Annotated in this window: 79 protein-coding genes and 5 pseudogenes (1 of these 84 running past the window's edge); 55 read left to right on the forward strand and 29 right to left on the reverse strand. The window is 60.2% G+C overall.

Features of this window, described 5'->3' with window-relative positions; genetic code table 11:
• From hemN to FBZ93_RS27650, 3 genes are all read right to left on the reverse strand, one after another.
• On the reverse strand, nt 1–639 hold the 5' portion of the coding sequence (hemN, locus tag FBZ93_RS27640) for an oxygen-independent coproporphyrinogen III oxidase (protein WP_146990252.1). Its footprint begins 714 nt before the window's first position; the window shows 639 of its 1,353 coding nt (coding positions 1–639); its start codon is at nt 637–639; the stop codon falls past the left edge of the window.
• A gap of 293 nt (nt 640–932) precedes the next feature.
• On the reverse strand, nt 933–1,565 hold the full coding sequence (locus tag FBZ93_RS27645) for a hemerythrin domain-containing protein (RefSeq protein ID WP_146990254.1): 633 nt from the start codon (nt 1,563–1,565) through the stop codon (nt 933–935).
• Between the two features lie 169 nt (nt 1,566–1,734).
• A complete protein-coding gene (locus FBZ93_RS27650; protein ID WP_146990256.1) occupies nt 1,735–2,328 on the reverse strand; it encodes a helix-turn-helix domain-containing protein in 594 nt (197 codons plus the stop codon).
• Between the two features lie 325 nt (nt 2,329–2,653).
• Here FBZ93_RS27650 and FBZ93_RS27655 point away from each other — a divergent pair, with 325 nt between their 5' ends.
• Nucleotides 2,654–2,833: a hypothetical protein gene (locus tag FBZ93_RS27655; protein WP_146990257.1), complete on the forward strand. Its 180-nt coding sequence runs from the start codon at nt 2,654–2,656 to the stop codon at nt 2,831–2,833.
• 22 nt (nt 2,834–2,855) lie between these two features.
• On the opposite strand, the gene FBZ93_RS27660 is transcribed toward FBZ93_RS27655, so the two are convergent.
• Both FBZ93_RS27660 and FBZ93_RS41855 read right to left on the reverse strand, forming a co-directional pair.
• Nucleotides 2,856–3,536 carry an HAD family hydrolase gene (locus FBZ93_RS27660; protein WP_146990259.1) on the reverse strand — a complete coding sequence of 227 codons (681 nt, stop codon included), beginning with the start codon at nt 3,534–3,536 and terminating at the stop codon, nt 2,856–2,858.
• A gap of 838 nt (nt 3,537–4,374) precedes the next feature.
• Nucleotides 4,375–4,626: a universal stress protein gene (locus tag FBZ93_RS41855; RefSeq protein WP_349643270.1), complete on the reverse strand. Its 252-nt coding sequence runs from the start codon at nt 4,624–4,626 to the stop codon at nt 4,375–4,377.
• 1,159 nt (nt 4,627–5,785) lie between these two features.
• On the opposite strand from FBZ93_RS41855, the gene FBZ93_RS27675 reads away from it, so the two are divergent.
• Entirely contained in the window at nt 5,786–6,154 is a 369-nt protein-coding gene (locus FBZ93_RS27675; protein WP_146990261.1) for a hypothetical protein, read from the forward strand.
• Nucleotides 6,155–6,665: 511 nt separating this feature from the next.
• On the opposite strand, the gene FBZ93_RS27680 is transcribed toward FBZ93_RS27675, so the two are convergent.
• Both FBZ93_RS27680 and FBZ93_RS27690 read right to left on the reverse strand, forming a co-directional pair.
• Nucleotides 6,666–7,076, reverse strand: coding sequence for a hypothetical protein (locus FBZ93_RS27680; RefSeq protein ID WP_146990263.1), 411 nt, complete (start codon nt 7,074–7,076; stop codon nt 6,666–6,668).
• 685 nt (nt 7,077–7,761) lie between these two features.
• Nucleotides 7,762–7,957: pseudogene (locus FBZ93_RS27690) on the reverse strand (ATP-binding protein); the annotation flags it as partial.
• Nucleotides 7,958–8,017: 60 nt separating this feature from the next.
• Between FBZ93_RS27690 and FBZ93_RS41860 the strand changes: the two are divergent.
• From FBZ93_RS41860 to FBZ93_RS27710, 4 genes are all read left to right on the forward strand, one after another.
• Nucleotides 8,018–8,221 (forward strand): hypothetical protein, encoded by a 204-nt coding sequence (locus FBZ93_RS41860; RefSeq protein WP_167529242.1) that lies wholly within the window; start codon nt 8,018–8,020, stop codon nt 8,219–8,221.
• 918 nt (nt 8,222–9,139) lie between these two features.
• Nucleotides 9,140–9,568 (forward strand): hypothetical protein, encoded by a 429-nt coding sequence (locus FBZ93_RS27700; RefSeq protein WP_146990265.1) that lies wholly within the window; start codon nt 9,140–9,142, stop codon nt 9,566–9,568.
• 292 nt (nt 9,569–9,860) lie between these two features.
• On the forward strand, nt 9,861–9,956 hold the full coding sequence (locus FBZ93_RS41405; protein ID WP_246667680.1) for a hypothetical protein: 96 nt from the start codon (nt 9,861–9,863) through the stop codon (nt 9,954–9,956).
• A 1,303-nt stretch (nt 9,957–11,259) separates the two neighbouring features.
• Nucleotides 11,260–11,445 (forward strand): hypothetical protein, encoded by a 186-nt coding sequence (locus FBZ93_RS27710; protein WP_146990267.1) that lies wholly within the window; start codon nt 11,260–11,262, stop codon nt 11,443–11,445.
• Nucleotides 11,446–12,304: 859 nt separating this feature from the next.
• Here FBZ93_RS27710 and FBZ93_RS27715 read toward each other — a convergent pair.
• Nucleotides 12,305–12,787, reverse strand: coding sequence for a MarR family winged helix-turn-helix transcriptional regulator (locus FBZ93_RS27715; RefSeq protein ID WP_433995447.1), 483 nt, complete (start codon nt 12,785–12,787; stop codon nt 12,305–12,307).
• Between the two features lie 895 nt (nt 12,788–13,682).
• Between FBZ93_RS27715 and FBZ93_RS41985 the strand changes: the two genes are divergently transcribed.
• From FBZ93_RS41985 to FBZ93_RS27740, 4 genes and pseudogenes are all read left to right on the forward strand, one after another.
• Nucleotides 13,683–13,814, forward strand: coding sequence for a DUF7146 domain-containing protein (locus tag FBZ93_RS41985; protein WP_433995451.1), 132 nt, complete (start codon nt 13,683–13,685; stop codon nt 13,812–13,814).
• 1,440 nt (nt 13,815–15,254) lie between these two features.
• A pseudogene (gene rtxC, locus FBZ93_RS27725) lies at nt 15,255–16,124 on the forward strand (dhydrorhizobitoxine desaturase); the annotation flags it as partial.
• 262 nt (nt 16,125–16,386) lie between these two features.
• Nucleotides 16,387–17,673, forward strand: coding sequence for an ATP-grasp domain-containing protein (locus tag FBZ93_RS27735; protein WP_146990270.1), 1,287 nt, complete (start codon nt 16,387–16,389; stop codon nt 17,671–17,673).
• An 18-nt stretch (nt 17,674–17,691) separates the two neighbouring features.
• Nucleotides 17,692–19,005 carry a glutamine synthetase family protein gene (locus FBZ93_RS27740; RefSeq protein ID WP_246667668.1) on the forward strand — a complete coding sequence of 438 codons (1,314 nt, stop codon included), beginning with the start codon at nt 17,692–17,694 and terminating at the stop codon, nt 19,003–19,005.
• 294 nt (nt 19,006–19,299) lie between these two features.
• Here FBZ93_RS27740 and fixJ read toward each other — a convergent pair whose 3' ends face one another.
• Entirely contained in the window at nt 19,300–19,905 is a 606-nt protein-coding gene (fixJ, locus tag FBZ93_RS27745) for a response regulator FixJ (protein WP_146990274.1), read from the reverse strand.
• Complete coding sequence (locus FBZ93_RS27750; protein ID WP_146990276.1) at nt 19,902–21,332, reverse strand: PAS domain S-box protein; 1,431 nt, start codon at nt 21,330–21,332, stop codon at nt 19,902–19,904. The genes fixJ and FBZ93_RS27750 overlap by 4 nt, the downstream gene beginning before the upstream one ends.
• A gap of 499 nt (nt 21,333–21,831) precedes the next feature.
• On the opposite strand from FBZ93_RS27750, the gene FBZ93_RS27755 reads away from it, so the two are divergent.
• The 15 genes and pseudogenes from FBZ93_RS27755 (at nt 21,832) to FBZ93_RS27825 (ending at nt 36,418) form a co-directional block, all read left to right on the forward strand.
• Complete coding sequence (locus FBZ93_RS27755) at nt 21,832–22,581, forward strand: CBS domain-containing protein (RefSeq protein ID WP_146990278.1); 750 nt, start codon at nt 21,832–21,834, stop codon at nt 22,579–22,581.
• Nucleotides 22,578–22,751 (forward strand): hypothetical protein, encoded by a 174-nt coding sequence (locus FBZ93_RS40795; RefSeq protein WP_167529243.1) that lies wholly within the window; start codon nt 22,578–22,580, stop codon nt 22,749–22,751. Before FBZ93_RS27755 ends, FBZ93_RS40795 begins: the two co-directional genes overlap by 4 nt.
• A 100-nt stretch (nt 22,752–22,851) precedes the next feature.
• A complete protein-coding gene (locus FBZ93_RS27760; RefSeq protein WP_146990280.1) occupies nt 22,852–23,079 on the forward strand; it encodes a hypothetical protein in 228 nt (75 codons plus the stop codon).
• 770 nt (nt 23,080–23,849) lie between these two features.
• On the forward strand, nt 23,850–25,472 hold the full coding sequence (gene ccoN, locus FBZ93_RS27765) for a cytochrome-c oxidase, cbb3-type subunit I (protein WP_433995452.1): 1,623 nt from the start codon (nt 23,850–23,852) through the stop codon (nt 25,470–25,472).
• A gap of 8 nt (nt 25,473–25,480) precedes the next feature.
• Nucleotides 25,481–26,215 (forward strand): cytochrome-c oxidase, cbb3-type subunit II, encoded by a 735-nt coding sequence (ccoO, locus tag FBZ93_RS27770; protein WP_146990284.1) that lies wholly within the window; start codon nt 25,481–25,483, stop codon nt 26,213–26,215.
• Between the two features lie 10 nt (nt 26,216–26,225).
• The gene (locus FBZ93_RS27775) at nt 26,226–26,390 is read left to right on the forward strand and encodes a cbb3-type cytochrome c oxidase subunit 3 (RefSeq protein WP_146990285.1); all 165 of its coding nucleotides are present in this window, start codon (nt 26,226–26,228) and stop codon (nt 26,388–26,390) included.
• A 5-nt stretch (nt 26,391–26,395) separates the two neighbouring features.
• The gene (gene ccoP, locus FBZ93_RS27780; protein ID WP_146990287.1) at nt 26,396–27,268 is read left to right on the forward strand and encodes a cytochrome-c oxidase, cbb3-type subunit III; all 873 of its coding nucleotides are present in this window, start codon (nt 26,396–26,398) and stop codon (nt 27,266–27,268) included.
• Nucleotides 27,269–27,365: 97 nt separating this feature from the next.
• Entirely contained in the window at nt 27,366–28,823 is a 1,458-nt protein-coding gene (ccoG, locus tag FBZ93_RS27785; RefSeq protein WP_146990289.1) for a cytochrome c oxidase accessory protein CcoG, read from the forward strand.
• A 15-nt stretch (nt 28,824–28,838) separates the two neighbouring features.
• Entirely contained in the window at nt 28,839–29,339 is a 501-nt protein-coding gene (locus FBZ93_RS27790; protein WP_146990291.1) for a FixH family protein, read from the forward strand.
• 11 nt (nt 29,340–29,350) lie between these two features.
• Entirely contained in the window at nt 29,351–31,537 is a 2,187-nt protein-coding gene (locus FBZ93_RS27795; protein WP_146990292.1) for a heavy metal translocating P-type ATPase, read from the forward strand.
• Nucleotides 31,537–31,704 (forward strand): cbb3-type cytochrome oxidase assembly protein CcoS, encoded by a 168-nt coding sequence (gene ccoS, locus FBZ93_RS27800; protein ID WP_146990294.1) that lies wholly within the window; start codon nt 31,537–31,539, stop codon nt 31,702–31,704. Before FBZ93_RS27795 ends, ccoS begins: the two co-directional genes overlap by 1 nt.
• A gap of 1,679 nt (nt 31,705–33,383) precedes the next feature.
• Nucleotides 33,384–33,673 (forward strand): annotated as a pseudogene (locus FBZ93_RS27810) (SLOG family protein); the annotation flags it as partial.
• A gap of 456 nt (nt 33,674–34,129) precedes the next feature.
• Nucleotides 34,130–34,405, forward strand: coding sequence for a hypothetical protein (locus FBZ93_RS27815; protein ID WP_146990298.1), 276 nt, complete (start codon nt 34,130–34,132; stop codon nt 34,403–34,405).
• Between the two features lie 31 nt (nt 34,406–34,436).
• Nucleotides 34,437–34,694, forward strand: a pseudogene (locus FBZ93_RS27820) (transposase); the annotation flags it as partial.
• 551 nt (nt 34,695–35,245) lie between these two features.
• Nucleotides 35,246–36,418: a sulfotransferase family protein gene (locus FBZ93_RS27825; RefSeq protein ID WP_146990299.1), complete on the forward strand. Its 1,173-nt coding sequence runs from the start codon at nt 35,246–35,248 to the stop codon at nt 36,416–36,418.
• Nucleotides 36,419–36,696: 278 nt separating this feature from the next.
• Here FBZ93_RS27825 and FBZ93_RS27830 read toward each other — a convergent pair whose 3' ends face one another.
• Nucleotides 36,697–36,951 (reverse strand): hypothetical protein, encoded by a 255-nt coding sequence (locus FBZ93_RS27830; protein WP_146990301.1) that lies wholly within the window; start codon nt 36,949–36,951, stop codon nt 36,697–36,699.
• Nucleotides 36,952–37,532: 581 nt separating this feature from the next.
• Here FBZ93_RS27830 and cysD point away from each other — a divergent pair.
• A complete protein-coding gene (gene cysD / locus FBZ93_RS27835; RefSeq protein WP_146990303.1) occupies nt 37,533–38,432 on the forward strand; it encodes a sulfate adenylyltransferase subunit CysD in 900 nt (299 codons plus the stop codon).
• Nucleotides 38,432–40,318, forward strand: a complete 1,887-nt coding sequence (gene cysN, locus FBZ93_RS27840; protein WP_146990305.1) for a sulfate adenylyltransferase subunit CysN — start codon at nt 38,432–38,434, stop codon at nt 40,316–40,318. Before cysD ends, cysN begins: the two co-directional genes overlap by 1 nt.
• A 311-nt stretch (nt 40,319–40,629) precedes the next feature.
• Here the strand turns inward: cysN and FBZ93_RS27845 are convergent, their stop codons facing one another.
• Both FBZ93_RS27845 and FBZ93_RS27855 read right to left on the reverse strand, forming a co-directional pair.
• Nucleotides 40,630–41,277, reverse strand: coding sequence for a DUF938 domain-containing protein (locus FBZ93_RS27845; protein ID WP_146990307.1), 648 nt, complete (start codon nt 41,275–41,277; stop codon nt 40,630–40,632).
• 490 nt (nt 41,278–41,767) lie between these two features.
• Nucleotides 41,768–42,697: a TauD/TfdA dioxygenase family protein gene (locus FBZ93_RS27855; protein ID WP_146990308.1), complete on the reverse strand. Its 930-nt coding sequence runs from the start codon at nt 42,695–42,697 to the stop codon at nt 41,768–41,770.
• A gap of 1,039 nt (nt 42,698–43,736) precedes the next feature.
• Between FBZ93_RS27855 and FBZ93_RS27860 the strand changes: the two genes are divergently transcribed.
• The 5 genes from FBZ93_RS27860 to FBZ93_RS27880 all read left to right on the forward strand — a co-directional run bounded on the left by FBZ93_RS27860 (nt 43,737) and on the right by FBZ93_RS27880 (nt 47,938).
• On the forward strand, nt 43,737–44,363 hold the full coding sequence (locus tag FBZ93_RS27860) for a fumarylacetoacetate hydrolase family protein (RefSeq protein ID WP_283810851.1): 627 nt from the start codon (nt 43,737–43,739) through the stop codon (nt 44,361–44,363).
• Nucleotides 44,364–44,384: 21 nt separating this feature from the next.
• Nucleotides 44,385–45,254: a fumarylacetoacetate hydrolase family protein gene (locus tag FBZ93_RS27865; RefSeq protein WP_146990310.1), complete on the forward strand. Its 870-nt coding sequence runs from the start codon at nt 44,385–44,387 to the stop codon at nt 45,252–45,254.
• The gene (locus FBZ93_RS27870) at nt 45,251–46,003 is read left to right on the forward strand and encodes an SDR family NAD(P)-dependent oxidoreductase (RefSeq protein ID WP_433995448.1); all 753 of its coding nucleotides are present in this window, start codon (nt 45,251–45,253) and stop codon (nt 46,001–46,003) included. Before FBZ93_RS27865 ends, FBZ93_RS27870 begins: the two co-directional genes overlap by 4 nt.
• Before the next feature lie 274 nt (nt 46,004–46,277).
• Nucleotides 46,278–47,387 (forward strand): alcohol dehydrogenase catalytic domain-containing protein, encoded by a 1,110-nt coding sequence (locus tag FBZ93_RS27875; protein ID WP_208764067.1) that lies wholly within the window; start codon nt 46,278–46,280, stop codon nt 47,385–47,387.
• Between the two features lie 14 nt (nt 47,388–47,401).
• Entirely contained in the window at nt 47,402–47,938 is a 537-nt protein-coding gene (locus FBZ93_RS27880) for a cupin domain-containing protein (protein WP_146990314.1), read from the forward strand.
• 331 nt (nt 47,939–48,269) lie between these two features.
• Here FBZ93_RS27880 and FBZ93_RS27885 read toward each other — a convergent pair whose 3' ends face one another.
• Entirely contained in the window at nt 48,270–49,640 is a 1,371-nt protein-coding gene (locus FBZ93_RS27885; RefSeq protein WP_146990316.1) for a styrene monooxygenase/indole monooxygenase family protein, read from the reverse strand.
• 105 nt (nt 49,641–49,745) lie between these two features.
• Nucleotides 49,746–51,017 carry an acyl-CoA dehydrogenase family protein gene (locus FBZ93_RS27890; RefSeq protein WP_208764068.1) on the reverse strand — a complete coding sequence of 424 codons (1,272 nt, stop codon included), beginning with the start codon at nt 51,015–51,017 and terminating at the stop codon, nt 49,746–49,748.
• 466 nt (nt 51,018–51,483) lie between these two features.
• Here FBZ93_RS27890 and FBZ93_RS27895 point away from each other — a divergent pair, with 466 nt between their 5' ends.
• The 8 genes from FBZ93_RS27895 to FBZ93_RS27930 all read left to right on the forward strand — a co-directional run bounded on the left by FBZ93_RS27895 (nt 51,484) and on the right by FBZ93_RS27930 (nt 59,495).
• A complete protein-coding gene (locus FBZ93_RS27895) occupies nt 51,484–52,905 on the forward strand; it encodes an LLM class flavin-dependent oxidoreductase (RefSeq protein ID WP_146990318.1) in 1,422 nt (473 codons plus the stop codon).
• Between the two features lie 6 nt (nt 52,906–52,911).
• A complete protein-coding gene (locus tag FBZ93_RS27900) occupies nt 52,912–53,682 on the forward strand; it encodes an ABC transporter ATP-binding protein (protein ID WP_146990320.1) in 771 nt (256 codons plus the stop codon).
• Nucleotides 53,683–53,689: 7 nt separating this feature from the next.
• Nucleotides 53,690–54,571: a branched-chain amino acid ABC transporter permease gene (locus FBZ93_RS27905; protein WP_146990322.1), complete on the forward strand. Its 882-nt coding sequence runs from the start codon at nt 53,690–53,692 to the stop codon at nt 54,569–54,571.
• Between the two features lie 3 nt (nt 54,572–54,574).
• Nucleotides 54,575–55,642 carry a branched-chain amino acid ABC transporter permease gene (locus FBZ93_RS27910; protein ID WP_146990324.1) on the forward strand — a complete coding sequence of 356 codons (1,068 nt, stop codon included), beginning with the start codon at nt 54,575–54,577 and terminating at the stop codon, nt 55,640–55,642.
• Nucleotides 55,643–55,725: 83 nt separating this feature from the next.
• A complete protein-coding gene (locus tag FBZ93_RS27915) occupies nt 55,726–57,075 on the forward strand; it encodes an ABC transporter substrate-binding protein (RefSeq protein WP_146990326.1) in 1,350 nt (449 codons plus the stop codon).
• Nucleotides 57,076–57,093: 18 nt separating this feature from the next.
• Complete coding sequence (locus FBZ93_RS27920) at nt 57,094–57,879, forward strand: ABC transporter ATP-binding protein (protein WP_146990328.1); 786 nt, start codon at nt 57,094–57,096, stop codon at nt 57,877–57,879.
• Between the two features lie 13 nt (nt 57,880–57,892).
• Nucleotides 57,893–58,978: a dimethylsulfone monooxygenase SfnG gene (gene sfnG, locus FBZ93_RS27925; RefSeq protein WP_146990330.1), complete on the forward strand. Its 1,086-nt coding sequence runs from the start codon at nt 57,893–57,895 to the stop codon at nt 58,976–58,978.
• Nucleotides 58,979–59,174: 196 nt separating this feature from the next.
• Complete coding sequence (locus tag FBZ93_RS27930) at nt 59,175–59,495, forward strand: alpha/beta hydrolase (protein ID WP_246667669.1); 321 nt, start codon at nt 59,175–59,177, stop codon at nt 59,493–59,495.
• A gap of 258 nt (nt 59,496–59,753) precedes the next feature.
• Here FBZ93_RS27930 and FBZ93_RS27935 read toward each other — a convergent pair whose 3' ends face one another.
• The 3 genes from FBZ93_RS27935 to FBZ93_RS41415 form a co-directional block, all read right to left on the reverse strand.
• Entirely contained in the window at nt 59,754–62,552 is a 2,799-nt protein-coding gene (locus FBZ93_RS27935; protein ID WP_146990334.1) for a LuxR C-terminal-related transcriptional regulator, read from the reverse strand.
• A gap of 107 nt (nt 62,553–62,659) precedes the next feature.
• A complete protein-coding gene (locus tag FBZ93_RS41410; RefSeq protein WP_246667670.1) occupies nt 62,660–63,346 on the reverse strand; it encodes an aldehyde dehydrogenase family protein in 687 nt (228 codons plus the stop codon).
• A 27-nt stretch (nt 63,347–63,373) separates the two neighbouring features.
• Nucleotides 63,374–63,835 (reverse strand): aldehyde dehydrogenase family protein, encoded by a 462-nt coding sequence (locus tag FBZ93_RS41415; RefSeq protein ID WP_246667671.1) that lies wholly within the window; start codon nt 63,833–63,835, stop codon nt 63,374–63,376.
• 73 nt (nt 63,836–63,908) lie between these two features.
• On the opposite strand from FBZ93_RS41415, the gene FBZ93_RS27945 reads away from it, so the two are divergent.
• From FBZ93_RS27945 to FBZ93_RS27955, 3 genes are all read left to right on the forward strand, one after another.
• Entirely contained in the window at nt 63,909–65,009 is a 1,101-nt protein-coding gene (locus FBZ93_RS27945) for an NAD(P)-dependent alcohol dehydrogenase (protein ID WP_146990335.1), read from the forward strand.
• Between the two features lie 170 nt (nt 65,010–65,179).
• On the forward strand, nt 65,180–66,484 hold the full coding sequence (locus FBZ93_RS27950; RefSeq protein WP_146990337.1) for a cytochrome P450: 1,305 nt from the start codon (nt 65,180–65,182) through the stop codon (nt 66,482–66,484).
• 2 nt (nt 66,485–66,486) lie between these two features.
• On the forward strand, nt 66,487–66,813 hold the full coding sequence (locus FBZ93_RS27955; protein WP_146990339.1) for a 2Fe-2S iron-sulfur cluster-binding protein: 327 nt from the start codon (nt 66,487–66,489) through the stop codon (nt 66,811–66,813).
• 565 nt (nt 66,814–67,378) lie between these two features.
• On the opposite strand, the gene FBZ93_RS27960 is transcribed toward FBZ93_RS27955, so the two are convergent.
• Complete coding sequence (locus FBZ93_RS27960) at nt 67,379–71,443, reverse strand: helix-turn-helix domain-containing protein (protein ID WP_146990341.1); 4,065 nt, start codon at nt 71,441–71,443, stop codon at nt 67,379–67,381.
• A gap of 146 nt (nt 71,444–71,589) precedes the next feature.
• Here FBZ93_RS27960 and FBZ93_RS27965 point away from each other — a divergent pair, with 146 nt between their 5' ends.
• Nucleotides 71,590–72,702 (forward strand): Fic family protein, encoded by a 1,113-nt coding sequence (locus FBZ93_RS27965; RefSeq protein WP_146990343.1) that lies wholly within the window; start codon nt 71,590–71,592, stop codon nt 72,700–72,702.
• Between the two features lie 34 nt (nt 72,703–72,736).
• Here the strand turns inward: FBZ93_RS27965 and FBZ93_RS27970 are convergent, their stop codons facing one another.
• Nucleotides 72,737–73,528 (reverse strand): hypothetical protein, encoded by a 792-nt coding sequence (locus FBZ93_RS27970; protein ID WP_146990344.1) that lies wholly within the window; start codon nt 73,526–73,528, stop codon nt 72,737–72,739.
• Between the two features lie 321 nt (nt 73,529–73,849).
• Here FBZ93_RS27970 and FBZ93_RS27975 point away from each other — a divergent pair, with 321 nt between their 5' ends.
• Entirely contained in the window at nt 73,850–74,062 is a 213-nt protein-coding gene (locus FBZ93_RS27975; RefSeq protein ID WP_146990346.1) for a hypothetical protein, read from the forward strand.
• Between the two features lie 439 nt (nt 74,063–74,501).
• Here FBZ93_RS27975 and FBZ93_RS27980 read toward each other — a convergent pair whose 3' ends face one another.
• Both FBZ93_RS27980 and FBZ93_RS41420 read right to left on the reverse strand, forming a co-directional pair.
• Nucleotides 74,502–74,816 carry a hypothetical protein gene (locus tag FBZ93_RS27980; RefSeq protein WP_146990348.1) on the reverse strand — a complete coding sequence of 105 codons (315 nt, stop codon included), beginning with the start codon at nt 74,814–74,816 and terminating at the stop codon, nt 74,502–74,504.
• A 59-nt stretch (nt 74,817–74,875) separates the two neighbouring features.
• Nucleotides 74,876–75,640 (reverse strand): hypothetical protein, encoded by a 765-nt coding sequence (locus FBZ93_RS41420; RefSeq protein ID WP_246667672.1) that lies wholly within the window; start codon nt 75,638–75,640, stop codon nt 74,876–74,878.
• A gap of 192 nt (nt 75,641–75,832) precedes the next feature.
• Here FBZ93_RS41420 and FBZ93_RS27990 point away from each other — a divergent pair, with 192 nt between their 5' ends.
• The 3 genes from FBZ93_RS27990 to FBZ93_RS28000 all read left to right on the forward strand — a co-directional run bounded on the left by FBZ93_RS27990 (nt 75,833) and on the right by FBZ93_RS28000 (nt 80,780).
• Nucleotides 75,833–76,111 (forward strand): type II toxin-antitoxin system ParD family antitoxin, encoded by a 279-nt coding sequence (locus FBZ93_RS27990; RefSeq protein ID WP_146990350.1) that lies wholly within the window; start codon nt 75,833–75,835, stop codon nt 76,109–76,111.
• Nucleotides 76,101–76,388 carry a type II toxin-antitoxin system RelE/ParE family toxin gene (locus FBZ93_RS27995; protein WP_146990352.1) on the forward strand — a complete coding sequence of 96 codons (288 nt, stop codon included), beginning with the start codon at nt 76,101–76,103 and terminating at the stop codon, nt 76,386–76,388. The genes FBZ93_RS27990 and FBZ93_RS27995 overlap by 11 nt, the downstream gene beginning before the upstream one ends.
• Nucleotides 76,389–76,832: 444 nt before the next feature.
• Complete coding sequence (locus FBZ93_RS28000; protein ID WP_146990354.1) at nt 76,833–80,780, forward strand: PIN domain-containing protein; 3,948 nt, start codon at nt 76,833–76,835, stop codon at nt 80,778–80,780.
• A gap of 126 nt (nt 80,781–80,906) precedes the next feature.
• On the opposite strand, the gene FBZ93_RS28005 is transcribed toward FBZ93_RS28000, so the two are convergent.
• From FBZ93_RS28005 to FBZ93_RS28020, 4 genes are all read right to left on the reverse strand, one after another.
• Nucleotides 80,907–81,881: a hypothetical protein gene (locus tag FBZ93_RS28005; RefSeq protein WP_146990356.1), complete on the reverse strand. Its 975-nt coding sequence runs from the start codon at nt 81,879–81,881 to the stop codon at nt 80,907–80,909.
• A gap of 96 nt (nt 81,882–81,977) precedes the next feature.
• A complete protein-coding gene (locus FBZ93_RS28010) occupies nt 81,978–83,366 on the reverse strand; it encodes a hypothetical protein (protein ID WP_146990358.1) in 1,389 nt (462 codons plus the stop codon).
• Between the two features lie 192 nt (nt 83,367–83,558).
• Complete coding sequence (locus FBZ93_RS28015; protein WP_146990360.1) at nt 83,559–84,821, reverse strand: type II toxin-antitoxin system HipA family toxin; 1,263 nt, start codon at nt 84,819–84,821, stop codon at nt 83,559–83,561.
• The gene (locus FBZ93_RS28020; RefSeq protein WP_246667673.1) at nt 84,811–85,176 is read right to left on the reverse strand and encodes an XRE family transcriptional regulator; all 366 of its coding nucleotides are present in this window, start codon (nt 85,174–85,176) and stop codon (nt 84,811–84,813) included. Before FBZ93_RS28020 ends, FBZ93_RS28015 begins: the two co-directional genes overlap by 11 nt.
• 689 nt (nt 85,177–85,865) lie before the next feature.
• On the opposite strand from FBZ93_RS28020, the gene FBZ93_RS41990 reads away from it, so the two are divergent.
• A complete protein-coding gene (locus FBZ93_RS41990; protein ID WP_146990362.1) occupies nt 85,866–86,357 on the forward strand; it encodes a papain-like cysteine protease family protein in 492 nt (163 codons plus the stop codon).
• Between the two features lie 542 nt (nt 86,358–86,899).
• Nucleotides 86,900–87,460 carry a hypothetical protein gene (locus FBZ93_RS28030; RefSeq protein ID WP_146990363.1) on the forward strand — a complete coding sequence of 187 codons (561 nt, stop codon included), beginning with the start codon at nt 86,900–86,902 and terminating at the stop codon, nt 87,458–87,460.
• A 187-nt stretch (nt 87,461–87,647) separates the two neighbouring features.
• Here FBZ93_RS28030 and FBZ93_RS28035 read toward each other — a convergent pair whose 3' ends face one another.
• Nucleotides 87,648–87,833, reverse strand: coding sequence for a hypothetical protein (locus FBZ93_RS28035; protein ID WP_208764069.1), 186 nt, complete (start codon nt 87,831–87,833; stop codon nt 87,648–87,650).
• Between the two features lie 45 nt (nt 87,834–87,878).
• Nucleotides 87,879–88,745, reverse strand: a complete 867-nt coding sequence (locus FBZ93_RS28040) for a hypothetical protein (protein ID WP_146990365.1) — start codon at nt 88,743–88,745, stop codon at nt 87,879–87,881.
• A 500-nt stretch (nt 88,746–89,245) separates the two neighbouring features.
• On the opposite strand from FBZ93_RS28040, the gene FBZ93_RS28045 reads away from it, so the two are divergent.
• From FBZ93_RS28045 to FBZ93_RS41870, 5 genes and pseudogenes are all read left to right on the forward strand, one after another.
• Nucleotides 89,246–89,548 carry a type II toxin-antitoxin system HigB family toxin gene (locus FBZ93_RS28045; RefSeq protein WP_146990367.1) on the forward strand — a complete coding sequence of 101 codons (303 nt, stop codon included), beginning with the start codon at nt 89,246–89,248 and terminating at the stop codon, nt 89,546–89,548.
• A gap of 11 nt (nt 89,549–89,559) precedes the next feature.
• A complete protein-coding gene (locus tag FBZ93_RS28050) occupies nt 89,560–89,940 on the forward strand; it encodes a helix-turn-helix domain-containing protein (protein ID WP_146990369.1) in 381 nt (126 codons plus the stop codon).
• A gap of 209 nt (nt 89,941–90,149) precedes the next feature.
• Complete coding sequence (locus FBZ93_RS28055) at nt 90,150–90,917, forward strand: hypothetical protein (protein WP_146990371.1); 768 nt, start codon at nt 90,150–90,152, stop codon at nt 90,915–90,917.
• Nucleotides 90,918–91,839: 922 nt separating this feature from the next.
• A pseudogene (locus FBZ93_RS41865) lies at nt 91,840–92,109 on the forward strand (ArdC-like ssDNA-binding domain-containing protein); the annotation flags it as partial.
• A gap of 58 nt (nt 92,110–92,167) precedes the next feature.
• Nucleotides 92,168–92,755 (forward strand): ArdC family protein, encoded by a 588-nt coding sequence (locus FBZ93_RS41870; RefSeq protein ID WP_349643271.1) that lies wholly within the window; start codon nt 92,168–92,170, stop codon nt 92,753–92,755.
• A 1,187-nt stretch (nt 92,756–93,942) separates the two neighbouring features.
• Here FBZ93_RS41870 and FBZ93_RS28070 read toward each other — a convergent pair.
• On the reverse strand, nt 93,943–94,251 hold the full coding sequence (locus FBZ93_RS28070) for a hypothetical protein (RefSeq protein ID WP_167529244.1): 309 nt from the start codon (nt 94,249–94,251) through the stop codon (nt 93,943–93,945).
• Nucleotides 94,252–95,275 lie beyond the last annotated feature (1,024 nt).

Genomic DNA, 95,275 nt, shown 5'->3' on the forward strand with positions numbered 1-95,275 from the left:
CTGCAGGGGCAGGCCGTAAATCAAGTCGAAATTGACCCTCCCGATTCCTGCGCGTCGCAGCCGCTCGACCGAAGTCGCTGTCTGTTCGAAGCTCTGCAGACGATTGATGGCGCGTTGAACAGCGGGATCGAAACTCTGGATGCCAAGGCTCACTCGGTTGACCCCGCAATAGCCCAGCGCCTCCGCCATCGGCTCGGTCAGCGTGCGTGGATCGATCTCGACGGCGATCTCGGCATCAGGCCGCACCAGGAACGAATAGCGTAACGTGCCGACGAGATCAGCGAACGTTTCGGGTGTCATGACCGTAGGAGTGCCGCCGCCGAAGTGGATATGAGAAATCGATAGTCGTTGACCGATGGTCTCTCCGACGAGGTAAGCCTCGGTACGCAGTCCTGCGGCGTAGATCGCGATCGGTTCGTTGCGCTTCGTGACAGACGTGTGGCAGCCGCAGTGCCAACACAGGGACCGACAAAACGGCACATGAAGGTAGATCGAGGCGCGCTGCTGGACCCGCAACGAGTTGAGCCATGTTCGGTAGTCCGTTTCGCGCACTGACGATGAGAAATGCGGCGCTGTCGGATAGCTGGTATAACGCGGCAGCCGATCCTGCCCGTAGGATTTTGCCAAGTCCGATCGCATGCGGAATCCTCCCACTCTCTTAAGCGACTATTGGATTCGCGGCGGACAAGCTTTGCGCTGCCTCAAAATGTCTGATGTGGGGCTGCTAAAGGAGACTCTGAAGCCGAAGTTGGTAGGGAATGCCCACGACGCATATATCGGGAATCGGGATCGCGGATGATGGTCATGTACGGGCAATGGGGCGCCGTCCACGACGCAGAAACCGGCAATTTGCTAGAGATCCGGCGCACTCATCATCGAGCGAGTCAGAATGGGTATGACGTCGGGTTATCTTCAGGAGGCCGGGAGCGCGGTCAAAACAACGGGCCGTCCGTCTTGGCGCCATCTGGCTGGATGGCCGCCATCGCTGATGAACTCGTGACCGAGTGCCGTTCGGCTTCGGCCTCTTGTGCCAATTGGAGAATGTGGGCTCTCAGCGCGTCGGAAGTCGCTTCGCCTGCCTCGCTGAAAAGAGGATCCTTACGATCGGTGAGCGCCGAACCGATTTCCATCCAATCCTGAGGAGACAGAGCCTTCAACGCCGTGGGGAAGAACTCATGTTCTTCCCACGTCATGTGATCCCGTTCGCACACTATAAAGTTGCGCACGATGCTGCCAATCTCTTGCCGGAGCATATCGCGATCCGCGAGGACGGCATCGATCGCTCGAGCGAAGTGACGCAAACGATCGGCGCCTTCGTTGTGCTCACGCGTGAGGTCTCCGAGACTTGCAGCTGCATCCGGATTGCGAATCCTTAGCTTGGAGAAGATCAAGTCTTCCTGCGGATGATGGTACACCTCTGGGTAAACCTGGAAATAGCTGATAATCGCGCGAATTACCTCGTAATCAGGACGATCACCACGCTCGAAAATCTCCAGCTCACGCTGAAGTACGGCGAGAAGCAGTTCCATATTGCGATGCTCTCGACGCAGAAGATCGACGATCATTTGCACTGCTCCATAGAGGAACCGGTGAAAGAGGTTGCGTCATTGCATTAGGTCGAACCAAGCTGAACAGAGCTCGGCGCCCCATCATTGCGCGCGTGAAATAACGGCGATGCGCTTTCAGCGGGCGCAAGCCGATCACGCGAAGCCGCTTGAGTTTGCGCGCATCAACTCAGTCCAAGTTCCGCACGAAGCCATGGAACAATACGTGGTCGCGCAGCTCGACTCGTCGTGAGGTGAGCAGCGAGATGACGCCCTTCTGCTCGAGTTGAGTAAAGGTTCGCGATATTGTCTCAATCGTCAGGCCAAGGTAGTCGGCGATATCCTGTCGTGACATGGGAAGTTCGATGGCTGCGTTCTTCGTGGCGCGGCGAGCCATATCGCGCAGGAAGCCAATGACCCTCTGTTCAGCGCTGCTGATCAGCAGCATCACATGGTTTTGAAAGCGGCGTAGCTCCAGCGCGGTCGCGTCCCACAGCTGTCGCGCCAGGTCTTTTTCATGGATTGCTCGGATCATGAGCGCGCTACGCCTGACCATCAATACCTGTGATTCACAGATCGCCTCGGCCGAAGAGATGTGGGTATCGCCGGCCTCGAAGCCGAAGATATCTCCGGGCAGGTAAAACGCACCGATCTGGCGACGTCCGTCCTCCAGGATCTTGTAGGTTCGCACGGCACCGGACGTCACTTGATAAAGGTGTTCTGCTGCCTCTTCCTCGCCGTAGATCTCGGTATTGCGTGCGAATCGCATCGGCGTCCCGATCATGCCGAACGGTCCCTCAGTCCGAGCTGGGCCTCGCAAGGCGCTGGTCGGATGCCGCCTCGTCTGGACTGAAACGGCAGCCTGAATCTGCATGTCGGCACCCCATCGTGAGAAGATCGATGGACGCAGATTGGCTGCTACGGACGAAGCGCGACATTTGGATGTTTCCCCTAAGTAGAAGCCAGTAGGTATTTGTACGTAGGCCTCGGTCGGAGAAGCCTTGATAGGGATAGGCTGTCCTTTTTGGTGCCCTCGTCACCGGGCTTGAGCCAGGAACCGAGGTCGATAAGAGAGACCAACAATGCGAACGCTGCCCTGTATATCGCGAATGACGAATATTCATGGGCCCTGCGGCGGTCAAGCGATCCGCACCGAAACGATCTTTGTTGGCCTTGATATGCAGCTCGATTTGGTGACGCAACAGGCTGATGCCGATACCGGTTCCCATGCGCCCAAGGCCAACAAGAACTATTCTCTGCTTCGCAGTGTTCGGAACAGCGTTGAGTGATGGTTCTTCGGGAATCGCGATTCTATGCATCCCGAAAAAAGCCGTGCCTTTGCAAAATCGGCAACAATTCATGATGGTTGTCGATCGTGTAGTCTGGATTCGCCGCCCGCAAGCGCGACTCAGAAACAAATCCTCCGGTGATGGATACGCTTATGAGTCCCAGATTGCGTGCAATATCTGTTTCGACCGGCATATCGCCGATGATGAAGGTTGACGCCGGCTTCAGGTCGTTTTCCTTCATGTATAGACGAAGCCGCTCTCCTTTGCTCATCGACTTGAATTGAGTGGCGCGGCTTTCAAAAGCGAGCACGTCGGTTATGTGTTCATTGATTCCAAGTCTTCTCAATTGGGAACGCAGCGGGGCAACTATATGGTTGCTAACGATGATGGACGAAGCTGCTTCTCGGCGCGCCAACTCCAGGACGCGGCGCGCGCCCTCGCGCAGATCGGCGTTGCCCGCAAGTGGTTCGTAGGAGTCGTGAAAGAGGGCGCTTCCATCGCGATCCACCAGCGCAACCTCGTCTTGCGACATTCCGAGACTGCGATAAAGCAGAGATAGCGGGACGTCGCAATGTTCCCGAAAGGTGTTTATGTCGATCATCGCATGACCAAAGTGAGTTAGTATGTCATTGGTCGTTTTGAGCAGTGCGTACGAATCATCGAGCAGCGTGCCATTCCAATCAAAGACGAGAACGGGTTTCATGATCTGACCTTAAGCAGGGGTTGATTCCGAATAGAGAAGATGGCGCGCTAATTCGCGCAAGTTTTTGTTCGCGCTTTTTTGTTCCGCAGGGGCGGCATCTTGAATGTGAATAGTGATAAATCGCAGCTGTCTTGCCTGCAGGGCAGCGACGATATGAAAGGTGGAAACGGCAGATACGTGATCGTGGCTGCGTTAATGAATGCGGCAATGTTACTCTCGATGGTCTTGAGAATTGGTGGCTCGACGTTGTGAAAGCGAAGGTCTTTCGTGCGCTGTTCGGATGGTAATCTTTTCCATATCTGCCAGAATGCCAACTGGTCTGGTATGTCTGTACCCATCCCATAGTAGTTCGGGGCCACTATAGGCAGCGAGCCGATCACCCAATGTACGGCTTTCGCCCCAGCGATGCCGGACATGCTATCGTCCCCTTTGTTGAGTAACCGAGGTCCCGGGTCCATTACCGGCGAATATATTCCCGCCGTCACGCCGAGAAGCACTTCCCCTTAAGCAAGCGCTGTACCAGTCCTTGGACACTTGGTTCGGGCCGCGAGAGCGACCGATTTTAAGAAGTTTCGCCATTCCGTCTGAGGGCTCGCGTCGTCCGAGTCCCGACACATTGTCTAAAACGCGACTCGCTGGTACGAAGCCGGCCGAGCTCCGACGCTGGTCGTCGACGTCCGATGAACGCCCCGGGGATCTTCGCGCTCAAGCTTGCGTGCGCGGCAGTATTAGGGGCGGGCAGGCGTCAGCTAGTGCCGATCGTGATGGCAGCGGTCAAGCTGCAGGCGACGGCATGCAGCAAGGACGTGGCGGAAAAGTCGCATGGGTAAACTCGCGATCAATGCGACGTTAGGACCGGGATTGTCATCGCCTGAAGCATCGTGCGCGTCGAGTGGCCGAGGAGCTTTTCTTTCAGCCAAGAGTAGTGATACCCGCCCATTACCACTAGATCGATGCCCTCGTCTGCTGCGATCGAGTGGAGGGCCGGTTGGATCTCCGATGCCGGGGACCGACGCGACCTTCGCGGGAAGGCCCGACCTTGCAAGGTACCGTAGCACGTGCTCGGTGGAGCTCTCCGCCGGCATCGCATCGGGGCCGGTGATCGTGATGATAGTGAGGGCGTCGGCTTCGCGCAGCAGCGGCATGGCGTCGCGCAGAGCGCGCGCTGCGAGCCGGCTGCCGTCCCAGCGAATTCCGATTTGCTTAGCGGAAAACGCGCCGTAGAAAGTATGGGGCATGAACAGGACCGGGCCGGCAGCCTGGAAAAGGATCTCGTGGGGAATGACGTTATCGCAGCTATCGTGATCGCGCTTCGGCTGCGTGACGACAGTCAGATCGTGCAGCCGCGCGCTCGCGCAGATGATCTCGCGCCCATCACATGGGATCGCACTCAAGGCGCGTGTCGTGTAGCGAATGTCCGAGTTTCCTGCCTCCAGCTCAAAGACACGCAGGGCCGCTTCGGCTCGTTCGAGTGCCTTCGCATGCTCGACCTCGAAGATCGAAGCGACTGCCGTGCCGGCGCTCGCAATGAGCGGAATGATTGTCCTCTCGTAGCCGATCGCCATCGCATCGAGTTGCGCCTTCGTGCTGACTGCGAGCGAGATCGATCCATTTACCGCAGAACGCGCCGATAGCTCTGTAGGAATGTGGACCAATATGTTCCCAAACATTGCAGTTCCGCGAGCGTGAAAACCCTCTGCCTATCGGAGCACGGGCTACGTGGTACAACGTGATCTGCCTAATACGCCTTTGTTGATTGTTGGTTGAGCGAGATCAACCCGGCCGCGGCACACTTGGCGCAATGGTCTAGTGCCAGGTGGAAAGGAAGCCGTATGACGCGCCTCGCATTTCTAACGGGCCAGATCAGAGGGATCATGTGCCGCTCGTTCGCTACGATCAAGCCGAATGCCAATGTTCGAAGCCTCTAGCTGTTACGGAAACCGATCAGCTGGGCTTGCCGGTGATCGACGACCGGGGTGCTCGTCGAAATGGCTTCGGAGGGGGCTTTCCTTCACCAGGAGCGGCTGAACATGGAAACTGGCTGAAGCGTTTCTGGGAACTTGAACAGAACCCCCCTGAGCGTGAACGCCTGCATACGAAGTTGTCGCGCAGACAAGTGCTTACAACATCTCATATCCCGATCGTCAGTGCCGGAGCCTGATTGGCATCGTCGGTCGCAGGGAATTGCCTGCGGCGGTGGCGCTATGGTTGTTGAGAGAGGAAACCGCGAGGAAAGGCAGAGCCCATTCATGACCGAGAGGACAGTTCAAACGCAAGCGCACGCGCACGCCGTTATTTGGATCGACCACCGCGTTGCCAAAATCTTCTCGGTAGGGCTAACGGGCGTGAGCGCCTCGGCCGTACGCGCGCATTCGTCATCCCCTCATCACAAAGCGAGTACGAGTGGCGAGGGCGATTCGACGTTCCTCGCCAGGGTAGGTCAGGCCCTGGGTAGCTGCACCGATCTGCTCATCATCGGGCCGGGCATCGAGAAAACCAAGCTGATGCACTTTCTGAAGACGAACAGGCCGACCCTCGCTCTACACGTCGAATCGAGCGATCATCCTACCGAGCGAGAAATTGTAGCGCTGGGACGAAAGCGCTTCCGCCTCGATTGACCAACCAAGACAAGACTAAGCACGTTGCCTGAGTGCGGCGAGGCAATCGACCCCGGTTTCCATTTAAGAAGGCCGCCGCTTTACGGTGTCCTTGATGGCCAGCTAGAAGGGCCCTGGTGGGAGGTAATTTTCCGCACCACACGGCGGCCGGTGAGTTGGGCTAGGCGGCTGCAGTGTCGCAGCGCGGTCGCCCGTCAGTGCCGGAGGCGAGATATTGCCGTTCGATGTTGTTGCCCTCGGGCATTTGTCGTTGTCGTGATACACGCTTCTCGAATTTGGTCTTGTGTTACCACCTGCTGGTAGTGTCGGTCGCAAACACATCTTACGGGCCCTGGCGCGCTGCACAAAGCAGCAGGCGCCTCCGTTCGCCCTCCTGCGACACCATGCAATGTCTGAGTCTGGCCTAGATCGGGTATTTTCGCCTCGAAGCATCGCGCTATTAGTAGCAATTCACGCCCGTCGTCGCTGGGCGTCCCAGTGCAGCGTACATCGTGACCCGGCCCGGGCCGAATCAAAGCGGCGCGACGGCGACGACACGATAAGGATGCGTGCCATCCGCCTCGCGGACGGAAACATATTCGCCGAGCCGGAAGCGTTCATCGCCAAGGTGATATCCTGCTTCGTCTTCCGTGATGCCTGTCACGTCGTAGTGAAAATGCCAGCCGCCGCCCGGACCTCGCACCAGATGGCCAAGCTGATCCGCTTGATCGGGGCGTTGACGGACGATGCGGCAGGCATCCCGATTGGTCTTCCAGACATGGACGTCGATCCGAGACACGGTGTCCAGCGGGGCGACCATGACATAGGCGATAGCCGAGGAGCCCTCGGGATGATCGGGATCGCGCGCGCGTTCGAGCCGGATGTACCTGAACGAGTGCGGCAACGACGTGTTTTGCAGCGGCTTGAAAGCAGCGCGGTTCATCGAAAACTCCTGAGCGCCTTAACCTAGTGTTTTCCGGCTGGGCGGCGTCAATGCTAGCTGTGCGCTCCACCTCGTCGTTGATGTGAGTCAAAAGCACCTCGTAGAATACCGCTTTCGACCAGAGTGGCGCGCTCACAGGCAAGTATCTTCGTCTAGACAGCGCAGCCGGGATAAGCCATTTATTCGCCGGCTCGCGATACGCTTAAGCTGAGCGGCGATCGCGCTCCTCATCAACTCGGTCATGCTGCGGAGTCGGGCTGGCTATGAGTCTCCCTCGTGCACCTCGACCTTGCGAGGGCTGATGCCAAGGTCGTTGCCTATCACGTTGTGATCTTCCCCGCCAGTAACCCCCGCAGGACGTCGCGCTCGCGCGGCGAGAGATTAGGGAGGCGGGCTTCAGCCTGGAACTTCGCCGCGTCATCGGCGGGCTTCGGCGGCCGCCTTCCAAGGCGCCATCGATTGCGCAGCTGCACCTGGTCCTCGAATAGGCTTTTCGATGAAGTCGGCTGCGCCCGCCTTCATCGCTTCAACCGCGAGTGCTAGGTGACCATAGCTGGTCATCAGGATGACCGGGCAGGCGATAGCAACGGCCTTGGCTTGCGGACCGTTTCCTGCCCGCTCATTCCTGGCATGCGAATATCTCGTGGGATGCCGTCATCGATCACAAGAAAGATGCGTCTTTCAGTCAGGCCTCTTCTCCAACCTCTGCAAACGTCAGTGTGAACTGAAAGAGCGTGCCGCCACGGATTTTTCCGCGCGACGATGTGACCGCCATGCGATTCGACGATCGTCCGGCAGATCGATAGCCCGACACCCATGCCGCGCTCTTTCGTCGCGGCAAAGGGCTGAAAGAAGAGATCGATGATGTCAGGGCTGGTACCAAGCAGTATCGATGGCAACACAATACAGGAGAGCCGGTACTATCTGGGCCAGACACGCCAATGGGTGGGCCGTACGGCAACGCGATCTCCGGTCTTCGCCCTGATCCAGCCGCCGAAGATGCGGCGGCAGGGGAAGACCAACCGGTGAATGGTGCTGCCCTCGATCACGGCAATTTCCAGATCGCGATTAAAGGGGGCGGTTTCGATCCGTTCCCAGGTAATCCGATCGTTAGCTCCGGAATGCTGTTCATAGTTGCAGATTGACAAGTTCACGCATCCCTTTGAACAGGCCTGACGAGATCGCCAGTCTGCCGCGCGAGCAGGTTCGGCGTCCAATCTGCCCTCGGTCTCGATCGCGCAAGTGGTCTGCCGGTTGCCGCCCGCCGTGACGCCATTGCCGTACGGGGGCAGGATCTACTCGGCAGCCCAGATCATGGCTGCGAACAACTGCCAAGCTTCAGTCGGATCGATCTCGACCAGCTCAAGTCCGTGTCGGTTAGCATCTCCGACGCTGCCTTGACTGCAGCTTCCGCCCCGGCGCCCGCGCTGGCTATCGCTGTCATGTTGAACATCCTCCGTTGATTGGAGTCTTCTTAGCGCTATTATCGTGAGGCGCTTATTGGTTGACTGATTTGCCTCCACTGAGCGCGTTCCAGAGCTTCGCATTACCGAAGCGAGTTCCAGAAGGGGGGCGGCCACCGGTCAATCGGGCCTAGCGGCGCTCCCCGATCATCGCGCCGGTCCGCAGGTTGATGAAGTGGACTCCGTCGCAGGCGGCGCACGTTACAGGGTGCAGGTCGTCGGTTCCAAGCTCGGGGGTTTCGTCCGGCAGAAGGCTCTGGACCCGATCGCCCGTATTTGGGCACGAAAAGATGATGGGGCGCCAAGTTTTTCTGTCCGCCATGTACCTGACCTTGACTGGGAAGGTGATCTCTATCGGCAGGCCGCAACCGACGTATTGATGCTGGTCAAAAAAGCCGACGCGCGTCTAAAACGGCTTGTTGCGTTGCGATCGTCGCGCGGGCGGCTGGCTGTCTCGGATTGTCGCCGGCGCTGGCCGCAGCAACCAGTCTTGGCGCTGAAGCCGTGGCCTTCGGGCTCATCGTAGCGCCGGTCCTATTTGATGCACGTCAAAAGCCGACCTGTCTCTATGAGCTAAGGGTGGCCAGATGGATATGATACATGGTTACTCGACCCGAACACAGCAGTAGTTTTTGGCTCTTCGGAAATCTGATCAGCCGGTTACGGACGATTCTGGCTCGACAGTCCGAGCTGGCTTGTTTGAGCCGTCAGGATATCGACGCAATCGCGCGCGAGCTCAGACTCTCCACGTCCGAGTTTCGAGCATTGGCGCAACGTCCTGGAGCCCCCGAGCTTTTAAGTAAGCGCCTCGCACTTGCGGGGCTCTCGGAGAAAGCGTTCGCCGCTCACCACGGCGACGTCTTACACGATCTGCAGCGGGTGTGCGGCCTGTGTCAGTCCAAACGCCGCTGTGCCGCGGAGCTCAATCAAGAGAAGCATGCAAGCCCTCCAAAATGGTGTCCGAACGAACAAACGCTGCGTGCGCTCAATCGTGAAGCCGCCAGCCACGCACGGCGCTTCCTCGATTGATGCCGCTCATTCACGCGTCGCTGGCAACGGCGCAGCCCGCGGCCTCCATGATCCTCAACCGCTACCATGATAGGCCGCACTCAAAGATGTAGATCAATGGACCGATCGAATTGCGACCTCGGTTGGGGCAATTCGCCTCGACCGGCCCGCTCGGCCAGATCCTACAGACGGTCCAGTTCGGCGCGCCTTCATGTTCAATGGGCTGCGAGCGCCGAGAAGCGAGGCAGTCCGACGGAAGACTAGTCCATCTGCCTCCGCTTGAAATTGCGCTGCATTCATCGGGCTACCCGGCATTCTATGGTTACTGAAGAGCGGCCAATATGACGATCTCGGCCGTGCCGTCACCGCCGACGAGCCCGGACACGCTCAATCTCGATCCAAAATGTGAAAATAAACCAGTGCGACCGCGGACCCGATCGTCGCCGCTTCCCCGGCGAAGGCCAACGCGAACGTCCGGTCGGCGCGCCGCTGCGATTTGGGCGACGCGGGACCAGCCCGACGAATGATCGGCCTTTCTTGATGGTAGTAAGCCGCTACGGTCGCCAACAGTTCATCTGGAGCTCGTTCAGGTTGCCAGTAGCGTCACGCGTTGTGACAGAACAACCGGCTCCATAGTCGCGGCATCGAGCAACACGTCGCCATGGCGGAGGAAAAGCGGACACAATTCCGCTCGTTATCGATCACCGCAAGTCAGATCGCGCAGTCGAAGGGGACACAAAAGAATCTCGCCGTCCAAAGCAGTAGCTGGCGAAATAACGAGGTGAATGTTCGACGCATGTGGCAAGTCACCTGGGATCGGTGAGGCTAAGCATCGCACGTCAGCATCGCTGAGCGCGATTGACGTCACTCAACGAGGCGCCTGCATAATTCGCGATGCAATGGCTCCGTCAAGAAGCGCGTAAGCTCTACTCGCAACCTCGCAGAGATCCGCTCCATCGTAGACCGTTGAGCTGATTATCGTCGATAACGCAACCTCTCGCTTACGGTTTCGCCCGATTTACGTTGGCGCGAGTGTTCTCTTTCCAATCGTTGCTCAAATGCGAGCTGCCATGGCAGTGATGTGTCGCCTTTCGCCAGCTTTTGCATGGTGGACGTGGTCAGTCCGCCATACGGAATATATGTCAAACAAAGTTGCATTGTTTATCTGGTATATATATTTGCAATCCAATCATCTGCAAAGGCTAGAAAAATGTGCCGCTTCCTGGATACATAGGCCGAGTCTATCGCTCATGACGCAGCCCCCAGTGCGAAACGGTAGTGCGGTTGGATCGGTCTCATCTGCTTCTACCGTGATTTGTTATGGTCTCTTCCAATGACGCCAATCCCGGCGGTGGGTTTAGGGTCGAGCAAATATCCTTTGGATAGGATTAGAACGAATATGAGTGACGACGTTCGGATCAATTTTCAAGCGTCACACAGGCTCGCCGAAAGCGGCCCTCGCTCAACGGCAGGCCTCGCCGTACTCACGTATGATTGTCGATAGTACGCTCGATTATTACGTTCGAGAACTTATAGCGAGGCCGGCGAGAGTCACTTACTCAAGTACACAGCCGCGATGAGTAATTGGAGTCTGTTTCTGAACACGTCACCGAACTTGTACGAGTGTGCGAGTTCCTCTGAGTGGCGCTTTTAACGGTCGTCGCTGCGAAAAAACTGTGTTACAAGCCGCCCTCTCACAAGGAGCATTCAGGGTGAAGAAAGTAACGAAGAAACGCATCAAGCGGCGCGAGTGGACCAAAGAAGATATCAAAGAGCTCAAGGCCCATTCGAAGTCCCGGACTCCGGTCATAAAAATATCAAAAATGACCAAACGCACTATCGGTGCGCTGCGTCAGAAGGCCTTACATCTCGGGATCGGACTCGGTCATCAGCGATAGCTTACTAAACCAGCACCGAAACTGGTGGAGTGGGGCGGCTAACAGGCCGCCCCTTGATCGCTGCGTTCAGCTTTGCCGATTGCCGGTGAGATGGTCCACGACTCCAATTCTGCCAGGTCCTGCACAATCATTGTTTAAGCGTAGTGATATCAGGCTCCGTCCGCTTGCCAGCGACTCTGGTTCGCTTGGATATGGAGCGGTATGGGGCGGTTATCGTACCGCCCCTTCAGTCGCGGCGAGAATCGTCCGTCTCGCCGGTCGCTCAACGGTGCGTATGCCGAACCCGTTGTACACGTTCTTGAGGCCCGAAGCGTCGCGACGCGTAGACGTTCTCTATCGACGAAACAGCCCTCTATCGTGAACAGGCCGTGTTGTGGGAATGTCGATGCAGATTTGGCGTCGGCTCTTATCTTACAATGAGCCGATCTGCTTGCCCTGTTCGAAGGGACCCGGCCGACGTGCTGGGCGTGGTGACCCTCTGACAAGTGCCGAACGCTGGCCATCCCGTGGTCCTCCAGACGGGAAGGACTTACGGGCAGGTCATTCGCCGCAGATCGTGATAGCTTTAGAGCTTGGATGAAAGCGAGCGCTGAAACGAGCCTGCTGGTTAGCTCAGGCTCGTTCCAGTCGAAAGTCCCGAGCGATATGGCGCACTCAGCAGCAACAGAAAAAGCGCCCTGTTGGCTCCATAGCTGGCGGCAGATCGGCTACTTCCTGAGCCCGTCATAACCACGGTGCCGTCGGTCGCGCAAACCGACCACAACCACCTTCGCCCACGCTGCTTCAATAAAACCTCGAAGGTTGGCAGATCAGACATCGCCGCAGCCCAGCGTCATTTCCGAGGATCGTGCCTTGATCCTCAGAATTCCAGAGCGACTTTCAAGCAAGCGCTCTCCAGGCGATGCCTGACTGCAGCTAGCTTGCTAACTAGCTCGAGGGATCCCGGAATACCGAACTCGCCAAAAACAAACTCATCCAATGCTTCCAGTTTTGTAGCGATGGTCGTGAGAAGCTTGTAAGTCTTGTCCGTTAGCGACAATTGTACGACCCGAGCATCGCTCGTGGAGGATCTGCGCCGCAGCAATCCCTTCTTCTCCAGCAGCTTTGATTGGGTCGTCACGAATGAAGCGTCGACGTGCATCAACTTTGACACCACATTGACCGGAGCTCCGTCTTCCCTGTCCAAATCCGCCAACGCCGTCAAGATCATCCATTGTGGCCCAGTAATGCCAAGCATATTGGCCCGGAATTGGCGAAGTTCCTCCAAACGCGCATTGATGGATCTGATCTCCCACGTGAAACGGCAGACCATCTCCTGCCCGTCGGCAAAACTATTACCCACCGCTCTTGCTGGACTGGACAAATCTGGCGGCATCGCGTGTCAGGGTTTCCATCCTTGGTTTGTTTCCCCTTAGCGCGAATCAAGAATGTGGACAATCTCATCCGAGGAAAGCGGTCGAATACTTGGTACGCTTCGGACGAACGGGCCACATAGTGGTGCAGCGACGGAAATCGAGACGCGCTCTATGCGCAGGGATGCGTGACATGTGGAGCTGCATAGAGCTTCGCGGCGGCCATCGGACGCACATCGACGAGACCGGCATTGTCGAACATCCGATCGAGGCGCAGGAATTGTCGTCAGCGAGGAGCGCCCAGGCTGAGAGAGGCTCCTGGTCGTCCGTCGTGGAGAACGAAGTTACAAAGGCCGTCCGGAAGATCAACTTGACGTCGTTGGCTACTATACTCTCCAGCAGCTGGTGCTGAGTCAGTGCAACGTCCGTCGCGTGGCGGGCTTCTCGATCCAGCAACTCGCGGCGAGCATTGGAGCGAACTCCACCAGGCGACGGCCGCGGCGCGGCAGGGTTATCGAGCGTGAGGCAACAGCGCCCCGCTATGGTGCCGCGGGGTTATGCGGTGGAGAACGCCGGTGAACGAGAGTTCGCGTGATGCCACACGGACTGCTGAGCTGGCGCACCGTCTCGTGCGCAACGCACTGGTTTGCTCGATGTTTCTCCGATTAAAAGGGCGCCCAAAGGATCGGCCGAGAAGTGGATTGATGCCGCACTCGCGAATACGCGACTTGCTCGACGCCATCCGCGAAGGCTGTGGGCTCCTTGATTGTGTGATGTGGCAGACGAGGCACCGCGCTTTCGTGGGCTGCCAGGCGCGAGTCTCGAGCCATCGCCCAAAGTTGAAACACAGACACTTTGCTGGAGGCCGCCGGGCGGCTCTTCATGATGTCGCGGCCGTTTGCCCGGACGCTCGCCGAGCGCTGTTTGTGCAATCGTGGCATTTCTATTCTGCGCGAAGGTGCGCTGCGTTTCCACCCGCGCTGCTGCTGCCGTCCCGATGACAACATGCCAGACTGATATCTGGCCGGCATCGATCGCTTGTGTAATGGATGGGGAGGAGCTCATCGCCGGGGGGCATCGCACCTGGCTCGATCCTAACGGTTTCGATCCCGTGCGTCCCGACAAGAGGCTGGTCGACACACCGCGGCCGGGTGACCTTCTCGGTGACGCGGCTCGATCCGGCACGATCGGCGAGGTGCCCGCGCTGGGCGAGGGCATCTAGAGTGTGCTCTCGATCCGCTGCGCAGCTCCAAGGCTGCCAATGGCTGCAGCGCTTTCCGCCAACCATCGGTCGCGGCCTTAACCGAATGCGCCGCGGAGGCTGGACCCGAGCGCGAGTGAATTCAGGTGGTTCGGATGCCCTCCTGACTGGTCCCTGGGGTTGAACCTCTCGCCTTTAGAGGACATCGGAGGGCAAGTCCGCGGCGGCCCGGCATGGCATAGGTCGCGGCCATTGTTTTTTCATCGGCGCGTGCCCTGCGCCTTGCGTCGCGAAGAAAAACAGCTGCAGCTCTTCCGTGCTCCGCCAGCGCTACCGCCCTGAAATGATCGCCACAAAACGGCCCAGCAATCGCAGGGTGCCGCGGATTGCCTTCAAACCCGACTGGACAAACATGCCAACGCCGCTTCGTTTAAGCGCAACGATGTCATGCTGGCCGACTTTGGCAAGGACAGGCGTGGGCGAGGGCAGCGCACGCCCGCACGTCACAATGTAAATTCGGAAATATTCGCCCGACGAGCTCTGAAAGGGGTTGAATCGCACGTGGCGTCAAGTTGTACGATCTCAAATATAGCCGGTCAACGAGTGACAAAAGAGTGCGAATGTCCCAACTCTTAGGCTCTTGTAAGATGAGCGCAGTCCGCAGCGGCCGTTGTCGGTTCGCTAGCTGGCTCAGTATCCTCACGCGATGGTCCGGCGGAGACCGTTGGCGAACTTCCACATTTGACTGAACGGCAGCGACCAGACCTAAGCAGATTGGCTGACTTGTCTCGCTTGCGAGGCGAGATGGTGGCGCCGTCTTAACCTGTGCATCCGTCATTATCTCCGAGGCGCAGATCGCCTCAAGGATCTCGACGTCAAGTGCCAGGAGGAGCCAGACGCCTCGCGCGGCCATGCACCAGATTCGCGAATGGATGCAACTATAGGGGAGAATGGGGTGACAAGGCAGCGTTCTTTGTTGACGCCTGGTCCAATTGCACTCACGTCGGCGGTTAAAACGCAGATGCAGGTTGATCTCGCATCGCGTGATTTGGAGTTCAAGGAAGTGACCGCCCGTATGAGGCGGTTGATGCTCAATCTGTCGGGAAATCCAAAAGGCCACTCGGTTGTTCCTATCCAGGGAGGTGGCTCCTTTGCAATGGAAGCCGCTCTCTCGTCATTTGTGTCTCAGAGCGACCGGCCGCTCGTTTGCATAAACGGCATCTATGGTGAGCGCATACTCAAGATTCTCCGGCTGTCCGCTCGCTGTTCTACTGATCGGCGCCTATCAACGAGGCTTGACGACAATCTCCCACGATTCGGCCCATCGCACCTTGGCGAGAAACACCACCTGGAATTACGCCCTGGGGATTCTGTTCGCGGCCTATCCCCTGTTCCAGCGCCATTGGGCATACCGGATCTCACACGTCTATCTGCATCATCCGTTTCTCGGCGACCCGGAGAAGGATCCTGATCTAAAGTTCTTTTTGGCCAGCGGTGTTTACGACGTCCAGCCTCCAGGGCGGTACGCCTTCAATATAATCTGGAAGCCGATACTGGGTGGCGCGACGGTCGCCTATCTGAAGTACCTTTGGACGAACCGGTTTTCGATAGCAGCCAGCGAGGACCAGGATCGGTCGGGCATACTTGTCGATAAGTATGGCTTCTATCTGTTCTGGTTCGCCATGCTGGGCGGATCATATCTTCTTGGACTCCTCCACCTCGTCATCCTGTTCTGGATTGTGCCCTATCTCACCACGTTTCAGGTCCTCGGCTGGTTTATCGAGCTCGCCGAACACTCACCTATGTGCGAGACCGAAACCAAGAACGTCTATCTAACTCGCAACAGAAAGGGGAATGTTCTGGAGAGAGCGATCTTTGGGCAGAACTTGGATGAGTACCACCTTGAGCATCATCTGTCGCCCGGCATCCCTTTCTGGCTCTTGCGCAAAGCTCAGAAAATTCGAATGCAGGATCCTCACTACGCAAGTGTTGCCTCGACTTGGGGAGGCCTCTTCGTCAAAGGGCCTCAAGGTCAACCCAGCGTAATCACCCAGTTGAAGGAGCGAAATAGACGCTTGTATGAGCAGTCTATCGCCGGCGCAAATGCGCGGGAGAAACTGGCTTGATTTCGCAACAGGCAGAATCGGTCCGGGCCGTGGTCGGCATCACCTCAAACCGTCTATTGGCTGATGGCGTGCACCGCGATTGGTTGCGGCGCAAATACGTGCAAGCCCTCGGTCGTTACGCCGGGGTAACGAGCGTAATACTTCCGACCATCGATGCTGATGATGCGGGGGACGATAGCGTTCTGCCAATCATGCCCATTGGAAATGTCCTCATTACGGCTGTCGCCCTTTGCGCCATTTTCGTCCAGTATCGGAGGTCCAGATGAACAAACGCCATTGTGCAATAGTCGATGCGTACTCGACAGGCAGCTACCTGCCGGAGGAGTTCAGTCGGTACGGAATTGGAACGGTACATTTGATGTCGGCTGCGGAGGTGCCGCCGGTCTTTTGCTCGCATTTCGACGCTACCTTATATGATGAAGTCATTCGTCCGAACGAGCGCATGACTGAGGAGGAGGTCGTCGAATATCACCTGGAGGCGCTTCGATGCCGAGAAGTGGAGTTCATTATAGCCGGATGCGAGACCGGAGTTGAGCTAGCGGATTCCTTGTCTGAGCGGCTTGGCTTACCTTCGAATGGAACCACCCGGTCAGCTGCAAGACGTGACAAATCGCGTTTGTCTGAAGCGTTGTCCTCCGCAGGGGTGCGATCGATCAAGCAGGTGGTGTCGAATTGTGCGGAAGAGTTCACGAGCTGGATGCGTCAATCTAGCTTCGACGAAATTGTAATCAAGCCACTGAACAGCACCGGTACGGAGGATGTGTTCTTCTGCTCGACTGATGCTGATGTGCAGCGGGCTACGAGTGCCATTGTCGGAAAGACAAATCGTGTCGGCGCGTTGAATCGCTTTGCTCTTGGGCAAGAGAAGATAAGGGGTCAACAATACACGGTGAATGCTGTCTCGGTCGACGGGGAAACGTTCATCACGGAGGTCTGGACCTATGACACCGTTCCCATAAAGGGCGCGGCATCCGTGTGCTCACTCGAGCGCTTGTTCGATGGCAAAGACCCCGTCGTGGAGCAACTGTCCGACTATTTGATACGTTCGTTGCAGGCGCTCGAGATTGTCAACGGACCCGCTCATGCCGAGATCATCGTCGACCACGCGGGGCCAGTGCTGGTGGATTTCGGAGCGAGGCTTCAAGGGACAATGTCTCGAAAAGCCCGGACGATGGCGTTGGGTCACAATCACATGACCCTAACGGCATGGCGCTACGCAGATCCCGCTGGCTTTCTTGCATATATGAGGCAGCGTGGCCCGTACAGCCGGCGGGCTCACGCGCTGTGCGTCTCGCTGATCTCTGACGTAGGCGGTCTTGTCGGCGGCTATCCGGGGCTCGAAACAATCCGTAAGCTGCCAAGTTTCGCGGATGCAATTGCATTCGTTCCAGTGGGTCAAAACCTGGTTCCGACGACCGATTTGGCGTCCACACCGGGGATCGTGTACCTAGTGAACAACGACTTGACCCAGCTTGAGAGTGACTATCTCAAGTTGCGCGCAATGCGGATGGACCAGGTATTCGATCTGGCGAGCCTGGGTCAGACCTAAATGCCAAGCGAAATCGGGATGACTGGCGTGAATGCGGCTCGCGTGGCGGTGGCTGGAGTGTGCGACTTTGACGGCGTCCTTCGAGGGAAGCATGTCGTGGCAGAGGATCTTTCGAATGGAGACAAAATCGTCAGATTCTCTGAAGCCGTGCTTGCCTGGGATTGTTCGGACCGGGTGATACCAGCGAGTTTTACCAAGAAGCCGCCATCAGCATTCGGAGATGCAGACCTGCGCATTCTATCGCGCACCGGTCGTCCTGTGTCTAATCGGCGGGATCTCTACCTGGCTGAGTTTGCGGGAGCCCATGAGAACATCTGCCCGCGTGGTGTTCTGCGTAAGGTCCTAAGAAGAGCAGCTGACCATGGATATAGCTGTACTGCAGCGTTCGAGTTTGAGTTTATGCTTTTCAAGGAGAGCGCCGAGACCGTCGATAATAAGCCCTTTGATCAATGGGCCCCTTTGACGCTTGGACCATTCGGTTACTCACTGACGCGGACCATTGCGAACGAAGAGCTGTTCGACGAGATCCTGGCGTTGTGCGAAAAGGCTAGAATGCCTCTGAGTGGGCTCCATCTTGAAACCGGGCCCGGCGTGATTGAGGCTTCGCTGCATCATTGTGATGCTCTGGACGCTGCTGATCGAGCCGTCATATTCAAGTCGATGATAAAATCGTGGGCGCAGACGAGAGGGATGACGGCCACGTTTATGGCCAAAGTTTCTGAGAATTGGCCGGGTCAGTCGGGACATATTCACATCTCAATGTCGTCTGATGGCAAGAATGCGTTCTACGACAGCGAGACGAGGTCGAACATCTCAGAAACGATGGGCCAATTCATTGGCGGACAGCTGAAGTACATGACAGACTTTTGCGTGCTGGCCGCGCCTAACGTGAATAGCTATAAAAGACTGGTGGCGGGGTATTGGGCTCCAATCGGCCCAAGCTGGGGAGTCGACAATCGCTCCTGTGCAGTGCGGGTCATCCCGGGAGGCCCGGATGCGCATCACCTTGAGTACAGACTGAGTGGCGCAGATGTGAATCCATATCTCGCCCTCGCGTGCGCCCTCGGCTCCGGCATTCTGGGAATTGAAGAGGATGCTGACTTAGCAGCTCCGTTTGTTGGTGATGCAAGCGAGGAAAATGCGCCTTCCTTCGGGCGGCTTCCCCATCATTTATTAGAGGCGACAAGTCGGTTTGCGCGATCTCGGAAGGCCATCGATCTTTTTGGAGATAGGTTTGTCGAAGCCTTCTCGTGCTCCCGCCGTTGGGAGTGGGAAGCCGTTCAACATCGAGTCACTGACTTTGAGCGCCAACGGTACTTCGAGATCATTTAGCGTCACAAGCCCTTACGGTCGCGTTCGTCGACAACATCCGTGGCGGCGCCGCGGATGCCGGCGAAGAACTCAAGCCAGGCGACTGCCTGCCTCCGGTGCCGATCTCTCCGTGGCGTAGAAAGTCGCCCTCGGAGGCGATACCCTTGAGTGAGCCGTTTTCATCCAGGACCGGAAAGCCCGCTGGATCTCCTCCATCAACGCAGCGTGCGGCGACGCTGTTTTGATCCACCTCATCTGGATCCGGAGCCGACGATTTTGCCGCGAAACCCTGAATGAATCGGTCTCAACCGAGTTCTAGAGCCCGGCAGCGATCGCGATCCGCATCAGCTCCGACATGCTGCGCACATTGGTCTTGGCCATCAGGTTTGCGCGGTAGACCTCGACCGTGCGCGGGCTGATGCCAAGCTCGTGGGCAATCACCTTGTTGATCTTGCCGGCCACCAGCCCCCGCAGAACATCACGTTCACGTGGCGAGAGGTCTGCCAGGCGGCCTTCGGCGTCGCGTCTGGCCGCACCATCAGCCGGTTCTAACTGCGCTTGCAAGGCTCCTCGAATTGCACGCAGCAGCGCCTCGTCCTCGAAGGGTTTTTCGATGAAGTCGACCGCGCCAGCCTTCATCGCTTCCACCGCAAGCGCGACGTCGCCGTGGCCGGTCATCAGGATGACGGGGTAGGCTGTGCCGTCGGCCTTGAGCTCGCGGACCAGCTCAAGGCCGCTCATGCCAGGCATGCGGATGTCGGATATGACGCAGTCGACTTTATAGTCCGCGAAATGATGAAGGAAATCGGCTGCCGTCTCATAGGTCGCAACGGAGAAACCGTTAACGTCGAGCAGGAAGGCGAGCGAATCCCGCATCGCCTGGTCGTCGTCGATCACCAGGATTGTGCGTCGCGCAGTCATACCTCTTCTCCGGCCTCCGCAAAGGGAAGGGTGAACTGAAAGATCGTGCCGCCGACCGCATTTGGCAACGCGTCGATGTGACCACCGTGGGATTCGACGATGGTCCGGCAGATTGACAGGCCGACGCCCATACCATGTTCCTTTGTCGTGACAAAAGGTTGGAACAGGCGCTCGACGATGGCGGGACTAATCCCGGGGCCGGTGTCAGCGATGGTAAATATCGCGGCGCTGTCGGTCTTGGCGACGCCGACAGTCAATTCGCGACGCGCGGTGCTGGCCATTGCCTCGATCGCATTGCGGACCAGGTTCAGCACGACCTGCTGGATCTGGATCTTGTCGACGATGATCGAACGTATGTCCCGGTCGCTGCGGATGGCGACCCGGATACCCTGCTCCTTGGCGCCGAGCAACGCGAGTGCGACCGCTTCTTCGAGCAGTGTGACCGGACTTTCCAGCGAAGGTTGTGTTTCGCCTTTGGCGACGAATTGGCGGAGACGCTTGATGATGTCTCCGGCCCTTAGCGCCTGCTCCGCAGCGCGATCAAGGGCGTCGCGCATTCTTGTGATATCGAGCGTCTCTGCTGCCATGAGCGTTCTTGCGCCGCGCATGTAGTTTGTGATGGCCGAGAGCGGCTGGTTGATCTCATGCGCTATGGACGACGCCATCTCGCCCATCGCGGTCAATCGCGATACATGCACCAGTTCGGATTGCAATTCCTGCAGCCTGCGTTCCTGAGCGCGCCGCTCGGTGAGATCGCGCACAAAGCCGGTGAAGAAGCGCTCGCCGCGCGCCTTGGCCTCGCCGACGGCGAGTTCCATCGGAAAGGTCGAGCCATCGCTCCGCTCACCGACCACGATTCGGCCGATGCCGATGATGCGACGTTCCCCGGTGCTCAGATAACGTTCGAGATACCGGTCGTGCTCGTCGCGATAGGGCTGTGGCATCAGACTCGATACGTTCTTTCCGACAATCTGGTCCGGCGACCAGCCGAACAGGCGCTCGGCTGCAGCGCTGAACGAGCGAATGATGCCGCGATCGTCTATCACAATCATGGCGTCGGGCACTGTATTGAGGATCGACTGCAGATGGGCCTGACGGTCACCGGCCTGCTTCGAGTCCCGCAGCAGCCGATCGCCCATGAAACCAAGGATGGGGCCAAGTATCGCGAAACATGCGATATCGATCATGTTCGCGGGATCGGTAACAAGGTCCCTTCCTCGGGATTCGGCGCTGATGCCGAGGCAGAGCAGGGTGGCAAGAAGCGCGGGGCCGCGGCCGCCGGCGAAAGTGGCAAAGAGCACGACCGGAACGTAGATAATCGTGAATGTTCGGTCTTCGAGGTAACGGTCCAGTGCCGCGTGCAAAATAAAGACAAGTGCGGCTGCGGCCGCTGCAGTGCCATAGCGATACCAGATGCGGTCGGACATTCGTCTCCGGGGCGAGCCTTACATTTCTCCGACAGTACAACGTTCGGGCGCGCCGAGCCACCCGTCGCTGAGCATGCGCGAGCTCTCACTTCAGCGAAGGCATGCCAGGCCGCGTTACCTGACCCAGACGCGCCAATGGGTCGGCTGCATCGCGATGCGCTCTCGGGTCTCCCGCCTTCGCCCAGCCGCCGACAACACGACGGCAGGGGGGGTGTGGATGGCGTTACCCTCGAAGACGGCCAACTCTAGGTCGCGATCAAAGGGGCGGACTCAATCCGCTCCGTCGGCCTCGATTCGTGGCGGAAGCAGGCGCTAGGTGCAGAGCGCAATGATGTCCGATCCGATCTCGTTGCCTTAAGTATCGGTCTCAGTCTCGCCTGCAATCGGTTGCAGTACCTTGATGCAGGTCAAACCGATACGTGGTTCCGAGGTTGAGGCAAATCAAGGCAGCTGACGTCGCGTGGTGCGAATCTGCGAAAGTCGAAGGGAGAAATGGCAAATGCGCGCGCATCAGATCATGACGAGGAATGTCATCACTGTGGGGGCTAATACCTCGATCCTCGACGCAGCGACGCTCATGATGAACCATCATATCAGCGGGCTTCCGGTGGTCGATAGCCGCGGCAAGCTGCTTGGCATTGTCTCGGAAAGCGACTTTCTACGGCGAACCGAGATCGGCACCCAACGTCGGCGTCCCCGTTGGCTGCAATTCTTTATGGGTCCGGGCTGGGCGGCTGAAGAGTTCCTGCACGAAAGAGGCCGCAGGGTCGGCGCTGTCATGTCGGTCGACCCGGTCACGGTGACGGAACAAACGCCATTGCAGGACCTGGTGGGGTTGATGGAAAAGAAGCGGATCAAGCGCGTGCCGGTGATGCGCGACGGCCACCTTGTTGGTATCGTCACGCATGCGGATCTATTGCGCGCGGTCGCTGCAATCGCTCACGAAATCCCGGATCCTACGGCGGACGATCAGCATATCCATGATCGTATTGTGCGTTCGCTCGAGGCTCCGGACTGGCGTCCGCTCGGCCTGCAGGTATCGGTGCGCAACGGCATCGTACATTTGCGGGGTATCATCACCGACGAGCGTGCAAGACAGGCGGCCATCGCCGCCGCGGAGAACGTCTTCGGCGTCAAGGGCGTGCACGACCATCTTTGCTATGTCGATACGTATTCCGGCTTCTATATCCAATCTGCCGAAGATGAGAAATTGGCCTCCGCCGAAGCGACGAAGCAGAGGGCAGAATGATCGCGCGCGTCGGGCAGCTGCTGCTCGGTCTGTCGTTGCTCATTGCGGCAGCCGCGATCACCACAGAAGCTCCGGACATTGGTTTGATCGCAACGCTGGTCACAATCTGTGTGATTGTCGGCTTTGCTGTCGCGGTGGCGGGCTGGACCATCGGCCGCGACACCGCGTGAGCGTAACTCATTTACCGCGCTATGTTGCGTCAGATCAAAGTGGGCGCCCCAGGATTGGACAATATGCGCAAAGCAACGAACTAGCCCACCAGAGGGTGCCATGCCATCATTTGACGTCCGTTTCATAAAGACGGTTTGCGACGATACCGGCCACGAACATCGCGCTTGTCAGGCGGCGTTCAAGGTCGATGCCAGCTCGCTCACAACGGCCGCGCAACTGGCGGAGGCCGACTTCTGCAGGCAAAAAGGCGTGCGGGACTGGACGATCTTTGCCGATTCGATGGAGCTTCGGATGCCTCCAGCTCTGCCGCCGGCCTGGGGCGGCTAGGCAGGTATCGTGAGCAGCACTGCTCGCCGCCGCGCGGGCTGAACGTACCCGGATGGACGACCATCTCCGAAGCCGGAGGGCTTACGTCGCTGGTTGCGGACCGGCATTTTGCAAGCTGGCTCGCAAGTCCCGCTATAGAGCCTTGGCGTGCAAGGTGTCGCTCCCCCTAGCGTGGTCGCCAACATGCCTTCACGAAGATCAAACGGCATCCGCGACACGGTTTACGAAAAACCCAAGGGATGCGAAATGACAAATCGATCAGATAGCAATAGCTCAGCGCAATTCGTGGGTCTCGCCGCACGCTTGCGAGCATTTCTCGCTCGCCGAGACGAATTCGATCTAATGACCGCTCGGGAAGTCGATACGATCGCTCAGGAGCTCAATCTTCCCGCGTCGGATCTTCGAGCGCTGGCCCGCGGGCGGGGCTCGCCTGAATTGCTGAACAAGCGCCTTGAGCATGCAAGCTTGTCAGAAAGAGCGCTCGCTTCGTCCAATAGCGATGTGCTGCGGGATCTGCAGAGGGTGTGTGGCCTCTGTCGCGAGAAGAGGCGCTGTGCCGCTGACTTGGCGCGGGAAAGGCGAGCCAGTCCGGCCAGGTACTGTCCGAACGAATTGACCTTGACCGCGCTGGGCCGCGGCGCTGGTGCCAAGCGGCATGGCGACGGAATTGATGCCGATCAAGCGGCTGCCAGCGAGATTGTGGTTTCCATGACGTCGTCGCACCCAAGGAAAGCCTCCACATGACAAGTCCATCCTCCGTTTCAAAGTCAATGACGATGGGCGAAGCCGGCTTAATGTCGGCTTTCGCGGTCCTTGCCTTCGTTTGCTTTCTTGGCGCGGCGATGGGGCACGATTCGGCGTTCTCGTTTCACGCGGCGCTTGCTTGCTCTGCGAGCCTGAGTGCCGTGGTCATGATTGGCAATCGCTACCTGGACCGACCGGCCGCATTGCCAGCAGCGGAAATTGGTGGTCGCCCCAATTACTATCTTGGACCGATCAAGTTCGCTTCCGCCATGGCGATGTTCTGGGGTATTGCGGGCTTCACGGTGGGTCTGATCATCGCGATGCAGCTGGCGTGGCCGGCGCTTAACTTCGATCTGCCCTGGACGACATTCGGCCGATTGCGGCCGCTGCACACTTCTGCCGTGATCTTCGCGTTCGGCGGCAACGTCCTGATCGCATCTTCGTTCTACGTCGTGCAGAAGACCTGCCGCACGCGGCTAGCAGGCGATCTTGCGCCCTGGTTCGTCGTGGTCGGCTATAACTTCTTCATCCTGATCGCCGGCACCGGTTATCTGCAGGGCGTCACCCAATCGAAGGAATACGCCGAACCGGAGTGGTACGCCGACCTTTGGCTGACGATCGTCTGGGTGACATATCTGTTCGTGTTCCTGATGACGCTGGTGAAGCGCAAGGAGCCGCACATCTTCGTCGCGAACTGGTTCTATCTGGCGTTCATCATCACGATCGCGGTGCTCCATCTCGGCAACAACCCCGCACTGCCGGTCTCCTTCCTCGGCTCGAAGTCTTACATTGTTTGGGGGGGCGTGCAGGACGCGATGTTCCAGTGGTGGTACGGGCATAATGCGGTCGGCTTCTTCCTGACCGCAGGCTTCCTGGCGATCATGTACTACTTCATCCCGAAGCGGGCGGAGCGCCCGGTGTATTCCTACCGGCTTTCGATCATCCATTTCTGGGCGCTGATCTTCCTCTACATCTGGGCCGGCCCGCATCATCTGCACTACACGGCACTGCCGGATTGGGCGCAGACGCTCGGCATGACGTTCTCGATCATGCTCTGGATGCCGTCCTGGGGTGGCATGATCAACGGCCTGATGACGCTGTCGGGAGCCTGGGACAAGCTGCGTACCGACCCTGTGCTTCGCATGATGGTGGTGTCGGTGGCATTCTACGGCATGTCAACCTTCGAAGGCCCGATGATGGCGATCAAGGTGGTCAATTCGCTGAGCCACTACACTGACTGGACCATCGGCCATGTGCATTCGGGAGCGCTGGGCTGGGTCGGCTTCGTCTCTTTCGGCGCGCTCTACTGCCTGATCCCCTGGCTGTGGAATCGCCAGCTTTACAGTCTGAAGCTCGTCAACTGGCACTTCTGGATCTCGACCATCGGCATCGTGCTGTACATTTCCGCGATGTGGGTGTCGGGAATCCTGCAGGGCCTGATGTGGCGGGCCTACACCTCGCTCGGCTTCCTTGAATACTCCTTCATCGAGTCCGTCGAGGCCATGCACCCCTTCTACATCATCCGTGCCGCCGGTGGCGCATTGTTCCTGATCGGCGCCCTGATCATGGCCGTCAATCTCTGGATGACGGTCAATGCCGGCAAAGCCAACGAAACCAAGGGCGCCGGCGCCGTCCAGCCTGCCGAATAGGTCGCGCAATGTCTCTCTGGAACCGACACAAGATCTTTGAGAAGAACTCGATCATCCTGATCGCAGGTATTCTCGTCGTCATTGCGATTGGCGGGCTTGTCGAGATCATGCCGCTGTTCTATCTGAAGAGCACGATCGAAGCGGTCGATGGCGTGCGGCCCTATACGCCGCTGGAACTTGCCGGCCGCAACATCTATGTCCGCGAGGGCTGCTATCTCTGCCACTCGCAGATGATCCGGCCGCTCCGCGATGAGGTTGAGCGTTACGGCCATTATTCGCTCGCTGCGGAGAGCATGTATGACCATCCGTTCCAGTGGGGCTCCAAGCGCACCGGACCCGATCTCGCGCGTGTCGGCGGCAAGTATTCGGACGATTGGCACGTCACGCATCTGATCAATCCGCGCTCGATCGTTCCGCAATCGGTGATGCCCGGATACCCGGCGCTCGCGAAGACGGAGGTCGATCCGTCCGACATCGCGGCTCATCTGCGGACCAGCCGCGCGGTCGGCGTGCCCTACACCGACGAGCAGATCGCCAACGCGGCCGCCGATCTGAAGGCGCAGACCGATCCCGACAATCCTGGCTCCGATGCGTTGCAGAAGCGCTATCCGAAGGCTTTGGTCCGCAACTTCGACGGCAAGCCTGGCAATCCGACCGAGCTCGACGCGCTGATCGCCTATCTGCAGATGCTCGGCACGCTCGTCGACTTCAAGCTCTACAACGAAAAAGCCAATCTGCGCTGAGGTTATCCGGATGAAAGCGATCATTCAAATCGAGAGCCTGGCGTCGATCCTGGTCAGCACGCTCTGGACTCCCATCTTCGTCGGAATCTTCATCGCCATCGTCGCGTACGCGCTTTGGCCCCGCAACAAAACTCTCTTCGATGCCGCAGCCCGGATGCCGCTGCGGGAGGACTGACCATCATGAGTGAGCACAACGAGATCGACCACGTTTCCGGCCGCAGCACGACCGGTCACGAGTGGGACGGCATCAAGGAGCTGAATACGCCGCTGCCGCGGTGGTGGGTCCTGACGTTCTATGCCACGATCGTCTGGGCGATCGGCTACTGGGTGGTCTATCCGGCCTGGCCACTGGTCTCGGGCTACACCAGCGGGCTGTTCCAATATTCGACACGCGCCAGCGTCGCGACCGACCTTGCCGATCTGGAAAAGCTGCGCGGCCAGAAGATGGCGGTGCTCGGCAGCGCATCGCTTGCCGATATCGAAAAGGAACCGGCCCTGCTGGCGCTGGCCCGTGCGCGCGGCAAGACCGTGTTCGCCGACAATTGCGCGCCCTGCCATGGCAGTGGCGGCGCCGGCGCGAAGGGCTATCCGAACCTGAATGACGACGACTGGCTATGGGGCGGCTCGCTTGACCAGATCATGCAGACGATCCAGTTCGGCGCACGCTCGGGACACGCAAAGACGCACGAAGGGCAGATGCTGGCGTTCGGTCGTGACGGGGTCCTCAAGAAGGACGAGATCGTGACCGTCGCCAATTATGTGCGCTCGCTCTCCGGCCTGTCCACCGCGCCGAAGTTCGACGCTGCCGCAGGAAAGAAGATCTTCACCGAGAACTGCACGAGCTGCCACGGTGACAACGGCAAGGGCAACCAGGAACTCGGCGCGCCGAACCTGGCCGACAGGATCTGGCTCTATGGCTCCGACGAGGAGACGCTGGTCGAGACCATCACGAACGGCCGCGCCGGCGTCATGCCAGCCTGGGTCGGCCGTCTGGACCCGCTCACCGTCAAGGCGTTGGCGGTCTACGTGCACTCGCTGGGCGGTGGCAGGTAACTGCCGCGGCGGGCCTGGTCCGGGATCGTTGATCAAGGTCAATCCCGTGCCCGGCGCGGGATTGTAGGCTCTTGCAAGAGCCTCATTCGAGCGACCCATGAACAAGCCCGTGTCACCTGATGACCTCATAACCGACGAAGACGGGCCGCTCTATGCGCCCCGCAGGAAGTTATACCCGCAGAGCGTCTCCGGCCGGTTTCGCTCGATCAAATGGCGGCTGATGGTCCTGTGCCTCGGCGTCTACTACTTGCTGCCCTTCGCGCGCTGGAATCGCGGCCTCGGCGCGCCCGACCAGGCGGTGCTGATCGATTTTCCGAACCACCGCTTCTATTTCTTCTTCATCGAGCTGTGGCCGCAGGAAATCTACTACTTTACCGGCCTTCTGGTGCTGGCGGCGCTCTCCTTGTTCCTGATGAACGCGCTGGGCGGCCGGATCTGGTGCGGCTATCTCTGCCCGCAGACGGTGTGGACCGATCTGTTCTACGCGGTCGAGCGCCTGGTCGAAGGCGACCGCCGCGCCCAGATCAAGGCCGATGCCGGGCCGATGACCGCAGGGCGCGCCGGCCGCCGTGTGCTGAAGCACGCGATCTGGCTGATGATCGCGTGGTGGACCGGCGGCGCCTGGGTGCTCTATTTCGCCGATGCGCCGACCCTGGTGCGCGACCTGGCCACCCTTCAGGCGCCGGCCATCGCCTATGTCTGGATCGGGATGCTGACCGCGTCGACCTATTTGCTGGCCGGCTACATGCGCGAGCAGGTCTGTGTCTATATGTGCCCATGGCCGCGGATCCAGGCGGCGCTCACCGACGAATTGGCGCTCAACGTCACCTACAAATATGATCGCGGCGAGCCGCGTTGCTCCGTGAAGAAGGCATTCGACATTCGCGCGCTGGGTAAGAATGCCGGCGATTGCATCGACTGCAACCAGTGCGTCGCCGTGTGTCCGACCGGGATCGACATCCGCGATGGCGCGCAGCTCGGTTGCATCCAGTGCGGCCTGTGCATCGATGCCTGCGACGCCGTCATGACCAAGGTCGGCCGCAAGACCGGCCTGATCGGATACGACAACGACGTCAATGTTCAGCGCCGTGTTGCCGGCAAGGGAGAGATATTCAAGCCGGTTCGCGCGCGAACGGTCGTCTATGCCGGCCTGATCACCGCGGTCTGCGCGATGATGGTCTACGCGTTGATGTCGCGGACGCTGCTCGACGTTAACGTGCTGCACGACCGCAACCCGATCGCAGTGCGCCTCAGCGACGGGGCGATCCGCAACGGGTACACGCTGCGCTTCCTCAACAAGCGCGCCTTTGATCGCGTGATCGCGATCGATGTCGACGGTCCGGCCGATGCCAAGCTGCACGTCATCGGCGTGGACGCCGTGACGCCGGACCGGCCGTCGATCGTCCTCGCCCGGGACGCCACCACCGAAGCGCGCGTGCTGGTGATGGCACCGTTCGACGAAAAGGCGGAAAAGTCGGTGCCGGTCACATTCCGTATCACTGACATCGGTCTCGGAGAAGTCGCGTCCGCTACCGACCACTTCGTCCTCCCATAACGGCGGAATCTGATCATGGCGGCCTCAAGTCCAGCCCCGCGACCCATCACCGGACGCTTCGTCCTGATTACGACGATCGCGTTCTTCGCCGTCGTCATCGGCGTGAACATGGTCATGATGCGCCTTGCCATCACGACGCTGCCGGGCACCGAGGTCGATAGCGCCTACAGCGCCAGCCTCGCCTATCAGCGCGAGATCGCGGCTGCGCGGCAGCAGAATGAGCGCGGCTGGCAGGTGCAGGCGCACGTCGACCGACGGCCGGATGGCGCGGCCGCTGTCCTGCTCGAGGTGCGCGATCACGCCGGCGCGCCGCTTACGGGAATGAATATCCTGGCACGCCTCGAACGGCCGATCGATCGTCGCGCCGATCGGCCGATCGAGGTCAGTGAAGCCGGTGCCGGAAGCTATCGCGGCCGCGTCGACGGCGTCGCTCCGGGGCAGTGGGACCTCGTGATCGAGGGCGACGCCGATGGTCGCCGGATGTTCCTGTCCAGAAATCGCGTGTTGCTGAACTGAGAGTGACCGGCATGCAGGCGGATATCGATTTCTCCCATTATCTGAAGCGCGCGGGCGGCGGGCTTATCCATCTCGATCTCGCGGTCGAGGGCATCAATTGCGCCGGCTGCATGGCCAAGATCGAGCGCAATCTATCGACCATTCCCGACGTCACCTCGGCTCGCGTGAACCTGACCGACAGCCGCCTGGCGCTGGAATGGAAGGCGGGCACAATCGATCCGGCGCTGTTCGTGAGCCGGCTCGCCGAGCTCGGCTACAAGGCCTATCCGTTCGAGCGCGATGATGCCGAAACGCTGGAGGCGCAGCGAGCCCAGGGCCTGTTGCGCCGGCTGGGCGTCGCCGCCTTTGCCGCGATGAACGTCATGATGCTGTCGATCCCGGTGTGGTCCGGCAACGTCTCGGACATGTTGCCGGAGCAGCGCGACTTCTTCCACTGGCTGTCGGCGCTGATCGTGCTGCCGGCGGCGGCCTATTCGGCGCAGCCTTTCTTTTCGTCGGCACTGTCGGCGCTGCGGGCGCGCGGCGTCAACATGGACGTACCGATCAGCATCGGCATCGTGCTTGCGCTGGTGACGTCCGTGATCGAGACCGTCAATCACGCCGAGCATGCTTATTTCGACGCCGCGATCATGCTGATCGCCTTCCTGCTCGCCGGCCGCTATCTCGATCAGAACATGCGGCGGCGTACCCGCGCGTTTGCTGGCAACCTCGCGGCGCTGAAGGCGGAGACCGCGACGAAGTTCATCAGTCCAACCGAGATCGGAACGGTTCCGGCGGCGGCGATCCGGTCCGGCGATATCGTGCTGCTGCGGCCCGGCGAGCGCTGCGCGGTCGATGGCAGCGTGATCGAGGGGCGCTCGGAGATCGATCAGAGCCTCATCACGGGCGAGACGTTGCCGGTCATGGTCACGCCTGGCAGTGCCGTGTTCGCCGGTACGCTGGTTCGTTCCGGTACATTGCGCATCCGCGCCTCCGCGGCCGCGGGCGGCACGCTGCTCGACGAGATATCCCGCCTGCTGGATCATGCGCTGCAGGCACGCTCGCGCTACCCCCGCCTGGCCGAGCGTGCCTCGAGGCTTTACGCCCCGGTGGTGCACGCGACCGCATTCCTGACGATGCTGGGCTGGCTGGCCTATGGCGCGGGCCTTCATGACTCGATCGTGACCGCGATCGCGGTCCTGATCATCACCTGTCCCTGCGCGCTGGGCCTGGCCATTCCGGCCGTGCAGACCGTTGCGTCCGGCGCGCTGTTTGGTTCCGGCGTGCTGCTCAATGCCGGCGATGCGATCGAGCGGATCGCCGAGATCGACCGTGTGATCTTCGACAAGACGGGAACGTTGACACTGCCCGAGCTCGATGTCGCCAATTGCGCGGAGATTCCCGACGACGTCCTGCGCCTCGCGGGCCGGTTGGCGCTGTCGAGCCGTCACCCGGTTGCTGCCGCCATTGCGCGCAAGGCGGCAGCGGCCTCGCCGCTGCCGGACATCCAGGAAGAGCCGGGGCAGGGTGTTCACGGCTTTTGCGACGGGCATCCGATTCGCCTGGGCCGTCCGTCATTCTGCGGCGCCGACGGCCTCGCCAACGAGATCCTGTGCCGCGATCCCGAAGCTTCGGTTGTCGCATTCAGCCATGGCGGGAGCAGATACGTCTTTGCGGTCCGGCAGCGGCTGCGCCCGGACGCCGCCGATGTCGTGGCAGGATTGGCGCGCATGGGCGTTGCCGTCGAGATCGTGTCGGGGGATCGAGAGCCCGCAGTCCGGCTCGCCGCAACGCAGCTTGGCGTGCATGAATGGCGGGCCGGGGTCTCTCCGGTCGACAAGATTGCCCGGATCGAGGAATTGGCACGCCAGGGCTGCAAGGTGCTGATGGTCGGCGACGGCTTGAACGATGCGCCGGCGCTGGCCGCGGCGCACGCCTCGATGTCGCCCGCTACGGCCACGCATATGAGCCAGGCGGTTGCCGATGCGGTTTTCCTCGGCGAGCGCCTCGCGCCGGTGCTGTCGGCGGTCAAGGTGTCGCGTAAGGCGCTGCGGCTGATGCGGCAGAATCTCTGGCTTGCGGTGGTCTACAATGTGCTGGCCGTGCCGATCGCGATCGCCGGCCTGGTTACCCCGCTGATCGCCGCGGCCGCGATGTCGGGTTCGTCGGTCATCGTGATGCTCAACGCGTTGAGGGCGCGCGCAAGGGAGGCAGCCTGATGGAGGTTCTGGTCATTCTGGTGCCGCTGGCGCTCGCGCTGGGCTTTCTAGGCCTGCTCGGCTTTCTCTGGTCGCTCAAGAGCGGGCAGTATGACGATCTCGACGGCGCAGCCTGGCGCGCCATCGCCGATGACGAGCCCGTCAGCGATCACGGCCGGTCGAAGTAGTGGAAATACGCCAGTAAAGCCGCGGATGCGATGGTCCGCGCCGCAAGACCAGGAGAGACCAACCTGCTGATGGAGGCAATCCGCGCCACAGTCAGCAGCAGCTCTTCGGCAGCACGTCCGGCTGCCAGCAACGCCGGTGTGTCGGCGCTGCCGCTACGGGGTGCATCGTGTCTAAATCGAACCATCCCTCCGCGCGCCGGACACAGGGAAGCCCAGTGGACGTCGCTTGTCATCGATCACGGCAAGCTCGATCACGCAGTCGAACGATGCCGACGCGATATCCCGCCATCCCAAAAGGGCTAGCGGGCGAAGCCATGAGGTGAATGCTCGTCGCATGCGGTTCGATTGCTTGATGAGCGACGGCCCGATCGTCGCACATAGGGAGGTCGACACCGTTGATGTAGCTCAACCTTGCAGCGACTTGGATGGCATCGCCTGTAGCCGAAACTATAAGTTCCGACGTGCATGAATGAAACCGCTTAACTCGGCGCGTAATCAAACGGGGCTAGATTGGGTGGGGGGTATGTACGGTCTGTTCGTTCCGCTTCCAGTCCGCCTACCGCGCCGTCGGCAGTAGCGGCCGATGAACGCTTCACGTCGCGCTATTGCGGTCGTCTATTTTGGAAGGCGAAGCTCGCCGAAGTAGAGAGGGTACTCGTTGAACGCGAATCGTGCATCGACCGGAGCCGCTTATGCTCCGGCAACGCAGCTGATTCTGTCATGAGGCGGGTTACGGCGTACGGCGAGGAGCGAGGCCAGGAGAAAGTCCTTACGATTGACCGAGCGGATCGCGCATTGGTTCGTCGGGGTGATTATTGGTCGTCCTTCCGAGAAGAGTGGCACTCAGCCGAACCTTACAGGGGCTGACCAGCGGCAAAAGCGCCTCGCAACTTTCTCGAGGGTGCCTGGAACAGCGTCGATAGCAATGCAATCGCCTGTCGGATGCGGGCGCTCTGCGCCGCTAAAAGCGCCGATGGCAAGCCTTAGCTCGTCTCCTATTCGGTGGGCGCAAATGGTTTCCTAGGCGGTGTTTGTACGAATTCTGGCCGGACTTCCGACATCGACTTTCTCGCTGCATCTCCGATCTCGTAGAAGATGCCAGTCACCGACCTGCTGGCTCGATCCGGGCGACTCAGGCTAAGCAGTGGTCATCGATCAGACTAACCTGCGAAAGGAACAAAATGGTCGCCCCCACACGTGGACCGCCTGCTTCTGGCTATGCGCTCGAGGTCGATGGCCGATTGAAAACCGAATTTGCGAGCAGAGATACAGCTTGGGCAGGAGCGGAGGAGCTAAAGAAACGCTTTCCTATGCTTCAGATCAGAATTTACGACGCTCTGGCAAAGACCAGAGATGAGGTCCAGCTTCCACGAGCTTGAGCTGCTTCGGTTGATGCTCTTTTGCGCGTGCGCTTGGCGCCGCACCGGGCTCTTGCCGAGCCGAGCCGCGCAGCGTCTCGGTCGTCCGGCGTCGACCCCTCGCGCCCCCTCGCGCACCATGAGGGCCGATCGGGACCTCCGTCCGGATTCCGCTGCATGGCTAAGCCATCAAGCGATGCCGATTGAGCCGAAGACCTAGGGGGTGGTGGCCTTGGGCAAACGCGCTGCGGAGGCCGTCGTCAACCACTGGACATTCGGTGCAGCGATGATCTTCGCGAGACTTCTCAATAACGTTTCGCCATCCGGGATCGGCTCGACAAGGTCGACGCGAAACATCACGACGTGATTCTGCTCCACGGCGCCTCGCTGAAAGGCGCTCAATCGAGCGCTGCAAAATGGGCGGTCCCGCAGATTGCCTTCAAACCGACCGCGTATGCCACCGCCGCTCCGTTCAAGTAGGGCGATGCCACGCTGGCGGTCATGCCGATCGGCGTCGTGCACTTCCCGGATACCGGAATCCAGGACAACCTCGCCGACAAGACGACGGAACTCGGGATCCGGTCTGGACGTTCGGCAATGTTGGGGCGTGAGCAAGCTCTCCGCCCGCATATGACAGGCGAATTTAGAAATATGTGCGCGAGGAGGTCTCAAAAGGGTTGAATCGCACGTAGCGTCAAGTTGTAGGCTCTCGAGCCGGCGGCTAACGAGCAACAAAAGAGTACGAATGTCCCAAGTCTTAGGCTCAGTAAGATGAGTGGCCTCGACAGGGGGCCATTGTGGAGTCGCTGATCGGCTCAGTATCCACACGCGATGGCCCGTCGGAGACCGTTGGCGAACTTCATCTGGCTGAACGGCACCGACCAGACCTAAGCAGATTGGCTTTCAGTTTCGCTTGCGACGCGAGCGGTGCCGCCGCCGCTAACCTGTGCGTCCGTCATAACCTCCGTGGCGCGGACCACCTCAAAGGATCTCAATGCCAAGCGTTAGGAACCCGCCGCGCGGCCATGCGCCAGACCCGCGGCTGGATGCAACTACAGGGGATGAGGGTGACCAAGCCGCGCTCCTTGCCGGCGTCTGGTCCAATTTCGCTGACGTATCGGCAGTTCCTAGTCAAGGAGGAGACTTTGGAATGGAAGCCATCCTCGTCATTTGTCCTGCCGATATACCTGAGTGTGACTTATGAACTCGACGGCGACCCAAACCATATTGCTGACGTCTACAGCGGAGAGGCTGATGATTTCACCTGTATTCGGATTATCAATCCGACGACCAGCGCGCTGGAAAGAAGGTGCCTGACCTTACGCGGGCTTGACCCAGTATGAAGTTCGTCCTGGCCCAGACGAGCACCAGAACATGAAGTGCAGCCGCTTTTCGGAAGCGCAGATCCTCGAGATCTTGAGGGAGCACGGGGCCGGCGCTTCGATCGCTGATCTGTGCCGCAAGCACGGCGTCAGCGATGCCTGCATTTACAAATGGAAGGCGAAGTTCGGTGGGATGGAAATGACAGAAGCCAAGCAGTTGAAGAGGCTGGAGGATGAGAACACGCGCTTGAGGCGGCTGCTGGCCGACGCCATGCTGGAGTATGCGGCGCTGAAGGACCTGTTAGAAAAGAATGGTGACTGCGGCTAAAGCGGACCGGCTCGACGGCTTTCGGGGCCGCCTTTGCGGCGCAGACGTCGTTGTTGTTAGAGCGGACTTCGACCATTCGCCTTGCGTCAATATTGTTTGGTTGGCGAGCGAATCAAGTGAGTGCTTCTGCGTGACCAGTGCGATAGATCAATTCTGTGCGCCGCCTGCTGCTTTGCTAGGACGTTCAATCCTGCGGCTCGATCGGCTCGTGAGGTGACCAGAACGTGCGCCTATATGATAACGGTGTGTGCTCCGGTAAACCTCCGTATAGTATTCGCAAGCCTTTCTATATTGGTCGCCTATCTTCGTACAAATTGAGCCGGCCCTCAACTTCACATGAGATGAAGCTGCCGACCGCAGCGTCAAAAAAAGGCTTCTGTGAGCAGGTGGATCGAATTTCATTCTTGCGGCCACAAGGTGCAGGTGAAGCACTTTTCATGTGACGTTGGCGGGAGGAACAGCGCTGCCGCGTTCCTTCGAGTGACGTCCCTCGGGCAGCTGATCACCTTTTGCAGGCAAAGGGGCGTGGTATCATGAGTAGAGATCTTAGCTATTCGCCTACGGTCGGCTTTCTTCTTGGCCTTCCTCGGTCGGGCACGACGCTCCTGGCGCATCTGCTCCAGCGACATCCAGATATTATGTCCCCACCTGAGCCCTGGCTGATGCTGGCACTTGAGGCATTTGGCACGGTGGACCATCGTCACCCAGCGGGAAGCTCACTGGTCGAGGCCGCTACTTCCGAATTCATGGACCGGATAGATCGCGCTGTCGTTAGCCGAGCTCTTGCCGATGCGGCTTACGGCCAATATTTGACAGCCGCGAGCAAGCGCACGTTCATAGACAAGACTCCGCGCTATTGGATGGTGCTCGATTTCTTGGATTCGATTTATCCGGAAGCGCCACGAATCCTCATAATGCGTAATCCCTACGCGATTGCCGCATCACTGAAATCGACGTGGGACATTCCGCTCCTATCCGCAAGCTGCCCGTCTGCGATCGCATCCTGTCTTACCGATCTCGCGCGGGGCTTGCCCACGCCTGCTGTCGTATCCTGCCTGGCTGATCTCGTTCTGGGCCTGCCGACGCTCGCTGCGCTGCGTGGCCGCCGCCAGACGCAAGTGGTGCAGTACGAGCTCCTGGTGACGCGCCCCGACGAGGAAATCCGGCGTGTTATCGCAGGACTAGGCCATGATCCTGCGGACGCGGCATCGGCCAAAGTGGAGCAAGCCGACATTTTCCGGTCAAGTACCTTTGGGGATCGAAAGATCCTCGAGAAAAAGGCAATCGATGATCGTTCAGTCCAGGCTTGGCGAACCGCATTGAGCACCGAAGAGATGCAGGTGGTAACCGATCTGATCGGCACCGAGCTCTTGATAGAGCTCGGTTATGAGCAGGACCTTCGGTACGCAGAGCAAGTCGGGACTGTCGATCGGGGCCCGGCAGTAACCGAGGCGTATCGTCAACTGTTTCGAACCTGCTGGGATCTGCGCGGCGGTACGGGAGGCGCGTCGTTCGGCGTCTCCACTCACGCGCGTGAACCAAATGGCATTGGTCAGCAAGCTGGAGAGAGCTCCTCAGTTTCCGAGGCGCAACGACTGGCTGAGAAGACGGAAGAGCATTTGCGGTTGATGAACTCCATGGCGGAGCAGTTGGAACAGGCATTGAGGGTTGCGAAAGGCGGTCACGATTCGTGGCTTGGACACTAGTCGCGTGACACGACCGTCTCAACGTTGCTGGTGACGTTGTGCGGCTTAAGCAGACCTCGGTTGAGCTGGCGCGATGCGGCTACGCCGAAGAGTGTGGCCGCAATGGGCGTGCGGCTCGAGTCTTCATTCGCACCGGAACGTCTGTAGCGAGCCGGGGCCTCCCTTTCACTTCTTACAGTTAGCTGGGCCGATGCGGCATATTTCCCGGCGCTATGCTGCAAAAAGGGCGGACGTTCCACCACAAGCATCCGGCTCTCGCGCGGCGCGCGTTGCACCCGTTAGATGAAATCTTCGGTTCGAGACGTTTGAGATCGGAAGCGTTCAATGATGAGGTCGCTCGCCGCGCCGATCAGGTAACACAACTGCGTAGCAGTGGAACTTAAGACGAAGGTCAGAATTGCGCCCGTCAGACCGTCCCCGATAAAATAGGCTGCCGGGATCAAAATCAGGATTGTAGGGAAGCATACATAGACCTTGAAATAGCGTCCCAGCAGCAATCCGCAGATACCGCTCGCCAAAATGAGCGCCAACATCGCGCCTCCTAGTGATGCTCGGTGTGCACCAGAGAATGTTTTTCGAAGCCAGAGTGAAGGACAATCGTCATCCGGATACTCCTGAGCCGTCTAAACCAACGTTTGCTATCCGCTATTCGCTAGAGCTGGTAAAATCGATTGTCTTGATAGAACACATTTTTGATCTGGATGAATCCTGATCATCCTTTGGCCTGTCGATGATTGAGATCGTCGTGATCGCTCAACGCCTTGATGAACGATGCAACCTCATCGCAGCGGAACGCGGCATCGTCCTGAACTAGCCAGGGTGCCGCACTTGTCGGAATCGTCCTTCGCTGGAGCGTCTATGCATTAAATTATTCGGGAGCTTTACCTTTGAGTAATCGGCACCTACAAGCGGCGTGTCGAGCCATGCGCCAGAACGATGCTGCCAATCCTTGTGGGCTGGCCGCATTTTCACGCGGTGCTTATCCCGGGTCGTCTGGACTGTTGACAAGCTATGGCAAACCCCGCACGGCAACGCTCACTTCGCCGATCAAGAGAAGCCCGCATCAAACGGCACCTGACGAACTCAAACAAAATCCGCATCGAATAACAACCAAATGTTGCCTAAACATCTGCACCGCCTCGAAGCTGAATCGATCGCGATAATGCGTGACGTAGTCGCCGAGTTTAGAAAGCCGGTCATGCTCTATTCGATCGGAAAAGACTCAAGCGTCATGCTGCACATTGCAATGAAGGCATTCTTCCCGGCCAAGTTGCCCTTTCCCTTGCTTCACGTCGACACGACGTGGAAGTTCCGCGAGATGATTAGCTTCCGGGATGAAGCAGCTAAGCGGCTCGACGTGGACCTGATCGTTCACGTGAACAAGGATGGCGTCGAGCGCGGGATCAATCCAGTCGAGTCCGGTTCACTCCTTCATACTCAGGTGATGAAGACAGATGCTTTGAAACAGGCGCTCGACCTCTATCGGTTCGACGCTGCCTTGGGTGGGGCACGACGTGACGAAGAAAAGAGCCGTGCGAAAGAACGGATCTTCTCCTTCCGTTCGGCCGGACATGTGTGGGATCCGCGAGACCAGCGTCCGGAGCTATGGAATCTGTTCAATACGCGAATCCGCCAAGGCGAAACTATGCGCGTGTTCGCTATGTCGAACTGGACCGAGCTCGATGTCTGGGAATACATCATGCTCGAGAAGATCCCGGTCGTCCCACTCTACTTTGCAAAGCAAAGGCCTGTGGTCCTCCGGAATGGCGCAACCATTATGGTCGACGACAAGCGACTGCCGCTTAAGTCCGACGAGACGCCGCAGATGCGGATGATCCGTTTTCGAACCCTGGGATGCTATCCATTGAGCGGGGCCATCAACTCCAACGCGGTTACGATCGAGGACATCGTCGCTGAGATGCAGACCGCGACGGTATCGGAGCGCCAGGGACGCTTGATTGATGGTGATGAAGCCGCTTCGATGGAGAAGAAGAAGCGGGAAGGCTACTTCTGATGACGCCCAAAGCGGCTGTCGAACTTGTCCCGGCCAGAACAAAGGACCAACTTCGTTTCATCACTTGCGGTTCGGTGGACGACGGAAAATCGACGCTGATTGGCCGGCTTCTGCATGACAGCAAGATAATTTACGAGGATCAGCTGACGGCGCTGGCACACGATAGCGCCAGGCACGGCACGAACGGTAATGACGTCGATTTTGCGTTGCTAGTCGACGGACTCGAGGCAGAGCGAGAGCAAGGTATCACGATCGATGTGGCCCATCGCTTCTTTACCACGCCGCGCCGCTCGTTCATGGTGCTCGACACACCCGGCCACGAGCAATACACCCGTAACATGGCGACGGGTGCCTCGAATGCCCAGCTCGCCATCATCCTGGTCGACGCGCGCAAGGGTGTCCTGGTGCAGACAAAGCGTCACTCTTTCATTTGTTCGCTGCTCGGTATCCGCAATATTGTGCTGGCTGTGAACAAGATCGACCTCATCAAGTACAAGAAGGAGATTTTCGACCGGATCGTCGAGGACTATATCGCCTTTTCCGCCAGTCTTCGCTTTACCTCGATCGTTCCGATTCCGATCTCCGCCCGCTACGGCGACAACGTCGCTAGCCGCTCCGGCAACTTTGAGTGGTATGATGGTCCCTGCGTGCTCGATTACTTGGAGAGCATCGATATCCAGTCTAACGCCGTGATCCAGCCTTTCCGCTTTCCGGTCCAGTGGGTGAACCGGCCCAATTTGGACTTCCGGGGCTACGCCGGATCGGTAGTTACCGGGAGTATCTCGGCAGGGGACGAGGTCGTTGTCGCAACGTCTGGACAGACCACGCGCATCAAGCGGATCGTGACCCATGACGGCGACCTTGTCCGCGCCGAGGCGGGCGATGCCATCACCATTTCGCTCGAAGACGAGATCGATATCGGCCGTGGCGCTCTCCTGGCGCGCCCGACCGAGCGGCCACAGGTATCCGGCCAGTTCGCCGCGCATCTGATCTGGATGGATGAGGCCCCGCTCGTTGCCGGACGCAATTACATCCTGCGCATTGGAACGCAGACCGTAGCCGCCAGCGTGACCGCAATCAAGCATCGGATCGACGTCAACACCCGTGAGCATCTCGTAGCTAAAACGCTTGGTCTGAATGAGATCGGCTTCTGCCATATTTCGACGGCGCTGCCGATGGCGTTCGATCCTTACGAGATCAATCGCGAGACCGGATCGTTCATCGTCATCGACCGCTATACGAATCGGACGATCGGCGCCGGGATGATCGCATATCCTCTGCGGCGGCCCACCAATATCGCTTGGCACCCCCTTTCAGTGAGTAGGAACGAGCGCGCCGCGCTCAAGAATCAAAAGGCTTGTATCATCTGGTTCACGGGCCTATCCGGCTCGGGAAAGTCGACAATCGCCAACATAGTCGACCAAAAGCTGTTCACTATGGCGTACCACACCATGCTGCTGGATGGCGACAACGTGCGGCACGGACTAAGCGCGGACCTCGGCTTCAGCGAGCCCGATCGTGCCGAAAATATTCGTCGAGTCGGTGAAGTCGCCAAGTTGATGGTGGATAGCGGTCTGATCGTGATTTGCTCGTTCGTCTCGCCCTACATTGCCCAGCGAGACATGGTGCGGAACCTTGTTGCTAAGGAGGAGTTCCTCGAGATCTTTGTTGACACGTCGATCGACGAATGCGCGCGGCGCGATCCCAAGGGTCTCTATTCCAAGGCGAGGTCTGGAGAGATCAAGAACGTCACTGGCATCGATGCGCCCTACGAAATACCGCTAAGACCCGAAATTCATCTCAGGACAACAGGGCAAACGCCCGAGCAACTAGCGGAAGCCGTGGTCGAGGTCTTGATAGCGCGTGCAATCGTCGATAACTACTAGGATCTGCCGATTACCATCATTGCCAGAGCATCCAGCGCAATCGTTCGGGCCTTGCGCCAAGGGTGCCGCCGATGCTGAACCGAACTGGACGGCAGGTGGGGGGGCCTTGCCAATGAAGCGCGCTAACATGGGGTAGTGAGTCTGGTCGGAACGATTGGCACGCCTGGGCCTTGCATGCCCTGTGCTCGTCGCGAACTCACAGCCGGTAGTCATTCATCGCCAAGCGTTGGCACTCGGTAGGTCTAGAAGGTGCCATGAGTACGAAATGGCGGGAGTTGCCGTTCCATCCACTGGAGAGGCTGAGCCGCTGCTCAGGATCTACCGAAGAGCAGAATGAAGTTACTGGCCGGCAAATCCAATTGCCGTTTCAGCGCCAGCCCATGCTTCCTGGCCTCCCTTTCAATATCCCGCACGTCTTTGAGACCCCATTCGGGCACGCCAGCCGCTCGAATCTCCCTGTCGAATGCCTCGTTCGACGGCGTGGTGTATTTTCCGTCAAGTTTAAAGGGACCATAGATTGCGATGAAGCCGGATGGTTTCAGGAGCTTTGCGCCAAGCGCAGCAATGCCGTCGGCGATCGAGACGGGAGCAACATGGAAGATGTTGATGACGAAGATGACGTCGTAGAGCTGCTCGTGGGCATCCGGCCAGGTTGAGGGAACCGTGAGATCGATCAGAACGGGATCAGCAATGTTATTGTTATCGCCTTCGAGGCGCTTCCTTTTGATTGTCTCGAAGACACCTTGATCGTAATCGGAAGGCTGAAACCGAACGTTCGGAAAATGCGGCGCGAGGTAGTTGATATGTAATCCGGCACCAGTCGCTACTTCGAGCGCGTCACCCCTCGTAGGAAAGAACTCTTCGAACGTTTTCAGGATAGCGTCCCTATTGCGGTTGCCCGCCCAGGCGACATAAGGGCTGAGAGGATACGGATCGATATTGGGTCTGTCGTCGGACAATCGCGTACTCCTTTGCCTCTATGGCGAAAGACATGGCTCGGACTTGTCTTTCAGGACAAGTTAGGAGGGGTGTGCCAGGCTCGGCTCGCCCGCCACGGTCGGCCTGAAGGGGATCTATGGAGCGTTATCGGCGTCGGCGGTCCGGCGGAGCGGAAAGCGTGTCGCGATTGACAAGAGAATCGTCCTGATGGACGAGCCCTTCCCGGTGGTCGACGTTCACACCCGCCGGCTAATGCACCGGATCCCCCTTGAGCTCGGGCAGACCAAACGCCCTCTCTCGAAAGCTCCCGCGCCGCCAAGCTCCGTACGCGCGGTGGAATTCAGTCTGTTCCAAGCTGGCTAGTCCAAGGCGGCTGACGAGGTCGGCGGCGGCGATTAAGGGTAGAATTTTGTTTCGCCGCGCGGGCCGCTTGATCTGCGGATTTAGAAAGCAGCGAACGCGCGCCAAGGTAGAATCTGCCCAGTGACCTTTCCGTGGATTCGAGTGGTGCTAGGTGACCTCCATGGGCGGCTGCTTGGTCACCTTGAGGCGTGTCACACTGCTCCGGCCGTCGACACTGACAGGCACATCACCTTCGATTGTGGCGCGACGCATGACGCGATGCTGGTCGCCGTAATCATTGACCGCATAATGCTGTGTTGCGCGGTTGTCCCAGATCGCGACATCGCCCTCCTTCCAGTTCCAGCGCACGGTGTTTTCGGGTGCCGTGATGTGGGACTGGAGTAGATCGAACAGCTTCTGGCCATCACGTTTAGGGATGTCAACAAAACGCTGCACCACATCGCCGAGCACCAGCGCGCGCTCGCCGGTCTCCGGATGGACGCGCACGACGGGATGCTCGGTCTCAAAGATGGTTCTCGTAAAGATCTCATCAAAATGTTTCTTGTCGACTTCGCGGACACGTGCCGTTCCTTCGTAATCGAAGGCGTTGGTGTGGATTGCCCAGAGTTCGTCGGCAAGCCGTTGCAGCGGCAGCGGCAGATCCAGGTAAGTGGCCGCGGTGTTCGACCAGATCGTATCGCCGCCAAACGGTGGGATCACAATGGCCCGCAGCACCGAAATTTTGGGATAGGCAGCAGTGAAGGTTCCATCCGCGTGCCACACATCAGCCCGGCTACCTCCGCGGGCGGAGTCGAGTTCGATGATTGACGCCATTCCCTTGGTGGTACCGAGCGTCGGATGCGGAACAAGCGTTCCCAAACGAATAGCAAAGCGTTCCTGCTCGGGGTCGTCGAGGTGATCCTGATCGCGGAAAAAGATCACCTTGTGTACGAGTAGCAAGCTGTTGATTGCAGCAATCGTCTGGCTCGGCAAATCGCCCGAGAGCTTGATATTGCTGATCTCAGCACCGATGCGCGCGGTGCGTTTGACGACGTCGCTATACGGAATGATATTATCGATCAAAGCGGCTTCGCTCATGGTGGCATCTTCCAACTTCAGGATTCTTTTCGGCGACAACGTATTCAGCCGCGACGCGAATAGGCGAACGCACGATCGGGAATTGTCGAGGTTCGCCGCACTCGGCCCCGTTGGTGTGCTTCGAGGGAGGTAAGATCAGCCGCGCACCGATCGCGGCTGAACATTGCTGATTTGGTGCCTCTGCATGCTCTCAGCCACTAAATTGCTATTGCTGATGCGAAAGCAATGACCATGCCAATGCTGCTAGGCACGCTAAAGCGACCGACCATGCGTTAAAGGTCCCTCCCCCTTGTGCGCGCGGTGTTTTGAATCCGACATGACATTGCTGCTGTCGGTACACGAACAACGGTCCACGCGAGGTATTGTTTTGGTGAGAGCTGTGTCGCGCTATTTTGGCGGCTGACTTGGCGAACTCGTGCGCCAGCTGCGGGTTGAGGGAAGGGGAGCTGAGCACAGTCCCCTTCTAGTGAGGGCGGTTTTCGGGACGATCTGGCGTGCTTTCGCGACATCGTTCCTGTGCTCGGTCTTGCGACCTATCGGCAAATTCTGCTCGTGACTGCCACACGGTCGCTCGACAGCTATCTCGGGCGTATGACCGGCGCGAAGGTGCTGGCCGGCGAGATCGTCCACGGTCAAGGCGGGATCATCCACGCCGCAGTCGTTCTCGCGACCGGGTTCACAAGGCTTACAGATCGCGAAGATCCGATGGTTGAACGAACACCTCGAAGCAGTCGGCGATCCGTTGATCAAGAATGGCGGTGAAATTCTGAAATTCCTGGCCGACGGCCTTCTCGCCAAGTCGTGGACGAAGGTCGTCGAAACGCACATGGCGGGAGGCGCTTGCCCCCTCTTAGGTTTGCTCACCGTACCGTGTCGCTCTATCCGACGATAGGATAGCCGCCGCATGTCGCCGAAGGGGACCAGCCAAGTCGTTCCGATGAAGGATTCGATCCTGCAATTATCCATGGTTCGTGCGCAACCAAGTATCCACGTATTACACTGAACGAAACCGGAATGTTATAGTGATCGGTTTCATTTTATTGTCGTATGCACTGGTTGGTGTAGGCTCAATCACGAGCGTGCGGTGCAGAAGCAACTCGGGGTCGATCGCCCCGACTTCGGTGTCCTCTTCGCCGACATGATCGTGGGCGAAGACGAGCCCGTTGCGACGGGGCGTGTTCTTCAGCCGAAGATCGAGGCGGAGGTGGCCTTCCATCTCGATCGCGACGTCGAGGTCGAAACGCCCACGGTGGCCGACGTGGTGCGGGCAGTGGCCTACGCAATGCCCGCCCTTGAGATCGTCGGCAGCCGCATCACCAATTGGGATATCGGAATCGTTGATACCGTCGCCGACAACGCGTCGTCGGGCCTCTTCGTTCTGGGAGGTCCAGTCCGGCGGTTGGATGGCTTGGACCTGCGCGCCCTCCAGATGCAGATGACCCGGAAGGACGAAATCGTCTCGAAGGGGACCGGCGCGGCCTGTCTCGGCAATCCGCTCAACGCGACGGCCTGGCTCGCCAGTGAGCTTGCCCGCCGCAAGCGGCCGCTGCGCGCCGGCGACGTCGTGCTCTCCGGAGCGCTCGGCCCGATGGTGCCGGTGAACCCGGGCGACGTATTTGAGGCCAACATCGCAGGTCTTGGCACCGTCTCGGCCCGGTTCACCTAGACACACCCAAAGGAACACCGAATGAAGCTCGTCAGATTCGGCAATCCCGGCGCCGAAAAGCCGGGACTCGTCGACGATCAGGGACGCCTGCGCGACTTGTCGGATGTCATCGCCGACGTCACCCCCGGCAACCTGTCGCGTCCCGTGCTGCAAAAGATCGCTGCGATCGCTCCATCCACGCTGCCGCTCGTCGCCGGCGAGCCGCGTTTGGGCGTGCCGATCGCAGGCGTCGGAAAGTTTATCGCGATCGGTCTCAACTATGCCGATCATGCCGCGGAGGCCAACCTTCCGTTACCCTCCGAGCCCATCGTTTTTCAGAAAGCGATCACCTCGCTCAGTGGGCCGAACGACAACGTCGTGCTGCCAAAAGGTTCTGAGAAGTCGGACTGGGAGGTCGAACTCGGGATCGTGATCGGCGCCCGAGCTTCCTACGTCGAGCGCGCTGATGCACTAGCCCATGTCGCAGGCTACTGCGTCGTGAACGACGTCAGCGAGCGCGAGTACCAGATGGAACGCGGCGGCACTTGGGACAAGGGGAAGGGCTGCGACAGCTTCGGGCCCGTCGGACCGTGGCTGGTGACGACGGACGAGGTTTCCGATCCACAGGCGCTCGACCTCTGGCTCGACGTCAACGGACAGCGCATGCAGGCGGGTAACACCAAAACGATGATCTTCGACTGCGCGGAGATCGTCAGCTACGTCAGCCGCTTCATGACGCTGATGCCCGGCGATATCATTGCGACCGGGACGCCACCGGGCGTGGGCATGGGCAAAAAGCCCGCTGCAATCTACCTCAAGCCGGGCGACGTCATGACGCTTCGCATCGGGGGGCTCGGAACGCAGCGCCAGCACGTCCGCGAATGGTCTCCCGCTGCGGGGCTGCGAACGTGACTGTCTACAGCGGAAGGTTCAAGGGACGAACGGCCGTCGTAACCGGCGCGGCGTCCGGCATTGGCCGCGACGTCGCGCGTCGGTTGGTGGCCGAGGGCGCCCGCGTCTCCATGTGGGACCTGAACGCCTCTGCCCTCGCTACGGCAGCGGCGGAAGCTCGTGCGACGAACACGCAATCTGTCGACATCACGGCAGAAAACGCTGTCGATGCCGCCATGCGGCAGAGCATCGACGAGTTGGGCGGGCGGCTTGACATTCTGGTCGCCAGCGCGGGCATCACGGGCCCGAACGGCGCCGTGAAAGATTACGCGGGCGAGGATTGGCGCAAGGTCTTCGACGTCAACGTCCACGGGGCCTTCTACTGCAACCGCGCCGCCGTCCGCGCGATGGATAGGGGTGGCTACGGTCGCATTGTCAACGTCGCTTCCGTGGCGGGGAAGGAAGGCAATCCGAACGCGTCGGCCTATAGCGCTTCGAAGGCGGCGGTGATCGCGCTGACCAAGTCGCTCGGCAAGGAGACCGCAGCGACCGGAATCCGCGTCAACTGTATCACGCCGGCGGCGATCAAGACGCCTCTGTTCGATCAGATGAAGCCTCAGCACATCGAGTTCATGCTGTCGAAGATTCCGCTCGGGCGGTTCGGCACGATCGAAGAGGCGACTTCGCTCGTCTGCTGGCTCGCGAGCGAGGAGTGCTCGTTCAGCACGGGCGCGGTATTCGACCTCTCGGGCGGCCGCGCAACGTATTGAGCGACCTCCGACATGTTCGCACTGCGAACAGTTGTCATGAAGCCATTGTGACCGGGGACGGGCGCCTGGATAATCGACCCAATCAAAAAGCGCCGAAGAGCGCATGGAGGAAACCAATGATCATTAGCACCGAAACAGGTTGACCTGGGACGTCATCGGTTCAGCCGGTGACCAGCTCGAACGTTCGCATCAATAAGCGGCTCACGCGCCAAGCACTCCGGTTCGGCGTTGGGCTCCGCATTGCGTTTTTGCAACTGCCTCAGGGAGGAATTCTATGACCACTATGAAAGCCGCCCGCCTGCACCAGGTGGGTACCAAGTTCTCGATCGACGAAATCGCCGTCCCGAAGCCGCGCCCCAACGACGTCTTGGTCAAGGTCAAGGCGTGCGGGATCATCCCGAACATGAAGAACGTCATGGCGCACTACGCGGAATGGTTCCCCTTCCTGCCGCTGCCGCCATTGCCTGCCATCTACGGCCTGGATGCCTCGGGAGAGGTGGTCGAGGTGGGCAGCCAGGTCAAGTCGATCAAGAGCGGCGACCGGGTGTACGTCAATCCCGGCATATCGTGTGGATCCTGCCACGCGTGCCGGTGCGGGCAGCCGATTAATTGCGACGCCTACACGTTCCTCGGCTACTTCGGCTTCGGTCCGCGTTCGAGCCAGGTCTTCGTTGATTATCCCTCGGCCGGCTTCGCCGAGTACATGACTGCGCCGGCGTCATCGTTGGTGAAGCTTCCGGAATCGGTGTCGTATGAAGCGGCCGCCCGTCTTGGATATCTCGGGACCGCGTACTCCGCCCTGAGGAAGGCGGGGGCTCGCGCCGGAACGAGTGTCATCGTCAGTGGCGCTACAGGTACTCTGGGGCTAGGTGCCGTAATTCTCGCATTAGGAATGGGCGTCACCAAAATCTTCGGTGTCGCGCGCGACAAGAATCTGCTCGGGCGCCTGCGCGCGATCGCGCCGTCCCGGATTGAAGCAATTTCGGCCGGCGATCGTCCGCTGGATGAGTTGGTGCGCGAGCACACCGACGGCCTGGGGGCCGACATCTTCATCGACGCCGTCGGGCCTGGCGCGCCCAGTTCGACCTCGCTCGTTGGCATCAACGCATTGAGACGCGGGGGACGGATGGTCGACATCGGGGGGATGTCCGAGCCGCTTCCGTTGGAGATGTTCAGGCTGATGTGCTTCCAGATCAGCGTCATCGGCTCCTTGTGGTTCGATGTCGCCGAAGGGCAGGACATGGTCGAGATGGCTGCAGCAGGGACGCTGAATCTCTCGGTCTTCGAACACCAGCGATACCCGCTGCGCGACATATCCAAGGCACTTGAAGCGGTCGATCACAGGAACGGCGGCTTCACCAACGTTGTGATCGTCCACGAATAGACGGGAGACAGAAAATGGCGCGTCTGATTGTTACTGCTCATCGGAACGGAAAGTCTTCCGTCGGACTGGACCAGTCGATTCCCGCGAAGCCGTTCGTATCAGTGCCCGGCTTCGATCCCACACTGATCTGGGGCACGTTGGCGACTCCATCGGTGCCATGGGATGGGAGCAATGTCGCAGCCGGCGGAAGGACCGTGCTGCCGGACGCTGGGGGGACGAAGCTGATGAAGGTCACCTTTCCACCCGATTCTGTGATGACGTCGTCTGACTTCGACCCGGCCGCTGCGGGCGCGGAATATATGTCCCGGCTGCCGGGACTTGCGGAGCAATTCGAGCCGGAGAGTCCGGGGATGCACACGACCGACACCGTGGACTACGGCATCCTCATGGACGGCGAGATCACGCTCGAACTCGACGATGGAAAGGCCGTTGCGCTCCAGCCGGGCGACATCGTTGTTCAGAACGGTACGCGCCACGCCTGGCGGAACGGTGGAAGCCGTCCCGCAACACTGATTTTCGTTCTGATCGGAGCGCGCCGTCGGAATGCTTGAGGTGCCGAGTAGCGCCAGACCGTGAGGCGCGGCCGCTGGGGTTCCCAGCCGGACCTTCTTAGAAAGGTCCAGAGCCGAAAATAGGCGGACGGCCGCGCCCGCCTTGTTTCTGCTGGCGGGCGCCTTCGAGAGCACCTATAGGCTGGAAACGTACCTAAACTCTTTGTCCATCCCCGTAAAACATTGAAATCGCAGAAAATGCGATCGCCCGCCGTGCGCGCCATAAACCCACAATATAGCTGCGCCAGCTTGGCGAAGAGGGAGCACGCCCGCGGAAAAGATCGCGCGATTCATCTGTCGCCAAGCACTCCGATCCGCGCGAGGTAGTCGCTCATGTCGAGACAAGCGAACGATCGCCGGCCTTAGCTTGCGCAAATTGCTTTGGTGCCTTGAATCTCGCCAGGACAGTCTCGGCCGTCTCACCCGCTAGATCCGAAATGAACTTCCCTATCTGTTCTCGAGTTTGGATTCCAAGCAGTGGCCGTGGCTCTGAGAGAAAATCGAAGAACGCGCTTCCAATCTTTGCGTTGACTGCGGCGGCAGGGAACAGCAGTTCGGCATGCGCAGCATATTTCTCGTCACCCAGGAACAGTCGGGTCACTTCCGTTGCGGCCTCGGCGCGATGGTCCCAGTGCGTATTGAATTGATCCCACAGCCACTCGTAGGTGATCTTGCCCTTGTGCTCCCTGAGCGCCCTAATCAGCAGTACGGATTGAATCACCGCATTTTGCGCTCCTTGACCGCCGATCGGATCAAAGGAAACTGCGGCATCGCCGATCGCGGCAACAGGGTGTCCATTTTTCGTCCGGGCAACAGCACGCCGAACGGTCGGGGTGACTGCGCCGAGAAACCACGAGTGCGGGTCCTCATGCAGGGGTTCGAGCTGCGCGACCAACGCCAGGTCTTCCGGGAAGTATGTCGCAAATAGCTTTACCACGGCGTCGCGCGCGCTCTGGGTATCGGTCGCGGATTTGAACAAGTCGACCCACGGGCTGCCGGGCTTGGCGAAGCCGATGAAGGCCCGTGTGGCACCGGCATCCTTGTGCAGATAGGGGCCGAAAAAGGTCTCACCGAAATCAGCGTGGATGGTGAACCAGTTGTGCCTGGCGCCGTCCGAACTGCGATAGGCGAACTGATGATCGGCGCGATTGAGTCCCTTGAAGGTTGCGAGCAGCAGCTGCCGCTGCGGCTTCGCGTAGACAGTGCGATCGGGGTCAGCCGGGAACAGCAAGGACAAACCGCCCTTGCCCGTCGCGACCAGCGTGAGATCGACCTGCGCGGCAATTGCGTCCAGATCGTCCGGCGTAACGGTACGCACGACGAATTGGCCCCCTCGCGCCAAGAAACGACCCAACCGATCGTCGGCTCGCAACCGCGTATCGACCGCCTGAGCTCGGTAGTTGAACGGGCGGTCGAACTCCAAGACCGGCGTTCGGGTTTCTCCGCTGCCGGAGAAGATCCGAACGCTCATCCCGGTGCTGGTTCCGACATCGTAGAGGTTCTCAATAATCTCCGCATCGTATTCGAGGGAGTTGCCGAAGTAGACGGCAGTCCCCGTCGGGGGCATATCGTCGCGCAACGATGCGCGGTCTCGATCGCTGTAGATGGTGACGTCAAATCCCGCGTTGACGAGGCCGAGCCCGGCCGTGGTCCCCGCGAGACCCGCTCCCACGATGGCGGCTTTCCGTTTGGTGTTTGGCACGTGGCTCTCCGGAGGAAAGAATTGCTATGCTCAGAAGCGAGACCCTAAGTCGCGCGCGGCTCACGCACGCATCTCACCGCGTAAAGTCGTAGAGAGCGCGATCTATTAGCCGATGTGTTGCCCAGCCCGACGGACGCCGGCACTCCAGGCATATGGCAGGGTCTCGCCATTCAACTCATGCGCGCCGATGGCGCGAAGCTTGAAGATCGCGGGATTGTGGGAGGCGATGGTGCGCGCATTGCGCCAGTGCCGATCGATCGCGAGCTTCTCGGAACTGAGAGAGGCTCCGCCGACCTCGAAAAGTGCAGTCACAGCGTCGAGAACCAGCTTGATGACGACCACCTGTGCCTCGGCTGCCGCGAGCTCCGAGGCGTCGAGCTGCTGAGGGTCTTGGTGGCGACCGTCAAGAGTCCGCGCGAGCTCGTCGACCGCGGCGAGGACCGTCGCTCGTGCGCCGAATGCCGCGCTGAAAAGCTGCCCGATGACCTGCTGCACAAGGGGATCATTCCGTGGCAGGTCAGCGACAGCGTGAGAAAAGGTGCGAGTTCGCGCCTTGATCCATTCGGTCGTATCGATGGCGGCGCGTTTTGCGATTCCTGCGAGGGTCGCGAGCAGGATCAACTGAACATGAGCGGTTCCGAAGACGCGGCCTTCCGTTCCATAGCCCGGGCCGACAATGCGGTCCGGAAGGACCGTTACATCCTTGAATTCGGCCGTGCCGCTCGCTGTTAGTCTCTGCCCGAAGCCATCCCAGTCGTCTTGAACGTCGACGCCAGGCTGGCTGGTGTCGACAAGAACTGTAACTCGCTTGCCGTCGTGATCGGCCGCCACGATTAGATGATCTGCATAGAGGGTGCCAGTCGTATAATACTTTGTGCCATTGAGCCGCAGCGCGGTTCCCTCCGACGTCACGGCGGTCCGGTAGCGATCGACTGCGCCAACGCCGGGTTCAGTCACTGCGACGCCGAACAGCGCGCCGTTGGCGATGGCTTTGAGCCACCGCGCCTTGACCGTCTCATCCTTGTTCAGCCGCAAGTCCTCGACCAGGTTGAAGTGAGCCCTCAAGGCCTGGGGCAGGTTGGAATCGGCGACCGCAAGCCCGATGAGGAGGTCGAAGGTCTGACGGGGCGTTGCGCCGAGACCGCCAAACTCGAGCGGTACGCGGAGGGCGCCGAAGCCTGCGTCCTTCAGTAGTTGGATTTCGTCGAACGGAAGCGTGCGGCTTCGTTCGCGCGCCACCGCACCTGCCGCGATCTTCTCGAAGATTGGAGCGAATCGCGTTTGCAGTTCGTCATCGCTTTTGGTGGGACTCGCAACGTGAATGGTCATGGTGCCGCTTTCGTTCATCTTGAGATCAATGCTGTCGCCTCGAAGCATAGTCGGCTCTCCGCTGAGGGCCAGACTGTATTTCCGCAGGATCGAAGACGAACGTTCGGAGCGGCGCGTCGTACGAAGAAAATTTCTGCCGCGCATTATGATGTCTGACTGGGTAGTGGCATCACGAACTCTCCGTTGAAGAGCAGCCGAGATGAACGCGAGGAGAGTCAATTCGAAAGGAGTATTCTCCGAAACAAGCCTGGATGCGGCGGATCGCATCGAGATTCGATCGTATCGAAGCGAGTTGTTGTCGTGATGTTCGTCGAGCGCGCTGCATGATGGCGTTCGTTGATGATAAATACGAGCGCGACGAGAGAAAGTTTCTCACCTCGCGAAGCGACGCAGCGAAAGATGCGCATCGAAAAACGCCGATAAACGCGATGGACCATCGATCGCCCGTTGTGGCGAGATGGCTGCGTCGAGGATGCAGGAGCGTCGCAATGCGCGATGCAACGGAGAGACGTGAATGGCGCGACAGATTCGGTTCAACGCGTTCGACATGAATTGTGTCGGCCATCAGTCCCCGGGTGTCTGGGCACACCCGCGGGATCGCTCCTATAAGTACAAGGACCTCGACTATTGGCAGGATCTCGGGCGAACGCTGGAACGCGGGGTTTTCGACGGCATCTTCATCGCCGATGTCATCGGCTATTATGACGTTTACAAGAATTCTCTGTTCCATGCGCTGGAGCAAGCAGCGCAAATCCCCGTCAACGATCCCTTGCAGCTGGTGGCGCCGATCGCTCTCGCTACCGAGCATCTCGGCATCGGCATCACCGCATCGACCTCATTCGAGCATCCGTACAGCTTCGCCCGCAGGCTCTCCACCGCGGATCACCACAGCAAGGGGCGCGTCGGCTGGAACATCGTGACTTCGTATCTGGAGAGCGGGGCGAAGAATATCGGTCAGGGCGGGTTGCGCCGCCACGACAATCGATACGAGGTGGCAACTGAATATGTCGAGGTCCTCTATAAGTTGCTCGAGGGAAGCTGGGAGGAGGGGGCTGTCTTGCGCGACGCCGGGAAGCGGATCTTTACTGACCCGTCGAAAGTTCATGAAATCGGGCACAAGGGAAAATACTTCGACGTACCGGGCTATCACCTCTGCGAGCCGTCGCCGCAGCGGACGCCGCTGCTCTACCAGGCGGGTGCGTCGGGCCCGGGCAAGACCTTCGCGGCTCAGCACGCGGAATGTGTGTTTGTCGCCGCCCCGATCAAGCAGGTCCTGAAATCCTACGTCGCCGAGGTGCGGCGGCAGGCGGCTGAAGCCGGCCGCGATCCACGCAAGATTTTGATCTACAACCTGGTCACGGTGATTGTCGACGAAACCGACGCGAAGGCGGAAGCGAAGTTCAGGGAATACCAGCAATATGCTTCCTATGACGGCGCGCTGGTGTTCATGTCGGGCTGGAGCGGCATCGATTTCGGGCAATATGCGCCGACTGATCTGGTCAAGAAGGTCGAGACCAACGCGATCGTGTCCGTTGTTGATCATCTCGCCAGCGGCAGCAAGTCCTGGACCATCGAGGAACTGGCGCGCTGGGGCGGCATTGGCGGCCTCGGTCCGGTGTTTGTCGGCTCGCCGTCGACGATTGCCGACATCCTGCAGGACTGGGTGGAGGACACAGACGTCGACGGCTTCAACCTCGCCTATGCGGTGACGCCGGAGACCTTCGAGGACGTGGTCAATCTGCTGGTGCCGGAGCTGCAGAAGCGCGGCGTCTATCCGACGGGCTATCGTCCGGGGACGCTGCGCGAGAAGCTGTTCGGCGAGGGACCATATCTGCCGTCGAGCCATCCTGCCGCGGCCTATCGTGACATCGAGGCGGTCAAGCGGAGCGCCGCCCAGGCGGCCGGTGTGGCCGGGCGACAGCCGGTCGAGGCCTGAGGCGCGATGTCCGGACCGATCCTGCAACTGCGCGACGTGTCCCTGTCGTTTCAGGGTATCAAGGCGCTCAACGCGCTGAGCTTCGAAGTCGCGCGTGGCGAGATCTGCGCGTTGATCGGTCCGAACGGGGCCGGCAAGAGCTCGCTGCTCAACATCATCAATGGGGTGTATCGGGCCGACAGCGGCAGCGTCACGTTCAACGGCGAGCAGTTCATCCGGGTCCGCCCGGCGCATGCTGCGCATCTCGGCGTGGGCCGGACGTTCCAGCATAACGCGCTGTTCCGCCATCTCAGTGTTCTCGACAATGTGCTGGCCGGGCTGATCAGGCAGTCCCGCACCACGCTCCTCGAGCACGCCTTCGGTGTCGGGCGCGATCGGCGCGAGACCCGCGAATTCACCCGCCGGGCCGACGAGATCATCGCATTCCTGGACCTGACCAGGCATCGCGACACGGTGGTGGCGACGCTTCCCTATGGCGTTCAGAAGCGGGTCGATCTCGCGCGCGCGCTGGTCGGCCGGCCGAGCCTGCTGCTGCTGGACGAGCCGATGGCTGGAATGAACCAGGATGAGAAGCACGAGATGAGCCGCCTGATCCTGGAGGCCAACGCGAGCCTCGGCACCACGATCGTGCTCATCGAGCACGACATGAGCGTGGTGATGGGGCTCTCGCATCACGTGGTCGTGCTCGACTATGGCCGCAAGGTCGGCGACGGCTCTCCGGAGCAGGTGCGCAGGAACCCGGACGTGATCGCCGCCTATCTCGGCACGGCGCACTGAGGTCCAGATGAGCTTCTTCATCGAAACACTGGTCGGCGGCCTGCTCGCGGGCGTCATGTACTCGCTGGTTGCGATCGGATTCGTGCTGGTCTTCAAGGCTTCCGGCGTTTTCAACTTCGCGCAAGGCTCGATGGTGCTGTGCGCAGCGCTCACCTTCGTGACCATGCGCGACAAGGGAATTGATTTCTGGCTGGCCGCGCCGATCACGCTGACGGTGATGGTGCTGATTGCGATCGCCGTCGAGCGCGTCGTCTTGCGGCCGCTGGTCAATCGCCCGCAGATCACCCTGTTTATGGCGACGCTCGGAGTGTCCTTCGTGATCGAAGGTCTTGCACAGATCGTGATGGGTGCGAGCGTGCACGAGCTCGATCTCGGCATCGTCGATACACCGATTGAAATCGGCGGGGTTCAGGTCAGCCAGTTCGACCTCGTCGCGGCGGGCACCGCGGGGATTCTCGTGGTCGCGCTCTCGATTTTCTTCAACAAGACCCGCGTTGGGATCGCGCTGCGAGCGATCGCCGACGATCCGCAGGCCGCGCTCTCGATCGGAATCCGGCTGCAAACGCTGTGGCAGATCGTGTGGGGAGTAGCCGGCTTCGTGTCGCTGGTTGCGGGTCTCTTGTGGGGCGCACGCCAGGGCGTTCAGTTCGCGCTGACACTCGTGGTGCTCAAGGCTCTGCCGGTGCTCATCATCGGCGGATTCACCTCGATCACGGGCGCGATCGTCGGCGGACTGATCGTCGGTGCCGGCGACAGCCTCGCCGAAATCTATCTCGGAAGCTTGTTGGGAGGAAGCGTGTCGACCTGGTTCGCCTACGTGCTCGCGGTCGCCTTCCTCCTCATCCGGCCGGCTGGCTTGTTCGGCGAAGCGCCGATCGAAAGGATTTGACGTATGTCGACGGTTGGCACCGAAACTATCGAAGGGTTTAGCTCATCTCGCGAGATCGCACAGAGCGCGCGCGACCGGTTGCGCGCTGGCTCGGTTGTGGTGTTGCTCGCCGCACTGACAGCAATTCCACTGGTGGCGAACGATTACTGGCTCAATGCCGTTCTGATCCCGTTTCTGATCATGTCTCTGACGGCGCTGGGGCTGAACCTGCTGATGGGCTATGCGGGACAAGCCTCGCTCGGCAGTGGCGGGTTCATGTCGGTCGGCGCGTATGCGACCTACAACCTGCTGCTGCGGTTGCCGGAGCTGCCGCTACCGGTCAGCCTGCTGCTTGGGGGCGTTATCTCCGGGCTTGTGGGGGTCATCGCAGGGCTGCCGAGCCTGCGGATCAAGGGCTTCTATCTCGTCGCATCGACGCTGGCGACCCAGTTCCTGCTCGAATGGCTGTTCAACCAGTATGGCTGGTTCTCGAATTACTCGACCTCGAGCTCGATCTCGGCGCCGCGGCTGGCGTTCCTCGGCCATGATCTCTCGAGCCCGACCGGTCGCTATCTCCTGACCCTCGCAACCGTCGTGGTGGTGACGGCCACAGCAGTGCGACTGGTTCGCAGCCAGACCGGCCGGACCTGGATGGCGATCCGCGACATGGACACCGCGGCCTCGGTGATCGGCGTTCCGGTATCAGCCGGAAAGCTGAAGGCGTTCTTCGTGAGCTCGCTGGTGATCGGGATTGCGGGCGCGCTTTGGGCCTTTGCCTATCTCGGCACCGTCGATGCACGCAGCTTCAACCTGGACCGTTCGTTCCAGGTGATGTTCGCGATCATCATCGGCGGCATGGGCAGCATCAGCGGAAATTTTCTCGGCGCCGCCTTCATGATCTTCCTGCCGATCCTGCTCGATCATCTCGGGAGCGGGGTGTTCGGTGGCGCGATCGACCCCGGACAGCTCGAAAATTTTCAGAAGGCGCTGTTCGGCGCGTTGATCGTCTGGTTCCTGATCAAGGAGCCGCGGGGCCTTGCAGCATTGCTGTCGCGAGCGTGGACGCAGCTGGTCTCGCGGATCAACCGTTAGCAAACGACGAAACTTGTCGTGCGTGGGTGTGAACCGCGCGCACGATCGAACGTGAATTCTGCAGTCAAATGGAGGGTAAGCAGATGTCTTTGTGGAAGCAGAAGCGGATCGTGAGCAAGGCAGTCGGACTGGCGGCGCTCGCTTTGTCGGCCGCCGTCGGTACCAGCGTCTCGGCGGAAGAAGCAAAAACGCAATACTTCCCGCTCGCGACCTTCCGGGTCGGAGCCTATGCGTCGAGTGGCATCCCGGTCTGGGCCGGCGAGATCGACTATTTCCGCTACATCAACGAGGTGGAAGGCGGCATCAACGGGATCAAGCTGGTCTGGGACGAGTGCGAGACCAATTGGGAAGTCGAGAAGGGCGTCGAATGCTATGAACGGGTGAAGGCCGGCAAGAACGGATCGCCGGTTCCGATCTTCCTGCCGCATGGCGATCCGATCTCGAAGGCGCTGACCGAGAAATCGGTGGCCGACAAGATTCCGCTGGTCACGATCGCTTATGGCCGCACGGAAGCCATCGACGGGCGCGTCTTCCCCTACAGTTTCCCTGTCGTCTTCAGCTTCTGGAGCGAAGCCTCGTCGGCGGTCAATTTCATTGCGGAGAAGGTCGGCGGCAAAGACAAGCTGAAGGGTCTCAAGATCGCGACCGTCTATCACGATTCACCTTACGGCAAGGAAACCCAGGTCCCGCTCGCCCACCTCGCCAAGACCTACGGTTTTGAGGACATTCAGATCCCGGTGCCGCATCCCGGCAACGAACAATCGGCGCAATGGGCCAAGATCCGCCAGCTCAAGCCCGACTGGGTGTTCTTGCGCGGCTGGGGCGTGATGACGCCGGTCGCAATCAAGACAGCCGCCAAGGTGGGCTTCCCGGTCGATCATATCATCGGCGGCATCTGGTCGGGCTCCGAGGAGGACGTCCGGCCCGCCGGCGCGGTCGGCAAGGGCTATCTTGCGATTACGCCATTCCCTGCGGGCGCCAATTTCGAGATCCATCAGAAGCTCAAGAAGTACATCCTCGACAAGGGACTGAGTGACCTCAAGGATCCCAAGAGCTTCGGTTCGGTCTACTACAATTCCGGCGTCGACGAGGCGATCGTCGCGGTCGAGGCGATCCGGACCGCGCAGGCACATTTCGGTGTGCGGCCGATCAATGGCGAGGAGGCGCAGTGGGGCCTCGAACATCTCGATCTCTCTGAAAAGCGTCTCGCGGAAATCGGCGCCACGGGCCTCCAACAGCCGCTGAAGCTTTCGGCCAAGGATCATGAGGGCGGCGGTGCCGGCAAGGTGCTGCAGTGGGACGGCGAGAAGTGGAACGTGGTGTCGAACGGCTGGGTGAAATCCGACCGGGACCTGTTGTTGCCGCTGATCTACGAGCGCGCCGCCGCCTATGCCCGGGAGAAAGGCATCACACCGCGCGACGCGACCAACTGATGTTGCCAGGGGATCGCCATGACCACGTCTCAATTCCTCGACGTCGACAACATCGAGGTTCTCTACGGTCAGGCGATCCTGGCCCTGCGCGGCGTGTCGCTCAGGGTCGAGCAGGGATCGATCGTTGCTCTTCTCGGCGCCAATGGCGCCGGTAAGACCACGACCCTGAAGGCCATCTCCAACCTGCTCGGATCCGAGCGCGGTCACTTGAGCCGGGGCGCGATCACGTGGCGCGGCGAGGTGACCCGTCGGCTTGACCCGGCCGATCTCGTTGCCAGGGGGGTGGTCCAGGTTCTCGAAGGCCGTCATGTCTTTCCCCAGCTGACGGTCGAGGAGAATCTGTTCAGCGGCGGGTTTGTGCGTCGGCCGAGCCGTCGCGCACTCGCCGACGATCTCGAGCGTGTTTACACCTGGTTTCCGCGGCTCAAGCAGCGCCGCAGCGCGCGTTGCGGCCTGACCTCGGGCGGCGAGCAGCAGATGGTCGCGATCGGGCGCGCCCTGATGACGCATCCGACTCTCGTGCTGCTCGACGAGCCTTCGATGGGGCTTGCCCCGATCATCGTGGAGGAGATCTTCCACATCATCCGCGATCTCAACCGGAACGAGGGTGTCAGCTTTCTGCTGGCCGAGCAGAACGCGCATCTCGTGCTTCAGTTTGCCGATCACGGCTACATTCTCGAGAACGGCAGGGTCGCCGCGTCAGGCACGGCGGCCGAGCTGGCCGAACGTGACGACGTTGCAGAATTCTATCTTGGTGCCGCACCGGCCGGATCGGCGGTATCCCTTCAAACCCCGATCGTCTGAGCAGGAGCGCGTCATGGCCATTCGTTTCGGATATTGGATGCCGCTCGGCAGTGGCGGCTTCGTCATCAGCAACGTGCCCCAGCGGACCGATTGGACACTTGACTACAATGCTTCCCTCGCGCGGGAGGCCGAAGAGCTCGGCTTCGAATATGGCCTCGCGCCGGCGCGCTTCATTGCAAGTCATGGCTGGGAGCTGCAGCAGGAAGCCATCACCTGCACGGCGGTGCTCTCGGCTCAGACCAAGCGGCTGAAGCTCATCAGCGCGATTCACACCGGCTTCTGGCATCCGGCGATGATCGCGAAGGTGGGCGCCACGATCGACGTCTATTCGAAAGGGCGGTTTGCGATCAACATCCTGACCGGCTGGTTCAAGGATGAGTTTCGCGCCTTCGGTGAGCCCTGGCTGGAACATGACGAGCGCTACCGCCGCTCGGAAGAATTCATCCAGGTGCTCAAGGGGCTCTGGACGCAGGACCGATTTACGTTCAAGGGCGATTTCTACAGCATCAACGATGCGTGGTTGAAGCCGAGGCCGATCTCGCAGCCCCATCCGGAGATCTTCCAGGGCGGCAATTCCAAGGCCGCGCGGCGGATGGCTGCGAAATATTCGGATTGGTACTTCCTCAACGGCACGACGGTGGAAGGCGCCAAGCAGCAGATCGACGAGGTCCGCGCGCTCGCCAAGGCAGAAGGGCGCACCGTCAAGTTCGGGCTCAACGGCTTCATCATCCAGCGGCCGACCGAGCGGGAAGCGCTCGAGCAGCTCGAGGCGATCGTCGCAGGCGCCGACCCCGAGATCGTTCAGGCCTTCGCCGAACAGGTGAAGCAGGCCGGCGCATCGACTGCGGACAAGATCGGGATGTGGGCGGATTCGAGCCACGCCAATCTGGTCCAGCCCAATGATGGCTTCAAGACGCGCTTGTTTGGTCCTCCCGAGCTGATCGCCGAGCGCATCCGCGCTTACGAGGCCATCGGCGTCGACATGATCCTTTGCGCCTTCCTGAATTTTACCGACGAACTGCCGGCGTTCGGCCGCGAGGTGATTCCGCTCTTGAACACGACAAAGGTTGACAGGGCTCACGCGCCTGAACCGGCGTGAGGCCAAGCCAGGATCTAGGAAAGGAATGAGCTGCAATGGCAGGCGCGCGTATCGCTATTTTCGCGACTTGCTCGACACATCGGAACTGACAACGCATCATCACGCATCGACAGACACAACTTCATTCGGTCGATGCCGGTGGAGTGGGGCGTTGGGCCGGTGCGGATCGCGATCATCGCCTGGTCGACATCCATGGGTGGCGGCGGTCGGCGGTTCCCGTCGGGACTATCGAGCCATTGCAGGCACGCTGGCCAAGCTCTCCGGCGCGGCCGTGCGCATGGTCGATTATTGTCTGGCTACGGAGCACGGCTTTCCCGCGGGCCTGGACGATTGCATCGCCGCCTTCGGCTGGGCTTCGCGCCATCGACCTGATGAGCACCGTCAGCGCGGACATGATGCGCAAGTGCATTTCAGTCTGGTCGGCGATTCCGCCGGTCGCTCCGCCCTTCGCGGCACTTGTGGCAATCTCTACTGTTTCGTCGCTCTCGCCCTCACTTTTTCATCGCGCGCGATCTGAGCCGAAAAAGCCATCCAGAACTCTCCGCCAAGGACCTTCGCGCTGACGCGCCTACCATGGTCTTTCCGCAACGCGACTCGCTGGAAAGCCGCTCGACTTCGACCAGCGTCGATCGTGACCGGGCTCGATCACGACGACATGAGAATCCGATGATGTCATGTGGATGGGGCACTGATCGTGTACCAAGAAGTGAGATCGAAATTATGATGTCTTCGGAGATCCCAGGCTAGCAAGCGCGGCGTGCTCTGCTTTGACCGGCTATCGGTGCAGCAGGCGCAAGGCGCGGCCCTTGGCGATGGCCGAGGCGCGGTTCTTGACACCAAGTTTGCAGTACAGATTGGAAAGATGCCACTTGATGGTGGGCAGCGAAATGGCAAGGCGCTCGGCGAGCTGCCGATTGTCCAGGCCGTTCTCGAGCAGAGCGAGCAGCTCGAGTTCCCGGGGAGTCGGGGGATCAAACATCGACTCGCGCGGATGCTGGGGGCGCCGCACCATGGGCGCGACCCCAACGAGCCGCGAAATATCGGCAAGGGCGGCCATGTCAGTGCGGCTCGTCAGCCCGAGTTCCCGGGCATTGCCACTCTCGATGAGGCGCTTCACGAGATCCCGGCGGCGCACGAACGGGCCATACAACGTGTGAGGTGCCGCGGCCGCGACCGCGCGGGAGAAGGCGCGCGTGGCAGCCGCGCCCGCGTTGGCGCGGAGCTGCGCCTCGGCGTCCAGCAGGTGGAGGTCGACCTGAGCTCCCTTGCGGCCGGCCGCCTGCGCGGAGCGCAGCTCCTGCTTGATCAGTCGGCCGGCGATGGCGAGATGGCCGACGGCGATGGCGAGCGCGATGGCGGCCATTTGCGCGGCCGTCCGCTCCATCACGGTGGCATTGCGGGTGAGCGCGCCGTCCCAGCCCGATCGCGCGCTCCAGCCGAGATCTCTCGCATGGTCCAGCGCCTCCTGCGGCCGCTCGGCCACCAGCAACTGCTGAACGAGACTTAACTCGAACAAGAGCGCAAGACGCTTGGGGTGCTCGCGTACGAGGGCGCGCAACTCGGCCACGGTGAAACGCGCGTCGTCGTGGAGCGCCGATGCGAGCGCCACCTCGATGCCGAGCCATGTGGTGTCGGGAATGCCGTTCACGCTGGCCCGCCGAAGATTGTTGGCGACGATTTCGATGGCCTCGTCCAGGCGGCCGCAATCATACAGCGCACGGGCGCGCACGAGCGCGACGACGGCGGCGACGCTCGCGCCGGGGCCGATAGCAGCGCGGGCCCGCATCTCTATCTCGTGTAGCCGGCCCTCCGCCAACGCAGGGTGGCCCTGTCCGATTTCGATCATGCCCGACACCATCTCCACCCAGCAGCGGCCGTATTCGCTGTCGGCGCGGGCGATTGCGGCTTGCGAGATTGCAAGATCGCGCCGGCCGGCAACATAGGCATGGCCGCTGAGGCACGAAGCGGCCAGAGCGCCTGCAGCGGCTGCGGTTTCGAACGGCTCGCCCACCCCGGAATAGCTGCGGAGCCAGCCGTCGGCTTCCTCGCGCACGCGATCTGGCGCATCAAGGTGAACGGCGATGACGATCGTTGCGACCCCGAGCTTGCGCCGCAGATCCTGGGCGAAGGCCGTGTCGGGCAGCCCGTCCAGTTGCTCGGCGGCGCGTGCCAACTCGGCCCTCGCCGCCTCATAATGGCGCTCGTAGAGCAGCGCCCAGACATACCAGAACGTGGCCTCGGGGCCCTTGGGCACGCCGATCGCCTCGGCACGGCTGACCCAGTCGAGGAACGAGGAGGTGTCGCCTTGCTCGCGCACCAGCACGCAGGCGATGCGCTCGAGCAACTCTGCAGCCAGTTGCCGCTCGCATGCATCGATCGCCAGCTCCAGCGCGCCCTGATGGTCGCCGCGCCGGGTCAACCAGCGAGCGGCATCGCGGTGCACTTCTCCTCGCCGCGCCGGCGTGAGACTGCGCGCTGCCTCGCTCACCAGGAATTGTCGGAACAGGGCGTGAAACCGATACCAGCGCCGGCGACGATCGAGCGGCACGATCATGACGTTGCGGTCGACGAGGAAGCTGATCCACTCGGCGGCGCGCGCCCTGCCGGTCGCCGCTTGGGCGAGTTCGGCTGAAAAGTGTCGCAGCGCCGCGACCTCGTGCAGGAACGTCACCAAATCCGGCTCGAACGATGACATCAGGCGACGGGACAGCATATCGGCCAGATGAGCCTCGTCGCCAGACAGCACCTCCACGCCGCGCTCCAGCGAGTTCTCATCCCGCGCAATGAGCTGGAGCAGCCGCACGGCCGCGGGCCATCCTTCGGTCTTCCTCACCACCGCCTCGAGCGTTGCCGGATCGATGGAGGCGATACCGGCCCGCAGGAACAGCTCGGACGTCGCCTTGCGGTCGAAGCTCAGGTCCGCGGCCGTGACCATGTGCAGGTCGAGCTCGAGCCTGGCGCGCGCGGCGTTGAACGGAACGGGGCCTGCGGCGGACGACACGATGAGCTTGACGCGCGTCCCGGTACGGAAAACCAGCGCATCGAGCAGCCGCTCGACGCCCGCTTCGCGGCAAAAATTGATGTTGTCAATGAAGAGGATGCAGGTGCGGACGACATTGGCGACAGCGCGCAGTATGGTGTCGATTCGATCGATGGGATCGGCCAGGCGAAGGGCGTCGATTGCGGGTCGGTCGGCCCGTTTGACGCCGAGTGCTGCCTCGATCAGCGACAACAGGCTGCCGAAGCGGCTGCTGCGCTCGTCGAGGCCGATCCAGACGCACGGGATCCCGCGCCCAGTGAAGGCTCGGTACAATTGTGACAGCAGCACGGTCTTTCCGTAGCCCGGCGGGGCGCTGAGCGTCGTGATCTTCGGCAGGGCATCCTGCGACGACAATGCCGCAAAGATACGCGTCTCCACCGGGACGAAGGCATAGACCGGAGGGTGCAGCCGGTCGAGCCAAGCAGAATCGCACGACGGCGCGTGCTTCGCCGCCGCGGCGGATACTGATGGCACACCGGGCCGGGCTGACTCGTCGAGGCCGACGCTATCGCGCCGGCCGGCACGATTCCTCATGTGGCCGTTTCCTCAGACGGCAATATTGGCGCGAGCCGTCTTGATGATCAATATCGCCTGTTCTGCCGGTGCGTTACCCCCTCCCAAAGTATGGGGCTTGGCCCATATCATCTCCCCGGTCGAGCCCGGCCAATGACGGACGGGCTCGACGCCGCAGCCGCCCCTTCAGCGGGTGATGGTCGTCTCCAGGAAGGCGCGCATGGGCTCGCGGAAGGGCGGGCGCAGCGTGTATTCGGCCTTCCCGCCTTACTCTGGCGATAGATTGAGCGGGCGTGGCTGAAGTTCGGAAGGCCCGCTTTGCCGTAGTAGCGCCGATGCCCGAGGGCCCGGCGCCGCCGAATGGAAGCTCCTCCACGAAGGCGTGGGTCATCACGTCGTTGACCGTCACGCCGCAACGAGCGGGTGCGGTCGAGAACGCGGGTGCGGATCGGCAGGATTGGGTCGAAGATCTCGTCCAGCATAACCTCCATGTCGTCGCTCACGCCCGCGACGAGCGTCGGCGGCAGCCGGCACGTGTTGCCGTCGAAGGATTCGCCAGCTGGATTGAGCTCGGTGACCGTTGCGCCTTTGGCTCGGGCGTCGGCCAGGTATCCGCGCAAGCGGTCGAAGTGTCGGCGATTTATGATCGACGAGTAGTCGGGTTGTTGAGCAAGGTCGGGTACATGGTAGCGACCGCTCGGCCTGCGGCCTCGGCAAAGGCGTCGACTTCGCCTTCCGGCAGAAGAACATACTCCGGCGCCAGGCAGATTTGCCCGGCGTTGAGCGTCCGGACCGTCAGGACGCGGGGGCCGCATCGTCGATCGACGTTTACTTCGACACGGTCACTGGGCACTTGCCGCCGAGTTCGAGGTCACCGGCACGAGGTTGTCGGCCGCCGCGCGCATGACGTGGCGGGCGACCGAGCCGCCGCCGGTGAACAGCAGATGGTCGAACGGGAGCTTCGCGAAAGCGCGTCCCGTGTCGGCACCGCCACTGACGACTGAGATCTCTGACGCATCGAAGGCACTGGCGATCATCCGTGCCATCAGGGCCGATGAGGCGGGCGTGAACTCCGAGGGCTTGATCATGCAGCGGTTGCCAACAGCCACGATGCCGGCAAGTGGCGTGAAGCTCAACGCGAAAGGGAAGTTCCAGGTGCTGATCGCGCCGACGACGGCTGGTCGTCTTGGCGACTTAGCCTTCAATCGTAAGTCGTCGGGGGCCGCCCGAACCGTCCATAAGTCGGGGTTCGTAACGGAAAATCGCTGCAGGCGCGCTGCCCGGTCGCGGATGGGCGTCCCCATACTTTGGAGTGGGGGACGGCCGGCGGTAATGCGCTAAGTCAATGGCAACGACAACCCGCAGGGAGACCCGAGGATGCAGATCACCGCCGCCATCGCGCGCGAGCCGCACAAACCCTTCTGCGTCGAAGCCATCGACATCGGCAATCCACGTCCGGACGAGATCCTCGTCAGGATGGTCGCGGTCGGCCTGTGCCACACCGACCTGCTGGTGGTGGACCAGGTACTGCCGACGCCGCTGCCGGCGGTGCTTGGCCATGAAGGCGCAGGCATCGTCGAGGCCGTCGGGGCGGGCGTCACCAAGTTCAAGGCCGGCGACCACGTGGTGCTGTCGTTCAATTCATGTGGGCAATGTGTTCAATGCACCAAGGGCGCGCCGGCCTACTGCATCAACTTCCAGGCGTTGAACTTCGGTGGTGTCCGCCCCGACGGGTCTCAGGCGCTGTGCGCATGTGGCAAGGGTCTCTCGTCCAATTTCTTTGGCCAGTCCTCGTTCGCCTCCTACGCTCTGGCCAATGAGCGCAACGCCGTGAAGGTCGGCGCAGAGGCGCCCCTGGAGTTGCTCGGGCCGCTCGGTTGCGGCGTGCAGACCGGTGCCGGGGCCATCATGCGCTCACTCGCGGCTGAGGCCGGCAGCACCATCGTGATCTTTGGGGGTGGGACGGTCGGCCTCAGCGCCGTCATGGGCGCCGTCGTGCAAGGCTGCTCCACCATCATTCTGGTTGAGCCGATCGAGAACCGCCGCAAGCTTGGGCTCGCCGTTGGGGCAACGCACGCCATCGACCCGAGGGCTGACGACGTCGTCACCTGCGTGAAGGACATCGTTCCTGCCGGCGCGGACTATTCTGTCGAGACGAGCGGGGCAATGCCCGCGCTCGATGCCGCCGTCCAGTGCCTGGGCGTGCGCGGCAAGATGGCGATTGTCGGCGTGCCAGTCGACCTCACAGCTACCCTTGGGCTCAACGTGATCGGCATGATGGTCAATGGCCTGACGGTGACGACCGTGGTCGAGGGCGACAGCGTGCCGGACGAGTTCATTCCACAGCTCATCGCGTTGCACGCCGAGGGCCGCTTTCCCTTCGACAAGATGGTCAGGACCTATCCCTTCGCCGACATCAACCGCGCCGTCGAGGACCAACTCGGAGGCCGCTGCGTCAAGGCGGTTCTGACGTTCTGAACCGGCAGCATGGTTGCAAGGTGTGAGTTCGTTCCCCGAAAGGGAGACAGGCGCGAGCCGATAGAGGGAGCGATGCGACTTCAAGAACGGTCGACAGGCTCCAAGCGATTAACAGGCGAGCGCTGTGCTCGCCGCGAGCACCGAAGCAAAAACCGAAGGGAGACCATCCAATGATCCAAGCTGCTGCTGCCGCACAGAGCCCATTCGAAGTGCCGCTCGACGTGGCGCGCACCATCCTGAGCCCTAAATCCTATACCGACGACAATGTCATCTATCCGGCGTTCAAGTGGCTGCGTACCAATCTGCCGGTCGGGCTGGCGCAGGTTGATGGCTACGATCCGTTGTGGATCATCACCAAGCACGCTGATGTGATGGCGGTGGAGCGCAATCCGAATCTCTTCCACAACGCCGATTTCAACACGATCCTAAACGAGCGGGCGAGCGACGACTTCATGAAGTCGATCAACAACGGCTCGACTCGCCTGATCTCGTCGCTGGTCTACATGGATCCGCCTGAGCACGGCCTCTACCGCGAGATTGCCGCGCACTGGTTCCTGCCAGCCAACATCGTCAAGCTGGAAGCCCAGATCAGAGCGTTGGCGAAGATCTCGGTGGAGCACCTGCTAAGCTTTGACTGCGAGTGCGACTTCGTGAAGGATTTTGCCCTGCACTATCCAATGCGGGTGATCATGACCCTGTTCGGCGTGCCACCGGAAGACGAGCCGAGGATGCTCAAGCTGACCCAGGAGCTGTTCGGTGTGCACGATCCGGAGGAGCAGCGCGATGAGATCAAGCCGGAGCCCGATGTCGCAGGCCGCATGTGGCACGCGGCGCTTCAGGATTTCTATGGTTATTTCAACGTCCTCAGTCGGGAGCGTAGGGAGCGTCCACGGGACGACCTGCTGTCGCTGATCGCCAACTCCAAGGTCAACGGCGAGCCGATCGGCGAGGCGGAGGCCAACGGCTACTATGTGACAATTGCCACCGCCGGCCACGATACGACCTCGTCCTCGGTGGCTGGCGGCTTGCTCGGTCTGATTGGCTTTCCGTCGGAATTCGACAAGGTGAAAGCCGAGCCCCGGCTGACTGCGGGCCTGGTCGACGAAGCACTGCGCTGGACCACGCCGGTCAAGCACTTCATGCGCAACGCCACCGCCGACACCGAGCTGCGAGGCCAGAAGATCAGGGCGATGGACCGACTGATGCTCTGCTATCCATCGGCGAATCGGGACGAGGAGGTGTTCGACGCGCCGGACGAGTTTCGCATCACGCGCGGCCGCAACCCTCACGTCTCGTTCGGATACGGGCCGCACATGTGCCTCGGCATGCACCTCGCCAAGCTTGAGATGCGCATCCTGTTCGAGGAGCTGCTGCCCAGGCTGCGAGCGGTGGAGCTGGCCGGCTCGCCGCGCCTCGTCGAGACCAACTTCGTCGGCGGCCTCAAGTCCCTCCCGATCCGCTTCCAGAAGGCCTGAGCATGCCAAACGTTACCTACATCCAGCCAGACGGATCTCGGGCAACTCTGGAGGTCAGAAGCGGGCAGAGTGTCATGGACGCGGCGCTGCAGGCGGGCGTGCCCGGCATCGTAGCGGAGTGCGGCGGGAGTTGCTCCTGCGCAACCTGCCACGTGCATGTGGACGAGGAATGGTTCGTCCGGCTTGAGCCGCCGACCGCGATCGAGGTCGAGTTACTCGAGTTCGCTGCCGACGCGCGGCCGACCTCTCGCCTGGGCTGCCAGATCATTCTGGCGCCCGAGCTCGACGGCCTTACTGTGCACACACCAGCGGCTGGCAACGGCCGCTAGCGCCGAGCCGTGAGGAACTTGGGGCGGCGCGCTGGACCGTCTCGGTGATCCGCCTGGCGTGGCGCAGGTACTCCTCTTCGTGAAGCCCAAGCTCGAGGAGACATACGGGCGAAATCAATCGCGCGGTAGGGGCTGTGTAGGATCGCAGTATCCGGTGGCAATGGCAACTCCCCAGGGGTTTCGCAATAAAAACTGAACAAGTCAGTGAGAGTTCTGACGGCAAGACTGCGGTGCGCGGCGGTCGCCTGTGCGTCAGGACCGCCGGCTGGCGTAGGCGCAGGCGTACGAGTTGTTTGCGCGACTACCGCTACCCGAGGCCGCGCACGCTTCAGGGCCACCAGGGACGTGAAAGAGTTTGATATTCGGGAAAGCTGCAACAGCTCTTTCTCGGCAGTTTCCAAGGCCGCGCGTCCCTTGTCGGCCATCGATTGGAAGTTGTTGCGCCGCTCCTCGCGAATGGAGATGAAGCGCCTCTTCGGGCAGCATGTGGTATTCGGTTTTGTCGGGTTCGGTAGAGACTTCCTGCACGTCACGCTCATCCGGTCCGTTACGCCGGCACATATGTTCATCGCCAATCCAGACGTTCGGCATCCTCGTCGTGAGCCTTCGCCTGATGGTCATAGTTCTTGGCGAGGTTTTCTAGGATTCCCGAGGTGCGGGGCCAGTCAAAGGCCGTGGCCTTGGACCAATCCCGGTATTGCTTCGCCAGCTGGCGTTCCTGGTCACCGCCGTCACCATACGCCCGCGAGGTCACCCCGCGGCGGTTGGACTTCCCGATCATAACCCCCGTTTCCAGATCGCGGCTGCGGATCGCCTCGATCACCTCGCGGACTGGCACGGCCGGCCAGATGCCGTCTGCGTCCGTTTTGGAGGCTGAGAGCAGCTCGCCGATCTTCTGATCTGCGACCAGACCGCGGCCCTTGGCGTGGGCGAGCTTTCGTGCCTCCTTGACCCACGCCTCGAGCTTGGCGCCATCGATCGATCCATCGGCGGCCGTGCCTGGGATCACATCCCACAGCCGCAACAGCCTGAAGGCCTGGCTCGCGATATTGCGGGCCTGTTCCTCGTTCTCGACGGGTGGATCGACCACGCCGCTATCCTGGCTGGGCCGAAAGATCGCTGTGATCAATTGAACGAAGAGATCGGGGTTGATTGCAAGCTCTGACATGATCGCCTTCGCCTTGCGCGGCGAGCGCTCGAACATCGGCAAGTATTGCCATTCGAGTTGCGCGAGCGTCTTGGTGGATACGTCATCTGCCTCGTCCAGCCGCTTGAAGATCTCCTGGGCGTAATGCTGGAACATCGTCCGGTCGTTCATGTCCAGCTCACCCTCGACCGGCTGCCGCACGGCATCAAACAACGTTCTCGTAAGCAGATCAGAGGCGAACGTCCGTCCGTCGTGCAGGTGATAGCCGATGAAGTGCACGGCCGCGCGCGCCCGGCCGGCCTCGATCAGCTTCTCGACCGCATAGGCGGGGTCGGCATCGTCCTCCTTGCTCCACAGGATATTGAGCCGTTTCCAATACGATCCCTCGATGGCTTCGTCGGCTCGCCTCGTGAGGGCCCAAACCCAACCTGTAACTGGCAGCGCCAGAAGGATTGTCAGGAGCGCCTTGTCCCCCCAGGCACCCCGCAGCGCCTCATCGAACAAGCCTTCAGCCCATTCAGGACCGGCAGCGAAATACCAGGTCCAGACGAGGCCCCGCGCGAAGGCCTGATCCTTCTCCCGCTCGCTGCGGAGTGCGCGGACGAGAAGCTCCTTGCGGGTATTCTCAGGAAGGCTGGATTCCGCGATCGACTGCCCGAGATAGCCGGGTTCACGGACGACATCGATCAGCTCGAACAGACTTTCGGTCCCGTGGTCCTGCAAGAACTTTTCTGCGGCTGCCGCCCGCTCCGACTGAAGCAGCTGCCGGTCCTTCTGCCAGTCGCCGGTTGGGTCGGGCAGGGACACCGAGGTCTCGAATAGCCAGGCAATGCTTTCGATGGGGTCCAGCGGCGCGAGCGCGTCATAGATAAGCTGAAGGTCCGCGATGTCTTCATCTGGCAGTCCCCAGTCAGCATTTGGGAAACTGCGCTGATGGTGCAACACGCCTCTGAGCTTGGCGCGCAGCAGCTCCCGATCCTCCTTGATGAGGTTGCCCTCGGCGACCTGCAGCAGCTGCGTGGCTGCCTTTTGACGCCTGTCGCCAACATCGCTCCAACGTTCGAGTAATGTGACCCAGCGGGCGGCATTCGAGCCAACGTCGTCGAGGAGGCGGTCCAGAACAGCTTCGGCGCCTTTGCCGATCAGCTGATAGGTGACAACTTCTTTCTTGTCGGTGGAGAAATCGCGCCAGCGCGTGGACGCCACCGACGAAAAGGAATCGTGGCCGGTTGGCAGAATGCCCAACATCAGGTTCCACGCCGGATTTGGATAGCGCTTTCTGATGCGGTCCAGAACCTTCAGGCGATCGCTGAAAGTGGCATTGGTCTGCGGGCTCCAGAGCAGGAACGTGGTGCGCAGGCTGGCGGCAGGCCGGTTCAGAGAGCGGCTACTGCCGCGATCCAGTTGATCAAGCCGCGCCAGCACAAGTGAAACGTGGAGCAGGAGCTGCGGCGACCACGCGAGCGATTCCAGCGCCCACAGCAGGTCCGAGAGATGCTCGGCGCTGCCGAAGATCGGGCTTTCATCAGAACCGAACAGCGCCGCAATCGGCGGAACCTCGTTGTCGAGGCTATCCTCCACGGCCGAGAGGAATTCCTCGGGTGAGGCCTCGGCGAGCAGCTGGAAATCCCGCGACAGCGACCACCAGCGTTGTCCGTCCGCGCCCCGTAGCACCTTCCGTACGACGGTGTCGGGATATTGCGACGCGTTCGGCACCATCGCCGCGCGATCACCGAACAGCGCCAGCAGGATCAGGGTTTCACCCAGGCCATGCCGCAGGTAGGCGGAATATTCCGGCTCGATGCCGCGCATCGACGCGTACCAGCGGTCTTCCGGGCTCAGCGTGTACCGCGGATCGGCCGCACTCAATACGTCGATAATCGCGGCGCGGTAGCGCTCGATATCCGCAACCGTGAAATGGGCTGCCAGCAGCAGCCACGCGTCACGAGGCGAAGCCACCTTCCAGGCGGTGCCGACCTTGCGAAGCGGGCTGTCAAACTCTCCGACATATGGCGTGATGCTCGCAATGAATTTCTCATAGGGCACCTCCGACAGGCGCGACATGATGACCTTGTCGGCTTCCCGGCTTTCGTCCCACATCCCGGCTAGCAGCGCGGCGAGTAACGGCCGGGATACCGTGCCCTGAGCCCATTGTGGCACCCGACTGGCGACGCCCGGCATCAATCGGCGCAGGATCGCAAGACTTCGCGCGGAGTCGCGCGCAAAGGTCTTCGCTTTATCTTCCGGAACGCCGCTGTCGATTAGGGCTGCTTCGATACCGTCGCGTGAAGGCCGGCTCAGCTTCCTCACGGTGCCTTGGGACCCAGGGTTCTGCCCGAATGCGGCCAGGACGTGGTGCCCTTTCGCTGCGATTGCTTCCGCAACGCCTGCCTCCGGTTCGAGAATCACGATGATCAAAGGCGTGCGGCTGCTGGCAAGATGCCGGGCTGCGTCAGAATTCGAGGCGACGACGCAGCGCGCGAAATAGTGCTCCGCGATGTCGGGGGGAAGCTGATTGATCGTGGCGTAGGCGAACGCCGCAACCTCCTCTGAACTCTCACCCTGGAAGGCGATTGCCGAATGCTGATCGCGCAGCCAGCGGAGCAGGGCCGCACTGTCTTCATCCCGGTCGCTGAGAACGAGGTCGGGAGGCAGCGGCCACTGTGTGGCGAGCGACCACTCCGACCACACGTCTTCCAGTTGGCGCACGCCAGGTGGGCGCTTGCCGAGGGCGGTCGCCAGCCATTGCCCGGCCGCCGGGTATTGCTCGATCCAGTGCACCAGGTCGGTGCCGTCATAAGCCCTGACGTCTTTCCAAACGCCTTCGGCGCGTTTTTGCTGAGCCCATTCGTCCTTTTTCGGCCAGGGGCGCGGCGTGACGAAAGCGAAGGTCGCCTCGCTCTGCGCAAGGCCCAACGGATCCTGGGTTCGCTTCGCGTAATCCTCGTTGGCCTTGGCCGCGATTCCCTCGCGCTGCGTGCCGATCTCCCACCCCGTGGCCCCGGCGGGGACGTATTCGGACGCGGTGGTGGCCTGGGTGGTGCCGTCCCAGCCTGCAAACTGGACGGCTTCATCGGAAGGGAAATGCAGCGAAGCGCTGCCGCTCGCGCGGACCAGTTTGGCGATCAGGGTCGGCATTGAGGCCTGGCCGTCGCGGCGCTCCGCCCATTGAGCCAGGTCGGTGCCGTTCACATATCGGATCGGCGCGCCGGACTTGGTCAGCTCGGCAAGGATCGGCAGCGCCGGCCCGAGGACGGCGCCCCCGGCCGGAAATGAGATCCCGGCCCGTTCTAAGGCTGCGCGCATGGCCTCCGCGTTCTGCGGGACCGGCGTCCGGCGGCCCCGTTCGAAGTCGGCCACGGTGGAGGTTGCGACATTGGCATTGGTCGCAAGGTCCTGCTGGGACCACGCCAGAAGGGCCCTCGCGGCGCGGGCCTGCGCCGGGGTGAGGTCATGGCTCGGTGCGGAACTCGGCTTCTTCATGTCATATTATTTATATGACATCCTATTCATGCGTGCAAGTATTTGGTCGTGAAGAGATAAATGCCCTTATTCCAATCAAGAAGTGATTGGAATGGCTTGCTGATGAAGAGATTAGCCCCATACTGCGGCGAAGGGGTGCGAAGACTATGGTTTATATTCATGAAAGAGCGGAGTGGCCTGACTTCGAGTGGAGCGCCGAAAAGCTCTCCGACAGTCTTGCCCTGGTCCGCCACAAGCAAGGTCGGCTCCTCGGCCGGATGGGGAATCTGGGCTTCCAGCTGAAGGCGGAGGCCTCCCTGCAAACGCTGACAGAGGAAGTCGTCAAATCGAGCGAGATCGAAGGCGAGATCCTCGACCGTGACCAGGTCCGCTCGTCGATCGCACGGCGGCTCGGCATGGACATCGGCGCCCTTACCCCTGCTGAGCGGCACGTCGAGGGGGTGGTCGAGTTGATGCTCGATGCCACCCAAAAATACGAACAGGCCCTGACCGCTGACCGGCTGTTCGGCTGGCATGCCGCCCTTTTCCCGACCGGCCGGACCGGTATGCAGAAGATCACTGTTGGCGGTTGGCGCACCGAACAGGCCGGCCCGATGCAAGTGGTGTCGGGGCCCCTCGGCCGCGAGCACGTTCACTTCGAAGCGCCGACCGCCAGGCGGCTCCAGAGCGAGATGAAGGCGTTCCTAGACTGGTTCAATGCCGAACAAGGCCAGGACCCTGTCATCAAGGCCGCGCTTGCGCATCTGTGGTTCGTCACCATTCATCCTTTCGAGGATGGCAACGGACGAATCGCGCGTGCGATCGCCGACCTGGCGCTCGCGCGGTCTGAGCACAGCACGCAACGCTTCTACAGCATGTCCGCGCAAATCCGGAAGGAGCGCAGAGCCTATTACGACATCCTCGAGCGAACCCAACGGGGCACGCTCGACATCACCAATTGGCTCGACTGGTTTGTCGGTTGCCTGGGCCGGGCTTTCGACGGCGCTGATTCGATTATCGGCAACGTCCTCCAGAAGGCGGCATTCCGGGAAAAGCATGCCACCAGCGGCCTCAATGATCGCCAGCAGCTGATGCTGAATCGCTTGCTTGACGGTTTCGAGGGGAAGCTCACCTCTTCAAAATGGGCGAAGATCGCCAAAGTCTCACAGCCGACAGCGACGCGTGACATTGACCACTTGATCAAACGCGGCATTCTGCAAAAAGACGCCGCTGGCGGCCGCAGCACCAGCTACTCCCTCGTCCCCAGCAGTGCAGATTGAACTGATCCTGCTATTGAGGACGAGCTGGTAACCCTTAGCCAACGCCGCCGAGCATGTGTCCTATCGCCTGCCCAATCTCACTCACTGCGACTCGCATGCCTATTTCCCTTGCCAGGCCTACAAGCCGTTCAGACCAGCGCTTCAGCTTGGCCGGGTCAGGGGTCGGTTTAGCTGCTTCCTCTTTCACGACGTCCGCGACATCGCGAAAACCCTGCTTCTGAGCCGCGTCGAGCTGCTGGAATTCCTGCGAGACCAAGGCTCGGTCGATCGCCGCTACAACCTGTTGATGGTGGTTGATGATCGCGGACTGAGAGAACTCGCCGACGCCTGCCTGCTGAATCGCGCCTGGGCTGTTGGACTGGGAATTGACGATGCTCACAACCGGATCCTTCTTCATCCGTTCGTCTCCCGTCATGCCGAAGGCGAAATCATCAAGAACCCGGTCTCGCCTTTCCTGCAGAGCGACCTTGATGTTGTTCAGCTCGCGCGCAACCGTTGCTTCAGCTATTCCGGTGCGGGGTCCACAGAGCACCAGCTTGTCGAAAATCAGGTCCACGAGCCGGTTGGCGAAGTACGAGACCGCCTGCAAGGTCTCCTCGTCAATCTGACCCAGGAGGTTGTGGGTAAATTTGGCTGCGCTGGCGAATTCTTCATTGAAGACGCGCAACCCCTCGGTCTTGAACCCGATCAAGGTGTGGCCGCTTGCGAGCCGCCCAACGGCGACATTCTGCCGCATCAGGGTTTCCAGTGCGTTGGCTGCCTTGTCCGCCGCATCATATGCCCGCTGATTGAGGCTCCGACCGACGTAGGCCCGTTGGTCCGTCATGCGTCCCCTAGAACTATCGCCACTACGGCACTTCCATCGGAAGCATGGGTCATTGCATCTCTTCTAATCACTCTGCCAAGATAAGCATTTTAGTGACGAGTCGCCAGATTGGCGCTCGGCTCGTGTCGGTATGCCGCCGAATGGGCTAGTCAGCGGTGACAAGGCAACCCCTCGAATGCGCATTGTCATTGCGATGATTGGCCACGGAAGGCAGTAGGAATTGTGCTTGCGGCAAGTTGTAGGAAAAATATACTCGCTCGAGTTGCATAGCCAGAATCGATTGGGTTCAAATCTCTTTTCCGCGTGCAGGACCAGCATTTCATGAGTCCTCTTGTCAGCAATATTGTTTTCTTGAGCGTGCTTACAGGATTGCTGATCCCCGCCAAGAAATGGGCGGAGATGAATCCGCACAGGATCGAGGACGGCCCGTCATGGGTAAAGGCAACGGTGAGCGCTCTCTACAGCGATCGGCGGGTGCTTTTTGAAGGCTTGAGGACGCCCGCCGCACAGGCGACAGAGCCCGGGATGGAGTAAGGAACTGCGCGGGCTGTTGTTCGGTGTCTTGGCAATCGGCGGTTTGGCCGCTGTATGCGAGACCCAATCAACCTGCCCTAGAACTGCCGCTGGCGCTCACGGCCCTTGTGGATAAAATCAGACGAGAGGTCGACGAAGAGATGGCTGGCACGCGTGGTGCCGAAGCGCGCACCATTTGCATGCGGGTCGCAGGAGTTGCATTCCCAGCCCAGACATCTACCGAGCTAATCCGCGCCGGCTATTCTGCGGACACGGCCATTAAATACGTCGTTCGCATTGTAAATTACCTACACCCAGTCCCGGCAGATAAACGCCCTAGATACCGATAGAGCACTGGCGAGTCGGCCATCCCTCATTTTTCGCACGGCCACGCCGCAACGAACGAGGACCGGATCAGGGTGGCGCCGATTTCATGACGAGATGCTGGATTATCTCCCAGCTACTTGCAGAACACGTCAGTCAATTGGCCAAGCGTTACGCCGCCAGGAATGCAATAACCCTCTATCAGCGCCGCACTGCTCTCCAGCTTCTTGGTGTGCTCCGCATGCTTCGCCTTGTCGTAGAAGCCAAGAAACAGAACCATCATGGGTGCATAGTCGGCCTTCGCTTTGTCGATTTCGCCTGCCACATAACCCGCGACAAACGACTTGTTCGTGGCGCACTGTGTAACCAGCTCATTTCCGTTATAGAGGCCGTCGGCCTTCGCGAAGCCACTCAGGAAGGCCAATAGCACACTGGCGACAGCTAGCTTCATTTCCAATCCTCGAATATCGAACCATCGTTCAGATAGGGTGCTGATGCGCGATGACGCGCCTATCGCGCCGCAATGAACCTGCGCAGCAAAGCCTTGTCCTCGTCTAATAGGCAGATGCTGCTTGATGGATAGTCTGGCTGAATTTCCCGGCTCGCGCGCCCTTCCGGGATGATGTTCAGGAGGAATTGGAAAGCTGGATTGAAACGGCGCTTTTCCCATCCGCTGGCCGCATGAAGGGCGGATGTTCGTTCGCGCTCCTCGTCTTCCAGGAGCAAGTTGGCCAAGGTCCGGGCATCCAGCTCCGTCGTGGATTCCCAACCCATGACTTGGTGGTCGAGTTGCTCGTAGAATTTTTGCTTTAACCGCAGCGACCAGTGCCCACCGAACGCCCGTTGAATGCCAGTCAAACCCAGGGCATTCAGATCGAAAGCGGCTTTCTCGATCTCCTTTGGATCGACTTCCGGCAGCAGCTTGCACAGATCGTCAATGGTAAGGCCTCGCCCTGCCATGCCATCGCTCGGCGCGCGTGCCAGAGCCACGGCCAAATCCAAGCTGGGACCGACCAGCGTTGTCGTTGGCGCCAGCATTTGCGCATGCTGGTCCAGCCGTTCGGAATGCTCGTTGGTGCGCTCTGAGATTGCACCTTCCCAATCAGTGCGGGCTTTCTGTGCCTGGGTGGGAATCAATTCGCCAGCCAGTTTGACCACCGCGCCGCCAAGCGGGACTTCGCCGGCCACGGCCTCAATGAAGCTTCGTACCTTGTCGTCCGGATGGTTTCTCTCCGGTGGCTTGATCGGCTTGCGATCCTCTAGGTCGTCGTTCATGGCTCACCCACATGAAGTTGGTGGCGCTAGCAAAAGCGCCTCGGATGGCTTGGGCCAAGAGATTTCGTCAACTACCCACCGTTTGCCCACTTCCTTCTATAACCGCACGTGCCGGAGAACCGAAGCGCGGTATTCAGGGACCTCTTGCGAGCCATGGCATAAAGTAAAATGTTACGAGGCAAGGAGGTGCGTATGGCGACGAATCATACCTTCGGCAAACACTACGAAAGTTTCATCGAGGATCTCGTCGACAGCGGTCGCTATGCAACCGCTAGCGAAGTGATGCGGGAGGGACTGCGCCTTGTTGAAGAACGCGAGGAGCGTCGCAAGGCGAAGCTTGAAGCATTGCGTGCCGTCATACAGGAAGGCCTTGAAAGCGGCCCGGCCGAACCGTTTGAGTCCGGTGAACTGGTCGAACAAATTGAGGCCCGAGGACGTGAACGGCTGAAAGCCGGGAAGCATGGCGGGTAATCTCACCAGGTGGCCCCGGGCCGAGACCGACCTGGACGAGATTTGGCTCTTCATCGCATCAGACAATATCGCCGCGGCAGATCGCTTGCTCGATCGGATCGGCAACGTCTTTCAGATGCTTGCCGAGAATCCACTGGCGGGCCCGCCAGCGGCCCGAGTTGGCTATGAGCATTCGGAGCTTTCCGGTCGTGCTCTTCTGCGAAGCATTTCCAACGGCGTTGAGATCGTGCGGGTGCTTAACGGTGCTCGCGATATCGCGCGGGAGAATCTCGACTGAGCACTTGCCTTGTCAGCCCTCATACAACGCTACGGTGCGGCCCGCTCTGTTCCGTCAGGCTGGATGAAGGTGCCTTTAATGTCGAGATCGCGAGCCAACGGGAGACGCTTGCCTCGGCCGGCGGAGCATCTCCATCGCGGGTGCGCTTGCCTTTGCGATGCCGGGTCTGCCTCTGACCACTCTTGGCCGGCCGTATCTTGTGAATAGGCTTCAGCGTGCGCGCTTCCCCAACGCAAGTTCACGCTCAATCTATTCAGGCCTAATGGGGCCATCGGCGCGCGCCGGAATGGGTGGGAATGTCTGGACACAGTTATCGTCAATGGGACGCTCGAGCGGGTGTGAGGCCCAGCGTCGCTGCGACGGCGCCGGCGGCCCATTCTGCCGTGCGTAACTCACCAAAATCAGCACACATGCCGGACGATAACGATATGTTGCGAATCAATCATGTCCTTGCTTGCCGCGACCCAAATCCCGAAGCCGGCCGACGAACAGGCCTTCGAGCGCGCCTCCATCGTGCTATGGCGCGGGCTTTTGCGTGATCCGAACGTGCAACGCAACGGCCGTCGCGGCCAGCGCCAGAACGGCGTCGATCTGTTTGGTGTGCGCAATGGCGACCCTGGGCATGTCGTTGGGATTCAGTGCAAGCTAAAGAGCGACGGGCATGTCCTTAATGCGGACGAAGTTCGCGGGGAGGTGCAGAAAGCGCTGACCTTCCGGCCTGACCTGCGCGAGTATTTCGTCACGACGACCGCACCCGATGACGGAACTCTCCATGAGCTGGCCCGCGAACTTTCACTAGAGCAGAAGGGCAAGGGGCGCTCCATTCTGATCTATGTGTGGGGCTGGAACACCCTCGAGGAGCGGATCAGCGAGGATGCCGACGCGCGCAAGCAGTTTGATCCCGACTACGGAGCGTTTAGCGAGCGCATTCTTGAGCGGGTCGACCGTGTTGCCACCCTCCAGCAGGATGTGCGGGCGACGGTCCAGGCCGGGCTTTCCCAGCTAGAAGCGCGGTTCGCGCGTTTTGAAACGATCCATATTGTGCCGGGTGATGCGACAAGCGGCGCCAGCGCCCTCGAAGCGCAACTCGATGCCGAGATCAATCAATATCGCGACCTGGCCAACAACGGCAAGCCGCGCACTGCACGATCACTCCTGGAGCGATTGCTGGCGCGCGTCGCCGCGTCGGCTTCGGGCCGCATCCTGTTTCGTATCAAGGCCAACATCGGTTCATGCTTGCTGGCGCTCGGCGAGGATGAAACGGCTGCCGCGTTGCTGGCGGAAGCCTACGATCATGCGCCGGCTGAACCGAAAGCCGTCGCCAACAAGGCGTTTTCGCTACTCCTGCAAGAGCGTTGGCAAGAGACCTTGCTCTTCGGCAAGGCGGCCCTTGATGCCGATCCAGGCAACGAAACCGTCGCAGGGTATCTTGTGCAGGCGGCTCGTTTTGATCTGGCCATCGAGGAGCCTCTCGACCTTGTGCCGGCTGGGCTCCGAGAGAGCTTGCCGGTTGTGATCGGCCGCGTCGACACGCTTCGTCACCGTGAACGCACGCCTGCGTGGCGGGAGGCGGCGCGGCAGGTCCTTGCCGCTTTCCCGCAGGATCGCCATGCGCGCCAATTCGCGGCTGACGCCGATCTCGACGAAATCCTTCGCCTCGAAACCGTCCAACGTACTCATCGTCTTACTGCGGACCAACGGGAACGTGTCGTTCACGCCGCCGGGGTCCTTCGCGGCTATTGGGACGAGGCGCGGACATCGGAAGGGGCGGTGCGGCCAGAGGACGCGGCGCTCTGCAGCAACCTCATCGTCGCCTATCAGCTGCTGGATGATATCCCCGCAGCCCTTGAGATTGCCCGGCAGGGACTTGCGGCGGTCCCGCAGGACATGGAAATCGCCAAGCGGGCGGCGCTCGCGGCCATCGAGGGGCATGACGACACGCTAGCCCGCGGTCTCTTGCCCCGTCTCCCGCCTGGACCCGATGCCACCATTCTCGCCTTCCGCTACCATGCAGTTCACGGGGAGTGGGAGAAGGTCGCCGAGATTAGCCGCCGTCCTATCGAGCAGATTCCGGATATCGAGCGGCTTCTGGTTGCGACGGCAGGCCGTCTGGCGGCGTTGAAGATCGAGCGGCCAAACGATCGCGAAGAGAAGATTCAAGCCATCGCCGATGAGGTCGTCGGGGATGCGCGGGCCTGCATCGTCGTCGCCGATTTCGCGCAGATGGAGGACTTTACAGCCATCGCCGATGCCGCATTCCACGCCGCCATAATCGCGCTAGGTACCGACAGCCACATCTCCGCCCGGCTCATGGTCGCGCAACACGCTGCGCACCGCGGGGAGCCAGACAAGGTTGCGGATCTGCTCGACGGGCACGTCGCGGAGGATCACGACCACGACGCCCTTCGTACGCTCGCGCGGGCCTTCGTCAACGACAGCCCCATACGTGCGCGCGCGATCCGCTTCTTTCAGCGCCTTCCGGCGGAAATCCGGAGCCGCGAATTCTACGTCCATGCGGAAAGCCTGCTGCATTACAACCGAGGTGCGCTCAAGGACGCCGAGGCTTGCCTGCGGAAGGCCATAGCGCTCAGCAATGACCTCACGAACTATCTGACCCTCTTCTCAACCCTGCGCCGGCTCGACCGCCGCACCGAGGTCAGGCCGATTCTCGAAAACATCGATCCTTTGGTTCTGAAGGGCAGCCCCGGGCAGAAGATGTATTTCGCCCAAGCCATGTTCGCCGAAGGCCTGTGCGGCCCGGCGCTGGATTTTGCCTACGCGACCCTGCAATCGGCACGTAACGATCCCGACGCAGCGCTGCGTTATTTCGGGCTCATGATGCTCGATCCCAACGGGCGCCACACGCCGCGTCCCCGCGTCGCGGGGCTTGACACCTGGCTAAGGCTTGAGGGGGCACAAGGCGAGACCACCCAATTCATCATTGCCGAGGGACCGGACCGGCCTGCCGATGGGCTGCTCAGCCCGACCCATCCCCTCGCTGCGGCGGCGATCGGGCTTGAGGTCGGCGATACCTTTGTGATCGCGGCGGCTTTTGGGGATGGCACGACCTGGCGTGTCGCCGAGATCAAGCATAAATATCTGCACGCTCTCCATGACGTCATGGGGAATTTTCAGACCCGCTTTCCCGACGCGCAGGGATTCTACACCTTGAAAATGAGAGAGGGCGACGTCCAGCCCGCTCTTGATCAGGTCCGCAAAGTTGCGGAGAGCAACCGCAAGCTCGCGGATCTCTATCTCCTGCAGCATCTGCCGATGGCCATGGTTGCATCGCGGCTCGGACGTGATGCAATTGGATTCGCCGAGTACATTCGCTCCCTTGACCATGAAATCGCCACGTGCACCGGCACCTTGCAGGAGCGCGACGGGGCGCGGGATGCGATCGCGCGCCAGAGGACATCGGGCGCAGTCCTCGACACTTATGCCGCATGGACGGCGGCCACGATGGATGCGTTCGATGTCTTGATTGCCGTTTTCGGCAGGCTGGTTGTTCCGCGCTCCTGCATCGACGAGCTCCAACGCTTGCGCGATCGCGATTCGTTTGCCGAATTCGGCCCATCGATGACGATCGGGTGGCACGATGGGCAATATGTTCGGCAGGAACACACAGCCGAGGACCTCGGCGCCCGCCAGACCTTCATCGCCGTGCAGCTCAAAAAAATCGAGGCAAATTGCGCGATCGTTCCTGTCGCAGCTCCCGATACGCCTTCGGAACTTGCGGTCACGCTGACCGATGCGTTCGGTGTCGATGTGTTCGATGCCGCCTACGTTGCGGCCGAAGGCTACGTTCTCCTGTCGGAAGATATCTACTTTCGGGAGATGGCCGCTGCCGCCGTGACGCACGGCATCACGAGCGTATGGCTGCAAGCGGTCTCCGCCTTTGCCTTTGAGTCTTCCCTGATCGATGCTCAACGCTACGCCGACTTCACTACGAAGTTATCCTGGCGCCGCCATGGCCACGTCTCCGTCGATGCGGCCATTCTCTGGAACGTCTTGCTCGCCGACACGTCCCCTGATCTTGCGAACTATCGCGTAACCAGCGCCTATATCGGCACCCAAAATGCCGAGCTCAAATCGCATCTGAGGGTCACCCTCGGGTTTCTTGACCAAATCTGGTTGCGGGAGCGCGCTCCGGATCTCAAGGAACTGAGCGCAACAGGTATTCTGCTTGAGCAGCTTACGCGCTATCGCAACAGTGACTGGCCGTTCGTTCTCGCCGTCCTCAAACGCACCGTGACTTCGGACCTGCGCAGCTACATTGACCAGTGGGTCGTCGGCCATTTCCTGAGTTCCGCGAGGCTGCGCGATGCCGAGCGCGAATTGGCGAATATGCGGGCGCTTCATGATCTCAGGGGTAGGCCACCGCGCCGATAGCGGCGTGAATAGCGGATCGGCCACGCGAGCCCCGCCAACGGTCCCCAGATTGTCGTTCGGTTTCGGAGAAAGTGCCAGTCCCTCGGAAAATAACTCGGGCTCCGGCCGTTCCCGTGACGCTCGTCCTTAGGCTCCCGATCGCCGAATGATATTCTGGACCTGACGGGCATACAGATCGCCCTCAGGATGGCACGAGATGCGCAGGCCGCCATCTTTTTCCGCCGCAAAGATGCGGATACCGGGATCATCGAACCAATCGAGATCGATCGGGTGCGCCGCATAAGGATTGGTGAAGAGGCGCAGCCCATCAATCAGGCTTTCATTGTAGTCCTTCTTGCGGGCGACAATGCGGATCGGCTCGAAGTTGTCGCGTATTCGGACCGCCTGAAACACGAACTCGCCCTCATCGTTGCCGAGCGCCCGCGCCTTGCCGAATGTCGCGGTCGTCGAATACATCACGGCGCTGATATGCTTAAAGGCATCGTTGCGGAACAACCCGACGTTCACGGGCGCGCCGTTGCTCTTGTAGACTTGCTTTTCTTCGTGATGGTCGTAGAGCAGACGCTGCATTGCCACGTCACCCAGCATGTAAAAGTCCTGCGTGCCGTAGTTGGAGATCGCAACGACATAGGCGCGATCCGCCATGTGCGGCAGAACCTCATATTTCTCCTGGTACAGCTTCGATTTTCCAAGCAGGGCGTTGGAAAGCCGGATGATGGATTGGATATAGGCCGGCTCGAGATTATCATGCACGACGCCGGCGAGCGTTTTTTCCCACTCCGGCACGTCGTCATGCGCGTGGCTGGCAATCGTCGCTTCAATGGCGAGCGACAGATCCTGCGCCACGAAATCCGGCGTCGCATGGGCAAAGTTCACGGCGATATCGAGCTCCTTGAGCACGGCAAAAAGATACAGCTCCCAAAAGCTGGAATTGTACGTGGTCTGGAATTCCCGGACAAATTTGCTGTCGCGGTCAACGAAGCCGTCGGCCCAGTTGTTCAAAACCGCGCGCACGCCCGCCGCACCGGGATCGAGTGTGCGCAAGAAGTTCGGGTGCAGCTTTTCGCGAGACGTGACCGGCGTGAAAAGATCGAGAGGCATGGTGATTGATGGTTGTTTGCAATGATGAGCTGGCGGTAAAGATAGTTGGGTTCACGCCATTGTACGACGCCGTCGGCTTGCGGCCTATCCCGGCGTTTAGTCGTAGGCCATGTGATAGTCCCGGACCACGGGATTGGATCGAATTCGCTCCAATCCTTCGGAGCCGATCGGCAAATCAAGGGCGGTCAGGAGATAGCATAGGGCTTCCATCGCCCGCGTCGATTTTGAGAAGGCGCGGAATTCGGCATCGCTCTCCGGGGTGAAATGACCATGGGCGCTCTTGTTGCGAAAGCCGTTCGCGCGCTTGAGATGGTCGATCGCCTGGGGTGGAAAAATCCTGTTGCCGAATTTTTCTTCTATCGTGCTGAGGAGGCGTTTGAAGCGTTGCTCGGCGGTTTCTGCTCTGACCCAACGCACGGCGTTTGCAATCCGCTCGCTGATCGCCGGGCCGTGGCCGAGCTCTAGTGCCTTGCTCACGGCGGCTGCCGTGATCGCGTCGATGTCCGAACTCGAGAGCGCTGGTTGCGCCCTTCCGACAGGGATATCCTCAAGCCAGCGGCAGGCGTTGAGGAGCCGTTCCGACGAAACCACGTTCTTCAGGCCGAAACCTGCCATCATGAGATTGTAGGTATCTCTCCAGGACGCCGCGCGGTTCATCCATATGACAAGGCACGCACGAAGCGAGGCAAGTTCGTCATCGTCCCAGGCCCGCACCGGCGAGCCGCCGATCCAGAGATCAGGATCACTGACCTCCGTCTCTGGCCAGGTATAGTGAACGCCGTGGTTGCCGGGATATTCGTGTTTCCCGACCGCCTCCTTCATCTGCGCGAAAGAAAGGCGATCGATCCGGATCGCGGACGGCTTGAGCTTTACGCCAAGACAAAACGACAGAAAGTCCACGTAATCCGAAACATGGAGAATGTAATCCCGGATCGGGCGTGGCTCACCGAACTCGATCCCGAACGTGGGCCAAAGTTCCTTCGGTGTATCGAACTCCATGCCGTAGGTCGCCGCATACCATGCGTTGAGCGTCATCCCGTCGGCCGCGTCATGAAAGATCGTAAGATGCTCTTCCTCCGGGAAACGGCTACGGCCGATCGCCTCCACCTTGGCCTCGTGGTGCATCAGCTGCTTGGTGTGCTTGACCCGGAACACGACCCGCTTCACCCGATCCTCGGCCGTCCACGGATCGTGGCCGATCACGGCGAGGTTGGAGATAATCTCCTGACGGCGGGTCGCGCGTTCCGGCGCGATGCTGCGCGAGTTCGTCCCTGAGTTTGCCATCAGGTTGGAATGCAAAGAGACGATCTCGTTGGTCTCGGTCTGCAAGAAAACCGGCTGATCAATCTTGATGTTGAAATGGCCCGTGTAGCTGAAAATCGCGGCACGGATCTCGTCGTCCGAGATCAATATCGTTCCCGTCAGGTTTTTGCCCGTGACCAGCTCGACGCAATGTAGGGGCTTTCCGCTTTCGATCTTCGGCACGCATTACCCCTGGGATGTTTCGGTCGGCGCGATCAGCCGTACCATCGTATCGCTCAGACTTTCTCTCTTGGTGCACCGTGTTTCGGGCAGGCGGTTTTCCAGGCATCGGCCAAGGTACCGAAATAACTCAGCATCTCGGCGCAATGGAGCAATCGAATCCAGGTGGTCAGGAGGAGGCAATCGAGCCTCGTTCTATTCCGTCAGGAAGCCAGGGTATACGAAGGCGCCCCTGATCGTTTCGGCGTCCTTCTCGCTAACTCCTTGACCGCGAACAACATCATACCACGAAGCTCGCACCTGCTCAGTCATGCTCGCGACGATTGCTTTGGCCTCGTCGGCACCGAGCAGAAAGCGGGCATGTTGCGACAGAACGTTTTTTGCATTTGCAAATCGCCCTTGGTCGCCAACTTCCAGCGCCAGGTCGCGATGTTCCTGCGATATCACGGGAGAGGGCGTCAGATCATAAGCCGGCGAAAGCTGCCATTCTCGTTCTTTGGCCACGAGCGCGTGGTTGCGGGGATGATCGTCCACGTTGGAGATCAGCGCATTGAATGTCATGCGTCGGAAGAGCTCTTTGGCATCCCTTTCTGGCTCTTCTGTAACCCGGCGCATCTCCTCGGCCATCAATACATAGGACCACCGATCCCGCATCTCAGCAGCTTCCTCTGCACGCAGCACGGTTAAGCCGCTGATCATTCTTGAACGCAGATATCCCTTATCTGTCGTCGTTCGATCGAATCGTTTGACGAGAAGAACGTCCTTCCCGCCGACGTTGATGACGCGGCTTTCAACGACGCGAAGACCGCAAGCCTTGGCTAACTCAAGCATCGCATGTTCGACACGCGTGTTGTTCCAGCGGTCGTCCGGACGGTTGAATTTTGCGATCCAGAGGCCGCCGTCGTCCTCGGCGACAGCTTTTGGACGAGCACCACCCATGGAAGTACCGAGGAGCATCAAGTCCTGGACCTGTGCAGCCTCCCCGGTTTTTACATCTTCCTCATGCATCAGGGCTTCAGCGATTTCCTGAAGCTTTGCGAGTTCGATCGTCTTGTTGAATTTGCGGCGTGGGGCCGGAGGCTGTTGACCAAGTCCAAAACCGAGGGCGCCGGCCCGGTCATCGGCCGAATTCAGCAGATAATCGAGCTCACCAAGTTGAGGCACCCCGGCATGCTTTTCGATGACGCGGCGTCCCCAATAATCTGGTCCTGCATCGCGTAACGCACCAAAGATACCATTCAGCCGGGTTGTTTCGTAAGTTTCTCCCGAAAGTTTAAGCTCGATAGGGTCGATTGAGATCGCGTCTGCGCGTGAGAGGTACGACTTGCCGTAAACGAAGCGGCCCAAAGCATTGCCACGACGGTCCTTTGCGAGCTGGAGACGGCCGGCGGTTACCGCATCGGTCTGACCGGGCAACGTGATGTAAACGAAGCACTCGGTGTTGCCTTTAGAAGTCATTGTCCAGCCCGCCGGATTTACGAGCCCGCTTGCGCTCCCGCGTCGCTTGCAAGGCGATTCCCTCTTTGTCCTTTGAGGGGTCGGCAAGTTCCTCCAGGGGCTGAAGCATATCGTAGAGCCACAGCAGTCCGGCGTAGACCACCATACCTGTCGATGCTTTGCCCTTTTCGGCGTCCATGACAGCGCGCGGCCCCGTTCCAATCCGGCTCGCAGCATCTCCCATAGTCATGCTGCGGCGAATGCGGGCGGTGCGCAGATCGGCGCCGAGCTGCTTGAGGGCCCGTGCCACGTGGTAGGGAGGGGCCTTTTGGAGTTTGTTGACAGCTACCATGCTCTTCAAAGCCAAAGATGCCATTTATCGTGCTCTTAAGAGCATATCATGATTTTCCGACAGTTCGCAATTATCTGCCTTTAAGAGCTTATAATACGCCTTAATTTGCTCTTAAGAGCAATATATGTCAAAGCCGCTCGCACGGTTTCGACAGTCTTATCAATTGGTTATTCGGCTCCACGAGGCAGCCGAGAGTTGCAGATTGGTCCATTTCATTAGCTCCGTGACTGGGCCTCGCCGGAGAACTCTTGGGCGAGGAGATAAGGCTGCCACCGGTCATGAACAGCCAGGTCGGTTGGAAAGCAGAACCATGCGCAAACCCGCTTTCTATGGGACGCAGTTTAGCAGCGGCGGGATCTTCGGTGAGCCATGTAGGCCTTCGCGGGCCATTCCAGAGTATCTGGCTTATGCTTCGGCGTGTCGGTCCAACAGCCGCGATCGACGACAGCAGAGCACAGCACAAGCACATTGACGCCCTGATACGCGATGCCGTTGGTTCATGGGGCTTGGCCTCGACGGCCAGAGGGCCGCAGGCCCCAGGATGCCATGCGCCACCGTTAGACGAAGACCGTCCGTTCCGAACGAAACGTTCACTTGCAGCTGCCTGCTTCAATTTCCGGCCTGGAAGTCTCGTACTGCTGCGGTACGGCGCGCACTGGAACCGCCCGGCACGCTAATTGCTCGGCTCACCGCAAGACCAGGAGAGCTGTAAAGTGCCAAACCTACGACTGAATGTTCCGCTTGTCGGCCAACAGCACGGTTACGACGGCCAACCGATCGAGCGACGAGATCATAACGGAATTGCGCGGCCGTGGGGGATTAACGCTTGTTGGTACGCTTCCGCCTGTATGGTGTCGTACTACTTTCAACGCGGGCCTCGGTTGGGTTTACCCGCGCTTTGGCGCGCCGACTTAGGCCTCAACATTCGCGAGTTTGATCGGTTGGCTCGCAGCGAAGGATTGTTGCGGCTCGTAGAGCCACATGGCGGATTTTCGCCAGATTTTATCGCTGAGACGTTGCGCACACGCGGGCCGATTTGGGCTGCGATGAGTCTCCCGTCGGGCGATAAACATGTCGCCGTACTGACCGGTGTGAGAGCAAACACATTATACTACAATGATCCTTCCCCGCCCGCGCGTCTACAGGATGACTTCTTGGATTTTCAGTTCGACGCGCTTTTCGTCAAGAATCCCGATTGGCTGTGAACATTCTTCGCGGTCTACGGCGCTCCGCTAAAACTGCGAAGACCTACCCTCCTAACCCTTGCTTGCGCTCCGACGCGCGCATGACAGCTCCAGTCGCGCTGGTTGCCGACATACATGTCCGAGCGGCGCCACCAGAGCTGGACAGACCGCCACGCCGATCTTGCCCAGTCTGTCGCATTTACCGAACGGAACGCCATCGAATCTGGGGGCCTCGATGAATTCGTGCATCAGCCGGTGATGTGACGGACGGGATTGGCACGACTCCTGGATCGACTCCGTCTCTCCTGCGTCGAGCTGGAGCGGCAATGGACATGTGTGAGGGGTTCGGTGATGCTTTCACATCGTAGATCGCGCACGTCCAACGTGGACCGGGATCAAAGAGAGCCGTGCTACGACGATCCATAGGCGATGGTGCTTCATCCGTCTGTCGTGTGCCTGCAGTGCTTCCATCGCAGCCAATACCGATTTTTACCGGCAGTTTTCTCTCGAACGGAGGAAGGCAGTGCAATAGGCTATTTTACCACACACACCCAGGGGTTATCATGACGGACGGACATCATATTCCTGCTGCCGAAACGATATCCGACAAGATACTGCGGATAATGCAGGCATGGTTGCCGGTGCTTACCGTCGTCGGCGGAGCGATTTGGGCGCTAACAACATTTCTTGCACATGAGAGGGACACCGCGCGAGACCTGGCTCAGCAAGTGGACAAAGAAGCGAAAACGCGCGCTATCGAAGCCAGGCAACCGTTTCTCAAGAAGCAATTATCGCTCTACTACGAAGCGGCCAGTGTTGCAGGAAAGCTAGTGTCTTTGTCGTCCCCGAACGAGCCGGAATGGCATGACTCGGAGCGTCGGTTTTGGGAATTGTATTGGAGCGAACTTGCCATGGTAGAGGATCCGCCGGTCGAGACCGCCATGGTCGGGTTTTCCGACGCTTTGAATAACTACAAAGCGGCACATAGAAACGCCCCCGCCGCTGACGCCGACAAGCTGCAAGACGCGAGAAGACCAATGAACAATGCAGCGCTAGACCTTGCTCATGCCATTCGAGCGTCAATTTCAACGCAATGGGATTATCGCGACTCTAACCAGCATTAAAGTGCGCAATCGTCACCCGCCTCCTTCCACTCGCACACCTTTTGGGTCAGTGTCTGAAGCCAATGATCTACTGACGTTCGCTATCGTAATCCTAAAGTGCCGCCGGTGCCGATGATGGTCTTGATACTGACCGTGCTGGCGGTGCTGCTGCTGGTCATCGGGATGATCATCGGCATGATCATCCCAGCTAGGTCGCCTTCTCCCCATCCTTTGGGGCGAGTGCTTCTTTCGCCCGCAGCAACAAGAACTCCGCTAGTGTTTTGGCGACGTCCGTTATCGGGCCCGAGTCGACCGCGACTTGCTTGGTGAACGCGGTCCACTGATCCTTCTTGCCGGCGTCCTCGGTGAAGGCCGGAGTGAACGGATCCGGCAAGGCCGTCGGAATCTCGGTCTTGCGGCGCGCGAACGACGCTAGCGGTTATCGCCGGGGGTAGATCATTCCTATCTTTGGGCCAGGGAGAGAAGCCTTTACCGCGGCAAAGAGCATGCGCGCTTCCACGAGCTCCCTCTTGCTCTGCCTCTTGCGCGCCCGATCAGACGCAAATCCAGTATTCGGGCGAATCTCGGCGTCCAGATCATCGACAACCGCTTTTGACATGTTGAAGCTGGCATTCAGCGCGTCGTAGCCGAGGTCATCGACATACGTCTTGTATTTGAAGCCCATATGGACCGCCGCGGCAATGAGCATGCCGTTGGGCACATAGGCCGGTCCGAGCTTTCCGCCTTCGGGATAGGTGCAAACGTAGTTCTCGGCGATATGCTTGAGGCGATAACTACCCGCTCCCGGCCGGATGGTCCTGGTTTCCGTGACCCGCGCCAGCAGTGCCATGGATCGCAAGAAGGCTTCGGCGGCGTGCTTGCCGAAACACTCCTCGCGGTGTCGCTGGAATTCGGCATATTGCTGCTGCGGCGTTTGCCGCGAACCATCCGCATTGCGTTGTGGCCGCCCTAAGCCGATGCCATAGACGTGCAATGTTGGTACTGCATCGAGAACCGCTTGAATCGCCACCTCCGCGGCTGCCCGGTAGAGATGCGCCGGGTTAACCTCGAACTCATGCTCCTTGAGATAATCGGAAAAATAGCTTCCCGTCACGGTGGCAACGGCCGGCGCCGGCGCTTGAGCGGCCGCAGCGGCCGCCCGCAGCGCCGCATAGGTGCGAAAGCCGAGACCGCGCCCGATCGCTTCGACGCGATGCGATGATTTGACGTCTGGAAGGTCTTGCGTGAGCCGCGCCTTGATCCGGTCGATGGCAGGCGAGGTCGCAGATATACGAAGCACAAACATGTGCATCCTCCTATCGGGGCCAAGCTGTTCGCCGATTGCGCAGCAGCCCACGAAGGCGAGATGCGGGTTGTTTGCAGATCAGTGTAAAGGAGCGTTTGACCCGGCGACAGGTCGAAGGTGCTCTACCCCTTGCAGGTTGCATTATCGCTGAGTCGTCGATTTTTTCCAGACCACAGCGAATAGTCGCGGCGGAAAGCGGCGCCGGCGGCCCTCTGGCCTGCTTAAACCTCTGGGGCTCGGTTCAGCAGCGGGAGAAAGTCGCCAGGACGCGCGGGGCCCGTCCACCCGAGGTCGCCTCGTCCGGAGGCGTGGTCGCTGATCGCCGATCGCGCGCGTCTCTGCGCGCTGCGCGGCCCGGCTCTCACCGGTCCCACGCCTGGACTCGGGCGGGCCGCGTCGCTCTCCCACAATGGGATTACTCAAGTGCCTGAATTTGCTATATTTTTTTGGAGGCAAATGGGGAAGTTGACAAATTCCCAAATTGGGAACATTCTTCGGGCATGAGAATTATCGCCTGGAGCACCTTGGCGGCCTATGCGGAGAGGCATCCGGAGACGAAAACTTCTCTTACGCGGCTTAAAGACCTGATTGAAGCCGCCAGTTGGACTTCGATGGACGAGGTTCGCCAGGCGGCTCCCAACGCAGTGATCTTAAACGGTCAGCGGGTGAGGTTTGAGATCGCAGGCGGCAACTATCGGCTGATCGTGATGATCCACTTCCGGCGACAGATCGTCTACGTGAATTTCATCGGAACTCATGCCGAATACGACAAGGTCGACGCTTTGACGGTTTCGATGTTTTAGAGGAGCGCAATATGGAAATTCGTCCGATCAAGAATGATGAGGATCACGCCGCTGCGCTCGCGGAGATCGCGAAGCTTTGGGATGCTGTCGAGGGTTCAGAAGACGATGACAAGCTCGATCTTCTCGCGACATTGGTCAGCCGTTACGAAGCGACACGCTGGCCAACCGTTAGCAACATGGATCCGATCGAGCTTCTCCAGTTTGCCATTGACGAACTGGGACACACGCAAGCCGAGCTTGCCGAGCTTCTAGGCTCGCGCCCGCGCGCGTCTGAAGTTCTAAATCGGAAGCGAGCGCTTTCGATCGAGATGATCCGAAAGATCCACGATGCATGGAAGCTTCCGCTTGAGCTTCTAATCAAACCGTACGCGCTGGTGTCCATCGCAGCTTAAACGAGAGATCCATACGGCTCTTCTGACATTCCTCAACGAGATGTTCGACAACACCGGCTACGAACGGCCAAAAGCCTTGAATGGGTTCCCGCCGGGACCGCCTCGATCGCGGACTCGGCGAATTGGCCGGCCGGCCCGAACGGGTTCCTTTCCCTGATTGAAATATCCGGTATTCTTATTGGATGGGGATAGGCAAGAATCTCTGGTTGATGGCGAAAACGGTCGGCGGACGTCGTGCTTTGAGCCGTCCCGATCTCTTTGCATATTGCGAATCCATGATCCGCCAGCCGCCGGCGCCTGTGGAGTTGGTCCGGGCCATGCAAGATCGGCATGTTCGCTGGGAAGGCGTCCAAATCTCGCTCGTCGAATATTATCGACGCCACTATCTAACGCCGGCGTTGGAGAGGATTGCTTCGGAGCCGACTTGGGAACGCCAACGCGCCACTTGCCTGCGAGAAATCCTAAACGAAGCCCATTGGGCGAATTGGGAGTATTGCCTCAAGCAGTCACGAACGCCGTTCGGAAGGGACATCATTCTTCAGAAATTACGCCAACTCTGGCCGGATCGAACCGTCGAGGAGCTGCAGCATTATGTACTGCAATTCTACCTTGTCGCTCTCTGTACCAATGCAGTGCTGAAGACCGTTGGTAAATCGTTTTACAAGTTCGACGAAGCCACAGAGTTGCAACTCAAGCTGTATGAGCAGTATGGCCGCGATATCTACCTGCTGGAAATTGGCATCATGGATCTTGCGCACGACGCATTTGCGGAAGACGAAGTGCGCGCCTACGAAATTGCTACCTTTAAGGATGAGCGCGTGGCGCCGCTGGTGCAAGACATGTTCCGGCACCTCACGACGACAAAAGAGCAGATTATTGAAGGGACGTTTGACGTCGCTGAGTTCAAGCAAGTTGATGATGACATCGGGCTCCAGAAAGCGTCATTAGCGGCCGAGCTCACGAGCAACGCGCACTGAAGAAGCCGGTGCGTTCATCGCAACCGCGCCAATGCGGCGTTTTCTCTTCGGCATCGCCTGTCCGGTGCGGATCTTTATCCCGCCGCTGGATGGGATTGCGTTGAGCACCGGTGGGCCGGCCGCGCCGTCAAAGGGGGTAAATTCGAAAATCGACCAGCTCGGGGGGCGCCTCGAGACAGAGTGGCGCTCGCGCTTAGAAGCAACTCTTCGTCTTCGAGAGTTGATGCGTACTCCAAAATCGTTCCGGGGAATTGGTGTGAATATCGTTCTAGGGGGCCTATGGAGGTATCTGCCTGGGTTGGCCGTGGCCCCATCCGCCCGCGCCGGCAGGGCCCTGAGACATCAGCCGCGCAACGCTCAAGACAAACACGCGAGCAGTCAGGCTGCATTTGATGCTCATGGAATTTCGGAAGCGTCCGTCCTCTGGTTTGTCGAAACGGCGCGAGTCTCGTCTTTCCAACCCAAACGACAGTTGAACGAGGTGGCGCTGCGATACCTGCGTGGCCCGGATTGAATTGCCGCGCGCCGGTTGACGGCATGGAATTGACGCAATCGAAGGCCGTGCATGTTTGTGCCTATGCGTGGTCTCATGCGGCGCGCGCGTTCGCTCCCGTCGAACAGGATTTCGTGCAGCGGGTCGCAAGATGCGTCCCATCCACCCGGCTTCAATCCTTCGCGCGCAAGACAGGCAGAGAGCGGCGAGCCGCTCGGTTTCCTTTGTCGGGTTGCTAAGGGACCAGCCCCTCGCGCGTGCAAGGCATCCAGACGCGCTGCGCCGCCTCCACCCGTATCCCGCTGCGCGGGGCCCTCGTGCGGACCCTCGGCGCTGCGCGTCCGGAGCCTCCTTGCACTTGCTAACCCCGGTTTCGCCAACGGGCAGGGTTGCAGCAGTTGCTGCAACCAGAAGGCAAGTGAGGCACGCATGACCATACAATCCAAACCGTCGCGGCGCGATGTGTATCAAGCCATCACCGATCAAATCATCGAAGAACTGGAACGGGGGGGGCGCCCGTGGCGCAAGCCGTGGAGTGCCGAGCATATGGCGGGCAGGGTGCTGCTTCCCCTGCGCCACAACGGCATCCCCTATCGGGGCGTGAATGTCCTTACGCTCTGGATCGCAGCGCTCGCCAAAGGCTATCGCTCCCCGATCTGGATGACCTTCAAGCAAGCCATTGATCTGGGGGCTACGGTCCGCAAGGGCGAACGCGCCAGCCTGACCGTCTACGCCAATTCGATCGCGTACCGAGACGGTGGAAGCCACCGGCGAAGAGCGCGACACCCAAATCCACTACATGAAGGGATATTCGGTGTTCAACGCCGAGCAGATCGACGGGCTTCCCGTCTCCTATCACGCGCAGCCAGAGCCCGTGACCGAGACGATACCGCGCATCGAATGCGCTGGCAGCTTTTTCGCGGCCCTCGGCGCGGATATCCGTCACGGCGGGCCGGATGCCTACTACGCCATCGGTTCTGATCACATCCAGATGCCGCCTTTCGAGGCTTTCCAAGACGCCGAAAGCTATTATGCGACCCTCGCGCATGAGGCGACCCATTGGACGCGGCACCCCAAGAGGCTTGATCGCGACCTTGGCCGCAAGCGTTTCGGCGATGCGGGCTACGCGATGGAAGAACTCGTCGCCGAACTCGGCAGCGCATTTACCTGCGCCGCGCTTGATCTCAATCCGGCACTGCGCACCGAGCACGCCAGCTACATCGATCACTGGCTCAGAGTCCTGAAAGACGACAAGCGAGCAATCTTCACCGCTGCCGCGCACGCCGCCGCCGATTTCCTGAACGCGCGCCAGCCAAGCGCGGCCTCCCCCGGGGAGGCCGCGTGAATCCATCCCGCGCGGTTGCGCCGCGTTGATCCCGAATGTGTGGATCGTAATGTGGCTGCTTTAAGCAACGACCCGAGATATGTTCTTCAAACGAAAGAGGCCGCCAACTGAGGCGACCTCAAATCGGGCACAGCAAGAGCTTCACGAAACTGCAATGTAGCATTGATGGGATTGTTGCGGTGGAGCATTCAGCACGGGTAAGGCGGGGGTGCTCGTTACGCGGCCGGGTAATCCCGCTCGCGCGCCGGGATGCGCTCCGGCTGGATTGTAAGTCGATACGCTATCAGCTTGCTGCCGTCGAAGGTTTCAAGCGTCGTTTCACAAACCGGGCAACGGTACTCGCCCTTCGCACCAGGCTGAGACCATAGCTCCAACCTTCGAAACCCGGCGCCGCAACGTGGGCAAGTCACGTCCGTCTTTGTCATCCGTCGCTCCTAAGCCCAGGTTTTGTAGGTGACATTTTAGCAAAACAAGCCCGGCTGAATTATGTTTCTCAAGGGGGTACCCATGTCGGATATATTGGTCTGCTGCTCGGAGACGGGGAAGCCCTTACAGACCGGATTGGATACCGAGACGGTCGTCTTTGAAACGCTCCCAAGCATTGCGATCCCCGTAAGGTGCCCGCACTGCGCTCGTACCCACTTTTGGAAGCCAGCTGAGGCTTGGGTCTACGACAGCAAGCACTTACGTCCGCACTAGATGCCGCGCACTTCGGAGCACGATCACTCACCGGTCCGTCAGCCGTTGGAGGGGACATTGATTTCGGACCGCAAATAGTCGCCGAGCTTTATGCAGGATTTCCAGGTCGTCGATCGCAGTCGCGCGACGCAGGCGAGGACGACTGCCTGGAGCTCGCGGACGGTGTCGAGGGTCTGGGCCGCTTCAGCTTGTTGTGCCAAAACTCTCCGTCTTCGATACTGCCAATCACTATTCGTGAGCATTGGGCAGGATCGTCGATGTCGAATAGATCCTCATGACAACATGCGGTGCCGTAGGTAGGCGCCGCGATCTTCGCCGATTTTGGCGGTTGTCGCAGCAAGGACGGCAGGAGCAAAGGGCTCGACATAACGACCGGCACAGGAACTGCCGCGGCCAAGGCTGCCTGATGCTCGCCGTCGATTCAGTCTTCGCAGTCGATGGAGACGACCGGCTTCGCCTGCATCATGCGGCTGAGGAAGCTTTGTTTGCTACTTGCATCCAGCCAGGTAATTGCGGACCGCGTCGACACGGTAGAGCGGCCGGCCGTCGACGTAGCGCCATTTCAGCGGATGGTTCGGATCGCGCCGCCACTGCTCCAGCGCTCCGGGCGTGCGCCGGATCACCGCAGCGGTCTCCCGAGCGGTCAAATTGGAGCTGCCCGGCAGCGTTTCGATATCGAACGTTGCGGGTGGTGGCATGCCGCGGTTCTTGCGACCGCGCTTCGCGGCATGCGGCATTTTGCCGGAGTCTGGCAATCCAAATGCCTCGATCCGAGATTTTTCGCCCTTGCCGTGCACGTCTTCGTCCCGAGCCATGATCGGTCAGAGGCAATAAGATCGTGGATTGATCCAGCAAGAAAGGAATCGAGTTCACAGCTACGGCTGCTGGGTAGCTATGGCGTGCAAAAGGGACGAACTGGTTCGATTGGTTTGGGACGCCACAACGATTGGGTGGGGTGCTCTTAAGGGGAGGGCGGTTTGCGTCAGATCTGCTGCTTCCATGGAAAGACTGGCAGATATTGACGGGTGATCGACCGATGAGTGCTGATCGTGCTTGGGAGTTGAGTGATGTTGGAGGAACCTCGAGGGCCATCAATGCGGCGCGTCGCGACCCCGCTTATCCACCTGCTGGTGTGATCCGGCCGACTCACGCTAAGCAAGCATTGTCGGTTGGCCCAACTTAACTAAGGACGAAAATGGTCGTTGCTGCTCGTAGATTGCCCGCTTCCGGCTATGCCCTCGAAGTCGATGGCCGATTGAAGGCCGAATTTGCCACCAGAGACGGGGCATGGGCAGGAGCGATGGAGTTGAAGAAGCGCTTTCCCATCCTTCGCGTCCGGATCTACGATGCGCAAACCAGGGCCACGGAGGACGTGCCAACGCCACAGGCCTGAGCGTTCGTTTGCTTGTCGTTTTGGCGCGTGCGGCGGTTGCCGCAACGGGCTCTTGTGAACCGAGACGCAATGGCGTCTCGGTAGGGTAGGCGTGGAACACCTCCGCGGAGGATGTCCCTACGCCTCCCCCCAAACCGTGCGGGCACCTTTCAATGCACACGGCTTTCCGTACGCGCATGCTCTCGAAGTGATTCAATTCTTCTCTGGATGGTAGCGGCTTGCATCAGCAGAACCTCTCCGTCAAAGAATCTCTTCTACGCATACTGCAAATGCCGTTGTTAGCGGCATCGTCCTTCCCCCGATCGGAGGCGCTTTCGGTCCGGTCGCCCAGCTTTATACGCATGATCGTCCGCCTCACGGCGGCTGTCCCGGCTATTACGCCGGGCATTTGGGTACTATGACGGCTCCGTCGCCATACAGGTCCTCGA

The sequence above is a fragment of the Bradyrhizobium macuxiense genome (assembly GCF_007993935.1).
Taxonomy (GTDB): domain Bacteria; phylum Pseudomonadota; class Alphaproteobacteria; order Rhizobiales; family Xanthobacteraceae; genus Bradyrhizobium; species Bradyrhizobium macuxiense_A.

Coding starts and splice junctions, on each gene's coding strand:
- FBZ93_RS27760 (WP_146990280.1), top strand. CDS start 22,852: ATGCCATCATTTGACGTCCGTTTCATAAAGACGGTTTGCGACGATACC.
- FBZ93_RS27955 (WP_146990339.1), top strand. CDS start 66,487: ATGCCAAACGTTACCTACATCCAGCCAGACGGATCTCGGGCAACTCTG.
- FBZ93_RS28040 (WP_146990365.1), bottom strand. CDS start 88,745: ATGTTTGTGCTTCGTATATCTGCGACCTCGCCTGCCATCGACCGGATC.
- FBZ93_RS27895 (WP_146990318.1), top strand. CDS start 51,484: ATGGCGCGACAGATTCGGTTCAACGCGTTCGACATGAATTGTGTCGGC.
- FBZ93_RS28020 (WP_246667673.1), bottom strand. CDS start 85,176: ATGGCATCTTTGGCTTTGAAGAGCATGGTAGCTGTCAACAAACTCCAA.
- FBZ93_RS27755 (WP_146990278.1), top strand. CDS start 21,832: ATGCGCGCGCATCAGATCATGACGAGGAATGTCATCACTGTGGGGGCT.
- FBZ93_RS41410 (WP_246667670.1), bottom strand. CDS start 63,346: ATGCGGCCCCCGCGTCCTGACGGTCCGGACGCTCAACGCCGGGCAAAT.
- FBZ93_RS27970 (WP_146990344.1), bottom strand. CDS start 73,528: ATGACGGACCAACGGGCCTACGTCGGTCGGAGCCTCAATCAGCGGGCA.
- FBZ93_RS27890 (WP_208764068.1), bottom strand. CDS start 51,017: ATGCTTCGAGGCGACAGCATTGATCTCAAGATGAACGAAAGCGGCACC.
- FBZ93_RS27960 (WP_146990341.1), bottom strand. CDS start 71,443: ATGAAGAAGCCGAGTTCCGCACCGAGCCATGACCTCACCCCGGCGCAG.
- FBZ93_RS27875 (WP_208764067.1), top strand. CDS start 46,278: ATGACCACTATGAAAGCCGCCCGCCTGCACCAGGTGGGTACCAAGTTC.
- ccoN (WP_433995452.1), top strand. CDS start 23,850: ATGACGATGGGCGAAGCCGGCTTAATGTCGGCTTTCGCGGTCCTTGCC.
- FBZ93_RS27935 (WP_146990334.1), bottom strand. CDS start 62,552: ATGAGGAATCGTGCCGGCCGGCGCGATAGCGTCGGCCTCGACGAGTCA.
- ccoP (WP_146990287.1), top strand. CDS start 26,396: ATGAGTGAGCACAACGAGATCGACCACGTTTCCGGCCGCAGCACGACC.
- FBZ93_RS27900 (WP_146990320.1), top strand. CDS start 52,912: ATGTCCGGACCGATCCTGCAACTGCGCGACGTGTCCCTGTCGTTTCAG.
- FBZ93_RS28050 (WP_146990369.1), top strand. CDS start 89,560: ATGGAAATTCGTCCGATCAAGAATGATGAGGATCACGCCGCTGCGCTC.
- cysD (WP_146990303.1), top strand. CDS start 37,533: ATGTTGCCTAAACATCTGCACCGCCTCGAAGCTGAATCGATCGCGATA.
- FBZ93_RS27905 (WP_146990322.1), top strand. CDS start 53,690: ATGAGCTTCTTCATCGAAACACTGGTCGGCGGCCTGCTCGCGGGCGTC.
- FBZ93_RS27795 (WP_146990292.1), top strand. CDS start 29,351: ATGCAGGCGGATATCGATTTCTCCCATTATCTGAAGCGCGCGGGCGGC.
- FBZ93_RS27910 (WP_146990324.1), top strand. CDS start 54,575: ATGTCGACGGTTGGCACCGAAACTATCGAAGGGTTTAGCTCATCTCGC.
- FBZ93_RS27650 (WP_146990256.1), bottom strand. CDS start 2,328: ATGATCGGGACGCCGATGCGATTCGCACGCAATACCGAGATCTACGGC.
- FBZ93_RS41855 (WP_349643270.1), bottom strand. CDS start 4,626: ATGCGATGCCGGCGGAGAGCTCCACCGAGCACGTGCTACGGTACCTTG.
- FBZ93_RS27680 (WP_146990263.1), bottom strand. CDS start 7,076: ATGAACCGCGCTGCTTTCAAGCCGCTGCAAAACACGTCGTTGCCGCAC.
- FBZ93_RS27865 (WP_146990310.1), top strand. CDS start 44,385: ATGAAGCTCGTCAGATTCGGCAATCCCGGCGCCGAAAAGCCGGGACTC.
- FBZ93_RS28015 (WP_146990360.1), bottom strand. CDS start 84,821: ATGACTTCTAAAGGCAACACCGAGTGCTTCGTTTACATCACGTTGCCC.
- FBZ93_RS27880 (WP_146990314.1), top strand. CDS start 47,402: ATGGCGCGTCTGATTGTTACTGCTCATCGGAACGGAAAGTCTTCCGTC.
- FBZ93_RS27735 (WP_146990270.1), top strand. CDS start 16,387: ATGAACAAACGCCATTGTGCAATAGTCGATGCGTACTCGACAGGCAGC.
- FBZ93_RS27995 (WP_146990352.1), top strand. CDS start 76,101: ATGGCGGGTAATCTCACCAGGTGGCCCCGGGCCGAGACCGACCTGGAC.
- FBZ93_RS41860 (WP_167529242.1), top strand. CDS start 8,018: ATGGGTGGGCCGTACGGCAACGCGATCTCCGGTCTTCGCCCTGATCCA.
- FBZ93_RS27975 (WP_146990346.1), top strand. CDS start 73,850: ATGAGTCCTCTTGTCAGCAATATTGTTTTCTTGAGCGTGCTTACAGGA.
- FBZ93_RS27700 (WP_146990265.1), top strand. CDS start 9,140: ATGGTTACTCGACCCGAACACAGCAGTAGTTTTTGGCTCTTCGGAAAT.
- FBZ93_RS41420 (WP_246667672.1), bottom strand. CDS start 75,640: ATGAACGACGACCTAGAGGATCGCAAGCCGATCAAGCCACCGGAGAGA.
- FBZ93_RS27945 (WP_146990335.1), top strand. CDS start 63,909: ATGCAGATCACCGCCGCCATCGCGCGCGAGCCGCACAAACCCTTCTGC.
- FBZ93_RS27825 (WP_146990299.1), top strand. CDS start 35,246: ATGAGTAGAGATCTTAGCTATTCGCCTACGGTCGGCTTTCTTCTTGGC.
- FBZ93_RS27790 (WP_146990291.1), top strand. CDS start 28,839: ATGGCGGCCTCAAGTCCAGCCCCGCGACCCATCACCGGACGCTTCGTC.
- FBZ93_RS27990 (WP_146990350.1), top strand. CDS start 75,833: ATGGCGACGAATCATACCTTCGGCAAACACTACGAAAGTTTCATCGAG.
- FBZ93_RS27855 (WP_146990308.1), bottom strand. CDS start 42,697: ATGAGCGAAGCCGCTTTGATCGATAATATCATTCCGTATAGCGACGTC.
- FBZ93_RS27660 (WP_146990259.1), bottom strand. CDS start 3,536: ATGAAACCCGTTCTCGTCTTTGATTGGAATGGCACGCTGCTCGATGAT.
- FBZ93_RS28030 (WP_146990363.1), top strand. CDS start 86,900: ATGACGGACGGACATCATATTCCTGCTGCCGAAACGATATCCGACAAG.
- FBZ93_RS27980 (WP_146990348.1), bottom strand. CDS start 74,816: ATGAAGCTAGCTGTCGCCAGTGTGCTATTGGCCTTCCTGAGTGGCTTC.
- FBZ93_RS27915 (WP_146990326.1), top strand. CDS start 55,726: ATGTCTTTGTGGAAGCAGAAGCGGATCGTGAGCAAGGCAGTCGGACTG.
- fixJ (WP_146990274.1), bottom strand. CDS start 19,905: ATGACTGCGCGACGCACAATCCTGGTGATCGACGACGACCAGGCGATG.
- ccoO (WP_146990284.1), top strand. CDS start 25,481: ATGTCTCTCTGGAACCGACACAAGATCTTTGAGAAGAACTCGATCATC.
- ccoG (WP_146990289.1), top strand. CDS start 27,366: ATGAACAAGCCCGTGTCACCTGATGACCTCATAACCGACGAAGACGGG.
- FBZ93_RS27655 (WP_146990257.1), top strand. CDS start 2,654: ATGACGAATATTCATGGGCCCTGCGGCGGTCAAGCGATCCGCACCGAA.
- FBZ93_RS40795 (WP_167529243.1), top strand. CDS start 22,578: ATGATCGCGCGCGTCGGGCAGCTGCTGCTCGGTCTGTCGTTGCTCATT.
- FBZ93_RS28045 (WP_146990367.1), top strand. CDS start 89,246: ATGAGAATTATCGCCTGGAGCACCTTGGCGGCCTATGCGGAGAGGCAT.
- cysN (WP_146990305.1), top strand. CDS start 38,432: ATGACGCCCAAAGCGGCTGTCGAACTTGTCCCGGCCAGAACAAAGGAC.
- FBZ93_RS28000 (WP_146990354.1), top strand. CDS start 76,833: ATGTCCTTGCTTGCCGCGACCCAAATCCCGAAGCCGGCCGACGAACAG.
- FBZ93_RS27830 (WP_146990301.1), bottom strand. CDS start 36,951: ATGTTGGCGCTCATTTTGGCGAGCGGTATCTGCGGATTGCTGCTGGGA.
- FBZ93_RS28005 (WP_146990356.1), bottom strand. CDS start 81,881: ATGCCTCTCGATCTTTTCACGCCGGTCACGTCTCGCGAAAAGCTGCAC.
- FBZ93_RS27675 (WP_146990261.1), top strand. CDS start 5,786: ATGACCGAGAGGACAGTTCAAACGCAAGCGCACGCGCACGCCGTTATT.
- FBZ93_RS27920 (WP_146990328.1), top strand. CDS start 57,094: ATGACCACGTCTCAATTCCTCGACGTCGACAACATCGAGGTTCTCTAC.
- FBZ93_RS28055 (WP_146990371.1), top strand. CDS start 90,150: ATGGCGAAAACGGTCGGCGGACGTCGTGCTTTGAGCCGTCCCGATCTC.
- ccoS (WP_146990294.1), top strand. CDS start 31,537: ATGGAGGTTCTGGTCATTCTGGTGCCGCTGGCGCTCGCGCTGGGCTTT.
- FBZ93_RS41985 (WP_433995451.1), top strand. CDS start 13,683: ATGTCGCGGCCGTTTGCCCGGACGCTCGCCGAGCGCTGTTTGTGCAAT.
- FBZ93_RS27775 (WP_146990285.1), top strand. CDS start 26,226: ATGAAAGCGATCATTCAAATCGAGAGCCTGGCGTCGATCCTGGTCAGC.
- FBZ93_RS27740 (WP_246667668.1), top strand. CDS start 17,692: ATGACTGGCGTGAATGCGGCTCGCGTGGCGGTGGCTGGAGTGTGCGAC.
- FBZ93_RS27950 (WP_146990337.1), top strand. CDS start 65,180: ATGATCCAAGCTGCTGCTGCCGCACAGAGCCCATTCGAAGTGCCGCTC.
- FBZ93_RS27645 (WP_146990254.1), bottom strand. CDS start 1,565: ATGATCGTCGATCTTCTGCGTCGAGAGCATCGCAATATGGAACTGCTT.
- FBZ93_RS41415 (WP_246667671.1), bottom strand. CDS start 63,835: ATGGGGACGCCCATCCGCGACCGGGCAGCGCGCCTGCAGCGATTTTCC.
- FBZ93_RS27750 (WP_146990276.1), bottom strand. CDS start 21,332: ATGTCCGACCGCATCTGGTATCGCTATGGCACTGCAGCGGCCGCAGCC.
- FBZ93_RS27965 (WP_146990343.1), top strand. CDS start 71,590: ATGGTTTATATTCATGAAAGAGCGGAGTGGCCTGACTTCGAGTGGAGC.
- sfnG (WP_146990330.1), top strand. CDS start 57,893: ATGGCCATTCGTTTCGGATATTGGATGCCGCTCGGCAGTGGCGGCTTC.